This window comes from Micromonospora halophytica, from assembly GCF_900090245.1.
Lineage (GTDB): Bacteria > Actinomycetota > Actinomycetes > Mycobacteriales > Micromonosporaceae > Micromonospora > Micromonospora halophytica.
This window is the reverse complement of record NZ_FMDN01000016.1, coordinates 21,099-131,464: the sequence shown is the minus strand read 5'-3', so window position 1 is coordinate 131,464 and position 110,366 is coordinate 21,099. Positions and strand designations below refer to the sequence as shown.

Annotated in this window: 110 protein-coding genes, 5 pseudogenes and 2 riboswitches (1 of these 117 only partly in view); of the genes and pseudogenes, 55 read left to right on the top strand and 60 right to left on the bottom strand. The window is 73.4% G+C overall.

Translation table 11 applies throughout. The annotated features are described in order from the left end of the window. Window positions 1-762, top strand: the final stretch of a protein-coding gene (locus GA0070560_RS20065; RefSeq protein ID WP_425412682.1) for an amylo-alpha-1,6-glucosidase. Its footprint begins 1,296 nt before the window's first position; the window shows 762 of its 2,058 coding nt (coding positions 1,297-2,058); its start codon lies off the left edge, out of view; the stop codon is at window positions 760-762. A gap of 18 nt (window positions 763-780) precedes the next feature. Here the strand turns inward: GA0070560_RS20065 and GA0070560_RS20060 are convergent, their stop codons facing one another. Beyond that, the gene (locus tag GA0070560_RS20060) at window positions 781-1,632 is read right to left on the bottom strand and encodes a hypothetical protein (RefSeq protein WP_091300040.1); all 852 of its coding nucleotides are present in this window, start codon (window positions 1,630-1,632) and stop codon (window positions 781-783) included. A 97-nt stretch (window positions 1,633-1,729) separates the two neighbouring features. Then, a complete protein-coding gene (locus GA0070560_RS20055) occupies window positions 1,730-2,026 on the bottom strand; it encodes a hypothetical protein (RefSeq protein ID WP_091300037.1) in 297 nt (98 codons plus the stop codon). Between the two features lie 387 nt (window positions 2,027-2,413). On the opposite strand from GA0070560_RS20055, the gene GA0070560_RS20050 reads away from it, so the two are divergent. Next, window positions 2,414-3,343 (top strand): hypothetical protein, encoded by a 930-nt coding sequence (locus GA0070560_RS20050; protein WP_091300033.1) that lies wholly within the window; start codon window positions 2,414-2,416, stop codon window positions 3,341-3,343. Between the two features lie 64 nt (window positions 3,344-3,407). Here the strand turns inward: GA0070560_RS20050 and GA0070560_RS20045 are convergent, their stop codons facing one another. The 5 genes from GA0070560_RS20045 to GA0070560_RS20030 form a co-directional block, all read right to left on the bottom strand. Continuing rightward, window positions 3,408-3,731, bottom strand: coding sequence for a DUF1416 domain-containing protein (locus GA0070560_RS20045; protein WP_091300030.1), 324 nt, complete (start codon window positions 3,729-3,731; stop codon window positions 3,408-3,410). A 5-nt stretch (window positions 3,732-3,736) separates the two neighbouring features. Continuing rightward, window positions 3,737-4,585, bottom strand: a complete 849-nt coding sequence (locus tag GA0070560_RS20040) for a sulfurtransferase (protein WP_091300026.1) — start codon at window positions 4,583-4,585, stop codon at window positions 3,737-3,739. 204 nt (window positions 4,586-4,789) lie between these two features. Beyond that, window positions 4,790-4,867 (bottom strand): Ms5788A family Cys-rich leader peptide, encoded by a 78-nt coding sequence (locus tag GA0070560_RS29935; protein WP_323135737.1) that lies wholly within the window; start codon window positions 4,865-4,867, stop codon window positions 4,790-4,792. Between the two features lie 105 nt (window positions 4,868-4,972). Continuing rightward, the gene (locus GA0070560_RS20035; protein WP_091300023.1) at window positions 4,973-5,761 is read right to left on the bottom strand and encodes an LmeA family phospholipid-binding protein; all 789 of its coding nucleotides are present in this window, start codon (window positions 5,759-5,761) and stop codon (window positions 4,973-4,975) included. Between the two features lie 105 nt (window positions 5,762-5,866). Next, window positions 5,867-6,913, bottom strand: a complete 1,047-nt coding sequence (locus GA0070560_RS20030) for a hypothetical protein (protein ID WP_091300019.1) — start codon at window positions 6,911-6,913, stop codon at window positions 5,867-5,869. A 251-nt stretch (window positions 6,914-7,164) separates the two neighbouring features. Here GA0070560_RS20030 and GA0070560_RS20025 point away from each other — a divergent pair, with 251 nt between their 5' ends. From GA0070560_RS20025 to pstB, 7 genes are all read left to right on the top strand, one after another. After that, window positions 7,165-7,878 (top strand): winged helix-turn-helix transcriptional regulator, encoded by a 714-nt coding sequence (locus GA0070560_RS20025; RefSeq protein ID WP_091300016.1) that lies wholly within the window; start codon window positions 7,165-7,167, stop codon window positions 7,876-7,878. A gap of 167 nt (window positions 7,879-8,045) precedes the next feature. Next, window positions 8,046-8,921, top strand: coding sequence for a polysaccharide deacetylase family protein (locus GA0070560_RS20020; protein WP_091300148.1), 876 nt, complete (start codon window positions 8,046-8,048; stop codon window positions 8,919-8,921). 31 nt (window positions 8,922-8,952) lie between these two features. Continuing rightward, on the top strand, window positions 8,953-9,879 hold the full coding sequence (gene mshD / locus GA0070560_RS20015; protein WP_091300012.1) for a mycothiol synthase: 927 nt from the start codon (window positions 8,953-8,955) through the stop codon (window positions 9,877-9,879). A gap of 277 nt (window positions 9,880-10,156) precedes the next feature. Then, the gene (gene pstS / locus GA0070560_RS20010; protein WP_091300009.1) at window positions 10,157-11,260 is read left to right on the top strand and encodes a phosphate ABC transporter substrate-binding protein PstS; all 1,104 of its coding nucleotides are present in this window, start codon (window positions 10,157-10,159) and stop codon (window positions 11,258-11,260) included. A gap of 38 nt (window positions 11,261-11,298) precedes the next feature. Next, entirely contained in the window at window positions 11,299-12,390 is a 1,092-nt protein-coding gene (pstC, locus tag GA0070560_RS20005) for a phosphate ABC transporter permease subunit PstC (protein WP_091300006.1), read from the top strand. Then, entirely contained in the window at window positions 12,387-13,475 is a 1,089-nt protein-coding gene (gene pstA, locus GA0070560_RS20000) for a phosphate ABC transporter permease PstA (protein ID WP_091300003.1), read from the top strand. Before pstC ends, pstA begins: the two co-directional genes overlap by 4 nt. A gap of 20 nt (window positions 13,476-13,495) precedes the next feature. After that, window positions 13,496-14,272 (top strand): phosphate ABC transporter ATP-binding protein PstB, encoded by a 777-nt coding sequence (pstB, locus tag GA0070560_RS19995; RefSeq protein ID WP_088979415.1) that lies wholly within the window; start codon window positions 13,496-13,498, stop codon window positions 14,270-14,272. Between the two features lie 128 nt (window positions 14,273-14,400). Here the strand turns inward: pstB and GA0070560_RS19990 are convergent, their stop codons facing one another. Next, complete coding sequence (locus GA0070560_RS19990; protein WP_245675609.1) at window positions 14,401-14,595, bottom strand: hypothetical protein; 195 nt, start codon at window positions 14,593-14,595, stop codon at window positions 14,401-14,403. Window positions 14,596-14,684: 89 nt separating this feature from the next. Then, window positions 14,685-15,512 carry an NUDIX hydrolase gene (locus tag GA0070560_RS19985; RefSeq protein ID WP_091300000.1) on the bottom strand — a complete coding sequence of 276 codons (828 nt, stop codon included), beginning with the start codon at window positions 15,510-15,512 and terminating at the stop codon, window positions 14,685-14,687. 70 nt (window positions 15,513-15,582) lie between these two features. Here GA0070560_RS19985 and GA0070560_RS19980 point away from each other — a divergent pair, with 70 nt between their 5' ends. Beyond that, entirely contained in the window at window positions 15,583-16,551 is a 969-nt protein-coding gene (locus GA0070560_RS19980; protein ID WP_091299995.1) for a Gfo/Idh/MocA family protein, read from the top strand. 105 nt (window positions 16,552-16,656) lie between these two features. Here the strand turns inward: GA0070560_RS19980 and GA0070560_RS19975 are convergent, their stop codons facing one another. The 3 genes from GA0070560_RS19975 to GA0070560_RS19965 all read right to left on the bottom strand — a co-directional run bounded on the left by GA0070560_RS19975 (window position 16,657) and on the right by GA0070560_RS19965 (window position 19,410). Continuing rightward, a complete protein-coding gene (locus GA0070560_RS19975; RefSeq protein ID WP_091299991.1) occupies window positions 16,657-17,661 on the bottom strand; it encodes an inorganic phosphate transporter in 1,005 nt (334 codons plus the stop codon). Window positions 17,662-17,665: 4 nt separating this feature from the next. Next, on the bottom strand, window positions 17,666-18,292 hold the full coding sequence (locus tag GA0070560_RS19970) for a DUF47 domain-containing protein (RefSeq protein WP_091299987.1): 627 nt from the start codon (window positions 18,290-18,292) through the stop codon (window positions 17,666-17,668). 131 nt (window positions 18,293-18,423) lie between these two features. Further along, window positions 18,424-19,410: a PPK2 family polyphosphate kinase gene (locus GA0070560_RS19965; protein WP_091299984.1), complete on the bottom strand. Its 987-nt coding sequence runs from the start codon at window positions 19,408-19,410 to the stop codon at window positions 18,424-18,426. A 204-nt stretch (window positions 19,411-19,614) separates the two neighbouring features. Here GA0070560_RS19965 and sigJ point away from each other — a divergent pair, with 204 nt between their 5' ends. Then, on the top strand, window positions 19,615-20,577 hold the full coding sequence (sigJ, locus tag GA0070560_RS19960) for an RNA polymerase sigma factor SigJ (protein ID WP_281184651.1): 963 nt from the start codon (window positions 19,615-19,617) through the stop codon (window positions 20,575-20,577). A gap of 6 nt (window positions 20,578-20,583) precedes the next feature. Here the strand turns inward: sigJ and GA0070560_RS19955 are convergent, their stop codons facing one another. Next, window positions 20,584-21,090 carry a DUF402 domain-containing protein gene (locus GA0070560_RS19955; protein ID WP_091299978.1) on the bottom strand — a complete coding sequence of 169 codons (507 nt, stop codon included), beginning with the start codon at window positions 21,088-21,090 and terminating at the stop codon, window positions 20,584-20,586. Between the two features lie 137 nt (window positions 21,091-21,227). Between GA0070560_RS19955 and GA0070560_RS30110 the strand changes: the two are divergent. Further along, window positions 21,228-22,586, top strand: a pseudogene (locus tag GA0070560_RS30110) (ATP-dependent DNA helicase); the annotation flags it as partial. 111 nt (window positions 22,587-22,697) lie between these two features. Beyond that, window positions 22,698-23,384: pseudogene (locus GA0070560_RS30105) on the top strand (ATP-dependent DNA helicase); the annotation flags it as partial. A 50-nt stretch (window positions 23,385-23,434) separates the two neighbouring features. On the opposite strand, the gene GA0070560_RS19945 reads toward GA0070560_RS30105, so the two are convergent. Continuing rightward, a complete protein-coding gene (locus GA0070560_RS19945) occupies window positions 23,435-24,733 on the bottom strand; it encodes an AI-2E family transporter (protein ID WP_245675608.1) in 1,299 nt (432 codons plus the stop codon). Window positions 24,734-24,894: 161 nt separating this feature from the next. Here GA0070560_RS19945 and GA0070560_RS19940 point away from each other — a divergent pair, with 161 nt between their 5' ends. Then, window positions 24,895-25,242: a GroES family chaperonin gene (locus GA0070560_RS19940; protein WP_091299967.1), complete on the top strand. Its 348-nt coding sequence runs from the start codon at window positions 24,895-24,897 to the stop codon at window positions 25,240-25,242. A gap of 87 nt (window positions 25,243-25,329) precedes the next feature. Further along, window positions 25,330-25,497: a hypothetical protein gene (locus GA0070560_RS28825; protein WP_170839495.1), complete on the top strand. Its 168-nt coding sequence runs from the start codon at window positions 25,330-25,332 to the stop codon at window positions 25,495-25,497. 45 nt (window positions 25,498-25,542) lie between these two features. Here the strand turns inward: GA0070560_RS28825 and GA0070560_RS19935 are convergent, their stop codons facing one another. After that, complete coding sequence (locus tag GA0070560_RS19935; protein WP_091299964.1) at window positions 25,543-27,033, bottom strand: PrsW family intramembrane metalloprotease; 1,491 nt, start codon at window positions 27,031-27,033, stop codon at window positions 25,543-25,545. A 23-nt stretch (window positions 27,034-27,056) separates the two neighbouring features. Beyond that, window positions 27,057-27,177: riboswitch (SAM riboswitch) on the top strand. A 51-nt stretch (window positions 27,178-27,228) separates the two neighbouring features. On the opposite strand from GA0070560_RS19935, the gene GA0070560_RS19930 reads away from it, so the two are divergent. Next, window positions 27,229-28,494, top strand: a complete 1,266-nt coding sequence (locus GA0070560_RS19930; RefSeq protein WP_091299961.1) for an aminotransferase class V-fold PLP-dependent enzyme — start codon at window positions 27,229-27,231, stop codon at window positions 28,492-28,494. Between the two features lie 61 nt (window positions 28,495-28,555). On the opposite strand, the gene GA0070560_RS19925 is transcribed toward GA0070560_RS19930, so the two are convergent. After that, window positions 28,556-29,788: an FUSC family protein gene (locus GA0070560_RS19925; RefSeq protein ID WP_245675607.1), complete on the bottom strand. Its 1,233-nt coding sequence runs from the start codon at window positions 29,786-29,788 to the stop codon at window positions 28,556-28,558. 93 nt (window positions 29,789-29,881) lie between these two features. On the opposite strand from GA0070560_RS19925, the gene GA0070560_RS19920 reads away from it, so the two are divergent. Then, window positions 29,882-30,517 (top strand): HD domain-containing protein, encoded by a 636-nt coding sequence (locus GA0070560_RS19920; RefSeq protein WP_091299953.1) that lies wholly within the window; start codon window positions 29,882-29,884, stop codon window positions 30,515-30,517. A gap of 151 nt (window positions 30,518-30,668) precedes the next feature. Here GA0070560_RS19920 and GA0070560_RS19915 read toward each other — a convergent pair whose 3' ends face one another. After that, window positions 30,669-30,950, bottom strand: a complete 282-nt coding sequence (locus GA0070560_RS19915; protein ID WP_091299950.1) for a DUF4031 domain-containing protein — start codon at window positions 30,948-30,950, stop codon at window positions 30,669-30,671. A gap of 35 nt (window positions 30,951-30,985) precedes the next feature. Between GA0070560_RS19915 and GA0070560_RS19910 the strand changes: the two genes are divergently transcribed. Continuing rightward, window positions 30,986-32,386, top strand: a complete 1,401-nt coding sequence (locus GA0070560_RS19910) for an FAD-binding oxidoreductase (protein WP_091299946.1) — start codon at window positions 30,986-30,988, stop codon at window positions 32,384-32,386. Between the two features lie 65 nt (window positions 32,387-32,451). Here the strand turns inward: GA0070560_RS19910 and GA0070560_RS19905 are convergent, their stop codons facing one another. Continuing rightward, window positions 32,452-33,120 carry a winged helix-turn-helix transcriptional regulator gene (locus GA0070560_RS19905; protein WP_245675606.1) on the bottom strand — a complete coding sequence of 223 codons (669 nt, stop codon included), beginning with the start codon at window positions 33,118-33,120 and terminating at the stop codon, window positions 32,452-32,454. 86 nt (window positions 33,121-33,206) lie between these two features. On the opposite strand from GA0070560_RS19905, the gene GA0070560_RS19900 reads away from it, so the two are divergent. Beyond that, complete coding sequence (locus GA0070560_RS19900) at window positions 33,207-34,082, top strand: type II toxin-antitoxin system RatA family toxin (protein ID WP_170839494.1); 876 nt, start codon at window positions 33,207-33,209, stop codon at window positions 34,080-34,082. A gap of 87 nt (window positions 34,083-34,169) precedes the next feature. On the opposite strand, the gene GA0070560_RS19895 is transcribed toward GA0070560_RS19900, so the two are convergent. After that, complete coding sequence (locus tag GA0070560_RS19895; RefSeq protein ID WP_091299936.1) at window positions 34,170-34,679, bottom strand: hypothetical protein; 510 nt, start codon at window positions 34,677-34,679, stop codon at window positions 34,170-34,172. Window positions 34,680-34,767: 88 nt separating this feature from the next. Beyond that, window positions 34,768-36,600, bottom strand: coding sequence for a glycerol-3-phosphate dehydrogenase/oxidase (locus tag GA0070560_RS19890; protein WP_425412681.1), 1,833 nt, complete (start codon window positions 36,598-36,600; stop codon window positions 34,768-34,770). A gap of 258 nt (window positions 36,601-36,858) precedes the next feature. On the opposite strand from GA0070560_RS19890, the gene GA0070560_RS19885 reads away from it, so the two are divergent. The 3 genes from GA0070560_RS19885 to GA0070560_RS19875 all read left to right on the top strand — a co-directional run bounded on the left by GA0070560_RS19885 (window position 36,859) and on the right by GA0070560_RS19875 (window position 40,644). Beyond that, complete coding sequence (locus tag GA0070560_RS19885; protein ID WP_425412680.1) at window positions 36,859-39,336, top strand: S8 family serine peptidase; 2,478 nt, start codon at window positions 36,859-36,861, stop codon at window positions 39,334-39,336. A 46-nt stretch (window positions 39,337-39,382) separates the two neighbouring features. Continuing rightward, window positions 39,383-40,303, top strand: coding sequence for a GNAT family N-acetyltransferase (locus GA0070560_RS19880; protein WP_091299930.1), 921 nt, complete (start codon window positions 39,383-39,385; stop codon window positions 40,301-40,303). Window positions 40,304-40,401: 98 nt separating this feature from the next. Next, window positions 40,402-40,644 (top strand): hypothetical protein, encoded by a 243-nt coding sequence (locus GA0070560_RS19875; RefSeq protein ID WP_245675605.1) that lies wholly within the window; start codon window positions 40,402-40,404, stop codon window positions 40,642-40,644. A 63-nt stretch (window positions 40,645-40,707) separates the two neighbouring features. Here GA0070560_RS19875 and groL read toward each other — a convergent pair whose 3' ends face one another. From groL to GA0070560_RS19860, 3 genes are all read right to left on the bottom strand, one after another. Next, on the bottom strand, window positions 40,708-42,330 hold the full coding sequence (gene groL / locus GA0070560_RS19870) for a chaperonin GroEL (RefSeq protein WP_091299926.1): 1,623 nt from the start codon (window positions 42,328-42,330) through the stop codon (window positions 40,708-40,710). A gap of 274 nt (window positions 42,331-42,604) precedes the next feature. Next, entirely contained in the window at window positions 42,605-43,777 is a 1,173-nt protein-coding gene (locus GA0070560_RS19865; protein ID WP_091299924.1) for a hypothetical protein, read from the bottom strand. A 108-nt stretch (window positions 43,778-43,885) separates the two neighbouring features. Further along, entirely contained in the window at window positions 43,886-44,089 is a 204-nt protein-coding gene (locus tag GA0070560_RS19860) for a cold-shock protein (RefSeq protein WP_091299921.1), read from the bottom strand. Between the two features lie 220 nt (window positions 44,090-44,309). Here GA0070560_RS19860 and GA0070560_RS19855 point away from each other — a divergent pair, with 220 nt between their 5' ends. Further along, entirely contained in the window at window positions 44,310-44,840 is a 531-nt protein-coding gene (locus tag GA0070560_RS19855; protein WP_091299918.1) for a GNAT family N-acetyltransferase, read from the top strand. Window positions 44,841-44,894: 54 nt separating this feature from the next. On the opposite strand, the gene paaN is transcribed toward GA0070560_RS19855, so the two are convergent. Further along, window positions 44,895-46,568 carry a phenylacetic acid degradation protein PaaN gene (paaN, locus tag GA0070560_RS19850; protein ID WP_170839493.1) on the bottom strand — a complete coding sequence of 558 codons (1,674 nt, stop codon included), beginning with the start codon at window positions 46,566-46,568 and terminating at the stop codon, window positions 44,895-44,897. 183 nt (window positions 46,569-46,751) lie between these two features. Here paaN and GA0070560_RS19845 point away from each other — a divergent pair, with 183 nt between their 5' ends. Continuing rightward, window positions 46,752-47,042, top strand: a complete 291-nt coding sequence (locus tag GA0070560_RS19845; RefSeq protein WP_091299912.1) for a hypothetical protein — start codon at window positions 46,752-46,754, stop codon at window positions 47,040-47,042. A gap of 20 nt (window positions 47,043-47,062) precedes the next feature. Here GA0070560_RS19845 and GA0070560_RS19840 read toward each other — a convergent pair whose 3' ends face one another. Together GA0070560_RS19840 and thrC are read right to left on the bottom strand one after the other, a co-directional pair. Next, window positions 47,063-48,082 (bottom strand): GNAT family N-acetyltransferase, encoded by a 1,020-nt coding sequence (locus tag GA0070560_RS19840; RefSeq protein WP_091300138.1) that lies wholly within the window; start codon window positions 48,080-48,082, stop codon window positions 47,063-47,065. A 406-nt stretch (window positions 48,083-48,488) separates the two neighbouring features. Beyond that, a complete protein-coding gene (gene thrC, locus GA0070560_RS19835) occupies window positions 48,489-49,778 on the bottom strand; it encodes a threonine synthase (RefSeq protein WP_091299909.1) in 1,290 nt (429 codons plus the stop codon). A gap of 10 nt (window positions 49,779-49,788) precedes the next feature. Beyond that, a riboswitch (SAM riboswitch) is annotated at window positions 49,789-49,921 on the bottom strand. A 161-nt stretch (window positions 49,922-50,082) separates the two neighbouring features. On the opposite strand from thrC, the gene GA0070560_RS19830 reads away from it, so the two are divergent. Beyond that, a complete protein-coding gene (locus GA0070560_RS19830; RefSeq protein ID WP_091299906.1) occupies window positions 50,083-50,787 on the top strand; it encodes a hypothetical protein in 705 nt (234 codons plus the stop codon). Window positions 50,788-50,805: 18 nt separating this feature from the next. On the opposite strand, the gene GA0070560_RS19825 is transcribed toward GA0070560_RS19830, so the two are convergent. Continuing rightward, the gene (locus tag GA0070560_RS19825) at window positions 50,806-52,104 is read right to left on the bottom strand and encodes a low temperature requirement protein A (protein ID WP_091299904.1); all 1,299 of its coding nucleotides are present in this window, start codon (window positions 52,102-52,104) and stop codon (window positions 50,806-50,808) included. A 123-nt stretch (window positions 52,105-52,227) separates the two neighbouring features. Between GA0070560_RS19825 and GA0070560_RS19820 the strand changes: the two genes are divergently transcribed. Then, complete coding sequence (locus GA0070560_RS19820) at window positions 52,228-52,902, top strand: hypothetical protein (RefSeq protein ID WP_091299900.1); 675 nt, start codon at window positions 52,228-52,230, stop codon at window positions 52,900-52,902. Window positions 52,903-52,968: 66 nt separating this feature from the next. Here GA0070560_RS19820 and GA0070560_RS19815 read toward each other — a convergent pair whose 3' ends face one another. After that, a complete protein-coding gene (locus GA0070560_RS19815) occupies window positions 52,969-53,415 on the bottom strand; it encodes a DoxX family protein (RefSeq protein WP_091300135.1) in 447 nt (148 codons plus the stop codon). A gap of 154 nt (window positions 53,416-53,569) precedes the next feature. Here GA0070560_RS19815 and GA0070560_RS19810 point away from each other — a divergent pair, with 154 nt between their 5' ends. From GA0070560_RS19810 to GA0070560_RS19800, 3 genes are all read left to right on the top strand, one after another. Continuing rightward, window positions 53,570-54,226, top strand: a complete 657-nt coding sequence (locus GA0070560_RS19810) for a DUF4232 domain-containing protein (protein WP_245675604.1) — start codon at window positions 53,570-53,572, stop codon at window positions 54,224-54,226. Window positions 54,227-54,483: 257 nt separating this feature from the next. Next, window positions 54,484-54,960: a hypothetical protein gene (locus GA0070560_RS19805; RefSeq protein ID WP_091299898.1), complete on the top strand. Its 477-nt coding sequence runs from the start codon at window positions 54,484-54,486 to the stop codon at window positions 54,958-54,960. Window positions 54,961-54,968: 8 nt separating this feature from the next. Further along, on the top strand, window positions 54,969-55,769 hold the full coding sequence (locus tag GA0070560_RS19800) for an FHA domain-containing protein (RefSeq protein WP_139131545.1): 801 nt from the start codon (window positions 54,969-54,971) through the stop codon (window positions 55,767-55,769). A gap of 85 nt (window positions 55,770-55,854) precedes the next feature. Here the strand turns inward: GA0070560_RS19800 and GA0070560_RS19795 are convergent, their stop codons facing one another. After that, window positions 55,855-56,082 (bottom strand): winged helix-turn-helix domain-containing protein, encoded by a 228-nt coding sequence (locus GA0070560_RS19795; protein WP_091299893.1) that lies wholly within the window; start codon window positions 56,080-56,082, stop codon window positions 55,855-55,857. Window positions 56,083-56,332: 250 nt separating this feature from the next. Between GA0070560_RS19795 and GA0070560_RS19790 the strand changes: the two are divergent. The 3 genes and pseudogenes from GA0070560_RS19790 to GA0070560_RS19780 form a co-directional block, all read left to right on the top strand. Further along, window positions 56,333-56,515 (top strand): annotated as a pseudogene (locus GA0070560_RS19790) (hypothetical protein); the annotation flags it as partial. A 73-nt stretch (window positions 56,516-56,588) separates the two neighbouring features. Next, a complete protein-coding gene (locus GA0070560_RS19785; protein WP_091300124.1) occupies window positions 56,589-56,837 on the top strand; it encodes a DivIVA domain-containing protein in 249 nt (82 codons plus the stop codon). Beyond that, on the top strand, window positions 56,825-57,079 hold the full coding sequence (locus GA0070560_RS19780) for a hypothetical protein (RefSeq protein WP_170839492.1): 255 nt from the start codon (window positions 56,825-56,827) through the stop codon (window positions 57,077-57,079). The genes GA0070560_RS19785 and GA0070560_RS19780 overlap by 13 nt, the downstream gene beginning before the upstream one ends. A 141-nt stretch (window positions 57,080-57,220) precedes the next feature. On the opposite strand, the gene GA0070560_RS19775 is transcribed toward GA0070560_RS19780, so the two are convergent. Continuing rightward, window positions 57,221-58,108, bottom strand: a complete 888-nt coding sequence (locus tag GA0070560_RS19775; protein WP_091299890.1) for an ABC transporter permease — start codon at window positions 58,106-58,108, stop codon at window positions 57,221-57,223. Further along, window positions 58,108-61,005: an alpha/beta fold hydrolase gene (locus GA0070560_RS19770; RefSeq protein WP_091299887.1), complete on the bottom strand. Its 2,898-nt coding sequence runs from the start codon at window positions 61,003-61,005 to the stop codon at window positions 58,108-58,110. Before GA0070560_RS19770 ends, GA0070560_RS19775 begins: the two co-directional genes overlap by 1 nt. Before the next feature lie 376 nt (window positions 61,006-61,381). Between GA0070560_RS19770 and GA0070560_RS19765 the strand changes: the two genes are divergently transcribed. The 7 genes and pseudogenes from GA0070560_RS19765 to GA0070560_RS19740 all read left to right on the top strand — a co-directional run. Further along, window positions 61,382-62,626, top strand: coding sequence for a hypothetical protein (locus GA0070560_RS19765; RefSeq protein ID WP_091299884.1), 1,245 nt, complete (start codon window positions 61,382-61,384; stop codon window positions 62,624-62,626). Continuing rightward, window positions 62,616-65,312 (top strand): nitrate- and nitrite sensing domain-containing protein, encoded by a 2,697-nt coding sequence (locus tag GA0070560_RS19760; RefSeq protein ID WP_091299880.1) that lies wholly within the window; start codon window positions 62,616-62,618, stop codon window positions 65,310-65,312. Before GA0070560_RS19765 ends, GA0070560_RS19760 begins: the two co-directional genes overlap by 11 nt. Next, complete coding sequence (locus GA0070560_RS19755; protein ID WP_091299877.1) at window positions 65,309-65,773, top strand: roadblock/LC7 domain-containing protein; 465 nt, start codon at window positions 65,309-65,311, stop codon at window positions 65,771-65,773. Before GA0070560_RS19760 ends, GA0070560_RS19755 begins: the two co-directional genes overlap by 4 nt. After that, window positions 65,770-66,231 carry a DUF742 domain-containing protein gene (locus GA0070560_RS19750; protein WP_091299873.1) on the top strand — a complete coding sequence of 154 codons (462 nt, stop codon included), beginning with the start codon at window positions 65,770-65,772 and terminating at the stop codon, window positions 66,229-66,231. Before GA0070560_RS19755 ends, GA0070560_RS19750 begins: the two co-directional genes overlap by 4 nt. Then, window positions 66,209-66,964 carry a GTP-binding protein gene (locus tag GA0070560_RS19745; RefSeq protein WP_170839491.1) on the top strand — a complete coding sequence of 252 codons (756 nt, stop codon included), beginning with the start codon at window positions 66,209-66,211 and terminating at the stop codon, window positions 66,962-66,964. Before GA0070560_RS19750 ends, GA0070560_RS19745 begins: the two co-directional genes overlap by 23 nt. A gap of 53 nt (window positions 66,965-67,017) precedes the next feature. Next, window positions 67,018-67,653, top strand: a pseudogene (locus GA0070560_RS30100) (AAA family ATPase); the annotation flags it as partial. A gap of 132 nt (window positions 67,654-67,785) precedes the next feature. Then, window positions 67,786-69,420 (top strand): annotated as a pseudogene (locus GA0070560_RS19740) (AAA family ATPase); the annotation flags it as partial. 22 nt (window positions 69,421-69,442) lie between these two features. Here the strand turns inward: GA0070560_RS19740 and GA0070560_RS19735 are convergent. The 12 genes from GA0070560_RS19735 to GA0070560_RS19680 form a co-directional block, all read right to left on the bottom strand. Continuing rightward, window positions 69,443-69,796 carry a gas vesicle protein K gene (locus GA0070560_RS19735; RefSeq protein ID WP_211565926.1) on the bottom strand — a complete coding sequence of 118 codons (354 nt, stop codon included), beginning with the start codon at window positions 69,794-69,796 and terminating at the stop codon, window positions 69,443-69,445. Then, on the bottom strand, window positions 69,793-70,008 hold the full coding sequence (locus GA0070560_RS19730) for a gas vesicle protein (RefSeq protein ID WP_091299867.1): 216 nt from the start codon (window positions 70,006-70,008) through the stop codon (window positions 69,793-69,795). The genes GA0070560_RS19735 and GA0070560_RS19730 overlap by 4 nt, the downstream gene beginning before the upstream one ends. Next, window positions 70,002-70,823, bottom strand: coding sequence for a GvpL/GvpF family gas vesicle protein (locus tag GA0070560_RS19725; protein WP_091299864.1), 822 nt, complete (start codon window positions 70,821-70,823; stop codon window positions 70,002-70,004). Before GA0070560_RS19725 ends, GA0070560_RS19730 begins: the two co-directional genes overlap by 7 nt. Further along, window positions 70,807-71,175: a gas vesicle protein GvpJ gene (gene gvpJ / locus GA0070560_RS19720; protein ID WP_091299860.1), complete on the bottom strand. Its 369-nt coding sequence runs from the start codon at window positions 71,173-71,175 to the stop codon at window positions 70,807-70,809. Before gvpJ (GA0070560_RS19720) ends, GA0070560_RS19725 begins: the two co-directional genes overlap by 17 nt. A gap of 1 nt (window position 71,176) precedes the next feature. Continuing rightward, entirely contained in the window at window positions 71,177-71,518 is a 342-nt protein-coding gene (locus GA0070560_RS19715) for a gas vesicle protein GvpO (protein WP_211565924.1), read from the bottom strand. Between the two features lie 5 nt (window positions 71,519-71,523). Next, the gene (locus GA0070560_RS19710; RefSeq protein WP_091299857.1) at window positions 71,524-71,853 is read right to left on the bottom strand and encodes a gas vesicle protein GvpG; all 330 of its coding nucleotides are present in this window, start codon (window positions 71,851-71,853) and stop codon (window positions 71,524-71,526) included. A 3-nt stretch (window positions 71,854-71,856) separates the two neighbouring features. Then, window positions 71,857-72,612 (bottom strand): GvpL/GvpF family gas vesicle protein, encoded by a 756-nt coding sequence (locus GA0070560_RS19705; RefSeq protein WP_091299853.1) that lies wholly within the window; start codon window positions 72,610-72,612, stop codon window positions 71,857-71,859. A 1-nt stretch (window position 72,613) separates the two neighbouring features. Next, entirely contained in the window at window positions 72,614-73,051 is a 438-nt protein-coding gene (gvpJ, locus tag GA0070560_RS30095) for a gas vesicle protein GvpJ (protein ID WP_091299850.1), read from the bottom strand. Further along, window positions 73,048-74,244 carry an SRPBCC family protein gene (locus GA0070560_RS19695; protein ID WP_091299846.1) on the bottom strand — a complete coding sequence of 399 codons (1,197 nt, stop codon included), beginning with the start codon at window positions 74,242-74,244 and terminating at the stop codon, window positions 73,048-73,050. Before GA0070560_RS19695 ends, gvpJ (GA0070560_RS30095) begins: the two co-directional genes overlap by 4 nt. A 2-nt stretch (window positions 74,245-74,246) precedes the next feature. Continuing rightward, window positions 74,247-74,762: a hypothetical protein gene (locus GA0070560_RS19690; protein WP_091299843.1), complete on the bottom strand. Its 516-nt coding sequence runs from the start codon at window positions 74,760-74,762 to the stop codon at window positions 74,247-74,249. Window positions 74,763-75,052: 290 nt separating this feature from the next. After that, window positions 75,053-75,562: a GNAT family N-acetyltransferase gene (locus GA0070560_RS19685; protein ID WP_091299840.1), complete on the bottom strand. Its 510-nt coding sequence runs from the start codon at window positions 75,560-75,562 to the stop codon at window positions 75,053-75,055. Between the two features lie 131 nt (window positions 75,563-75,693). Next, window positions 75,694-76,593, bottom strand: coding sequence for a hypothetical protein (locus GA0070560_RS19680; protein ID WP_091299837.1), 900 nt, complete (start codon window positions 76,591-76,593; stop codon window positions 75,694-75,696). Window positions 76,594-76,835: 242 nt separating this feature from the next. On the opposite strand from GA0070560_RS19680, the gene GA0070560_RS19675 reads away from it, so the two are divergent. Next, the gene (locus GA0070560_RS19675; protein ID WP_091299833.1) at window positions 76,836-77,048 is read left to right on the top strand and encodes a hypothetical protein; all 213 of its coding nucleotides are present in this window, start codon (window positions 76,836-76,838) and stop codon (window positions 77,046-77,048) included. On the opposite strand, the gene GA0070560_RS19670 is transcribed toward GA0070560_RS19675, so the two are convergent. The 4 genes from GA0070560_RS19670 to GA0070560_RS19655 all read right to left on the bottom strand — a co-directional run bounded on the left by GA0070560_RS19670 (window position 77,049) and on the right by GA0070560_RS19655 (window position 80,609). Beyond that, window positions 77,049-77,504: a DUF3263 domain-containing protein gene (locus GA0070560_RS19670; RefSeq protein WP_091299830.1), complete on the bottom strand. Its 456-nt coding sequence runs from the start codon at window positions 77,502-77,504 to the stop codon at window positions 77,049-77,051. It abuts the gene before it with no gap. Between the two features lie 155 nt (window positions 77,505-77,659). Next, the gene (locus tag GA0070560_RS19665; protein WP_091299826.1) at window positions 77,660-78,673 is read right to left on the bottom strand and encodes an ABC transporter permease subunit; all 1,014 of its coding nucleotides are present in this window, start codon (window positions 78,671-78,673) and stop codon (window positions 77,660-77,662) included. Next, complete coding sequence (locus GA0070560_RS19660) at window positions 78,670-79,593, bottom strand: ATP-binding cassette domain-containing protein (protein ID WP_170839496.1); 924 nt, start codon at window positions 79,591-79,593, stop codon at window positions 78,670-78,672. Before GA0070560_RS19660 ends, GA0070560_RS19665 begins: the two co-directional genes overlap by 4 nt. Before the next feature lie 230 nt (window positions 79,594-79,823). Further along, a complete protein-coding gene (locus GA0070560_RS19655; RefSeq protein ID WP_091299821.1) occupies window positions 79,824-80,609 on the bottom strand; it encodes a DeoR/GlpR family DNA-binding transcription regulator in 786 nt (261 codons plus the stop codon). 199 nt (window positions 80,610-80,808) lie between these two features. Here GA0070560_RS19655 and GA0070560_RS19650 point away from each other — a divergent pair, with 199 nt between their 5' ends. From GA0070560_RS19650 to nagA, 3 genes are read left to right on the top strand one after another with little or no spacing between them, the layout of a single operon-like run. Then, the gene (locus tag GA0070560_RS19650; protein WP_091299818.1) at window positions 80,809-81,738 is read left to right on the top strand and encodes an SIS domain-containing protein; all 930 of its coding nucleotides are present in this window, start codon (window positions 80,809-80,811) and stop codon (window positions 81,736-81,738) included. Next, the gene (locus GA0070560_RS19645; protein WP_091299815.1) at window positions 81,735-82,694 is read left to right on the top strand and encodes an ROK family protein; all 960 of its coding nucleotides are present in this window, start codon (window positions 81,735-81,737) and stop codon (window positions 82,692-82,694) included. The genes GA0070560_RS19650 and GA0070560_RS19645 overlap by 4 nt, the downstream gene beginning before the upstream one ends. A 2-nt stretch (window positions 82,695-82,696) precedes the next feature. After that, complete coding sequence (gene nagA / locus GA0070560_RS19640; protein ID WP_091299811.1) at window positions 82,697-83,806, top strand: N-acetylglucosamine-6-phosphate deacetylase; 1,110 nt, start codon at window positions 82,697-82,699, stop codon at window positions 83,804-83,806. A gap of 429 nt (window positions 83,807-84,235) precedes the next feature. Here the strand turns inward: nagA and GA0070560_RS19635 are convergent, their stop codons facing one another. After that, a complete protein-coding gene (locus GA0070560_RS19635; protein ID WP_091299807.1) occupies window positions 84,236-85,447 on the bottom strand; it encodes a DUF4032 domain-containing protein in 1,212 nt (403 codons plus the stop codon). 113 nt (window positions 85,448-85,560) lie between these two features. Here GA0070560_RS19635 and GA0070560_RS19630 point away from each other — a divergent pair, with 113 nt between their 5' ends. Together GA0070560_RS19630 and GA0070560_RS19625 are read left to right on the top strand one after the other, a co-directional pair. Continuing rightward, on the top strand, window positions 85,561-86,325 hold the full coding sequence (locus GA0070560_RS19630; protein ID WP_091299803.1) for a phosphatase PAP2 family protein: 765 nt from the start codon (window positions 85,561-85,563) through the stop codon (window positions 86,323-86,325). A 10-nt stretch (window positions 86,326-86,335) separates the two neighbouring features. Then, window positions 86,336-87,571, top strand: a complete 1,236-nt coding sequence (locus GA0070560_RS19625) for an APC family permease (RefSeq protein ID WP_091300110.1) — start codon at window positions 86,336-86,338, stop codon at window positions 87,569-87,571. A gap of 16 nt (window positions 87,572-87,587) precedes the next feature. Here GA0070560_RS19625 and GA0070560_RS19620 read toward each other — a convergent pair whose 3' ends face one another. Then, on the bottom strand, window positions 87,588-89,432 hold the full coding sequence (locus tag GA0070560_RS19620; RefSeq protein WP_091299800.1) for a potassium channel family protein: 1,845 nt from the start codon (window positions 89,430-89,432) through the stop codon (window positions 87,588-87,590). Window positions 89,433-89,519: 87 nt separating this feature from the next. Here GA0070560_RS19620 and GA0070560_RS19615 point away from each other — a divergent pair, with 87 nt between their 5' ends. Both GA0070560_RS19615 and GA0070560_RS19610 read left to right on the top strand, forming a co-directional pair. After that, window positions 89,520-90,011 carry an MSMEG_6728 family protein gene (locus GA0070560_RS19615; protein ID WP_091299797.1) on the top strand — a complete coding sequence of 164 codons (492 nt, stop codon included), beginning with the start codon at window positions 89,520-89,522 and terminating at the stop codon, window positions 90,009-90,011. A 39-nt stretch (window positions 90,012-90,050) separates the two neighbouring features. Further along, window positions 90,051-91,580 carry an FAD-dependent oxidoreductase gene (locus GA0070560_RS19610; protein ID WP_091299793.1) on the top strand — a complete coding sequence of 510 codons (1,530 nt, stop codon included), beginning with the start codon at window positions 90,051-90,053 and terminating at the stop codon, window positions 91,578-91,580. Between the two features lie 123 nt (window positions 91,581-91,703). Here GA0070560_RS19610 and adhE read toward each other — a convergent pair whose 3' ends face one another. After that, the gene (gene adhE / locus GA0070560_RS19605; protein WP_091299790.1) at window positions 91,704-94,292 is read right to left on the bottom strand and encodes a bifunctional acetaldehyde-CoA/alcohol dehydrogenase; all 2,589 of its coding nucleotides are present in this window, start codon (window positions 94,290-94,292) and stop codon (window positions 91,704-91,706) included. 388 nt (window positions 94,293-94,680) lie between these two features. Here adhE and GA0070560_RS19600 point away from each other — a divergent pair, with 388 nt between their 5' ends. Further along, complete coding sequence (locus GA0070560_RS19600; RefSeq protein ID WP_091299786.1) at window positions 94,681-95,124, top strand: HNH endonuclease; 444 nt, start codon at window positions 94,681-94,683, stop codon at window positions 95,122-95,124. Window positions 95,125-95,353: 229 nt separating this feature from the next. On the opposite strand, the gene GA0070560_RS19595 is transcribed toward GA0070560_RS19600, so the two are convergent. Continuing rightward, window positions 95,354-95,965 carry a TetR/AcrR family transcriptional regulator C-terminal domain-containing protein gene (locus GA0070560_RS19595; RefSeq protein WP_091299782.1) on the bottom strand — a complete coding sequence of 204 codons (612 nt, stop codon included), beginning with the start codon at window positions 95,963-95,965 and terminating at the stop codon, window positions 95,354-95,356. A gap of 68 nt (window positions 95,966-96,033) precedes the next feature. Here GA0070560_RS19595 and GA0070560_RS19590 point away from each other — a divergent pair, with 68 nt between their 5' ends. After that, entirely contained in the window at window positions 96,034-96,627 is a 594-nt protein-coding gene (locus tag GA0070560_RS19590; protein ID WP_170839490.1) for a peroxiredoxin-like family protein, read from the top strand. Between the two features lie 281 nt (window positions 96,628-96,908). Here GA0070560_RS19590 and GA0070560_RS19585 read toward each other — a convergent pair whose 3' ends face one another. Together GA0070560_RS19585 and GA0070560_RS19580 are read right to left on the bottom strand one after the other, a co-directional pair. After that, window positions 96,909-97,682 carry an enoyl-CoA hydratase/isomerase family protein gene (locus tag GA0070560_RS19585; RefSeq protein ID WP_091300103.1) on the bottom strand — a complete coding sequence of 258 codons (774 nt, stop codon included), beginning with the start codon at window positions 97,680-97,682 and terminating at the stop codon, window positions 96,909-96,911. Window positions 97,683-97,794: 112 nt separating this feature from the next. Next, window positions 97,795-100,185 (bottom strand): M4 family metallopeptidase, encoded by a 2,391-nt coding sequence (locus GA0070560_RS19580; protein WP_091299778.1) that lies wholly within the window; start codon window positions 100,183-100,185, stop codon window positions 97,795-97,797. A 208-nt stretch (window positions 100,186-100,393) separates the two neighbouring features. Here GA0070560_RS19580 and GA0070560_RS19575 point away from each other — a divergent pair, with 208 nt between their 5' ends. The 4 genes from GA0070560_RS19575 (at window position 100,394) to GA0070560_RS19560 (ending at window position 103,828) form a co-directional block, all read left to right on the top strand. Continuing rightward, the gene (locus GA0070560_RS19575; RefSeq protein ID WP_091299774.1) at window positions 100,394-100,879 is read left to right on the top strand and encodes a protealysin inhibitor emfourin; all 486 of its coding nucleotides are present in this window, start codon (window positions 100,394-100,396) and stop codon (window positions 100,877-100,879) included. 122 nt (window positions 100,880-101,001) lie between these two features. Beyond that, window positions 101,002-102,591: a succinic semialdehyde dehydrogenase gene (locus tag GA0070560_RS19570; RefSeq protein ID WP_091299770.1), complete on the top strand. Its 1,590-nt coding sequence runs from the start codon at window positions 101,002-101,004 to the stop codon at window positions 102,589-102,591. After that, the gene (locus tag GA0070560_RS19565) at window positions 102,588-103,184 is read left to right on the top strand and encodes a TetR/AcrR family transcriptional regulator (RefSeq protein WP_091299766.1); all 597 of its coding nucleotides are present in this window, start codon (window positions 102,588-102,590) and stop codon (window positions 103,182-103,184) included. The genes GA0070560_RS19570 and GA0070560_RS19565 overlap by 4 nt, the downstream gene beginning before the upstream one ends. 50 nt (window positions 103,185-103,234) lie before the next feature. Beyond that, window positions 103,235-103,828: a hypothetical protein gene (locus GA0070560_RS19560; RefSeq protein WP_091299763.1), complete on the top strand. Its 594-nt coding sequence runs from the start codon at window positions 103,235-103,237 to the stop codon at window positions 103,826-103,828. Window positions 103,829-103,861: 33 nt separating this feature from the next. Here the strand turns inward: GA0070560_RS19560 and GA0070560_RS19555 are convergent, their stop codons facing one another. The 7 genes from GA0070560_RS19555 to GA0070560_RS19525 form a co-directional block, all read right to left on the bottom strand. Beyond that, window positions 103,862-104,281, bottom strand: a complete 420-nt coding sequence (locus GA0070560_RS19555) for an ASCH domain-containing protein (RefSeq protein WP_091300101.1) — start codon at window positions 104,279-104,281, stop codon at window positions 103,862-103,864. A gap of 29 nt (window positions 104,282-104,310) precedes the next feature. Next, complete coding sequence (locus tag GA0070560_RS19550; protein WP_091299760.1) at window positions 104,311-104,925, bottom strand: histidine phosphatase family protein; 615 nt, start codon at window positions 104,923-104,925, stop codon at window positions 104,311-104,313. Window positions 104,926-104,988: 63 nt separating this feature from the next. After that, window positions 104,989-105,630 (bottom strand): DUF998 domain-containing protein, encoded by a 642-nt coding sequence (locus GA0070560_RS19545; RefSeq protein WP_091299756.1) that lies wholly within the window; start codon window positions 105,628-105,630, stop codon window positions 104,989-104,991. A 10-nt stretch (window positions 105,631-105,640) separates the two neighbouring features. Further along, complete coding sequence (locus GA0070560_RS19540; RefSeq protein WP_091299752.1) at window positions 105,641-106,060, bottom strand: VOC family protein; 420 nt, start codon at window positions 106,058-106,060, stop codon at window positions 105,641-105,643. 35 nt (window positions 106,061-106,095) lie between these two features. Beyond that, window positions 106,096-106,497 (bottom strand): helix-turn-helix domain-containing protein, encoded by a 402-nt coding sequence (locus tag GA0070560_RS19535; protein WP_091299748.1) that lies wholly within the window; start codon window positions 106,495-106,497, stop codon window positions 106,096-106,098. Continuing rightward, on the bottom strand, window positions 106,494-107,372 hold the full coding sequence (locus GA0070560_RS19530) for a sigma-70 family RNA polymerase sigma factor (protein WP_091299745.1): 879 nt from the start codon (window positions 107,370-107,372) through the stop codon (window positions 106,494-106,496). The genes GA0070560_RS19535 and GA0070560_RS19530 overlap by 4 nt, the downstream gene beginning before the upstream one ends. A gap of 231 nt (window positions 107,373-107,603) precedes the next feature. After that, window positions 107,604-108,575, bottom strand: a complete 972-nt coding sequence (locus GA0070560_RS19525) for a LuxR C-terminal-related transcriptional regulator (RefSeq protein ID WP_091299742.1) — start codon at window positions 108,573-108,575, stop codon at window positions 107,604-107,606. 432 nt (window positions 108,576-109,007) lie between these two features. Here GA0070560_RS19525 and GA0070560_RS19520 point away from each other — a divergent pair, with 432 nt between their 5' ends. Together GA0070560_RS19520 and GA0070560_RS19515 are read left to right on the top strand one after the other, a co-directional pair. Further along, window positions 109,008-109,268, top strand: coding sequence for a hypothetical protein (locus GA0070560_RS19520; RefSeq protein WP_091299739.1), 261 nt, complete (start codon window positions 109,008-109,010; stop codon window positions 109,266-109,268). A gap of 105 nt (window positions 109,269-109,373) precedes the next feature. Continuing rightward, window positions 109,374-110,366 (top strand): FG-GAP repeat domain-containing protein (locus GA0070560_RS19515; protein WP_091299735.1); only part of this gene is annotated, 993 nt, incomplete at its 3' end.

Genomic DNA, 110,366 nt, shown 5'->3' with positions numbered 1-110,366 from the left:
TGCGAACTCCAGGGGTACGCGTACGACGCGAAGCTGCGTGGCGCCCGGATGGCCCGGCTGTTCTGGAACGACCCCGTGTACGCGGACCGGCTGGAGCGGGAGGCCGCGCTGCTCAAGGAGCGCTTCAACCGGGACTTCTGGATCACGGAGCGGGACCACTACGCGCTCGCCCTCGACCCGGACGGGCGGCAGGTGGACGCCCTCTCCTCCAACATCGGGCACCTGCTGTGGAGCGGCATCGTCGACGACACCCGGGCCGAGCGGGTCGCCAATCACCTGCTCGGCCCCCGGCTCTTCTCCGGCTGGGGCGTCCGTACCCTCGCCACCGGACAGGGGCGGTACAACCCGGTCGGCTACCACGTCGGGACGGTCTGGCCCTTCGACAACTCGTTCATCGCCTGGGGGCTGGCCCGCTACGGTTTCCGGGAGGAGGCCGGGCAGATCTGCGAGAGCATCTTCAGTGCCTCCCGCTACTTCGACGGCCGGCTCCCGGAGGCGTTCGCCGGCTACGACCGCAGCCTCACCGAATACCCGGTGCAGTACCCGACGGCGTGCAGTCCACAGGCCTGGTCGGCGGGGACGCCCCTGCTGCTGCTCCGGGTGCTACTGGGTCTGGAACCGCAGGGCGAGCACCTGATCATCGACCCGGCGGTGCCGGCGGGCATGGGCCGGGTGGAGCTGCTCGACATCCCCGGCCGCTGGGGCAAGGTCGACGCCCTGGGCCGCAGCCGGACCGCCGAGGACAACGTGCGGGGCCACTGACCCCCGGTCCGTCCGCGTTCAGGAGCAGCCGGTGGAGGCGGCCAGGCGTACCCGCTCACCGGTCGCGTCGGCCAGGACGACGACCGGGCCACGCCGCCAGGCGTACACCTCGGGGGTATCGACCAGCGCGGCACCGGCGGCCAGCGGCGTCAGCCCGGCCAGCGACATCGGCGCGGGGCCGGCCTCGACCCACCTGGTCCGCGCGGTCCCGCCGCCGGGGCAGGGGGCGACGACCTGCTCGACCGCGTCGTCGGCCGGACGACCCAACGCGCGCAGCGCCTCGTCCAACGCGGGTTCGCCGGGGTTCCCCGGCAGCAGGTCGGCGAGCGCCACGTCATCCAGCGGACGGCAGCCGGTCTGCACGCCGAACCGGACCCGTCCAGGGGTGACGACCCGCCCCTCGACCAGCACGAACTCGCCCGCGTCGGCGCGCAGGCGGGGGCCCTCCGAGCTGACCCGTACCCCGGCCCGCCAGTCCTCGGGCAGCCGGTCGGCGACCGACTCCAACAGCGCCCGCTCACCGCCCTCGGCCACCAGCACGTCGACGCCCCGGGTCAGCTCGGCGCCGTCGTCCATCGGGGTGACCCGGCAGCCCCGCTCGACCCGTTGCCCGGTCATCGCCCAGGCGCCGTCGCCGACGGCGGCGACGAGCTGCCCGACCGAGCGCTGGACCACCGGGAGGGCCTGGCCCAGGGTGCGCTGCTCGCGCACGGTCGGCGCGTCGGTCCGCGCCGACCACCAGGTCAGCACGCCGAGCAGCAGCGTCCAGAGCACGGTCACGACCAGCAGCCAACGCGGCCACCCGCTGCGGGGGGCCGGCTCGGGGGGACCACTCGGCGGGGCCCACCCCGCCTGGACTGCACCGCTCACCCGCCCATGGTGTCACGCGCCGTCCGCCGGCCGTCTCCGCAGGGTCGACCTGCCCGGTGGTCGCCGCCCGTCCGGGGGACGACCACCGGGGGACGGATCAGCGGACCATGAACACCTCCACCGCCCGGGCCAGACCGTCGTTGAAGGTGACCAGCAGGAGCACGACCAGCAGCAGAACGACCAGCCGGGCGGTTCGGCCGTCGGAGGCCAGCGTCCAGGTGAGGAGTTGGAACAACGTGCGAGGCGCGGCGGCGTCACCGACCATCCTCAGCTCTGCGAGATCCCGGGTGTGGCGACGCCAGCGCGTGAACAGCCCCCACCCGAGCAACACGGCCAGCACCAGCAGCAGCACCGGGAGATCCCGGTCGTCGACGAAGCTCTCGACAGTCGGCATGATGTTCCTCCCCTGGCTCGAGGCCGGTGACCGGCCGTCCGACGCGTACGGGGGCACGCGTCGTTCGACGATCGAAGCAGCGTGGAAGACGTTCCGAAATTCGAAAAGAATCTCGTTCGGACGTCTTGTTCCGGGGAGTCGGAACAAGGCAGCAAGAGCGTGTCGTAGGGGCAGCTCAGCGCTCAGGACAATGTCGGACGGAGCAGAACAGGATGGCGAAGAGTGGTGTGCATCACACCCGCCTTCGTCGCACGGAATCGGCTTTTCCGCGTTGTTCCGGGGCACCGGAAGTCTGATCTGGACGAAGATCGGAATTCGGCCGTCCATCAGGGACAGACGGCGTGGCGCGGGCCTGCGATGCGGTGATCACTCCGACAGAATGACGGCGTGGACGAGGTACAGCACCTGACCCGCGAGCTGATCTTCCAGTGGCACGGCGGCAAGCGCGGCGCGTTCAAGGCCTTCTGCGACAAGGCCGAGGTCGATGCGACCCTCCCGGATGACGACAGCTATCGGCGGGCTCTCGACGAACTGAGGCCGAACGGGCGGATCTCGTGGCGACTCGTCCACCGGGCGGTCGTGGTATGCCTGCCCGCAGACCGCCACGACGCCACGCTGGAGAACCTGGCTGGACTCTGGTGGCGCGATCGCGGAGGCAGTCCTCCGCCCGGATACTGCGGCAGGATTGTCGTCGATGGGAATGTTATCCGCGATGAGTTGCTCTCATCGGGAGACGCTCCGGATGACCAGTCCCGGATCGCCCTACTCGAACGGGAACGTGATCTGGCCCAGCAGCAACTCGCCGACCATCGGCAGCAGATCATCGAACTCCGGCACGAGACCGACGCGCTCCAGAAGAAGCTGGCGGAGTTCCGGCAGGAGGCCGAGACGTCGCAGCGCGTCTTCCTGCGCCACGTGGAGACGGTGACCGAGCGGTTGGAGCAGGACGCCGCCGAGCGCCGCGCCGAGGGAGATCGGATCGACAGCAGGATCACCATGCTTCTCGATGAGAATGAGGACCTGCTCCGGCGACGCGAGACGCTGGTCCAGGAACGCGACGAGGCGGAGGCCCGCGCCAGCCTCCACCTGCGGCAACTCAGCGAACTACGCGAGCAGGCCGAGAACGAACGGCGCGGCCTACTGGAAACAATCGGACTGCTGGAGGGGCGGATCCGGGTTCTCAACCAGGAACTCGACAGGGTGCACCCGTTCGACCGACCAACCGCTGCCGCCGACACCAACGAGTTGCGCCGCCCCGTCGACCCCGACCACTGGCTCGGCAAGGGGGACGCCGCCCCGCCACCAGTCCTCCGTTAGCACGCACGGCCCGGGGCTGGTCACCCTCGGAAGGTGACCGGCCCCGGGCCGATCAGAGCGTGGATCAGGCGGCGACCGTCACCGAGACCTCGTTGATCCCGCGCGCGGCGGTCACGGCGGTGTCGCCGTTGCCGTGCCGGGACAGCGCCCGCAGCGTCCAGCTGCCCGGCGCGGCGAAGAAGCGGAACTGTCCGGCCGGGGAGGTGACCACCTCGGCGGTGAACTCACCGGTGGAGTCGAGCAGCCGGACGTACGCGCCCGGCACGGTCTCGCCCGCGTCGGAGCGGACGACACCGGTGATGACGGTTTCCTTCTCCAGGTCCAGGCTGGCCGGCAGCGGAGCGGCCTGGTCGGGAGCGGCGCAACCGGCGGCGGTAGGAGCAGTCATGGTGATCAGGCCTCCCCGGGCTCGTCGCCGAGCGCCACCGGCACGCCGACCAGCGAGCCGTACTCGGTCCAGGATCCGTCGTAGTTCTTCACGTTGCGGTGGCCGAGCAGCTCCTGGAGGACGAACCAGGTGTGCGAGGAGCGCTCGCCGATCCGGCAGTACGCGATGGTCTCCCTGCTGTCGTCCAGCCCGGCGTCGGCGTAGATCTTCCGCAGCTCGTCGTCGGACTTGAAGGTGCCGTCCTCGTTGGCCGCCCTGGACCACGGCACGCTGATCGCGGTCGGCACGTGGCCGGCGCGCTGCGCCTGCTCCTGCGGCAGGTGGGCGGGGGCGAGCAGCCGGCCGGCGTACTCGTCGGGGCTGCGCACGTCGACCAGGTTCCTGGTGCCGATCGCGGCCACCACGTCGTCACGGAAGGCGCGGATCGAGGTGTCCGGCTCCTGCGCGACGTACCGGGTCCGCGGGCGCTCCACCTTGTCGGTGACCAGGGGGCGGGCGTCCAGCTCCCACTTCTTGCGACCGCCGTCGAGCAGCTTGACCTCGCGGTGACCGTAGAGCTTGAAGTACCAGTACGCGTACGCGGCGAACCAGTTGTTGTTGCCGCCGTAGAGGACGACGAGGTCGTCGTTGGCGATGCCCCGCTCCGACAGGAGCGCCTCGAACTGGGTCTTGTTCACGAAGTCCCGGCGGACCGGGTCCTGCAGGTCGGTCTTCCAGTCGAGCTTGACGGCGCCGGCGATGTGGCCGGTGTCGTACGCCGAGGTGTCCTCGTCGACCTCGACGAAGACGACGCCCGGGGCGTCGATGTTCTTCTCGGCCCACTCGGCCGAGACGAGTGCGGTGTCGCGACTCATCAGATCACTCCCTGGTGAGGTTGGATGGTGAGCCAGCGCGGGGATCGAAATCGGTGATTGTCGCACCACGCGCGGGACCCACAGAGAAATGGATCACGGGTTCGTGCGACGGCGCCGCTGCCGGGCGTACGGGAGAGAACCGGGAAAGGGTGCGAAGGACCCTGAGTGCCGGTGGCCGCTAGGCGGCCGGAGACAGCCCCGCCGTCAGATGACGGAGCGACACAGGCAGGTGGCCACGCGGCACAGGTCGACCGCGCGCCGTTTGGTGAGGTGCGTCCCCATGAGCAGGGAGCCTACCAGCGGTCCCGGAGAGTGCCACCGGACCGACCAGCATCCGGGACGCCGACCGGGACTCACCAGCCGACACCCCGGGCCGTGCGCCGCCGCTCAGGCGGCCCGGTTGAGGGGGACGTCCTTCGCGTCGGCGGTCACCGTGAGCCCCTCGGGACGCGGCTCCACCTTGCGGACGTTGAGCTGGAACGGCAGCTCGGGCAGGGGCACGTCGACCGAGATGTCCCTGGCGAAGTTGCTGAGCAGCGTCCGGGCCAGCGGCACCGCCGGCAGCCCCTCGGCGTCCAGGTCGTTGAAGCGCAACGCCACCTTGTTGCCCTCGGCGACGGTCACGTCGGCGGTGCCGGTGACGGTGAGCTTCTGCCCGAGGATGTCCACCGGGGCGGTGACGACCAGCCTGCCGTCCTGCTCACCGAGCTTCAGCCCGGGACGGTCCAGCAGCTTCGCCAGGCTGTCGTAGGTGACCGTGCCGGTACCGTCCACGGTCTCGGCGACCACGTCGCCCTGGCCGGAACGGAGCGTGTCCAGGGATGCCTGGACGTTGCGGGCGTCCACGTCGAGCCGGGGCACGCTCACCGCGTTCCCCCCGACCGCGCCCCGCACGTCGGTGAGGACGATGGAGATCCGCTCGTACCGGCCGCCCAGCACCTGGGTGAGGAAGGGGAAGCCGCCGACGTCGACCTGCGGCGGGGCGGACTGCGCCTGCTGCTTGGCGATCTCCTGCTCGACCTGGTCGGCGATGGCACGCTCGGCGACTCCGGCCGCCACCCGGTCGGCCACCACCAGCAGTCCGGCCAGGAGCAGCAGCAGGACGAGCAGCGTCACGAGCACCTTGCGCCCGCGCCGCCGGGGACGCTCCTCGTACGCCGGGTACGCCTCAGCCACGCCGCCTCCTTGTCGTCGCCGTCGCGCTGCGCGACGCCTCTCCTGCCGGTGTCGCCACGCGGCGCACCGTTTCGTACCCGACGGGTGGAACGCTCAACCGTCCACTCAGAGGAAGAGCACGCACATGGCGTACGCGGCCGGCGCGGCCAGCGCGAAGCCACCGAGCGGGCCCTGCATGTGCCGGGCGATCCACATCGTCGGCGGCTCACCGGCCATCAGCCGGCCCGCCTCGGCGTAACCCACCGCGAGATCGGCCAGGACGGCGGTGACCGCCGCGACCAGCCCGATGATCGCGGCCCGGGTGGGCGTGAACGGGGTGACCAGGTAGCTGCCGAGGACGGCGCTGACCAGGGTGCCGACCATCGCGCCGCCGACCACGCCGGCCGCCCCCCGGGGCACCTGCGGGGCGAGCCGCGGCCAGGGCGCCACCGCGTCGGTGAGCCGGGCGACGGTGAGCGCGACGCCGCTGGCGGTCAGGCAGACGGTGATCGCCTGGGTGCCGGCCGGGATCCGGCTGAGGGTGATCAGTGTGCCGAACGCGACCACCCCCACCACGATCAGCAGCGTGGTGCCGAGCGAGTCGGTGACCCGTACCCGGTCGACCCGGCGGACGAGCTGGCCGAGCACGCCGAGCAGGAAGCCCCCCGCGGCCACGTATCCCAGCGGGGCCAGGCCGGCGACGTCGGACTGCACCGCGGCGGTGTCCGCCGCCGCGGCGACCACGGCGCTGACGAGCGCGACGAGCAGCAGCGCGGGCGGGCGCATGGCCATCGTCCAGGCCAGCACGAAGAGCAGCTGCACGCCGAAGACGATGAACGCGAACGGCAGGCGGTGCCCCGGGCCGGCGGTCTGCGCGCCGAGCACCAGGCCGACGCCGAGCAGGGCGGCGAAGCCCGCGACGGTCAGCGAGAGCGGCTTGCGCACCTCGACCGGCTCGACGACCTCCTCGTCCGGCTCGACGGTGTCGTCCTCGGCGCGACGGGGCTCACCGCCCTTGCGGAATCGGCGCGGCCCCCGCTCCCGCCGGCTGCCGTCGTCGGCCGGGCCGGTACGCGGGCCCGGCGGGAGGCCGCGGGCGGAGCCGGCCGGCCCCGGGTGCGCGTCGTCGGCCCACGGCTCGTGGCCGGTCTCGGGCGAGGTGGAGGGAAACACGCCCCGATCGTGCCAGACCAGGCCGCTCCGGCGGAGGTCACGGTTTCGGCAACGTTAAAACCTGCGGCGCGATCATGGGCAGATCCGACAAAGAGGAACGGACGAGCCGGCCCCACCTGGGCGATCGGTTACGCTCAACGCGTAAACCCGCCCGTCAGCGACGCCGGGACCCACGCAAGTTCGCAGCGCACGCCCGTCAGGGTGCCCGCTGGTCGCGCGCGGCTCTGCCGCCGCCGGACGGAGGTGATCGTGTGGAGCTCCTGTTGCTGGTGACCGCGCGCGCAGGTGAACCATCGGCAGTGTTGCCGGCGTTGGACCTGCTGCCGCACTCGGTCCGCACCGCGCCCCGCGACGTCCGCACCCTGGTCGCCGGGCCGAGCCCGGACGCGGTGCTGATCGACGCCCGCTCCGAGCTGAGCGAGGCCCGGGCCACCTGCCGGATGCTGCACGCCACGGGTCTCGGGGTGCCGCTGGTGGCGGTGGTGACCGAGGCGGGCCTGATCGCACTGAACGCCGACTGGGGCGTGGACGACGTCATCCTGGCCGGGGCCGGCCCGGCCGAGGTCGAGGCCCGGCTGCGGCTCGCCGTCGGCCGACTGAGCAACGCCACCGCCGGCACCGGCGGATCGATCCGGGCCGGGGAGCTGACCATCGACCCCGACACGTACGCGGCGAAGCTGAAGGGCCGCCCGCTCGACCTCACGTACAAGGAGTTCGAGCTGCTGAAGTTCCTCGCCCAGCACCCGGGGCGGGTGTTCACCCGCGACCAGCTGCTCCGCGAGGTGTGGGGGTACGACTACTTCGGCGGCACCCGGACGGTGGACGTGCACGTCCGGCGACTGCGGGCGAAGCTCGGCTCCGAGTACGAGTCGATGATCGGCACGGTCCGCCAGGTGGGTTACAAGTTCGTGGTCCCGCCGTCGCGCTCGCTGCCCGAGTCGGAGCACGCCCCGATCCCCGTCTGACAGGCCCACCTCCACCCACTCGGGCGACTATTTCCAATACGTCCTTTTTGCCCCACTCGTCGGTTCTATCCTGACTGCCGAGTCACGGCGAGAGGGGCGACGGTGCGTGCACTGACCACGGGGGCGACGAGGGGTCCGTCCCGCGATCCGGGCCGGCGGTGGCACTGATGGGCCCGCGGACCAGCGGCCGCACCGCCGCCGCCGTCGTCGTGCTGGTGCTGGCCGCCCTGCTCGGCTCCGCGTACACGCTCGGCCGCGGCCTGGTGCCGGAGGAGCCGCGACCCGGTGCCGTCACGAACACCGCCGCCGGCACCCAGTACGCCGACCAGCCGGCCCAGTCGCCCCCCTCCGACGCCGGCCCGTCCGCCGACCCTTCCCCCGAGGGCGCCGCGGCCGACCAGGACGCCGGGCGCCAGCACGCCACCGAGGGCGGCGACGGTCTCTTCGGCAGCCGGGTGACCACCGGCTCCCGCCGGGTGGCGCTCACCTTCGACGACGGGCCGCACCCGGACTACACCCCGCAGGTGCTCGACGTGCTGCGCGAGTTCGGCGTACGGGCGACCTTCTGCGTGGTCGGCGAGAACGCGCAGAGCCATCCGTACCTGATCCAGGCGATCGTGGCCGACGGGCACACCCTCTGCAACCACTCCTGGCGGCACGACGTACAGCTCGGCCGGCGCTCCCCCGACCTGATCCGGGCCGACCTGCTACGCACCAACGAGGCGATCCGGGCGGCCGCGCCCGACGCCCCCATCGCCTGGTACCGGCAGCCCGGCGGGGCGTGGACGTACCCGGTGGTGTCGGTCGCCGAGGAGCTGGGGATGACGCCGCTGCACTGGAACGTCGACCCGTCGGACTGGCAGGCGCCCGGCGCGCTGCGGATCGCCACCATGGTCACCCGCACCGCGACCGCCGGCTCCGTCGTGCTGCTGCACGACGCCGGTGGCGACCGGCAGGGCACCGTCGACGCGCTGCGCCACATGCTGCCGGAACTGGCCAGCAGATTCGAGCTGGAGGCGTTGCCGGTCGACGGCACCACCTGACCGCGCCTGCCGATCGGACTACGGTGACGGGGTGAACAGCGCGGAACCGACGACCGACCGGGTGGCCCGAGCCGACTACCTCGCCCCGGCCGAGGTGGCCGAGGCCCTGGCACTGGCCCGCCTGGCGGGTGACGCCGACGGCGCCGACCCGTTCGACGAGCACACCCTGCTGCGACTGCGCGACCCGGAGGCGGCCGCGGCGCACCTGACGGCCCGCGCCGCCGACGGCACGCTGACCGGGTACGCGCACCTGGACACCACGGAACCCGCCGCCGGGATCGGGGTGGAACTGGCCGTCCACCCGGCGTACCGGCGGCGGGGCACCGGGCGGGCGCTGGCCCGGGGCGTACTCGCGGCGGCGTCCGGGCCGCTGCGGGCCTGGGCCCACGGCGACCACCCCTCCGCCGCCGCGCTCGCGGTCGACCTCGGCTTCACCCGCGCCCGGGTGCTCTGGCAGTTGCGCCGGCCGCTGACCGGCGCGCTGCCCGAGGTACGGCTGCCCGAGGGCGTCACGCTGCGGGCGTACCGCCCCGGGGCCGACGACGCGGCCTGGCTCGCATTGAACGCCCGGGCCTTCGCCAGCCACCCCGAGCAGGGCCGCTGGACCGAGGCCGACCTGCGGGTACGCCTGGCCGAGCCGTGGTTCGACCCGGCCGGTTTCCTGCTCGCCGTCGAGGAGTCCACCGGCCGGCTGCTCGGCTTCCACTGGACGAAGGTGCACGAGCGCCCGGGCGCGGCCCGGACCGGCGAGGTGTACGTGCTCGGCGTGGACCCGTCCGCGCACGGCGGCGGGCTGGGCAGGGCGCTGACCGCCGCCGGCCTGGTCCACCTGCGCGACGGGCGCGGGCTCGACCGGGTGATGCTCTACGTCGACGAGTCGAACACCCAGGCGGTGGCGCTCTACGAACGGCTCGGATTCGCCCGCTGGTGCGGGCACGTCAACTACGCCCTGGGCTGACCCAGTCGGTCACGCGCGTGTCACGGCGGGGCATCGGCGCGATAACAGCCGTCCGGATAAATCGGATATGCAGGGATAGCCGATCCGCAGTTCACCTAAAAGACAACCCCTCCTCAGGCATCGGTCAGCCCGGGGATCGGGCTTGTTCATCCTCCGTTCACTTGTGACCGGCGAACCGTCCACCTGGCCCTCCTAACTTTCGTGTCAGCCGGTCAGCGCCGGCACCCGGGCCCCCATCCGGGTGACGTGACCAAAGACGTGAAGGGAAACCCCTCAGGTGAAGCTCCAGCGGCACGGCACCATCGCCTGCCTCGCTCTTACTGCGGTGCTCGGTCTCAGTGCTTGCGGCTCGGACAACAACGAGCCGACCGGCACCTCCGCGTCGGGCTCCGCCAGCGCGGCGGACTGCGCCACGGGCACGCTGAACGCGCAGGGCTCCTCCGCCCAGAAGAACGCCATGGCCGAGTGGATCAAGGCGTACCAGCAGAAGTGCGCCGGTACCACGATCAACTACGAGCCCTCCGGCTCCGGCGCGGGCATCGAGGCGTTCATCGCCGGCACCGCCGACTTCGCGGGCTCCGACTCGGCCCTGAAGGAGGACCAGCAGCCGAAGGCCGACGCGCGTTGCACCCGTGGGCAGGCGATCAACCTGCCGATGGTGATCGGCCCGGTGGCCGTCGCCTACAACCTCAACGGCGTGCAGAACCTCCAGCTGAAGCCGGCCACCCTCGCCAAGATCTTCGCCGGCAAGGTCACCAAGTGGGACGACGCGGTGATCAAGGCCGACAACCCGGACGCCAAGCTGCCGGCCACCACCATCCAGACCATCCACCGGTCGGACTCGTCGGGCACCACCGACAACTTCACCGACTTCCTGGCCAAGACCGCCGAGGCCGACTGGACCTTCGGTAAGGCCAAGGAGTGGAAGGCCCCGGGCGGCACCGGCGCGAAGGGCTCGGACGGCGTGGCCAGCCGGGTCAAGGGCGCGGACGGCACCATCGGCTACATGGAGTGGTCGTTCGCCGAGAACGCCGGCCTGGGCATCGCCAAGATCGGTAACGGCGCGGGCGAGTTCGCCGAGCTGACCGCCGAGAACGCCGGTAAGACCATCGCCGGGGCCACCGTCGAGGGCCAGGGCGACGACCTCAAGATGAAGATCGACTACAACACCAAGGAGGCCGGGGCCTACCCGATCGTCCTGGTGACCTACGAGATCGTCTGCAACAAGGGCATCGCCGCCGACAAGCTGCCGCTGATCAAGAGCTTCCTCGGCTACACGGCCAGCACCGCCGGCCAGGCGGAGCTGACCGAGCTGGGCTACGCCCCGCTGCCGGACGCGGTCCGCACCAAGGTCGAGGCCGCGGTCAAGAACCTCTCCTGACCGGACATCTGACCACCCCAACCGAAGCGAGCGAGCAGATGGGTGAAACCCCTCAGCGCTCGGCCGACGCCGGCACCGGCGGGACCCGCGTGACCCATGGTCACGAGTGGCCCGCCGGTGCCTCGGCGCGTGTAGCCGAGGCACCAGTCAGCACCCGTACCCCGGGCGGAGCCGGGCTCGGCGGCGGCGGCGCGTTGCCCACCGCCCGCAGGTTCGGCGCCGAGCGCGCCTTCCGCGGCCTCACCCTGGCAGCCGGAACCTTCGTCCTGGCCGTCATCGCGGCGATCGCGATCTTCCTGATCGCCAAGGCCGTACCCGCCCTGCGGGCGAACACGGCGAACTTCTGGACGTTCGAAGGCTGGTCGCCGAACGACACCGAGCCGAAGTTCGGCATCGGGGCGCTCGCCTTCGGCACCGTGCTCAGCTCCGCGCTGGCCCTGCTGATCGCGGTGCCGGTGGCGCTGGGCATCGCGCTCTACCTGTCCCACTACGCGCCGCGCCGGCTGGGCACCGGCCTCGGGTTTCTGATCGACCTGCTCGCCGCCGTGCCCAGCGTGGTCTTCGGCCTCTGGGGACGCGACTACTTCTCCGGTCCGGTGACCGACCTGTCCATCTGGCTCAACACCTACTTCGGCTGGATCCCCCTCTTCGGCGGTAACGGACCGTACGGCGCCTCCATCCTGCTCGGTGCGCTGGTGCTGGCGATCATGGTGCTGCCGATCATCACCTCGCTCTCCCGCGAGGTGTTCCTCCAGACCCCGACCGCCAACCAGGAGGCCGCCCTCGCACTGGGCGCCACCCGCTGGGAGATGCTGCGCACCGCGGTGCTCCCCTACGGCCGCCCCGGCATCATCGCCGCGGTGATGCTCGGCCTGGGCCGGGCGCTCGGCGAGACCATCGCCCTGGCGCTGACCCTCGGCATCACCTTCGACATCTCGTTCAACCTGATCGAGAACGGCGGCAACACCATCGCCGCCAACATCGCCAACGCGTTCGGCGAGGCCAACGAGACAGGTCGGGGCGCACTGATCGCCTCCGGTCTGGTTCTCTTCGCCATCACGCTGATCGTCAACATCACGGCGCGGGCGATCATCCACCGGCGTCGCGAGTTCACGGAGTCGGCCGCATGAGCACTCTCACCTCGCACCGTCGGAGCCCGGCGGCGCAGCCACCCACGCTCCGGGCCAAGCGGCTGCCGAAGTGGATGCCACCGGCCATCGCGCTGGGCGCGCTGCTGGTCGCCGCCGCGATCGTCTACGGAACCGGCCTCGGCGGCCCGGTCCTGGTCGTGGTGGTCGGCGGGCTGCTCTACCTGGGTGGGCTGTACGCCGCCGCGAACGCGGTGGAGGGGCAGCGGGCGGCCCGCAACCGCACCTGGAGCGCCCTGATCCACTCCGCGTTCGTGCTGGCCGTGTTGCCGCTGGCCTCGGTGGTGTGGACCCTGCTCAGCCGGGGCGCTGAGCGTCTGGACGCCGACTTCTTCGGCACCTCGATGAACAACATCGGGGCGCGGGACCCGAACGGCGGCGCGTACCACGCCATCGTCGGCACGCTGGAGCAGGTCGGCATCGCCACGCTGATCACCGTCCCGATCGGCATCCTCTGTGCCATCTACATCGTCGAGTACGGCCGCGGCCGGTTCGCCTTCGCCATCCGGTTCTTCGTCGACGTCATGACCGGCATCCCGTCGATCGTGTCCGGCCTGTTCGTCCTGGCGTTCTGGGTGCTGATCGTCTCGCCGTACTTCAGCTCGACCGGGCGGCCGGGCTTCTCCGGCTTCGCCGCCGCGCTGGCACTCAGCGTGCTGATGCTGCCCACCGTGGTCCGCTCCACCGAGGAGATGCTGCGTCTCGTCCCGGCGCCGCTGCGCGAGGGCGCGTACGCCCTCGGCGTGCCGAAGTGGAAGACCATCCTGCGGGTCGTGCTCCCCACGGCGCTGCCCGGCATCGTCACCGGCGTCATGCTCGCCATCGCGCGGGCCGCCGGCGAGACCGCCCCGGTGCTGCTCGTCGCCGGCGGCGGCGCGGCCATCAACCTCAACCCGTTCGAGAACAACCAGTCGTCGCTGGCCCTCTTCGTCTACCAGCAGGCCGGTGACGCGTCCAGGTACGCGCCGGCTCGGGCGTGGACCGCGGCACTGACCCTGGTCGCCCTCGTGCTCGTCCTGACCATCGCGGCGAAGTTGCTGGCCCGTCGCAACCGGCTCGGCCGATGAACCCCGGAGGTACCACCACCATGGCCAAGCGCATCGAGGCCGCCGACGTCACCGCCTACTACGGCGGTTTCAAGGCGATCGAGAACATCAACCTGACCGTCGAGCCGAAGACGGTCACCGCCCTGATCGGCCCGTCCGGCTGCGGCAAGTCGACCTTCCTGCGGTCGATCAACCGGATGCACGAGGTGCTGCCGGGGGCGCGGGTCGAGGGCAGCCTGACCATCGACGGCCAGGACATCTACGACCGCGACGTCGACGTGACCGCGGTCCGCCGGATGATCGGCATGGTGTTCCAGCGTCCCAACCCGTTCCCCACCATGAGCATCTTCGAGAACGTGGTGGCCGGGCTGCGGCTCAACGGCGTGCGGAAGAAGTCGATCCTGGACGAGGCCGCCGAGAAGGCGCTCCGCTCGGCGAACCTCTGGGACGAGGTGAAGGACCGCCTGGGCAAGCCGGGCGCGGGCCTCTCCGGCGGCCAGCAGCAACGCCTCTGCATCGCCCGGACCATCGCGGTCGAGCCGCAGGTGGTGCTGATGGACGAGCCCTGCTCGGCGCTGGACCCGATCTCCACGCTGGCCATCGAGGACCTGATGTTCCAGCTCAAGGACAAGTTCACCATCATCATCGTCACGCACAACATGCAGCAGGCCGCCCGGGTGTCGGACCGGACCGCCTTCTTCTCCATCGAGAAGACCGGCGACCCGGGCCGGCTCATCGAGTACGACAACACCCAGAAGATCTTCAGCAACCCGAGCGTGAAGAAGACCGAGGACTACATCACCGGCCGCTTCGGCTGAGCCGCTGGTTCCCGGTCCGCGCGTGGCCCCGGTCGTCGCCGACCGGGGCCACGCGTGTGCTACTTCCTGGATGTAGTGGCATCCCGCGCTGTCGAGCCCACTAGATCCGGGATTCTGCGCGATCTTGTTCAGCGGAGCTTGGCGAAGAACTCGCGGATGTCGTCCACCAGCAGGTCGGGTGCGTCGTGGGCGGCGAAGTGGCTGCCCCGGTCGTACGTGTTCCACGAGACGATGTTGGCGTGGTCCCGCTCGGCGAGGGTGCGGACCGACGGGAAGTCCCAGGCGAAGTTCGCCAGGCCGAGCGGAACGGTCGTCGGCTCCACGATCTTGCACTTCCGGCCGCCGGTTCGGGGCGTTGCGCCCGTTTCATCCGGGCCGCAACTGCAGGATCGCGAGGGAGTGGGGCCGGGGGTCAGGTCAGGAGGAAGCGGGGTTCGTCGTCGTCGGCAAGGTCGAGGCGGGGGGTGATCGGGGTGGCGGCGTCGCGGGTGGTGGCCGCGCGGGCCACGCCCGTCAGATCACCCGCAGCGGCGACCTGGGCGAGGGTGACCAGGGTGGGCGGCAGCATGGTCAGCTCGCCGGCCTCCGCCCGGGCCAGGGCGTCCGCCGGGCGCACCCACAGGGTGTGGTCGGCCTCGCCGGAGACGTCCCGGGTCCGCTGCCCCTGTGGCAGCAGGGTCACGAAGAAGTACGTGTCGAAGCGGCGCGGCTCGAACTCCGGGGTGATCCACCGGCTCCACGGCAGCAGCAGGTCGGAGCGGAGCGTCAACCGCCGGCCGGCGAGCAGGTCGGCGAAGCCCGTCCGGCGGGCCTCCAGGTCCTGCCGGGCAGCCTCCCAGTCGTCGCCGCTGACGTCGCCCACCACCGTCGCGGCGTCGGGCCCGGCCAGCAGCACGCCCGCCTCCTCGAAGACCTCCCGGGCGGCGGCGCAGACCACCGCCTGGGCGGCGTCCGGGGCGAGGCCGAGGCGGTCGCCCCAGCCGGCCGGCTCGGGGCCGGCCCAGTCCAGGTGCGCCTGGGAGTCGGAGCGGTCCACCCCGCCGCCGGGGAAGGCGTACATCCCGCCGAAGGTCATCGCGGCGACCCGGCGGATCAGGTACACCTCGAAGTCGGGCCCGGCCGGGCGGAGCAGCAGCACGGTGGCGGCCACCCGGGGCACCGCCGGGACGCCACCGGAGTCGCGGAACCGGCGGGCGTGCTCGACCAGCGCGGCCGGGGCGGCAAAGCCGTCGATCGTCATGTCGTGAGCCTAGTTCCCGACGGGTGGATCAGCCTCCCGGCGTGGGCGCGCTCCCGGGTAGCGTGCCGGCATGACGCGTTGGGGAATCCTGGCCACCGGGCACATCGCCGGCCGCTTCGCAGAGGACCTGCGGCTGGTGCCGGGGGCCGAACTGGTCGCGGTCGGCTCGCGTACGCCGGAGAGCGCCGAGCGCTTCGCCGCCCGGCACGGCGCCGCCCGGTGGTACGGCTCGTGGACCGAACTGGCCGCCGACGACGAGGTCGACGTGATCTACGTGGCCACCCCGCACGCCGCCCACCACGAGGCGACCCGGGTCTGCCTGGACGCCGGGCGGGCGGTGCTGGTGGAGAAGCCGTTCACCCTCGACCTGCCCACCAGCACCGAACTGGTCGAGACGGCCCGCGCCTGCGGGGTCTTCCTGATGGAGGCCATGTGGATGCGCACGAACCCGCTCATCCTCCGCCTGACGCAGCTCGTCGCCGAGGGGGCGATCGGCGAGGTGACCAGCGTACGGGCGGACTTCGGCGCGGCCGGGCCGTTTCCCCCGGAACACCGGATGCGGGCCCGGACCCTGGGCGGCGGCGCGCTGCTGGACCTGGGCGTCTACCCGGTGAGCCTGGCCCACCTGCTGCTCGGTGTGCCGCAGCACCTGCACGCCTGGGCCAAGCTGGGCCCCGAGGGCGTGGACGAGAACACCGGCATCGTCCTCGGCTACGACTCGGGCGCGGTCGCCACGCTGAGCTGCGGCATGGTCGGCGCTACCCCGCTGACCGCCTCGATCACCGGCACCGCCGGGCGGATCGACCTGCCCGAGCCGTTCTTCCGCCCCGGCTCGGCGGTGCTGCACCGGGTCGGGGCCGAGCCGGAGACGCTCGCCGACGAACTGGTCGGCGGTGGCTACCAGTACGAGGCCGCCGAGGTGCAGCGCTGCCTGGCCGCGGGGCTGACCGAGAGCCCGCTGGTGCCGCATTCGGCGACGCTGGAGGTGATGGCGCTGCTGGACGGCATTCGGGAGCGGATCGGCGTCCACTACGCCTGACGACGGGCTGTCGGGAGAAGGGTGCCGCCACGGCCCGCCGGCGCCGGGCGGGTCAGGGGAACGCGGAAGGCCCCCGCCGTCGGCGGGGGCCTTCGCGGTGGCCGGTCAGCTGAACAGCGGACGCACCAGGAAGTACATCAGGGCGCCGATCGAGCCGGCGGCCGGGAAGGTGAGCACCCACGCGCCGATGATGTTGCCGGCCACGCCCCACCGGACGGCGGAGAGCCGCTTGGTGGCGCCGACACCCATGATCGCCGAGGTGATCGTGTGGGTGGTCGAGATCGGCGCGCCCAGCACCAGCGCGTTGAAGTAGAGCACCCCGCTGGCCACGGTCTCGGCGGCGAAGCCCTCCGGCGGTCGCAGGTCGATGATCTTGCGACCGAGGGTCCGGATGATCCGCCAGCCACCGGCGTAGGTGCCGGCGGCGAGGACGGCGGCCGAGGTCCAGAACGCCCACTCCGGGATGAACTCCGGGTCGTTCTGGAAGCCACCCACGTAGAGGGCGAGGACCACGATACCGATGGTCTTGGCGGCGTCCTGCATGCCGTGGCCGACCGACATGGCGGCCGCGGAGGCGGTCTGCGCCCAGCGGAAGCCCCGGTTGAGCTTGCCCGGGTGCCCCTTCCGGAAGATCCACTGCACGGCGATCATGACGATGTAACCGAGCAGGAAGCCGACCATCGGCGACAGCACCATCGGGATGATGACGCTCTCCCCGATGCCGGTCCAGAGCACCGTGCCGGAGGCGGCGATGGTCGAGCCGACCAGGCCGCCGATCAGCGCGTGCGACGAGGACGACGGCAGACCGAAGTACCAGGTGATCAGGTTCCAGACGATGGCGCCGATCACGCCGGCGAAGACGATGCCGAGACTCGCCTGCCCGGTCGGTAGTTTCACCAGGCCGCTGCCGACGGTCTTGGCCACCTCCGCGCCGAAGTGCGCGCCGATGAAGTTGCCGACCGCCGCCATGGCCAGGGCCACCCGGGGTGTCAGCGCCCGGGTGGAGATGCTGGTCGCGATCGCGTTGGCGGCGTCGTGGAAGCCATTGGTGTAGTCGAACGCCAGGGCCACCGCGATCACCGCCAGCACGGCGATGAGTTCGGGACTCACAGGATCAGGACTCCTTGACCGCGATGGTCTCGACGGTGTTGGCGACGTGCTCGAAGGAGTCGCAGGCAGCCTCCAGCTCGTCGGCGACCTCCTTCATCTTCAGCACGGTCAGCGCGTCGTACTCGCCGGAGAAGAGGCGGACCAGCAGCATCCGGTACGCCTGGTCGCCGTCGTTCTCCAGCCGGTTGCACTCGATCCAGTAGTCCTCGAGGTCCTTCATCGACCTCAGCCGGGGCATCGCCTCGGCGGTCAGCTTCGCCTGCTGGTCGAGGACGTTGACCATCTCGTGCATCTCGCGGGGCAGCGAGGGGAGCTTGGTCAGGCCGTACAGGTAGAGCAGGTTGCCGACCGCCTCCAGGTGGTCCATCACGTCGTCGAGCAGCGAGCCCAGACGGTAGATGTCCTCCCGGTCGAACGGGGTGATGAAGGTCGAGTTGATCTTTTTGTAGAGCTCGTGGGTGATCTGGTCACTGTCGTGCTCGACCTCGGTCAGCCGCTCGCTCACCGACTGCACCACGACGTCGGGCAGGGCCAGCTCGTTGAGCAGTGCGGTGCCCTTCACCAGGTTCTGCGCGGCCCTGGTGAAGAGCTCGTAGAAGGCGCCCTCGTTCGGGCGGAAGGAAAACTTCACAGCACGGACCTCGTCGTGTCGGTGGAAGGGTGGCCGTCGCCCGGAGGGGCGTCTGCTCTGGGCATGCTAGGTACCCCACGGAACAGGGCATCGACCGGCCCACCCCCGGTCAGGCCCGATTCACCGTTCGTTCACCCGCCGTTCACCTTGGCCCTCTCGTCCCCGTCCCGCAACCGCCGGCGTTCCCGCTCCACGTCGAAACCGGCTGCCGGATACCCGAGATGCAGAGTGTCGAACGTCTCCCGCAGCAGGTGGGCCACCGCCCAGTCCCGGTACCACTTGCGGTCCGCCGGCACCACGAACCAGGGCGCGACGTCCGTGCCGCACCGCTCCAGCGCCTCGGCGTACGCGCCCTGGTAGTCGTCCCAGCGGGCCCGGGAGTCCAGATCGGCCGGGTTGTACTTCCAGTGCTTCGTCGGGTCGGTCAGCCGCTCCGTCAGCCGCTCCCCCTGCTCCGCACGGGAGATGTGCAGCATCACCTTCACCAGGGTCACCCCCGCGTCGACCAGTTCCCGCTCGAAGGCGTTGATCTCGTCGTACCGGGCCCGCCAGGTGGCCTCCGGCACCAGCGCGTCGACCCGGGCCACCAGCACGTCCTCGTAGTGGGAGCGGTTGAAGACGCCGACGTAGCCGGGCGGCGGCAGGGCACGACGGATCCGCCACAGGAAGTCGTGCCGCAGCTCCTCCTCCGTCGGCGGGCCGAACGAGCGGATGTGCAGGCCGAGCGGGTTCATCGCACCGGCCACCCGCTTGACCGTGCCGTCCTTGCCGCCGCAGTCCATCGCCTGGAGCACCAGCAGCACCCGCGCCGGCCGTGCCCCGTCGAGATGGGCGCCGGCCGCCGTCGGAGCGCTCGCCGGGGCGTCCACACCGGCCGCGGCCTTGGCGGTGGCGAAGAGCATCTCCTGCTGCCGGCCGAGCCCGACGCCGATCAGCTCGACCTGGGCGCGTGCCCACACCTTGCGCTCCCGGCCACTCCCCGCCGCCCCCGGCAGCCCGGGCGTCCCGCGCGGATCCACCGCGCCGAGGTCGACCGTCCCGCCCGGGACGACCCGCAGCAACTCCCGCATCGTGCCGCCCTCCGGCGCCACGACCTCCGCCTCTTCGATCACACCCATCCCCCGATCCTCACCCACTCCACCACCCCCCGCCTTCCGAGCCGTCCCACCCGTGCCGGGCGATCCGGCGGCTGCGGGGAGGACACCACCGGACAAGGTGCCATGGAGAAGGCGCCAGAGGTACAGGATCGACGCGGGTGGGGGCGGCGGGGCGTCCGGTGGGTTGGGGACAATCGGGTCGGCTACGGGGAGGCGGGTGGTGACGTGGACGCGGCGGCGGAGTTCGAGGCGGAACGCGGGCGGCTGACGGCGGTGGCGTACCGGATGCTGGGCAGCCGGAGCGAGACCGAGGACGCCGTCCAGGAGACCTGGCTGCGCTACGCCACGGCACTGGGCGACCCGGCCGCCCGGGCCGAGGTACGGCACCTCGGCGGCTGGTTGACCACCACCTGCGCCCGGATCTGCCTGGACGTGCTCCGCTCGGCCCGGGTACGCCGGGAGACCTACCCGGGGCAGTGGCTGCCCGAGCCGCTGGTGAGCCCGCTGCGACCGGCCGCCGGGGCGGACGGCTACGCCCCCGACCCGGCCGAGCGCGCCGTGCGCCGCGACCAGGTGGGCACGGCGCTGCTGGTGGTGCTGGAGCGGCTCACCCCCGAGCAGCGGGTCGCCTTCGTCCTGCACGACGTCTTCGCGGTGCCGTTCGCCCAGATCGCCGGGGCGCTCGGCACCAGCCCGGAGGCGGCCCGGCAGCTCGCCTCCCGGGCCCGTCGCGCGGTGAACGCGCCGGACGCGCCCCGGCACACCGCCGACCTGCGCGAACAGCAGCGGGTGGTGGCCGCGTTCACCGCCGCCACCGAGTCCGGCGACCTGAACGAACTGCTCCGGGTGCTCGCCCCCGACGTCCTGCTGATCGGTGACAGCGGCGGCCACTTCCCGGCGGCCCGCCGCCCGGTCACCGGCGCGGACAATGTCGGCCGCTTCCTCCTCGGGCTCTACAGCAGGGCCGGCCGGTACGGCCAACGGGTGCGGAGCCGGCCGGTGCTGGTCGACGGCTCGCTCGGGCTGCAACTGGCGACCGTGCACTCCGACGGCAGGCCGCTGCGGCTGGTCGTTGCCTTCGCCGTGCACGAGGGGCGGATCACCGGCATCTTCAACCAGCTCAACCCGGACAAGCTGACCGGCCTGCCGGAGGTCACCGCCGACGACACCTGGCCGCCGCGCTGGTGAAGCCGGTCAGACCACCAGGGCCAGCCACTTGCGATACGACGTCGCGAACGGCTCGGTGCCGTCGTCCAGCGCGTCGAGCAGCCACGCCGACGCCGCCTCGGCCTCGGCGACCAGGTCCTCCGGGTAGCCGAACCGCTCCCGGTGCACGGCGAACTCGTCCTCGTCGCGCAGCTCGACCAGGCCGGTGGCGCGGCGACGCACCACGTCCAGGTCGAGGTCGATCAGGTGCACCGTGTCGTCGCCCTCCCACCGGGCCGGCGTGGTGATGTCGCAGTAGACCTCGCTGGTCCGCGGCGGCGGGTTGAACATCCCCGTCCACCAGGCGTGGTGCGGCACCAGGAGCACGAACGGGATCTGCTCGACCGAGGGCCGGCCGTGGTAGACCGACTCGGTGCCGGCCGGCACGCCCAGCCAGACGCCGAGGTCGTCCTCGGTGAGCCGGCGGGCCGGGTAGTCGCGGTGGGCGCTGCCGTCGTACTTGCGGTAGATCACACGGACCACATCGCTCGGCATGAGTCGCACCCTAGCCGATTCCGCCCAACCGTCGCTGCGGGGAAGTTACCGGACGCGGCCGGCCGATTCCCGTACCGTGACCACGCCACCCGGGCGGCGGCCCGGCCGGTGTCGGGGACGGCGGGTACCGTCGCACGGTGACTCCGCCGCGCACCGCCACCGGATCCGCCACCCCGACGGCCCGTAGCCGGCGACGAGGCGCCCGGGCCAGTGGCAGCGAGCTGCTGGCCGCGGCGGTCGGCGCGGTCCCCGGCGGGGCGGCCCGTCCCGGCCAGCAGCAGATGACCGAGGCGATCGAGCGCAGCGTCGCCTCCGGCGAGCACCTGCTGGTCCAGGCCGGCACCGGCACCGGCAAGTCGCTGGCGTACCTCGCCCCCGCGCTGACCGTGGACGGCCCGGTGGTGGTCTCCACCGCCACCCTGGCGTTGCAGTCCCAGCTCGTCGAGCACGACCTGCCCCGACTCGCCGACGCGGTGGAGCCGCTGCTCGGCCGCCGACCCACCTTCGCCGTGCTGAAGGGCCGGCACCACTACCTCTGCCTGGCCCGGCTGGACAGCTCCACCGAGGACGAGCCCGGCGACACCCTCTTCGACGCCCCGGGCGGCGGCTCCGGCGGCGGCACCAAGTGGCTCGGCGAGGCCGGGCGGCTCGGCAAGCAGATCCAGCGGCTGCGCGACTGGGCCGACGAGACCCACACCGGCGACCGGGACGAGCTGGACCCGGGCGTGGACGACCAGGCCTGGCGGCTGGTCTCGATGCCGGCGCGGGAGTGCGTCGGCGCCACCCGCTGCCCCTTCGGCCAGGAGTGCTTCGCCGAGGCGTCCCGGGCGCGGGCCCGCGAGGCCGACATCGTGGTCACCAACCACAGCCTGCTCGCGGTCGACATGCTCGCCGGCCGGCACATCGTGCCGCCGCACAAGCTGCTGGTCGTGGACGAGGCGCACGAGCTGGCCGACCGGGTCTCCTCGGCCGCCCAGGCGGAGCTGGTCCCCGAGCTGATCGACCGGTCCACCCGGCGGGCCCGGCCGCTGCTCAAGCCGGACGTCGCCGACCGGCTCACCGAGGCGGGCGACGCGCTCGCCGTCGGGCTGGCCGAGGTGCCGGCCGGGCGGCTCACCGCCGGGCTGCCGGCCCCGCTGCGCGAGGCGTGCACGCTGCTCGACGGGGCGACCCGGGCCGCCCTCGACGCGATCGGCGAGGTCAAGTCGGACGACCCGGACCCGGTCCGCAAGCAGCAGGCCAAGGCGGTGCTGGACGAGCTCTCCACCACCGCGCAGCGGCTGCTGGAGGAGGCCGAGCACGACGTGGCCTGGGTGGAGAAACCGGAGAACGGCAGCCGCCGCGCGCTGGTCGTCGCGCCGCTCTCGGTCGCCGGCACCCTCGCCACCCACCTGTACGACGAGCGCACCGTGGTCGCCACCTCCGCCACCCTGACGCTGGGCGGTCGCTTCGACACGGTGGCCCGGGCGCTCGGGCTGGACGCTCCCCCGCCCGCCCCGCCGTCAGCGGCCGCCGCCGCGCTCGCCGCCAGCACCGCACGGGGCGACGCGGCGGCCCCCACCCCGGTCGCCGCGGCCTCCGGCAGCCGGGCCGCCACCGGCACCGTCCCGGCCACCGAAGGCCCCGGGTGGCGTTCGCTGGACGTCGGTTCCCCGTTCGACTACGCCCGGCAGGGCATCCTCTACGTCGCCGCGCACCTGCCCCGGCCCAGCGTCTCCGGGCTGCCCGAGGCAGCCGGTGAGGAGTTGCTGGCGCTGGTCGGCGCGCTCGGTGGGCGTACCCTCGGGCTCTTCTCCTCGCGACGGGCCGCGCAGCAGGCCGCGGAGCTGGTCCGCGCGCGGACCGACCTGCCGGTCCTGCTTCAGGGCGAGGAGGCGCTGCCGCTGCTGGTCCGCCGTTTCCGTCAGGAGCGGGCGAGCTGCCTGTTCGGGGTGATGTCGCTCTGGCAGGGGGTGGACGTGCCGGGCGACTCCTGCCAGCTGGTGGTGATCGACCGGCTGCCCTTCCCCCGCCCGGACGAGCCCCTCGCGGCGGCCCGCGCGGCGGCCGTGGACGCGGGCGGCGGCTCCGGCTTCGCCTCGGTCAGCGTGCCGATCGCCGCGGTGCGGCTGGCCCAGGGTGTGGGCCGGCTGATCCGGGCGACCGGCGACCGGGGCGTCGTCGCGGTGCTCGACTCGCGACTGGAGACCGCCCGGGGCTACGGGCCGTTCCTGCGCCGCTCGCTCCCGCCGTTCTGGTACACCACCCGCCCCGAGGTGGCCCGCGGTGCCCTGGAGCGCCTCGCCCGGTCCTGAACACGCGGGAGCCGCGCGGCCCCGGGGGACGCGCGGTTCCGATGCGACGGTCAGGGCGCCTGGGAGGCGACCACCACCGCGTCCGGCGGGGTGTCCGGCACGGTACGGGCGGCGAGCCGGCGGACGGCGGTGTTCAGCACCGCGATCAGCGGCACCGCGACCAGCGCGCCGGTGATGCCGGCCAGCACCACGCCGGCGGCGATCCCGATGATCACGGCGAGCGGGTGGATGGCCACCGCCCGACCCATGATCAACGGCTGGAGCAGGTGACCCTCGACCTGCTGCACGCCGATCACCACGCCCAGGATGATCAGCGCGGTCACCGGGCCGCTGTCGACGAGCGCCACCAGCACCGCCACCCCGCCGGAGAGCGTGGCCCCGACGATCGGGATGAACGCGCCGAGGAAGACCAGCGCGGCCAACGGAAACGCGAACGGCACGTCGAAGATGACCAGGAAGACACCGATCCCGACCGCGTCGATGAAGGCCACCAGCACGGTCGCGCGGACGTAGGCGCCGAGCGTGGCCCAGGAGGCCCGACCGGCGTCGTCGACCTTCCAGCGGGCCGCCACCGGCAGCAGCCGGACCAGGAAACGCCAGATGTTGCTGCCGTCACGCAGGAAGAAGAAGGTGGCGAAGAGCACCAGGATGGCGCCGGTCAGCACCTCGGCCAACGTCGTCGCGGTGGAGAGCGCCCCGCTGGTGAACTTCTCGGTGTTGCCGTTGACCCACGCCTGCCCCTCGTCGATGTACCGGTCGAGCTGGCTGTCGGACAGGTGCAACGGGCCGGTCTTGAGCCAGTTCTGGATCTGCCGTACGCCCTGCGACGACTTCTCGCTCAGCTCCGGCACACCCTGGATGAACTCGTTCACCACCAGGGTCAGCGTGCCGACCACCGCGGCCAGCCCGCCGACCAGCACCACCGCGGTCGCCAGCGACCTCGGGAAGCGGGCCCGCAGCAGCCAGCCCACCGCCGGGGCGAGCAACGCGGAGAGCAGCAGCGCGACCGCCAGCGGGATGATCACGATGCTGATCGTCCCGACGATCTTCAGCAGGGCCCAGGTCACCACGCCGATCACGATCAGCCGCCACGACCAGGCGGCGGCGATGCGCAGGGCGTGCGGCACGTCCGCGTCGTCACGGCTGGCGGTGGAATTGTGCATCGACGCAGGGGACTGCGCGCCGACGACGGTGGCCGACGGCGCCGCCACCGGGCCCGGCGACACGGGCGATGCCACCCCGCGATCCTCCGCCACGGCGGGCGCCTCGGCGCGACCCGCGCGCACCGCCTCCCGTCCGGACTCGTACGCGCGACGCAGCCGGGCGCGTACCCGCTCGAAGCGGCTCAAGCGCACCTCCTGGGGAATGAACCGGGCCGCCCCACGACGACGGTCCGGACAGGGTACGTCCGACAGCCGACACCGTAGGGCAGTTCCGCCACACATTGCCCCCGGCCTGTTCCGCTCAACCACCGCACGACCGGCAACCGGGCACGCGGTAGCGTCTTCGCGTGACCGCCGACCCGAATCTCGACTCCGGCCTGCCGATCCGCCTGCTGCACGACCGCGTACTGGTCCGGACGGAGGGGAGCGAGGGTGAGCGCCGTTCCACCGCCGGCATCGTGATCCCGGCCACCGCCGCCGTGGGCAAGCGGCTGGCCTGGGCGACCGCGGTGGGCGTCGGCCCGAACGTCCGCGCGATCGTCTCCGGCGACCGGGTGCTCTTCGACCCGGACGACCGCTCCGAGGTGGAACTGCACGGCCGGGGGTACGTGCTGCTGCGCGAGCGGGACGTGCACGCCGTCGCCGCCGAACGGGTGGAGAACGAGTCCACCGGCAACACCGGCCTCTACCTTTAGTCACCCGTCCCCACCGCAGGACGCGACGGCCGTTTGTGCCGCTGTCCGGCGGGAAGCCAGGCGCATCCAGCGCCCTGGGGAGGGACGATGCCGGTATTCGTGAAGAAGGTGCTGCTCTGGGGCGGCGTCGCCTTCCTGTTCTACTTCATGGCGTTCCGGCCGGACGGCGCGGCACAGATGTTCAAGGCGATCGGGGCCGGACTGATGGCGATGTTCCAGGGGCTCGGCGACTTCATGACCAGCCTGATGACCTGACCGTCCCCGCGCCGCCGGCTCCCCACCGGCGACGCGTGACACCGGTCAGCGCTGCCCGGGCGACCAGGGCGCGGCCGGACGCTGGCCGTACCAGCCGGGCGGACCGTAGCCGGCCGGGTACGCCGGAGGCGGTGGCGGGGCCAGCACCACCGGAATCGGCACCACCGGGGAGTCGGGGGCGTCGACCGCCCGCTGCGACCCGTCCGGGAAGCGCAGGTGGTAGCGCTGCCCGTCCCAGATGCCGACCGGGGCCTGCGGGTCCCGACCGACGAAGTACGACCGGTACGCGCTGATCGCGTCCAGCAGTTCCCGCTCCTCCCGGGCGGTGCGCTCCCGGTCGGCCACCTTGCGGTCCAACCCCCGGCGCATGCCGTCGCGCAGCAGCGCCAGCCGGGTGGCGGCGAACTGGTAGCCACGCATCGCCCGCAGGCCGGGCTCGCCACCGACCCGTCGGGCCCAGACCCGCGCCGCGTGCCGCCGGCCCAGGCTGCCCAGGGCGGCCACCTCCGGCGGGGTGAGCCAGCCGGCCCGCACGTAGTCCGGCAGGACCCGCTCGGTGAGCCGCCCCTCCCAGGCGCGCAGCCAGACCGCGAAGCCGACCATGCCGAAGAAGATCGGCACCATCAGCGTCACGATGCCGAAGAAGAAGATCACCGGCTGGCCGGTCGCCTGGACCAGCGACGGCAGCAGGTTCCAGGTGCCGTGCAGGATCATCGCCAGCAGCAGGCCGGCGGCCGGGGCGAGGATCCGCACCCGCCGGTCGGCGGTCCGCGCGGCGATGCCCAGCCCGACACCGGTCATCGAGGTGAAGAGCGGGTGGGCGAAGCCGAAGAAGAGGATCCGCATGATGAAGATGACGATGACGTTGCGGACGCCGGTGGCCGGCCCCCACTCGTCGACACCCGAGGCGTACCCGGGGCCACCCAGGTAGAGGATGTTCTCCACCATGGCGAACCCGACCGCGGAGAGCCCGCAGTAGACCAGGCCGTCGGTGATGCCGGACCACTCCCGGCGGCGGAAGACCAGCAGCAGGATCGGGCCGAGCGCCTTGGTCAGCTCCTCGATGAACGGGGCGACCAGCACCGCGGTCAGCGCGGCGGGGAGGTCGAACCGGTCGAAGAGCGCCGCCCCGGCGTTGTTGACTCTCAGCGACGCCGCGGTGGAGACGAACGCGCCCCACGCGAAGCAGAAGACCAGATACTTCAGCGGCTCCGGCTCGTACCGGTCGAGCCAGAGGAAGCAGGCCACCAGCACCGGCACCGGCAGGACCGCCGCGGCCACGCCGACCAGCAGCGCGTCCAGGCCCAGGTTGGTACCGAGGAAGTAGAGCATGTAGACCGCGCAGGCGGCGATCAGCAGCACCACCCCGGCCAGCACCAGGACGCGCCGCCAGCCCAGCCGGCGCGGCGGCATCCCGGGCGCGACCGCCCCCGGTGGTGGGACGGCGGGCGCGGTCGGCGGCGGCACGGGCCAGCCGGGCGGGGTGACGGCCATGCGGTCAGCGTAGTCACCCACGGCCCGCTGGTCCGGACGCATCGGCGGTGGTTATGCTGCCCACAGGTCACGAGTGCCAGCGTCAAGCCCCGGCTTGCTGGCCGGCAACCCTCGTCGAGTTCGCGGTGGGGTGCCCCGGGTGATGACCGGGCCCAGCCCGATCCGTGTGCTGGGCAAGCGCGGACCCCGTCCCGGTGTGCCCACACCCGGGGTCCCGAGGACCCCGGAGGAACCGGCATGACCGTCACCCTCGTACCGCCCACCCGTCCCACCGCGCACGCGCCGGGCCGGCCGGACCCGCTCGGCGTGCTCGGCGTACCCGGGCAGGTGAACCTGGACCACGCCGCGAGCGCACCCTGCGCGCGGGCCGCGGCCGACGCGGTGGCCGAGCTGCTGCCCTGGTACGCCAGCGTGCACCGCGGCGCCGGGGCGCTGTCGCGGCGCTGCACCCTGGCCTACGAGCGGGCCCGGCAGACGGTCGGCGACTTCTTCGGCGCCCGCGCCGACGACCACGTGGTCTTCACCCGCAACACCACCGACGCGCTGAATCTGCTGGCCCGGGCCCTGCCCGCCGGCACCACCGTGGTCACCTTCGCCGGGGAGCACCACGCCAACCTGCTGCCCTGGCCCCGCGGCTCGGTACGCCTGCCGGTGCCGGACAGCCCGGCCGCGGCGGTCCGGGCGCTGGACGCCGCTCTCGCCGAACTGCGTCGTGGCGAGGTGTCCGGGCCACCGGTGCTGGTCGCGGTGACCGCCGCGAGCAACGTGACGGGTGAGCGCTGGCCGGTGGCCGAGCTGGCCCGGGCGGCCCGCCGGCACGCCGCCCGGATCGTGGTCGACGCCGCCCAGCTCGCCCCGCACGCACCGGTGGACGTGGCCGAACTCGACGTGGACTACCTGGCGGTCTCCGGGCACAAGCTGTACGCGCCGTTCGGCGCGGGCGTGCTGCTGGGCCGGGCCGACTGGCTGGACGCGGCCCCGCCGTACCTGGCCGGCGGGGGCGCCACCAGTCACGTCGGCGCGGCCACCCACGACGTACGCTGGGCGGCCGGTCCGGCCCGGCACGAGGGCGGTACGCCGAACCTGCTCGGCGCGGTCGCCCTGGCCGCTGTCTGTACGGCGCTGGCCGGGGCCGACCGGGACGCCCTGCACGCCCACGAGCAGCTGCTGCTGGGCCGGTTGCGGAACGGCCTCGCCGCGCTGCCGGACGTGGTGGAGCTGCGCGCCTTCGCCGCGGACGCGCCCCGGGTCGGCATCGTCTCGTTCGTGCTGGCCGGCCGGGACTCCGCGGAGGTGGCCGGGTACCTGGCCCGGGAGCACGAGGTCGGGGTGCGCGACGGGCTCTTCTGCGCGCACCCGCTGGCCCGGCGGCTGCTCGCCGAGGCGGCGGCGCGCAGCGGCCGCGACGACCTGCCGCCGACCGCGCTGCGGGCCAGCCTCGGGCTGGGCAGCACGGCGGCCGACGTGGACCGGCTGCTCGCCGCGCTGGCCGCGCTGCGCTGAACGTGGCATGACGGCACCGCCGGTGTGGCCGGGGTGACGCCGGGTCCGGTGTCGGGCGGGTTCAGCCGAGCGGCGGGGCGGTGGGGGGCTTCGGGGGTGCGTTCTGCTCCGCCGGCCCACCGCCCGGTTTCTCCTGGTCGCCGAAGGACTGCCGGATCAGCCGGTTCGCCTCCTCCTGCTCGATGCCGGAGGCGACCATCAGGTCACTGGCGGTGGTACGCACCTGGGCGATCACGACGCTGCCGGAGAAGCCCACCCCCTGGGCGTACGCCCGGCCGGCCTCGCTGACCGCGCGCAGCGACCGCTCCCGGGCCCGTTCCGGCTCCGCCCCCACGGCGAACTCGTGCCGGAGCAGACGTACGGACTCGGCGAGGTGGGCCACCGCGTCCGGCATCGGTTCGGGGATCGGCTCCTCGTCCTCGATCATGGTGACGGCCCGGCGGATCAGCGTGCCGCTGTTGCGCATCGCCCGGTCGATCGGGGCGGCCGCCTCCGCGTAGTGGGTCAGTTCGCTGCGCCGGTGCCAGCGGGCCGGCGAAAGGGTGCTGGTCTCCTTCGCGCCCTCGATCGCCTCGGTGAAGGCGGCCAGTTCCTCCTTGTTCTCCCGCAGCCGCTCCAGGGCCCCCTGGGCGCTGCCGCGGTCGCGGTTGCGCAGCGCCTCGGCGCAGGCGTCGAGCTGGCCGGCGAGCAGGTCCATCGCGGGGCGGGCGGCCCGGTTGATCACCCGCAGCGGGTTGAGCGGCAGCAGGATCGCGGTCACCAGCAGCGCGATCCCACCGCCGACGAACGCGTCGACGAACCGGGGGATCTCCAGGTCCTGGACGGACGGGCTGAGCGTGACGATCAGCACCGCGGTCGCGGCGGCCTGGATGACGATGGCCACGCTGCCGCCGAAGAAGATGGTGAGCAGGATCGCCGACGTCACCACCAGACCGAGCTGCCAGCCACCGGTGCCGAGAAAATAGATCAGCACGTCGCCGAGGAGCACCCCGACCGCCACCCCGATGATCAGCTCGACGGTGCGGCGCAGCCGCTGCCCGATCGAGGCGGCCAGGGTGCCGACCGCCGAGATGGGCGCGAAGACGGGCTGCGGGTTGTTCAGCACCTCGGCCGCGAAGATCCAGGACAGCGCGGCGGCCAGCCCGGCCTGGACGGCCAGTCCGAGCGCCATCCGGACCCGGTGCAGCCGATCGTGCAGGGTGGCCCTGCTCCGGCGGCGCAACTGCGCCATCGCGTCGGCGATCCGGGCGGAGTCGATGTCCGCCCCGCCGTCGCGCAGGGCGCCGCGCCGCATAAGTGGGCGTCGTCGGTCCCGGGCCACGGCCATGGCGGGGACTACCCGTACCGGAAGGTTTCATCCCCACGCCCGTGCGGCAGACTCGACGGGGTGACGGAGCTGACCGAGCGCTGGCGGGCAGCGGCGCGGGATGCCGGTGCCACCGACGACCGGGCGTCGATCCGGGCCGGGCAGGAGCTGCTCGCCCGCTGGCGCGAGCCGCACCGCCGGTACCACACGCTGCGCCACCTGACCGCCGTGCTGGACGTGGTCGACGCGTACGCGGGGCTGGCCGCGCGGCCCGACCTGGTCCGGCTCGCCGCCTGGTGCCACGACGCGGTCTACGACCCGCGTGCCGCCGGGGACGCGAACGAGCGGGACAGCGCCGCGTTGGCCGGCACGCTGCTGACCGGGCTGGGGCTGCCGACCGAGGCGGTGACCGAGGTCCGCCGGCTGGTGCTGCTCACCGCCGGGCACGCCGTCGCCGACGGCGACCCCGACGGCGCGCTGCTCTGCGACGCCGACCTCGCGGTCCTCGCCGCGCCACCCGACGAGTACGACGCGTACGCCGCTGCGATCCGCCGCGAGTACGCGCACGTCCCCGAGCCGGGCTTCCGCGCCGGCCGGGCCCGTGCCCTGGACTCCCTGCTCGCTCTCCCCGCCCTCTTCCGGCTGCCCCCGCTGGCGGCCCGCTGGGAGGCACCCGCCCGCGCCAACCTCGCCCGCGAACTCGCCACTCTCCGCTGACCTCCGCCCCGGTCCTCGCCCCGCCCGCGCCGGCTCCACCGCCTGGCCCGGCCGCCCTCCGCGATCGTGCAGTTGCGGTGGAGGCGAAGCCCTCACCGCCACATGAAAGAGGCACCACGGGTGCAAGATCGGCAGGCGCGGAAGGCCGCAGTCAGACCAGGGTGGGATTCCGGGGGTGGAGGTGTTTGGGGCGGCGGAGACCGGCGGCCCGGAGCAGGTGGGCGATCTCGCGGGTGGGGACCACCCGGGCGCCGAGCCAGACCGCCACCGGGAACCGCTCGGCGGGGATGTCGTAGTGGTCACGGTCGAAGCACCGGCGGGGCACGCCCAGCGCCTCGGCGAAGGCGTGCAGCTCGGCGTGGGAGACGTCGCTGATCAGGTGGGACCAGAGCCGCCCCCGCCACGGCCAGGCGGGCCGGTCGAGGTACAGCATGGCGGCCAATCTAACCGGCGGTTAGCCTTCCCCGCATGGTTGGCTCCCCCCTCCTCGACGACCTCCGCGCGGCGCTCGGCGACGACGCCGTCCTCACCGACCCGGACCTGCTGCGGATGCACCGGCGCGACGAGGCGGACCTCTGCCCGGCCGGCACGCCGCTGGTGGTGACCCGCCCACGCAGCACCGAGCAGGTGGTGGCGGTGGTCCGGGCGGCCGCCCGGCACGGCGTACCCGTGGTGCCGCAGGGGGCGCGGACCGGGCTGGCCGGCGCGGCGAACGCGGTCGACGGGGCCGTCGTGCTCAGCACGGTGGCGATGGACGCGATCCGGGAGATCGACCCGGTCAGCCGGATCGCCGTGGTGCAGCCGGGGGTGGTCAACGCGACCCTGGCCGCGGCGGTGGCGAAGCACGGGCTCTGGTACCCGCCGGACCCGGGCTCCTGGGAGTCCTCCACCATCGGCGGCAACGTCTCCACCAACGCCGGCGGCATGTGCTGCGTCAAGTACGGCGTCACCACCGAGTACGTGCTGGGCCTGGAGGTGGTGCTCGCCTCCGGCGAGGTGCTGCGCACCGGCCGGCGCACCGCCAAGGGTGTCGCCGGGTACGACCTGACCCGGCTCTTCGTCGGCGCGGAGGGCACCCTCGGGGTGATCACCGAGATCACCGTGTCGCTGCGCCCGGCCCCCCAGGAGTCGCTGACCATGGTGGCTGTCTTCGGGTCCACGGCGGAGGCCGGCGCGGCGGTGGCCGACATCGCCGCCCAGGGGCTCAGCCCCAGCCTGCTGGAGCTGCTCGACCGGACCCACCTGCGGGCGATCGAGGCGTACCGGCCGATGGGTTTGCGGACCGACGCGCAGGCGCTGCTGCTCGCCGCCGCCGACACCGGTTCCCGGGCGGCCGACGACCTGGCCCGGCTGGCCGAGGTCTGCGAGGCCGCCGGGGCCGAGGAGGTGTACGCGGCCACCGACGCCGTCGAGGCGGCGGCGCTGCTGCAGGCCCGCCGGCTGGCCCACCCGGCGATGGAGAAGTTCGCCGCCGACGCCTTCCCCGGCGGCAACGGCGGCCTGGTCATCGACGACGTGGCGGTGCCGCGTGGCGCGCTGGCCGCGCTCCTCGACGGGGTGTCCCGGATCGCCGGTGAGTGCGACGTGCCGATCGGCGTGGTCGGGCACGCCGGGGACGGCAACATGCACCCCAACATCGTGGTCGACCGGGCCGACCCGGCGAGCGTCGAACGCGGCCGGCGGGCCTTCGACGAGATCATGCGGCTCGGCCTGGAACTCGGCGGCACCTGCACCGGCGAGCACGGCGTCGGGCTGCTCAAGCGGGACTGGCTGGCCCGGGAGATCGGCCCGGTCGGTGTCCGGGTGCACCAGGCGATCAAGGCGGCGCTGGACCCGGCGGGGCTGCTGAACCCGGGCAAGGTGCTCTGACCCCCGCCGGCCGGGAGTTCCGACGATGCGTCGGCTCGCCGGGGACCGTAGCGGGGCACACGCCCCTATTCGGCGTCGGGGCCCGAGGCGGATGCTCTCGACGGGTACATCCGGCGCACGCGTCGCAGTCCGTGAACGCCGTGGGTGACCGTCATGCCGGCGGATAGGGCCTGCTCGTCGGTGAGCTGGCCGGTGGCCCAGGCCAGGAAGGTGTCCGGGTCGGCCCGCAGGACCAGGTCCGGGCGGCTCGGGCAGCCCTCGCTGACGGTGTGCTCGGCGCCGTGGGCCCGGACCGTCAACACCTCGTCTCCGACGTGCAACGCGAGCGTGACCGGCTGCGCGGCGCCCGCGGGGTCGTAGCCGCCGTCCAGGGCGATCATCAGCCAGGCCAGCCGGAACTGTTCGCCGTCACGGGGGGCGCCGAGCAGCGGCAGCCCCCAGGCGCCGAGGGCGAGCAGGACCGGCCGGAGGGCGCGGCCCCGCTCGGTGAGCTCGTAGACGGTCGAGGCCGCAGGTGGCGGCAGCGTGCGCTGCGTGACGACGCCGGCGTTGTGCAGGCTACGCAAACGTTCGGCCAGCATGTTGGTCGCGATGCCGGGCAGCCCGGCGTACAGGTCGGCGTAGCGCTTCGGGCCGGTCAACAGTTCGCGGACCACCAGCAGGGTCCACCGTTCACCCAGGACCTCCAGGGCGCGGGCGACCGCGCAGTACATGTCGTACGTCTTCCTCGCCACGGGTACATGGTAATCACAAGCTCTTGCTTGCAAAAAACAAGTGGAGGTTCTAGGTTCGGACCCCTCGACGTGAGATGGAGAACGAGATGACGCAGGTGTTGTCCGACCCGGTGCATGCCATCGGTGCAGTGCCGTCCGCACGGCGGCTGCGCGCGGCGCTGCGATCCAACGTGGTGTTCTCGTCGGCGAGCGGGCTGGTACTGCTGACCGGCGGCGTCGCCGCCACGCCCTGGGGTCTGGGGCCGGCGTGGCTGACCCCCCTCGTCGGCGCCGGCCTGCTGCCGTTCGCCGCGGCGGTGGCCCGGATCGCGGTGCTCCCGGCGACCGCGCTGCGCCGGCAGGCCGGATGGGTGATCGCGGCGGACGCCACCTGGGTCGTCGCCAGCCTGATCCTGCTGATCACGGCGGACCTGCCCGCGCCCGGCGCGGCGGTGGTCGCAGCCGTCGCCGCGATCGTGGCCACGCTCGCCGGCTGGCAGACGCTTGGCCTGGTCGCGATCCGCCACGACGACCCGCTGGGCGACCTGGAGATCGTCCAGGCCAGCCGCGTGCTACCCGCCCCGCCGCAGCGGGTGTGGCCGCTGCTGACCGACCACGACCTCTACGGGCGGCTGGCCCCCAACCTGTCCACGGCGCAGGTGATCAGCGAGCCCGACCAGCCGCTGCGCCGCCGCTGCACCGACACCTCCGGAAACGGCTGGGAGGAGACCTGCACCCTGTGGGACGACGGCCGCCGCTACGCCGTCGAGGTCGACACCAGCGACTACCCCTACCCCCTCGCCACCATGCGCGGGCTGTGGCAGGTCGACCCCGACCCCGCCGGCAGCCGGGTCACCATGCGCTTCGCCTACCGGGCGGACGCCACCCTGCGTGGAGGGCTGTTCGCCGTGGTGTTCCGACCCTTGTTCCGACCCGTCCTCGCCCGCGTCTTCAGCGGCTGGCGCAGCCACCTCACCGACTGAGTGCGACGGCACCTGCGCCGGAAGGCGGCCGGGAAGCGCGGCGCATTCCCGGCCGCCTTCCGGTCATCGCCGGCCAGCGGTCGCCACTCAGGCGGTCGGTTCGGCCGGGGTGGCCTGGGTGAGCAACAGCAGGATCTCGTGGGCCACCGGCGGGCGCTCCTCACCGGGGCAGTCCTGTGAGGTGATCAGGCCGACCGAGGTGAGCAGGCTCGACGTCAGAGAGTCGATGCAGGTGGCCTTGTACTTGCGGACCTCGTCGGTCTCCTGGGCCAGCCGCGGGTCGGCGAGCAGCCCGTGCAGCCGCTTGAGCCGCTCCGGGTCGAGCGACCCGGTGGAGGTCACCCCGTCACCGGCGCAGTCGTCGCACTCCCAGCGGCCGTCGGGCTCCACGTTGAGCGAACGGAGCGGACCGTCCTGACCGAGTTTCTGCACCAGGCTGACCCGAGCCACGGCCGGGGACGCCGTCACCGCTGTCCCCTTCGGTTCCCGTGTGGACTCGCCGCCGTCCTGGCCGAACACCGAGCAGGCGGTGAGGGTGACCGTCAGGACGGCACCGGCGGAGACCATGAGCACGCGTGACCACTGAGGGGGAACCACGCGCCGCAACCTACCCCACCGTAGGTAAGAACCGGTACCGGCTGACCGGACGGGCGCCGACGGGTGCAACGTCCACGGGGTCGACCGGTCAGCGGGAGGAGGTCGGGAGTTCGACGCTGTCGCCGTCGACACCCCGGTCCGCGGCGAAGCCCCGCACGTCGGGCGCACCGAGCCGGGCCGCGTCCGCGGTGGCGTCGTCCGGCATGAGCTGGGACTCCCGCTCCGCCTCGACCCGCGCCCGGTAGTGCGCGACCTCCCGCTCCCGGGTGGCCGCGTCCCAGCCGAGCACCGCACCCATCAGCTCCGCCGTGTGCCCGGCAGACTCCAGACCCCGGTGCGTGGTCTCGAAGGAGATCCGGGTACGCCGGGTCAGCACGTCCTCCAGGTGCAGCGCCCCCTCCGCACGGGCCGCGTACGTCACCTCGGCGGCAAGGTACTCCGGCGCGCCGGCCAGCGGGGACGCCTGCAGAGGGTCGGCGTCGATCAGGGCCAGCAGCTCCCGGGTCAGGGTGCCGTAGCGCTCCAGCAGGTGCTCGACCACGCCCACCGGCACGCCGTGCCGGCGGGCCAGGTCCGCCCGGTCCCGCCACATCGCCGCGTACCCGTCGGCGCCGAGCAGCGGCAGGTCGGCGGTGCGGGACGGCCGTACCCCGCCGAGCCGGCGGGCGGCCCGGTCGACCACGTCCGAGGCCATCACCCGGTACGTCGTGTACTTGCCGCCGGCGACCAGGAGCAGCCCGAGCATCGGCTCGAAGACCGCGTGCTCGCGGGAGAGCTTGGAGGTGGAGTCCGCCTCACCGGCCAGCAGCGGGCGCAGGCCGGCGTAGACGCCCTCGATGTCCGCCGTGGTCAGCGGCCGGTCGAGCACCGTGTTGACCTGGTCGAGCAGGTACTGGATGTCGCGGGCGGACGCGGCCGGATGGGACCGGTCCAGCCGCCAGTCCGTGTCGGTGGTGCCGATGATCCAGTGCCCGCCCCAGGGGATCACGAAGAGCACGCTGCTGGCGGTACGCAGGATCAGTCCGGTCTCGCCGGTGATCGCCGACCGGGGGACGACGAGGTGCACGCCCTTGGAGGCGCGTACCCGGATGCCGGGGCGCAGCCCGACGTCGTTGAGCATCCGCGACATGTCGTCGCTCCATACGCCGGTCGCGCCGATGACGACCCGGGCGTGCACCTCGAACTCGGCGTCGGGGGAACCGGGGGCCGCCTCCAGGTCGCGGACCCGGACCCCGGTGACCTCGCGGGCCTGCCGGATCAGTCCGACGGCGCGGGTGCTGGTCACCACCGTCGCGCCGAGGCTCGCCGCCGTGCGGGCCAGGGTGACCACCAGCCGGGCGTCGTCGACCTGCCCGTCGTAGTAGCGGATGGCCCCGGCCAGGGCGTCCGCACGCAGGCTGGGGAAGATCCGCCGGGCCCCCTCGCGGCTCAGGTGCCGGTGCAGCGGCATGCCCCGGCCGCCGCCGAAGACCCCGGCGAAGGCGTCGTAGGTGGCCACGCCGGCGCCGTAGTAGGCGCGGCGGAAGGCGCGGGCGGGCAGGTCGCGCAGACTCTCACCGGCGGGCAGCGGCACCAGGATCGGCACCGGCCGGACCAGGTGCGGGGCGAGCCGGGTGGCGAGCAGGCCGCGCTCGGTCAGCGCCTCGTGGACCAGATGGAACTCCAACTGCTCCAGGTAGCGCAGGCCGCCGTGGATCAACTTGCTGGACCGGCTGGACGTGCCGGCGGCGTAGTCGCGCGCCTCCACCAGGGCCACCTTGAGCCCTCGGGAGGCGGCGTCCAGCGCGGCGCCCGCCCCGGTGACGCCACCCCCGATGATCAGCACGTCGAAGCGCTCGGTCCGGAGCCGGCGCAGGTCGGTGGCGCGGCGCTCCGGGGAGAGCTGGCCGGCGGCGGATCGGGTCAGGTTGGGGTCACGCACCCGTCCACGGTAACCGCCCGGAGCCACGAGCAGCAGGCCCCGATCCCCCGGGCACGCGGTGACACCCGCGCAGTCACGGTCGGTCACCGCCATGACGTCGCACCGACAGTCACTCTCCGTGGTGACCGGGGCGGCTCCGGCCGCCATCGAGGCCAGTCGTGCGCCGGGCGTGGAAGAGTGGCTGCCATGCAGGCCGAGCCTCCCCACCGGAACGTCGGTCCCGCCCCACCCGTCGTCCGGACGGACAGTCCGTGGCCGGTGGTGGCGGCGGTTCTCGCCGGGCTGTGGACCGTCGGGTTCACCGTGCTCAGCCAGCTCACCGGCTGGGTGGCCGACCAGGTCCTGCTCGCCTCCGGGCTGGACCGGGCGGTCCCGCTCTGGCCGATGATCAGCCTGTCCACCGTCCTGCTGGTCGGCGGTCCCGCGCTGGCGCTGGCGCTGCTGCCCCGCTCCACGGCGGTCCGGGCGACCGGCCGGGCGTGGCTGGCGGCGACGTTGGCGCTCGGCGCGCTGGGGCTGCTCCGGGCGGTGCCGCCGGTGCACCACGAGGCGTACCTCGCCGCGCTGGCGACCACCGCCGCGCTGGCCGCACTCGTGGTACGCCGCCTCGCCGGCCGCCGCGCAGTCGGCGGAGCTCCGGCGACGGACCGGCCGGGCGACGGCGCCGTCGCCGCGGAAGCCGACGACCGCACCGTGCGCCGGCCGCCCGGACCGACCCGGTGGACGCCCGGTCCGGTCACCCTGTTCGGGGTGGCCGGCGGGCTGGCCCTGCTGCTGCCCTGGGTCTGGGTGGGGGCGCTCGGCGGGCTGCTGGAGACGCTGCTCGCCGGGCTCGCGGCGGCGACGCTCGGCACGCTGGCCGGGAGCCTGCTCGGCGGCGCCTTCTGGGCCCGCTTCACCGTCGGCACGCCACCCGCACCGGCACGGCTGGTGCTGGTCGGCGGCCTGGTCGCCGGGGTGGTGCTGCTGCCGGTCGCCGCCGGGGTCGGGCACTCCGGCGCACAACTGCCCCTGCTGCTGGTCCTGCCACCGACGGCCTTCGCGCTGGCCGCCCTGCACGCCGCGGCCGTCCGCCGGGCCCAGCCCGGCACGGCGGGCGGCGACCCGGACGGCCGGCCCACGGATGCCGCCGCCCCGGGCGGCGCGGCGGCGGGGGCCGGCTGGCTGGTCGGGCTCGGCGTGCTCGGCCCGCTGGCCCTCACCGACCCGGAGGAGATCACCCTCCTCCTGGCCACCACCCGCGACGTGCCGTTCTGGGTGACGGTGGCCGCCGGGGGCGGGCTCGCCGTCGCGGTCCTGCTCGCCCTCGGGTACGGCGTGCTGCTGGCCCGGCCCGGCACCCGGCCGCCGAGCCGGCGGGTGGCCGCGGTGACCGCCGCCGCGCTGCTGGTCACGGTCGGGGTGGTCGCGGCCGGCCCGGGGCAGCCCGGCCTGCACGGCGAACGGCTGCTGGTGGTGCTCCGCGAGCAGGCCGACCTCGCCGGTGTCCCCGCCGGGCCGCCGGGGCGTGCCGGCCGGGACGCCCGCGCCGCCGAGGTGTACCGCCGGTTGGTCGACACCGCCGAGCGGACCCAGGGCGACCTGCGGCGGGAGTTGGCCCGACTCCGGCTGCGTCCCACCCCGTACTACCTGGTCAACGCGATCGAGACCGACGGCGGGCCGGCGGTGCGGGCCTGGCTCTCCGGCCGGCCCGAGGTGGCCCGGGTGCTGGTCAGCCAGCGGGTCCGACCGGTGCCCGCCCCCGCGCCGACCACCGGGGGCGACCGGCCCGCACCCGGCACGTCGGTATGGAACGTCCGGACGATCGGGGCCGACCGGGTCTGGTCCGAGCTGGGGGTGACCGGGTCCGGCGTGGTGGTCGGCAGCTCCGACTCCGGGGTGGACGGCCGCCACCCGGCGCTCGCCGCCGGATTCCGTGGCGGCGACGACTCCTGGTACGACCCGTGGAACGGCACCCGCGCCCCGAACGACTCCGGCGGGCACGGCACGCACACGGTGGGCAGTGCCGTCGGCCGGGACGGGATCGGGGTGGCCCCGGGGGCGGACTGGGTGGGCTGCGTCAACCTCGACCGTAACCTCGGCAATCCGGCGCGCTACCTGGACTGCCTCCAGTTCATGCTGGCCCCCTTCCCGCCCGGCGGCGACCCGTTCGCCGACGGCCGGCCGGCGCGGGCGCCGGACGTGCTGACCAACTCGTGGGGCTGCCCACCGATCGAGGGCTGCGACGCCGGGGTGCTGCGCCCGGCGACCGCCGCGCTGACCGCCGCCGGGATCCTGGTGGTCGCCGCCGCCGGGAACACCGGCCCGTACTGCGGCTCGATCGTCGACCCGCCCGCGCCGTACCCGGACGTGCTGACCGTCGGCGCGGTGGACCGGGACCGGACGGTCACCGAGTTCTCCAGCCGGGGTCCCGCCCCGGGCGGCGCGGCCAAGCCGGACCTGCTCGCCCCGGGCGCGGGCGTGCTCTCCGCGATGCCCGGCGGCGGGTACGCCACCCTCGACGGCACGTCCATGGCGACGCCGCAGGTGGCGGGCGTGGTGGCGCTGATGTGGTCGGCGAACCCGGCGCTCGTCGGCGACCTGGCGCGTACCAGGGACATCCTCCGGGAGACGGCGAAGCCGGCCGGGGAGAGCACCCGCACCGACGCCGCCCGACAGTCGTGCGAGGGTCGGGACAGCACCGGTGCCGGCGTCGTCGACGCGTACGCGGCGGTGCGGGCGGCCCGCGCCGGCTGAGCGGGTCTTGCGCCGACCCGTGGTGGTTGATCTAGGGTCGGCGACCATGGAGTTCCGCCTCGCCGAACTGCCCGTCGACCGGGTGCCCGACGCCGTCGCCCTCTGCGGGCGCGCGCTCGACCTGCCCGAGGACGCCGCCGAGGCGGCCCCCCTGGTGGACGCCCTCTGGACCCGGGCAGCCGCCGAACGGCCGGTGCTGGCGCTCGGGGCGTACGCGGGTGACGAGTTGGTCGGGGTGCTGATCGGGTCGCTCTCGGCGGCGGACCGCCGGCTGGGGCACGTGGACCTGGTCGCGGTCGCGCCGGGACAGCGCCGCCGGGGCGTCGGGCGGTCGCTGCTGGCCGGGGCGGAGCGGTGGCTCGCCGGGCTCGGCGCGGCCGAGGCGCTGCTGGCCGGGAACCCGCCGTACTACGGCTGGCCAGGGATCGACGTGCGGTACACCCCGGCGGTGTGCCTGGCCCTGGCGGCGGGCTACCGGCAGGACCGTACCGCCTGGAACATGACCGCTGACCTGTCGTACGACGGCTCGCCGGCGCTGCGCACCACGGAGCCGGCACAGACCCGGCTCGCCGGCCGGGGGATCTCGGTACGCCGCGCGGAGCCGGCGGACCTGCCGGCGCTGGTCGCGTTCGCCCGGTCCACCTTCGGTGGCGCGTGGGACGGCGAGCTGACCGGTTCGGTCGGGCGCGACGGCGCGGGCTGCCACCTGGCGGAGCGGGACGGGGAGATCATCGGGTTCGCGGCCTGGGGGTCGTCCCGGCCGAGCTGGTTCGGGCCGATGGGCACCGCGCCTGCGGCGGCGGGATCGGGCATCGGCGGGGTGCTGCTGCGCCGCTGCCTGGCCGACCAACGGGCGGCCGGGATCACGGCGGCGCAGATCGGCTGGGTGGGGCCGGTGCCGTTCTACGCGGGCAGCGTGGGCGCCCGGATCGAACGGGTCTTCTTCCTGTATCGCCGGACACTCTGAGCACAGACTGGTCCGGCATAACGGACAGATCATCATTTAGCGCTGTTCACCCGCGCAGGTGATCGACGCCCCCTACCGTTTCGGTAGAGGAGGCGGCCATGACCACGGACGACGAGCAGACCGACGACGCGGTGCCCGGTGCCTGGACGCCGGTCGGCGACCCGCCCACCCCGGTGCCGTTCGACCGCCGGGACTACGGCGACGCCGAGCAGATGGCGGAGATGACCGGCATCGACGAGCCGGCGGCCGACGAGCCGGTGACCGTGGTGGACGAGCCGGTCCCGGTCCCCCCGCCGTACGACCGGGCGCAGAAGCGGCGCAACCACCGGCCCCTGCCCTGACCGACGCGGAAGGGGCGGACCGCTGACGCGGCCCGCCCCTTCTCGGCGTTGGTGGAACTGGACTCAGAAGTCCATGTCCCCGCCACCCGGACCAGCCGGGGCGGCCGGGGTCTTCTCCGGCTTGTCCGCCACGACGGCCTCGGTGGTGAGGAAGAGCGCCGCGATCGACGAGGCGTTCTGCAGCGCCGAACGGGTCACCTTGGCCGGGTCGATGATGCCCGCGGCCAGCAGGTCGACGTACTCGCCGTTGGCGGCGTTGAGGCCGTGACCCGGGTCGAGGTTGCGGACGTGCTCGACGACAACACCACCCTCGAGGCCGGCGTTGACGGCGATCTGCCGCAGCGGGGCGTCCAGCGCGATCTTGACAATCTGCGCGCCGGTCGCCTCGTCGCCGGTCAGGTCCAGCTTGTCGAAGGCGGTCTTGCCGGCCTGCACCAGCGCGACGCCACCACCCGGGACGATGCCCTCCTCGACGGCGGCCTTCGCGTTGCGGACGGCGTCCTCGATGCGGTGCTTGCGCTCCTTGAGCTCGACCTCGGTGGCCGCGCCGACCTTGATCACCGCGACACCGCCGGCCAGCTTGGCCAGCCGCTCCTGCAGCTTCTCACGGTCGTAGTCGGAGTCGCTCTTCTCGATCTCGGCCCGGATCTGGTTGACCCGGCCCTGGATCTGCTCGGCGTCGCCGGCACCGTCGACGATGGTGGTCTCGTCCTTGGTCACCACGACCTTACGGGCGCGGCCCAGCATGTCGAGGCCGACGGCGTCCAGCTTGAGGCCGACCTCCTCGCTGATGACCTGGCCACCGGTGAGGATGGCGATGTCGGCCAGCATGGCCTTGCGGCGGTCACCGAAGCCCGGCGCCTTGACGGCGACCGACTTGAAGGTGCCCCGGACCTTGTTGACGACCAGGGTGGCCAGGGCCTCGCCCTCGATGTCCTCGGCGATGATCAGCAGCGGCTTGCCCGACTGCATGACCTTCTCCAGGATCGGGAGCAGGTCCTTGACCGACGAGATCTTGCTGTTGACGATCAGGAGGTAGGGGTCGTCGAAGACGGCCTCCATGCGCTCCGGGTCGGTCATGAAGTACGCGGAGATGTAGCCCTTGTCGAAGCGCATACCCTCGGTGAGCTCCAGCTCCAGACCGAAGGTGTTGCTCTCCTCGACGGTGATGACGCCTTCCTTGCCGACCTTGTCCATCGCCTCGGCGATGATCTCGCCGACGCTGGTGTCGCCGGCCGAGATGGAGGCGGTGGAGGCGATCTGCTCCTTGGTCTCCACGTCCTTGGCGAGCTTGAGCAGCTCCTCCGAGACGCTGGCCACGGCAGCCTCGATGCCCCGCTTCAGGGCCATCGGGTTGGCGCCGGCGGCCACGTTGCGCAGGCCCTCGCGAACCAGGGCCTGGGCCAGGACGGTCGCCGTCGTCGTGCCGTCACCGGCGACGTCGTCGGTCTTCTTCGCGACCTCCTTGACCAGCTCGGCGCCGATCTTCTCGTACGGGTCCTCGAGCTCGATCTCCTTGGCGATGCTCACACCATCGTTGGTGATGGTGGGGGCACCCCACTTCTTCTCGAGCACGACGTTGCGGCCCTTGGGGCCGAGCGTCACCTTCACGGCGTCGGCGAGCTGGTTCATGCCCCGCTCGAGGCCGCGGCGCGCCTCTTCGTCGAACGCGATCATCTTGGCCATACGGCGTTGTCCTCCTGGACACTCACGGGCCACCCGAGTGTGTGCCCCGGATGGGCCGCCTGGTGTACGCACCTTGGGACGTCGCCACCTGGCGACGACGACGTCCTTCGGCCGGGCCGGATAGCCCGCGACGACCGGCCATGTGCCCCGGCGACGTTGTGGAACGTCTCCGCGACCGTGGCCCCACCGCCCCGACCATTGGCACTCACGGTGTGCGAGTGCCAATGACTTGTTTAGCACTCTCCCCTGCCGAGTGCAAGCACACTCCGATCCGTCAGCCGAGTTCGGCCGCCAGCCGGGCAGCGTTCACCGGGCCCTCCTGGGCCCGCTGTTCGGCGTACGTGGCGACCAGCCCGACGAGCTGGATCAGCTGGACCGGAAGGGTCAGCACGGACGACACCACGGTCACCGCCACCACCACCGCCGCCGAGGCCGGGGTGCCGAGCGGATCCGCGCCGAACGGGGCCGTCGCGACGGTCTCCAGCACGAAGCCGATCATCCCGCCGGCGAGCAACGCCAGCGCCACCAGGCCGACCCGGCCCAGGACCAGCCCGAGCCGGTCGTGGAAGAACCGGAACGAACGGCCGATCGGGTTCTGCCACTCGAAGAGGTACACCGGGCCGGCGAGGGCGAGCGCGAAGGCGAGGTAGATGCCGGGCAGCACGACGAAGCACACGCCGACCACCACCAGCAGGGAGACCAGCAGCTGCCAGCCCCACAGGCCGAGCGCGCGGCGCACGCCGTAGCGGAACGCGCCGCCGAGGTCGACCGGCTCACCGGCGGCCTGGCGGGTGACCACCCAGGTGCCGCCCGCCCAGCCGACACACTGCACCAGGCTGAACAGCAGGCTGACGAGGAACACGGCGGAGCCGAAGACGGCCAGGTCGCCCAGGAAGCCGTCGGGCAGGGAGCCGTCGGCCGGCAGCGGCTCCTCCCCGCCCGGGGCGAGCGCGAGCGAGACCAGCGAGACGACCAGGCCGGGCAGCACCTGGGTGAGGAACAGCAGCGGCAGCAGCAGCCGCCAGCCGCGACGCACCGCTCCGGCGCAGCGTGCGAACCAGCCGTTGACGCCGGCGTGGGGCGGGTTGACCAGCGGGTCGTCCGGGTCCCATCCGCCCGGACCGGGCCAGCCGTACGGGAGGTGACCGCCGTACGGCGGGTAGCCCGGGGCGAAGCCGGCGTACGGGCCGGCGCCGGGCGGGAAGCCGCCGGTGGGCGGGAAGACGTGACCCGGGGCGGCCGGATCCCACGGGTACGCCGGCTGGCCGGGCACCGGGGCGGTCGGACCTCCCGGCGCGGTGAAGCCGGGCGGGTCGGAGGCCGTGGTGGCCCCGTCGGGCCGGACCGGCGAGTCGGCGGCCGGGTCGGCGGGCTCAGGGCGGTCACCGGGGCCGGACGAACCCACGGAACCGGGCTCGGGAGAACCCGGAGGGGACTGGTCGGACATGGGCCCTCCTCAGCAACGACGGCTGGAACGGCTCATGATCTTCCCTGGCGCCCGCCCGCGCCGCCGCCCCGGGACGGGACGGACCGGCGAGCGGGGCCGGGCGCGGACTCAGGCGATGACGCGGACCCCCTCGGCCTGCGGCCCCTTCTGACCCTGGGCGATCTCGAACTCCACCCGCTGCCCGTCGTCCAGCGCCTTGTAGCCGTCCATCTCGATTGCGGAGAAGTGGACGAAGACGTCCTGGCCGCCGTCGACGGCGATGAAGCCGTAGCCCTTTTCGGCGTTGAACCACTTCACGGTGCCCTGTGCCACGGTGCACTTCCTCACTCTGCGCGGCGTTCCACAACCCCGGAGGCCGGCGGGCCGGCACCGGACGACCACCGTTCGGCGATCGGCGACGGCCGCTGAATCGGTGACCGAAATCGCACGCTACACGAGGAGTGACGACGGCGCACGACCACAAATCGGGCATATTTCGGCCCAGGGTCACCGCCACCTCCATCGGTGACGGTCACTGGGGTATGCAGGTGACATGACACCACCGCCGGCCCCGTCGGACACCCGGACGGCAGCCGTGCGGCGGGTCCGCCCCGCCGACGCCGCCCGGATGCGGGCGCTGCGGTTGGAGATGCTCGCGGACTCGCCGCTGGCCTTCCTGGAGACCGTCGCGCAGGCCGCCGCCCGCCCGCACGCCGACTACGCCGCCCGGATCGCGCACGTCTCGCAGGGCTGCCAGACCGCCCAGTTCGTCGCCGACCCCGGCGGCCGGCTGGTCGGGCACGCCGGCGGCACCGTGTCGCCCGACGAGCCCGGCCTGACCGTCGTGTACGCCGTCTACGTCACCCCCGCCTGGCGGGGTCGGGGCCTGCTCGGCGCGCTGATCGACGGGGTGGCCGTCTGGTCGCGCCGGTGCGGGCGCCCGGAGCTGATGCTGGAGGTGGTGGTCGGCAACGACCGCGCCTACCGGGCGTACCGGCGGCTGGGCTTCACCGACACCGGGGTGCGTGTCCCGCACCCGACCGTCCCCGCCCTGCGCGAACTCCAGATGCGCCGCCCCGCCTGACCGAGAGGGCTTCCGGGGCAGCCCGCCCCGGAAACCCCCACCGTGACCAGAAGATCAGACGTGCCGACGGCTCTGCACGACCCGGAACCGGTTCGCCACGTACGCGCCGTCGGTCAGCGCGGCGTTGGCGGCCGGGTTGGCGCCGCTGCCGTGGAAGTCCGAGAACGCGGCCGACTGGTTCACGAACACTCCGCCGGTCAGGTTGCAGGACAGGTGCACCCCGACGTCGATCGCGGTGGCCTCGGCGGCGTCCAGCACCGACTGGTCGGTCGAGTAGACGGCGGCGGTCAGCGCGCCCTTCTCCCCCACGGTCGAGCGGAGGATCTCCAGGCTGTGCGCGGTCGAGTCGGTGGCGATGACGAACGAGATCGGCCCGAACCACTCCCTGCCGTACACCTCGGTGTCCCCGGCGGCCAGCTTGACGATGGTCGGCGTCCGCACCACCGCGCCGGGCAGCGACGGGTGCTCGACGGTGCGCGACTCCAGCACCGCCTCGCCGACCTTGGTGACCTCGTCGAGGCGCTCCAGCACACCGTCGTTGACGATCGCGCCGGTCAGCTCGACGCCCCGGGCCGGGTCGGCGGTGAGCTTGCCGACCGCGGCGGCGATGCCGGCGGCCACCTCGTCGAAGCTCTTGTGCCCCTGGTCGGTGCCGATGCCGCCGGCCGGGATGAGGATGTTCTGCGAGGTGGTGCACATCTGGCCGCTGTAGAGCGTGAGCGTGAAGCCCAGGTTGCGGCACATGCCGGCGAAGTCGTCGGTGGAGTCGACGACGACCGCGTTGAGGCCGGCCTTCTCGGTGTAGACGGCCGCCTGCCGGGCGTTCGCCTCCAGCCAGTCGCCGTACTCGGTGGAGCCGGTGAAGTCGACGATCTTGACGGCCGGGTGCAGGGCCAGCGTGGAGGCGAGCTTCTCGCCCGGCGCCTCGGGGGCGAGCAGCACGAGGTTCGGGTCGAAGCCGGCCTCGGCGAGCACCTCGCGGGCGTACTTCACGGTGATCGCCAGCGGTAGCACCGCGCGCGGGTGCGGCTTGACCACCACCGGGTTGCCGGTGGCCAGCGAGGCGAAGAGGCCCGGGTACGAGTTCCAGGTCGGGAAGGTGTTGCAGCCGATCACCAGGGCCACGCCCCGGGGCACCACGTGGAACGTCTTGGTCATCCGCAGCGGGTCGCCCTTGCCGGCCGCCTTCTCCCAGCCGGCCGTCCCCGGGTGCCGGGTCATCTCGGCGTACGCGTAGGCGACCGCCTCCAGCGCCCGGTCCAGCGCGTGCGCGCCGCCGGCCTGGAAGGCCATCACGAACGCCTGGCCGCTGGTGAACTGCACCGCGTTGGCCAGTTCGAAGATGTGCCGGTGCAGCCGGGCCAGGATCTCCAGGCAGACGCCCACCCGGGCCTGCGGGCCGGCGTCGCGCCAGGCCGGCAGGGCGGCGGTGGCGGCGGCGACCAGCTCGTCGGCGCCCGCGTGCGGGTAGCGCACGTTCAGCTCCAGCCCGAACGGGCTGGTCTCGGTGGCGACCCGGTCGCCGTCGCCGGGCTGGTCGAGGGGAAAGTCGCCGTCGAGGTACGCCTCGAACGCCACCTTGCCGTCGGCGGCGGCGGTCTCGCCGTACACCCGGGGGCTGGGGGACTCGGGGTAGGCGGACCAGTACGCCCGCTCCGTGATCGCGGTCAGCGCCCGGTTGAGGGTGTCGGCGTGCCTGTCGTACAGGGCCTGCGGGGTCTCCGTCATGCCCGCCATCATGCAACAGCCGGCCACCAGATCAGTAGGGGCGTGTCACAACTCGGATCGTCGTCGGCCACTCCCGCCGGGCCGCCCGCCCGCCGGTCCCCGCCGACGGCCGGCATGACCGGACCGGTGCCGGGTAATCCGCGCCGACGGTGTCAGGAGACAACCCGACAGGAGGTGGCCAGGATGTCCTTCGTCCAGGTGATCGAGTACGAGTCGGACCAGCGGGACAAGGTGCGGGAACTCAGCGAGCAGTGGGCGCAGGAGCAGCCGGACGGCGGGCCCAGCCGGTTCGTGATGGCGGAGGACCGGGAGCGTCCGGGCCATTTCGTCATGGTCGCCGAGTTCGACAGCTACGAGCAGGCGATGGCGCACAGCGGGCGGCCGGAGACCGGCGAGTACGCCGAGCGGATGCGGAAGCTGGCGAAGGGGACTCCCCGCTACGTCAATCTGGAGGTCGCCCACGAGGAGGGCTGACCGCCGGACCTGCCGGGAACTCAGAGCGTCAGCTGCCACTCCGTCGAGGCGTCGATCGGGCGGAAGCCGACCTGCTCGTTGATCCGGATCATGTGGGTGTTCTCCGCCGCGTTGTAGGTGTCGATGGCCCGCAACTCCGGCTCGTGGGCGAGGGCGTGGCCGAGGTTCTCGATCTTGGTGAGCAGGCCGAGCCGGTGGCCCCGGTGCTCCGGGTCGACGATGGTGATCTGCTGCCAGGCGTGCCAGGTGCTGCTGGCCACCAGGCTGACCAGGGTCCAGGCGGCCAGCCGCCCGGTCGCCTCGTGCACCGCACCGACGTGGTAGCGCCGGGTGCCCCGCGCATCCAGCGACCGCTCCATGCCCCGGATCCGCTCCGCGTCGATCTGCTCCTGCTCCCACTCCAGGTCGCCGGTGGGCGCGTCGGTCATCAGCCGGCTCTCCAGGTAGGCGACGTCGGCGACGTACTCCTCGGGGGTCCCCTGCCGCCAGCGGACCGTGCGGTAGCCGGCGGCCGCACCCCGGGCGTCGGCCGCGAGGGCGTCGAGCGCGGCCCGGTCGAGCGTGCTGAGGTCGAGCCGGCGGCGGATCTCGACGAGCACGGGACGCGCGCCGAGCGCGGCGGCGAAGGCGTCCCCGGCCGGATCCCGCTGCGGGCCGCCCGGCAGGGCCGACACGGTCGAGCCGACCACCCGTTTGCGCCCCGCCTCGCGGAGCAGCCGCAGGCCGTGCTCGTACAGCGCCCGGCCCACGCCCCGCCGCCGGTACGCCGGGTCCACCACCAGCTCGACGACGGCGTTGTCGGTGTTGTCCAACTGGGGAAGATCCAGGCGGAGCGAGCCGGCCGGTGCCCCGTCGAGCCGGGCGATCACCCGCCGGATGTCGACGCCCGGCATCGGGTGCCGGATCATCGCCTCGAAGCGCTGCCGGCAGTACGGCGGGAGGTCCGGCGGGCCCGCCGCTTCGGCGGCGGCTCCGATCCGGTAAGCGGCCTCGACGGCGGCCGGGTCGGCGAGGTCGAGCGGTGCGACGTCGATGCCCATGCCGGCGAGCCTGACCGACACACAGCGAAGGGGCCAGCGAATTTCCGCTGGCCCCTTCGGACGTTGGTCGGGAGGGACGTCCGCACAACGCCTCCGGCGTTGGGTCGCAAGAACTTGAAAAGTCTCCGGCGGATGCCCTCCCGCACCGAGCATCTTGCGCCGTCCGGTTCCTGTCGTCAAGTCCTTGTCGGCGGTTTTTCCGCACTCACAGCGAAAAGCCAGTTACCCGGCGGATCGACCCGATCCCCCGTCCGGGCGATCCACCCTCCCCCGACCGCCCCCTCTCCCCCGGCCGGAGGCCATGGCGGCGACATGGCGGTATCGGGATCGCCCCGACAGCGCCCTGTCGCCGCCATGGAGTCGATCACTCGCATGGGGGCGGCGGCAGCCGGCCCGGCGGCGCGGGTCAGGAGAGGAGGCCGGCGTCGCGGGCGGCGCGCAGGGACGGCTTGATGCGGTGGGTGGGGCCGACCTGGCCGGCGACCGCGTCGATGGTCTTCAGGCCCTCGCCGGTGTTGAACACGACGGTCTCGGCGGTCGGGTCGAGCCGGCCCGACTCGACCAGCTTGCGCAGCACCGCCACGGTCACCCCGCCGGCGGTCTCGGCGAAGACCCCGGTGGTACGGGCGAGCAGCCGGATCCCCTCACGGATCTCCTCGTCGTCCACGTACTCCATCCAGCCACCGGTACGGCGCACCGCCTCCAGCGCGTACAGGCCGGCGGCCGGGTCGCCGATGTTGAGCGACTTGGCGATGCCGGTCGGCTTGACCGGGGTGATGGTGTCCCGGTCGTCGTGCAGGGCGGTGGCGATCGGGTTGCAGCCCGCGGACTGCGCGCCGAAGACCTTCCAGCCACCGGCCGGGGCCTCGACCAGGCCGATCTCGACCAGCTCGGAGAACGCCTTGTCGACCTTGGTGAGCAGTTCGCCGCTGGCCATCGGGATGACCACCTGGGCCGGGATGCGCCAGCCGAGCTGCTCGGCCACCTCGTACCCGAGGGTCTTCGAACCCTCGGCGTAGTACGGGCGGACGTTGACGTTGACGAACGCGGTGTCCTCGAACTCGTCGGTCTCCACCAGCTCGCCGCAGAGCCGGTTCACGTCGTCGTACGAGCCGTCGATGGCGACCAGGTCGCCGCCGTAGACCGCGGTGGTGACGACCTTGCCCTGTTCCAGGTCACCGGGGATGAAGACCACCGAGGGCACCCCGGCCCGGGCGGCGTGGGCGGCGACCGAGTTGGCCAGGTTGCCCGTCGAGGCGCAGGCGAACCGGGTGAAGCCGAGCGCCCGGGCGGCGGTCAGCGCCACCGAGACCACCCGGTCCTTGAACGAGTGCGTCGGGTTGGCGCTGTCGTCCTTGACCCACAGCGGCGCGGTGATGCCCAGTTCGGCGGCGAGATCAGGGGCGGCGACCAGCGGGGTCAGCCCCGGGTCGAGGGTGACCCGGGTGGCCGGGTCCTGCCCGGCGGGGAGCAGCGCGGCGTACCGCCAGATGTTCTGCGGGCCGGCCTCGATCTGCTCGCGGGTGACGGTGGCCAGCGCGGCGGCGTCGTAGTCGACCTCCAGCGGCCCGAAACACTCGTAGCAGGCGTGCTGGGCGGCGAGCGGGTAGCGCGCCGAACAGGCGCGGCAGACCAGGGCGCGGGCGGGGCCGGCGGTGGTGTCGATACCGGGGGCGGCGGGAAGCGTCGACGTCATGTCGAGAGTCCTCTCATCTTTCCCCGCATCGCACCCTGCGGCGGGGACGGAATTGGCACCTGCCCGCGCCGGCTCGTCATCGAGCGTGCGGGTGGTTGCCGGGGCGTCGTCGGGCCGTATCCCTCAGCCCCTCTGGATGAGGTATGCAGTTGTGCCGCCGAGTCTAGGCGGATCCGCCACGCTCGCCCACCCGGGTTCCCACGGTGTGAGCCATCCCGCCGGCCCGCCGCGACTGCCCGCCCGGGCCGGTGGCGGGGGGTCGATACGGTGCGGACACCGATCATCGAGAGAGGAACCTCCGCCCATGCGCCGGACCCTGCCGAGCTTCGCGGCCCTCACCCTGGCCTGCCTGCTCACCGCGTGCGGAGGTGACTCCGGTACGGCGGCCAGCGCGTCGACCACGGTCACGCCTGCGGCGCCGACACCCACCGCGTCCACCCCGGCCGCGATCGCACCGAGCGCGGACACCGCCAGCGCAACGCCGACCGGCGGCAGCACCCCCGCCAAGCCCGCAACACCGAGGCCGAAGCCGCCCACCAGGCCCGCGCTCACCTGCGCGCAGCTCGCGGACGCGCAGCTCGGCAGCGCCGCAGCGCCGTACAACGGCTATCCCGACCACATCCCGCTGACCGCGGGGGTCTGGAACGGCGAGGACGGGGCGACCGTCGAGCTGCAGAAGCCCTGCGCCACCGGCGACCTGGACGGCGACGGGGCGGCGGACGCGGTCGGCACGGTACGGCTGCGGGCCGGCGGCACCGGACAGTTCTGGACCGTCGTGGTGTGGCGCAACTCCGGCGGGGAGCCGGCCTACCAGGCCCTGCTCGACCTGGGCGACCGCACCCCGGTGACCTCGGTCAGCGTCTCCGGGCAGCGGGCCACCGTCGTCTGGCTGACCCGCAGCGACGGCCGGAGCATGGCCGAGTTGGACATCCGGCGCACCTCCGTCTACCGGCTCTCCGGCACGACGCTGGTCGAGGTGGGCCACACCGACGCGCCGTACACTCCCTGACGCCGTCGGCGGCGCCGGTCACCGCCGACGGCGCCGCCACTCGGTCTCCCGGGCCTCGTGCGCCTCGCGCTCCTCCTGGATCGCCTCGCGCAGCGCCTCCCGGGATTCGGCGAGGAAGACGATCTCGGCGATGACCACCCCCAGGCAGATCAGGGCGAGCAGTCCCAGCACCACCACCGCCGGGAGGCGGCCGGCCAGCGGTGCGGTCCCGGCGACCAGCAGCACCCCGGCCACCCGGGTCCAGACCACCGTGCCGAGGGCACGGAACTGGAACGCGATCAGGGCGAGCAGGTACAGCGCGACCCCGACGTAGAGCAGCGTGCCGCCGAGTCCGTGCACCGGCATGAGGACGTGGGCCTCGCCGGTGCTGAGGAACCGCACCATCTCCTCGCCCCCGGCGGCGAGCAGGATCAGGCCCGCGATGATCGGCAGGTGCAGGTAGATGTAGCCGTCGCGGGCCAGGGCGACCCGCTCCCGGTTGGGCAGGGCGTGGATCGTCAGCTCGGCGGCGAAGGCCAGGCTGTCGAAGTAGAGCCACCAGAGGCTCGCGATGACGACCAGCCCGACCAGCGAGGCGAAGAACGCCGGCCAGGTGATCGGCTGACCGAGCACCCCGCTGCCGATGCCGATCGAGATGATCAACTCGCCGAAGGCGATGATGACGATCAGCTCGAACCGCTCGGCGAAATGGCCGGGCGCGGCGAGCCGCCACCCCGACAGTCCGACCACCAGGCCGGTGCCGTACTCGACCAGCACCGCAAGCGTCCACAGCCCGATCCGGACGCCGAAGGTGTCGAGGTCGCCGGGGAACCAGGGCAGGAACGCGGCGACCAGGAGCAGTCCGGTGGAGACGAACACCGCCGCGCCGATGCGGTTGAGCTGGCGTCGTTCGACGGGCACCTGCCGGACGGCGTACCAGTGCAGGCCGAGGTGCAGGCACCGGAGCGTGAAGTAGCAGATCGGGAAGAGCACCGGCCCGGAGAGGCCACCGGGCCGGTCACCGAAGGCGTGCGGGATGGTCAGGGCGATCGCCAGCGCCGCCCCCATGGCGGCGAAGGTCACCAGCGGGCCGATCCCCTCCGCCAGCCGTACCCGCTGCGCGGCCAGCATGTGCGCCACCCAGCAGAGCCAGAGCAGTGCGAGCACCAGCAGTCCCTTGACCAGACCGTGGGCGGTCAGGTCCTCGGCCACGTACCGGGAGAGGTTGAAGAAGCCGTAGACGAAGATCAGGTCGAAGAAGACCTCGACCCGGGCCACCCGGGTCCCGGCGGCGACCGTCCGGATCGGCTCCCTCCGGGACGTCCTGGGCTTGCTCATCAGCGCGAGTGTGGCAGCCGGACCGGCCGGCCGGGACCGAAACGGACGAACCGCCGGCAGCCACCACGCACTGGCGGGGCGGGACTACGGTACGGGTTCCGCGCGGGAGAGGAGTGTCGGAGGATGCGTCGGAAGCTGGTGCCGGTGGTGGCGCTCGCGATGGTCTGCCTGCTGGCCGCGTCCGCCTGTGGGTCGGGTGGCAGCGCCAGGAAACGTTCCCGCTCCACCGACCGGGCACCGGCCGCCGCACCGGGCAAGAAGAAGGACCCGGACGTCGACGCGACCCTGTCGGGCGCGACGCCCGGCCCGACCGCGAGCCGGCGCAGGGACGTCCGGCTCAGCTGCGACGACCTCGAGGACGCGCAGGTCGGCAGTCGTACGGTCCGCTACCGGGGCCGCCCCGAGCCGGTCACCCTGGACGACGGGACCTGGCGGGGACGCGACGGTACGACGGTCACGCTGCACAGGGCGTGCGGTGTCGGCGACCTGGACGGCGACGGGGTGGCCGACGCGGTCGGCGCGGTCGCGCTGAACAGCGGGGGCAGCGGCGCCTTCTTCACCCTGGTGGCCTGGCGCGGCAGCGGTGGGGAGCCGGTGTTCCGGGCGCTGGCGGACCTCGGTGACCGTACGCCGCCGGAGCGGATCAGCGTGGCCGGTCGGAAGGCCACGGTCGTCTGGTTGACCCGGTCGGCCGGCCGGAGCCTCGCCGAGCTGGACGTTCGGCGTACCTCCGTCTACCAGCTCTCCGGCGCGAAGCTCGTCGAGGTGAGCCACACCGACCAGCCGTACGCGCCCTGACGGAGGGGGCACGTCGCCGGAGACCCCGGGGGGGACCGGCATCCGGCGACGTGTGCCGCGGTCGGGTCAGACGGGGACGGAACTCCGCCCGGACAGCGGCGCCACGGCCTCGCCGCGCCTGCGGCGGATCAGCGAGTCGAGTGCCCACGGACCCGGGCCGAGCACCACGACCAGGGCGAACGACCAGCAGAAGAGCGCGGCGAGCTCCCCGCCGTTACGCAGCGGCAGCAGCCCTTCGGGCTGGTGCACCACAAAGTAGGCGTACGCCATCGAGCCGGACGCGACGAGCGCGGCGGGTCGGGTGACGAGCCCGGCCAGCACCAGCGCGCCGCACAGGACCTGGATCAGCGCGGCCCACCAGCCCGGCCACTGGCCGACCGGTACGGCTTCGCCGCTGCCGCGGTTGCCGCCGAAGACGCCGAAGAGCGACGCCAGTCCGTGGCAGAGGAAGAGCAGGCCGACGACCATGCGGAACAGGGACAGGGCGGGACCGTTCAGACGGTCGAGATTCATCGACACCTCCAAGGAATGGGACGGGTCATTCCAGGATGAGGCATAGATGCATTGAAGTTAATAAAATCTTTGCTGGTGGGAAGATCCCCGGACGGGACGCCGGAAGGCGGCGAAGCGCCCCCACGGCAGGTCCCGGCCGTGCCAGGATCCGACGGTGACGAGGACGAGAGCGGGCCATCTGTCCACAATCGCCGCCGCCGCGCTGGTCGCCGGCTGCGCAACCGGCCCCGCGCCGTCCGCCGCGCCCGCGCCGACCTACCCGGCGACCACCGCGCCGACCAGCTCGCCCACCACCGCCGCCCCACCGTCCGACCACTGCCCGCCCGGCGGCGTACGGATCACCGAACTCGGGGTGAGCGCCGCCATGGGACTGCGGGCGATGGGCATCGAGCTGGTCAACTGCGGCAGCACGCCGTACCGCCTCAAGGGCTGGCCGGTCCCCCGACTGCGCGACGCCGACGGGGACCCGATCGAGGTCCGGATCGTCCAGGGCGCACACGAGATCACCGCCGGCTTCGACGCCCCTCCCCGACAGCTCGTGCTCCGGCCCGGGGAGCGCGCCGGAGCGGCCCTCATCTGGCGCAACCTGGTCGACAACCCCACGGTGCCAGTGGCCGACGGCCGACTCCTGGAGATCGCCCCGGCGGCGGGCCGCCCGGCGGTCCCGGTCGACCTCGACGGCCCGATCGACCTGGGCAACACCAACCGACTCGGGGTCAGCGCCTGGAAGCGAAAGGGAGAGCCTTCACCGAGCGTCCCACCGACCAGCGCACCGACCGAGGCCACCCCTTCGCCGGACAGCCGACTCTGAACCTGCGGCGACGCGGCCCCGCACCATCGGTGTCAGCTTCTCGACTCGCCACGAATGGCGGGACTGCGCAAACGTACTCCTGTCCGATAGTGTCCGGCCCGACACAGAGAGCGAACGCGTCTCGCATCGACGTCGGAGGGTTCCGTGGCGAGCACCGAGGGAGTCAGGACAGAGTTCGCGGAAGCCACGGAGCAGATGAGAGCCATGCTCCACCTGATTCCCGCCAGCGCTCGCGCCGAGCAAGAGGGGGCATGGGTGTGAGCCGGCAGATGTCCCGCTTGATGACGGCTGCCAATCTCGGTGCCCTGCTGTCACCTCTCGCTCAAGCGGTGACCCTGGGCGGCATCACCTGGACCACGAAGAACCGCGTGGTCCGGGAGGGCACCATCCGGGTCGACACCACCATCACGGCGCTGGCTCCGTGTCGGCTCCGCATGACGGTCAACGAACTGAGGCCGAGCGAGCCGGCACTCCAGTACCTTGCTGGCGACGGGCGCCTGGGCTTCTCCGCCCGCCGGCTGTGCCTCAACACCCCACATCGCCCCTTTCCTGGCACGCACAAGCATCGGAGCGAGCCCGGCGGAGGTGACGAGGGAGCCTACGAACCGGACGACATCCCCGCTGTTCCGTTACAACCCAGGGTCGCACCCGGTACGTATCGTGCAATCCTGGAAGCGTTCGCTGCGGAGTGCTTCATCGCGATCGGGGACGACTTCATCTGGCGAGAGCCGTGAGGAGGGAGATGATCGTGGATGCCACGACTGTCATCGGCGCTGTCCTCCGGGCTGTCAATGACAACACCGTTGTTCACCCGTACGGCGACGGTCTGCTGATCGACCTGCCCCTGGCCTACGGTGACGGCGACGGCGTCCGGGTGCTTGTCGAGCCGATGGGCTCCGGCTATCGAGTCACCGACCGCGCCACCGCCGCATCTCTGTTGGCGATCGCGGGGGTGAACCTCTTCGCCGGCAGGGCAGCCGAGGCGTTCGCCGAGATCGTGACGGGTGGCGGCCTCAACGGCGTAAACGCGGCACCCGGCGAGATCGCGACCTTCGGGACCTACGAAGACCTGGGCCAATTGGTCCTCGACGTCGCTCAGGCTTCGTTGCGTGCCGACCAACTCCGCTGGCTCGCCCCCCGCCAGGCAGGGACGAGGTTTGTCGATCGAGTGACCGACCGGGTCAGCGCCTGGGCCGGCCGCAGCCGCAAACTCCAGCGAGACGCTCCGATTCCACTGGAGTCAGGGCGCAGCCGCTCGGTCACCTTGCGGGTCGCCAACGACGGCAGGGCCGCATACGTGCAGGCCGTCAGCCTGCGCGATCCCGACCAGGCCGCCGAACACTGCTACCACGTCTTCGGCCTGTCGAAGATCGCGAGAGAGAGCCGAGTCGCCGCGCTGGACGGCTCGGCGCAGGACTGGCCCTCAGCGATCGTGGCCGAACTCCGCACCGTCAGCGACGTCGAATTCTTCGACGATCCGCTCAGCCTTGAACGGCAGCTCGACAAGGTGGTCCCACCTCCACAGGCCGCACTTCGTCCATAGGGGCGGCTTCTCGCCCTGACGGTGGCCACCGCCTCTTCTGATCTGGCTTACCCCAGCCAGCGGGGATCGGCTGCGCCAAGCGGCATCAGCCGTCTGTCTCCCGGACGAACACTCCTCGCCCCGGAGCGCCCACGACGACGCCTCGGTCACGGAGCAGCGCCACCGCCCGCGCAGCCGTGGAGAAGGACACCGAATAGAGATCGGCGAGCTGCGAATAGGAAGGGAGCTTCGCTCCCGGCTCGTACTCGCCGGCACTGATGCGGGCGGCGATGTCCGCCGCAATGTCGGTGTAGCTCAGTGGGATCGCGGGCATGGGTGGTCCTCCCGGGTTGGCGATCTCATCTGATCACGTCATGCGACCTAACCTCAAGCGCCTGGTTGACCTATGTCACTAGGTGAAATGGTGTGAGGACGAGCCGCCCGGGTTGGCACCAGGACGGTTCACCCTCCGGAAGACAGGATCCGGAACAGAGCCGGGGCAGCGCACGACGGCCTGGAGCCCTCTCCGGGCCGCCAATCGTGCTGCCCCGGCCCCACCCCGACGCACAAGGAGGTCTGCACCGGTGACGGACTCCGGAATCCCCGTCGCGAGCGCGATCTGGGCGGTCGAGCAGGTGGCCGGCGAGCTGCGGGAGACGTACGCCATGGCCGCCGCCACCGTGCTGCTGGACCGGATGAGCGCGGGCTGCACACACCCGGCGATCCGGCAGGCCCGGCGCAGCGGCGAGGACGCCCTCGACCTGGCCGGCGGCCCGGCCACCACGCCGGGCCGATGAACCGACGGAATCGGAAAGGCGAGACAGCGTGATCTACCGAGCCATGCAGCGCCTGCTCCCGCAGCACGTCCGCGCCGCCACCTTCGACCGCCGCCGGTGGCGCGGCCTCGACCCCGAGCAGGTGTACGCCTACCTCGACCGGCTCGCCGACGAGCTGGAACGACTCACCCGTGACCTGTGCACCGCGAACACCGAGGGCGAGCGCATCCGCCAGGCGTTACGACAGTGGCAGTCCCGGCACACCGACTGCCGGCACACTCAGGTGGCCCCGAACAGCCGGTGGCACCGGTGACCGAGCCCCACTGGATCATCCACCTGCCGACCACGCTGACCAGCGTCGACGGGGCCGCCGCCCTGGCCATGGCCCTGCGCCGGTCCCTCGGTCATGTGCTCGCCATCGACTTCGGCGAGACCACCCTCTCCGAGGAGGACCGCCAGTGCGTGCGTACCCGGGTCTGGTGCGACGCCCGGCTCGACGGATCCGGCCGCTGCCTCCGCCCGGCCGACCACGACGACGGGTGCGCACCGGAGTGACCTGCCCGTCACCGTGTCGGCGAAATGGCGGTGTCCGGTCGACACTGACACCGCCATTCCGCCGGCATGGCGAGCCCGAGCACGGAGACCGGCGAGCCCGAGCGGAGACCGGCGAGCCCGAGCGGAGACCGGCGAGCCCGGCTACGAGGTGACGTCCTTGCGGGTGAAGCGCCAGAACGCCAGCCCCCAGAAGATCGTCGCGTAGCTGATCGCCGAGATCGCGCCCCGGACCACGTCGTCGGTCTGCATCGGGGTGGAGAGCAGCCCGAGCCAGGCGGTGCTGTAGTGCGTCGGCAGGAAGGCGCGCAGCGCGCCGAGCGCGGTGATCTGGTCCAGGATGCTGGAGAGGATCCAGAGCAGCACCGCGCCGCCGACCGCGCCGAGCGCGGCATCCGTGGTCACCGACAGCAGGAACGCCAGCCCGGCCACCACCAGCAGGACGACCGCCAGGTAGCCGAGCACCGCCAGCAGCCGCAGCACCCCGTCGGTCGGGGCCAGCTCGGCGGCGACCTGGCTGCGCAGCGGCTCCCAGCCGTACCGGAGGGTGCCGGCGAGCAGGGCGGTGCCGGCGAGCAGCAGCAGGGCCAGCGCCGAGTACGCGAGCGCGACCAGCAGCTTCACCGTGAGCAGCCGGGCCCGGGGCACCGGCACCGCCAGCAGGTAGCGCAGGCTGCCCCAGCTCGCCTCGCTGGCCACGGTGTCCCCGCAGAACAACGCCACCACCACGACCAGCAGGAAGGACGCCGAGACCAGGATCGAGAAGAGGGTGAAGTTCAGCCCGCCCGAGGTGGCCAGGTCGGCCAGGCTGGAGAACTCGCCCCGACCGTCGCGGTCGTCGTCGCCCGAGTCGAACTGGAACGCGACCAGGATGATCAGCGGCAGCAGCACCATGAACCCGAGCGCCAACTGGGTACGCCGCCGCGACGCCTGCCGGCGGAACTCCGCGGCGAACGGCATGGTGGCCGAAGGCCGGTACCCGGCCGCCGCGCCGCCCGGCCCGACCTCCCCCACCGCAGACGACTGTGCCATCACCGGTCCCCGCTTCCCCGAGAGTTCTCGCCCACCAGGGCGAGGAACGCGTCCTCCAGGCGACGCCGAGGCACCACCCGGTCCACCCCGATCCCGGCCCGCACCAGCTCGGCCACCACCTCGCTGCGGGCGGTGCCGTTGGTGTCCACCACCAGGCCACCGCCACCGCCGTCCGGCGGCACGTCCCCGCCGTCACCGGCGGCGAGCACCCGGACCCCGTCCAGCCGGTCCAGCACCGCGCGGGCGGCGACCGGGTCGGTCACCTCGAACAGCACGCTCGGCGACTCCCCGACGATCTCCCCGACCGGGCCGGAGGCCACGATCCGGCCTTTGTTGACCACCACCGCGTGGGTGCAGGTCTGCTCCACCTCGGCGAGCAGGTGGCTGGAGACCAGCACCGCCCGGCCGTCGGTGGCGTACCGCTGGAGCACCCGACGCATCTCGGCGATCTGCGGCGGGTCCAGCCCGTCCGTCGGCTCGTCGAGCACCAGCAGCTCCGGCAGGCCGAGCATGGCCTGCGCGATGGCCAGCCGCTGCCGCATGCCGTGGCTGTAGTTCTTCGTCCGCCGGTGCACCGAGGCGCCCAGGCCGGCGATCTCCAGCGCCTCGTCGAAGTGCGCGTCCGCCCAGGGTCGCCCGGTGGCCCGCCAGTACGCCTTCAGGTTCTCCAGGCCGGACAGGTGGGGCAGGAAACCGGGCCCCTCGACCAGCGCGCCGATCCGCGACAGCACCGGCGAGCCGGGCACCAGCCGGTGCCCGAACACGTAGATCTCGCCGGCGGTGGGCCGGGTCAGCCCCATCAGCACCCGCAGGGTGGTGGTCTTGCCGGCGCCGTTCGGCCCGAGCAGGCCGACCACCTGGCCGGGATGCACCTCGAAGTCCACCCGGGAGACGGCGACGAAGCCGTCGGCGTACTCCTTACGCAGGTCGCGCACGGCGAGCGGGACGCCCGCGTACTGCGGATGCACGGAGCTGTCCTGGCGGCGGTGCCGGCGGCGGGCGACGGCGACGACCACGGCGAGCCCGACCACGATGGCCACGAGCAGCCCGACCAGCACCCAGCGCCACACGGTGGCGGTGGTGGGGATCGGGGCGGCGTCGACCGTCGGCAGGGTCAGCGGGGCGTCGCCTGCGGCGACCGTGTGCACGGTCGGCTCCACCGGCGTGGTGTACGCCTGGTCGGAGGTGGCGACGACGACCCGCAGCCGGTGCCCCGCCTCGATCCGGCGGACGATCGCCGGCAGAGTGACCTGGACCGGCTGCGCCGCGTCGACCGTGGCCGGCAGCCCGGTCAGCCGGACCGGGGCGACCAGCCCGGAGGGGAGGGTGGTCGCGCCGCTCGGGTCGACGTCGTAGAGCTTGACGAAGAGCACCGCCTCACCGGTCGGTGACGCCGCCCGGATGGAGAAGGTGGGCGAGCCGACGACGTCCACCGCCTCGGTCAGCGGCGCGGACTCGAAACGGGCGTGCTGGCCCGGGATGTCCCCGGCCACCCCGTCGAGCAGCGAGCCGAGCGCCCCGGCGAACGGCACCGAGGAGATCGCCGCCGGGTTGCCGTCCGGCGGGTTGGCGACCGGCTGGGCCGGCCCGCGCACCGCCACCTCGCGCCGGGCCTGCCCGGTCAGCCCCGGGTAGTCGGTGATCCGGTAGCCGGTGGCCACCAGTCCCCGGTCGAGCGCGTCGAACCCGGCGATGCGGGAGAAGGTGAAGTCGTCGCCCGGAGCCGCGCCGTCACCGGCCACGTAGTGGTCGAGCCACTGTGCGGTCAGGAACTTCACCCGGTCGGAGTCGCTCTTCGGCCCCTCGCCACCGTCGTGTCCGCCGGTGAACCAGGCGACCCGCACCGGGGTGCCGGCGGCGGCGATGCCCCGCGCGTTGGCGTCCGCCTCGGCCAGCGGGAAGAGGGTGTCCGCCTCGCCCTGCACCAGCAGGGTGGGCGCCTTGATCCGGTCGAGCACGCCGGCCGGGGAGGAACGGCGCAGCAGGTCCACCGCGGCCTGGTCGGCCCGTCCGGTGGTGGCGATCCTCAGGTACGCGGCGCACACGTCGGCGGCGAACCGGCCGCAGGACGGGTCGGCCGCCCCGGCGGGCGCCCGGGAAGGTCCGGTGCCCGGCCCCGCGCCCGGCATCGGGCTGGGCGGGCCGGCCGAGGCGGGCGCCCCCTCGGGCGCGGCGGCCGCGTTGCCGGAGATCCCGGCCGGGCCGGAGCCGGCGTTCCCGCCGCCACCGAAGAAGATGCCGGCCCAGCCCTTCTTGAACACTCCCTCGGTGGCCGGCCGGCCGGTGCTCTCCGGAAGGAAGGCGCGGGACAGGTCGTTCCAGGTGATCATCGGGACGATCGCGTCGACCCGCTGGTCCTGGGCGGCCAGCAGCAGGGCCAGGCCGCCGCCGTACGAGCCGCCGACCACGCCGACCCGGGGATCGCCGGCGGCGTCGGTACGGATCTCCGGCCGGGCGGCGAGCCGGTCCAGCAGCCGCTGGGCGTCGCGGACCTCGTAGTCGGGGTGGTCCAGGTGGATCTCGCCGCCGCTGCGGCCGAAGCCGCGCGCCGTCCAGGTCAGCACGGCGTAGCCGCGCCCGACCAGGTCCTCCGCGTCGGCGCGGACGGAGTCCTTCGTGCCGCCGAAGCCGTGGGCCAGCAGCACCGCCGGTACCCGACGGTCGGCCGACGCGTCCTCGGGCAGCCAGAGCGTGGTGTCCAGCTCGACCGGCTCCTCGCCGGTCGGTCCGGAACGGACGGTGACCAGGGCGGACTCCGTACGGAAGCCGGGCCGGTCGGGTCGGGCCGCCCAGAGGACGGCGGCGGCCAGCAGCACGACGACCACCGACGCGGCCACGATCCGGCGGCGGCTGGCCAGGATTCGGCTGCGCCGCAGAGCCGACAGCGGTGATCTCATGCGGCAAAGGTACGGCCCGGTTCCTGAGCGTTGGCTGGGATCCTCCGTACGTCGGTCCGGATCGTCCGATCGGAGGCAGGATCCGGTCGACCGCGTCCCGTCCAGAGCGACACCGGCGGGACGACTTCGCATGACGTGAATTCCGATCTTCATCCGAAATCATCTCGGATTCCGCCAGGTCGGCACCACGAGCTGCACTTTGCGTGTCGACCGGACCAACGTCAGGTGACATCGCTCGTAGGGACTCAGAACTGACCGATTCGCAACCGTCTCTCGCGCAGCCCCGTCGGTTAGTTTCCGGTCCGGTGCACGGGACTCCTTCGGCGACCCCCGGCACCGGGACAGATCCCCCGCCGTCGCCGGAGGAGACCGACCCATGACCGTCCCCGCGCAGCGGGTCCGTCGACGCCCCTCCGCCTCGGGCCGCATCCTGCCGCTGCTGCTCGTCGTGGTGCTGCTGGCCCCGTTGGCGTTCCTCTTCGTCCAGACCCACCGGCTCACCGGCGACGACCGCGACCTCGCCGTCCGCGAGCGGCTCGGCGTCGAGTACCTGCGCGCCCTCGCCCCGGTGACCGAGGCGCTGGTGGACGCCCAGTCCGCCGCCGTGGCCGGCCGGCCCGCCTCACGCGACGCACTGGAACAGGCGGTCGAGAACGTGACCAAGGTGGACGTGCGCATCGGCGACGAACTGCGCAGCCGGGAACGCTGGGCCGGGTTGCGCGCCAAGCTGGAGGCGCTACCCGAGAAGTCGCTCACCGATCCGGAGGCCGCGTACGTCGCGTACGGGGAGGTCACCGACCTGCTGCTGGCGCTGTACCGGAAGGTGCGGGAGAGCTCCGGACTGGTCCGCGAACCCGAGCCGGACTCGTTCTTCCTCCAGGACGGCATCGGGCGCGACCTGCCGACCGCGGTGGTCGCCGCCGGCCGCCTCGCCGACCTCTCCGCGCTCGCCACCCGCCGTCCCGCCGGCGAGCGCGACCGCACCCAGGGCGAGCTGGCCGAGGTACGGGTCACCGCGCTCGGCTCCGCCGCCGACCTGGTCACCGACCTGCGGGCGGCGGTGGACAACTCGGAGCGCACCGACCTCGGCCCCAACGTGCTCACCCCGCTGGACACCTACCAGCGGGCCGTCGAGGCGCTCGCCGCCTACTCCGCGCCGGACGCCCGGTCGAAGACCGGCCTGGCCGACCCGGCCCAGGTGGCCGCCGCCCGGGCCAACGCGCAGTCCGCGGCGCGGCTGCTCCAGCCGGTCATCCTCGACCAGCTCGACGAGCAGCTCGCCGACCGGATCGACGGCTACGACCGGGACCGCCGGCTGGCCGTGGGCGCCGTCGCCGCGGCCGTCCTGCTCGTGGTGATCCTGATCGGGGTACTGCTCGCCGCGTTCCGCCGGGCGCGGCGACACGCCGCCGCGGCCCACCGTGCCACCGACGGGGACCCGGACGCCGGGGAGCAGACCGAGCCGGGTTCCGGCTGGCAACCGCCGGGCGACCGGGGTGTCCCGCCCGCGACCGGCGCCCCGGGTGCCCCGATCAGCCCCGAGGAGCAGCGGCTGCTCCAGCCCACCGGCACGGGCCCGGACGGCAGCACCGACCGCTGGGGGCCCTTCGATGCTCGCTAGGCTCCGGATCCGGGGCAAACTGGCCCTGCTGGTGATCATCCCGCTGCTGAGCATGGTCGGGCTGGCCGTGCCGGTGGTGCTCGACCGGGTCGCCGCCGCGCAGCGGGCCGGCGAGATCGCCGACACCGTACGCCTGGCCAACCGGGTCGGCAGCCTCGTGCAGGACCTCCAACAGGAGCGCATCCTGTCGGTCGGGCTGCTGCTCGGCCGGGTGCAGCGCACCGAGCTGATCCAGAAGTCGGCGGCGGTGGACGACCGGGTCGCCGACATCCGCGCCGACCTCGACGACCAGCTCTCCGCCGAGACCGTCGCCGCCCTGGACGGCGTCCGCAAGCTCGCCGACCTGCGTTCCCAGGTGCTCGCCCGGACGGCCACCCCGACGCAGGTGATGGAGGTCTTCGGCCCGATCGACATGGCCCTGATCGAGTCGCTGCGGCTGGCGTTCCGGGTCGACACCAACACCCCTGCCGGCCGCCAGGTGCTCGCCCTGGACGGGCTGCTGCGGGCCGACGAGGGGCTGGGCGCGTGCGCCACCCTGATCGTGCTGGTCAAGGCCACCTCGGACCCGCGGATCTCCGCCTCGTACATCGCCTGCATGGCCGCGCTCCAGGTGGACAACCTGCGCTTCCGCAGCCTGATCACCGCCGAGCAGTACAAGCTCGCCATGCTGGACGACGCCGCGGTGGCCGCCCGGACCTCGCCGACCTTCCTCGTCGACAGCGTCAAGGACCCGGTCGCGGCGATCAGGGACATCCCGCTGGACGCGCTCTTCCCCTCGGTCCGCTCGATGATCACCTTCGGGCAGCTGATGGAGAAGAAGATCGCCGCCGACGTCATCGCGGAGACCACGGCCGACCAGCGGCGGGCGCTCACCACCGCCTGGCTGGTCGGCAGCGCGGCCGCCCTGGTCCTGCTCACCGTCGTGCTGCTCAGCGTGGCCGTGGCCCGTACGGTGGCCAGGCCGCTGACCCGGCTGACCCACTCCGCCGACCGGGTCGCCCGGGTCGCCGAGGCGGAGCTGGTGCGCGTCGCCGACGACGAGTCCGAATCCGCCCCACCGGTACGCCTCGACCCGGTCGACATCCACGCCCGCGACGAGATCGGCGATCTGGCCCGGGCCTTCGAACGGGTGCAGAGCACCGCCGCCCGGCTGGTCGAGCGGCAGGTGGCCGGCCGGCGGAACGTGGCGCAGATGTTCGGCCACGTCGGGCGGCGTACCCAGAACCTGGTCGGCCGCCAGATCGCGCTGATCGACCGGCTGGAACGGCAGGAGACCGACCCGGCCCGGCTGGAGCACCTGTACCGGCTGGACCACATCTCCAGCCGCCTGCGCCGCAACGCGGGCAGCCTGGTGGTGCTCTCCGGCTCCGCCGGCAGCGACGGCCACGTCGCCCCGGTGCCGCTGGCCGACGTGGTGCGGCTGGCGCTCGGCGAGATCGAGGACTACACCCGGGTGGACGTGCAGGTGCCGCCCGGGGTGTCGGCCGCGCCCGCCACCGTCGGCGACCTGGTGCTGGCGCTGGCCGAGCTGATGGAGAACGCCACCGTCTTCTCGCCCCCGCACACCCGGGTGGTGGTGGCCGGCGAACTGACCGTCACAGGCGCCCTGCTCTCCGTCGTGGACCACGGCATCGGCATGACCGCCGAGCGGCTGGCCGAGGAGAACGCCCGGCTGACCCGCCGGGAACGGCTGGACCTGGCCCCGACCGAGGTGCTCGGGCTCTTCGTGGTGGGTCGGCTGGCCCGCCGGCACGGGTGGTCGGTGCGGCTCGCCCCGACCGCCGGGGGCGGCGTGACCGCCCGGCTTGAGGTGCCGAACCCATTGCTGGTCGTCCGCCGGGCCGACCGGGCGGGCGTCACCGTGGCGCAGGCCGCCGTGCCGTCCCGGGAACGGCAGACGGCTGGCACGATCGACGTGGTCCGGTCGGGTCGCGCGCTGACCGCGTCACCCGGTCCGGTGCCCGCCGACGCGCCCGGCTTCGACTCCGCCCTGCTCAGCCGGGCCACCCGGAGCATCGAGTCCGCCCGGTCCTGGGACGCCTTCGGGACGGGCGCCGAGGCGTCCCCCGCCGGGGCCACCGCCTTCCTGGAGATCAGCCGGCCCGGGCAGGAAGTCGGGGAGCCGGCGACCACCCCGGGCGGACTGCCCCGCCGGCAACGGACCGGTGCGCCGGCGACGACCGGAACGGACCCGCAGGCCGCCGGCCGACCGACCGCCTCCGTACCGCCGGCGGCCCCACCGGTCCCGGCACCGACCGCGCCGCCGGCCTGGCCGCCGGTCGCCACCGGAACACCCGCCGGGGCGCCGACGATCCGGCAGCGGGTGCCGGGGGCGAGCCTGCCGCCGGCCGGTGCGGCGGTCGGCCCGGTGAACGCCACCTTCGCCGACCCGGAGGCCGCGCGGGCGTTGGTCGAGCAGTTCGAGTCCGGGGTACGCCGGGCCGAACAGAGCGGGCCGGGCCGGGCCGACGGCCTCGGCGCGACGGCGGGCCGGCCCCGGCTGAGCCGGCGGGTGCCCGGGGCGAACCTGGCCGTCACCCCGCCCCGGGCGGCCCCGGTCGTCAGCAACCCGCAGGACCCGACCGAGGTCCGCGACCGCATCACGGAGTTCGAGGCGGGCGTCGCCCGTGCTCTGCGTGAAGTCAGTACCGACCACCGCAACGACCAAGAGGGAACATCACGGTGACCAGCCCCTACCTGCACGACAACGTCGACCGCACGACCGGCGCCGAGCTCAGCCCGGAGGCCCGCACCTTCAACTGGCTGCTGGACTCGTTCACCTCCAGCACCGCCGGGGTGATGGAGGCGATCGCCGTCTCGTCGGACGGGCTGCTGATGGCCATGTCGGCGATCAAGGACCGGTCCAACGCCGAACGCCTCGCCGCCGTGGTCTCCGGCATGACCAGCCTCGCCGGCGGCGCGGCGAGCTGGTACGCCCTCGGCGGACTGAACCGGGTGATCGTCGACATGGCCGACGGCTACCTGCTGATCAGCGCGATCAGCAGCGGCTCGGTGCTCGGCGTGGTCGCCGACCGGTCGGCCAACCTCGGCACCGTCGCGTACGAGATGACGCTCTTCGCCGGGCGGGCCGGCGGCGCGCTCACCCCGAGACTGATCGCCGAGCTGAAGAACGCCGTTCAGCAATGACCCGGCTGGCCGACGGCCAGGATCCGGACCCGGAACCGCTGGTCCGGATCCGGCCCTACCTGCGGTCGCCGGCACCGTCCGGCGAGGACGCGTCGGCGACCGCCGAACCGGAGGCCACCCGCCCGGGCGGGCCGCGTCCGTTCGTGCTCACCGCCGGGCGGGTCGCCGGCGCGGATCCGGCGATCAGCCTGGAGACCCAGGTCACCGCACGCGGCGGGGCTGCCGACCCGGTCGCCCGGCTCGCCCCGGAGTTGCAGGCGATCATCGCGCTCTGCGCCGAGCCGATCTCGGTCGCGGAGATCTCCGCCCGGACCCGGTTGCAGTTCGGCGTGACCCGCGTCCTGGTCGGCGACCTGCGGGCCGCCGGCCACCTCGACGTGCACGTCGGGGACGTCGGGGACGCCCTTGACCCCGACATCATCCTGCGAGTGATTGATGGACTCCGTGCGATCTCCTGACTGGCCGGTCGCCCCGCCGGGTGGGCTCGCCGCCAACAGCGCCGCCGCCCGCTACGCCGCCCCGGACGGCGGTCCCGCCGCACCGCCACCGGCCGCGACCCCGCCACCGCCGCCGTACCGGCCGCCGACGCCGCCGGAGGCCGTACCGGCGCCGGTGGGCCGGAGCGGGCCCGGCTCGGCGCCGATCCCGGTGAAGATCCTGATCGCCGGGGGCTTCGGCGTCGGCAAGACCACCACGGTGGGCTCGATCTCCGAGATCGTCCCGCTGACCACCGAGGCCGAGATGACCAGCGCCGGCATCGGGGTGGACGATCCGGGCACCCGGAGCACGAAGACCACCACCACGGTGGCGATGGACTTCGGCTGCGTCACCATCGACCGCAGCCTGAAGCTGTACCTCTTCGGCACACCCGGGCAGGCCCGGTTCGGGTTCATGTGGGACGACCTGGCCCGGGGCGCGCTCGGCGCGCTGGTGGTGGACAGCTCCCGGCTCGACGACTGCTACCCGGCGATCGACTACTTCGAGCGGGCCGGACTGCCGTTCGTGGTCGGGGTGAACGCCTTCGACGGCCGGATCGCGCACGACCTCGACGCGATCCGCTGGGCGCTGGCCATCGGCGACCACGTACCGCTGGTCCGGTTCGACGCCCGGGACCGGCCCTCGGTACGCGACGCCCTGCTGGTCGTCCTCGACCGGGCGCTGGACCGGGCGACCCGGGAGAGGAACAGCTGAGACGACCGGTGACGGCCCGGCGGGTGGGTGCCGCAGGCCGCTACTGTCGGGCGATGGCCGAACCGGAGCTGACCCTCACCGCGAGCCTGCGACCGGCCGCGCTGGACGCGCGGCGCGGCATCGTACGGCTGCACCCGGAGGTGCTGACCGCGCTCGCGCTGCGCCCCGGCGACCCGGTCCGGCTCGGCGGCCGGCGGGTGACCGCCGGGATCGTCGCGCCCGCCGAGGCGGGTGCCGGCGCCACGCTGCTGCACGCCGACGATCTCGTCCTCGGCAACCTGGGCCTGCGTGACGGCGGGCAGGTGACGGTCTCCCCCGCCCCGGTCACCCCGGCCCGCCGGGTGCTCCTGGCCGGCCCGGTGCCGATCGTCGCGGCGGTGTCGCCGGAGATGCTCCGGCTCGCCCTGCTCGGCAAGATGGTCACCCCGGGCGACGACGTCTCGCTGCTGCCACAGGACGTGCTTCCCGACGCCTCGGTCCGCGCCCTGGTCGACGCCGCCCGACGCAGCCTGGCCAACACCGTCGGGTACGCCTGGACGAGCACCCTGCTCACCGTGGTCGCGGCCGAACCGGCCGACGGCGCGCTGGTCACCATGGACACCGTGGTCGGCTGGGAGCACGGCCACGTCACCCACGGCGCCGGCCCGGCCGGTTCCACAGCCGGCGCGGGCACCGGAAGCACGCCCCGGGGTAGGACGGGGTTCGGCGGCGCGCCGGGCTCGGACGGCAGAACGGGCACGGGCGCAGGCGGCGGCACGGGCCCGGGCGGCGAGGCGGGCGCAGCAAGCGGCATCGGCGCGGGCGGTGGCGCGGGCCAGGCGGCGGCGACCCGCACCGGAGCCGGGGCGGCCGGGGTCGACGCGGAACAGGACGAACTGGCCGCGCAGGACGCGCCGCACGTCGACGAGCTGCCCGGGCTCCGGGCCCAGGCCGAGGAGCTGACCGAACTGCTCGACCTCGGCTTCCACCACCGCGAGGTGCTGGGCCGGCTGGGCACCACCGTCTCGCTGGGCGTGCTGGTGAGCGGGCCGGCCGGATCGGGCAAGTCGGCACTGGTCCGGGCGGTCGCCGCGACCGTCGGCGCCCGGGTCCGCCGGCTCTGGGCCCCGGAGCTGGCGGCGCTGACCAACGACGCGGCAGCCCGCCGGCTGCGCGAGTCCGCCGCCGAGGTACGCGCCGGTGGACCGGCCGTGCTACTGGTCGCCGACGTGGAGGCGCTCGCCCCGGCCGACGACGCCGGCCCGCTGGCCACCGTGTTCCGGCAGGTGCTCGCCGAGACCGTCCGGTCCGGGGCGGCGGTGGTCTGCACCACCTCCCGCCCCGAGGCGGTCGACCCGGCGCTGCGCGCCCCGGACCTGCTCTCCCTGCGGATCACCGTCCCGCTGCCCGACCCGGCCCTGCGCCGCGAGCAGTTGACCGTGCTGACCCGGCAGGTGCCGCTGGCCGACGACGTACGCCTGGACGAGGTGGCCGGCCGTACCCCCGGGTTCGTCGCGGCGGACCTGGCCGCCCTGGTCCGTGAGGCCGGGGTGCGCGCGGCGCTGCGGCAGAAGTCGGCGCGGACGCCGACGGTGGCGATGGCCGACTTCACCGCCGCGCTGGAGGTGGTCCGGCCGACCACGATGGCGGCGTCCACCCTGGAGCTGGCCTCGGTCACCCTGGACGACGTCGGCGACCTGGTCGAGGTGAAGCAGACCCTCACCGAATCGGTGCTGTGGCCGCTGACCTACCCGGACACCTTCGCCCGGCTGGGCGTGCAGCCGCCGCGGGGAGTGCTGCTCTACGGCCCGCCCGGCTGTGGCAAGACGTACCTGGTGACCGCGCTGGCCGGGTCCGGCCGGGCGAACGTGCTCTCGGTCAAGGGCGCGGAGCTGCTCTCCAAGTGGGTGGGCGAGAGCGAACGCGCCGTCCGGGAGCTGTTCCGGCGCGCCCGCGAGGCCGCGCCCACGCTGGTCTTCCTCGACGAGGTGGACGCGCTGGCCCCGGTCCGCGGCCAGGCCACCGACGGGGGTACGACCGACCGGGTGGTCGCCGCGCTGCTGACCGAGCTGGACGGGGTGGAGGCGCTGCGCAACGTGGTGGTGGTGGGCGCGACGAACCGGCCGGACCTGATCGACCCGGCGCTGCTGCGTCCCGGCCGGCTGGAACGGCTGGTCTACGTGCCGCCGCCGGACGGACCCGCCCGGGCGGAGATCCTGCGCGCGTCGTCGCGGAACGTGCCGCTCGCCGAGGACGTGGACCTGGCCGCGCTCGGCGGGGAACTGGACGGTTTCTCGGCGGCGGACTGCGCGGCGCTGATCCGGGAGGCGGCGCTGGCCGCGATGCGGGAGTCGCTGACCGCCGCCACGGTCACCGCCGCCCATGTCGAGGCCGCCCGTCGTCGCGTCCGTCCCTCCCTGGACCCCGCCCAGGTCACCTGGCTCGCCGCCTACGCCGACAAGCACCACCCCCACTGACCGCCCCGCAAGAGCGGGCGGGTCAGTCGGTGGGAAGGAGGGGGCCCAACGGGCCCAGGTCGAGGTTGAGGTCCTCGGGGGCGAGGCCGAAGTACTCGCGCAGTTCGGTCATCTGCTGCTCCAGCGCCATCAACGTGGCGCCGACCCGCTCCACCTGTTCCTCGGTGAGGTCGCCGAGGTCCACCCGGCGCAGCGCCTGCCGTTCCATCAGCTGGCGCAGCAGCTCGATCACGGTGAGCACGAGGCTGGCCAACCCTCGCTCGACCGAGTCCCGGTCGACGGCGAGGCGTCGATCCAAGGGCTTGACCCGGGGCACCCGCCAGGTCGGCTCACCGAGTGCGGCGGCCAGCTCGGCCGCCTCGTCCCGCCCGGTCACGACGCGACCTCCGGCGGGACGAGGGCGCCGACCGAGGCGACCAGCGCGCGCAGTGAGATCCGGACCAGGTCGATGTCGGCGATGGCCAGGGTGATGTCGCCGGTGATCACCACGCCGGTGCCGAGCACCCGGTCGAGCAGGTCCACCAGGGCCACCGGACGGTAGGCCAGCGGGTCGTCGGCCGTGCTCGGCGCGAGTTGGGTGGTCACCATGCCGCCTCCCGAACGGTGTGCACGGCCTCCTCCTCCGGCCGCTCGGTGACGAACGAGTACGGCGGCCACGGGCCGGTCAGCTCCAGCCGGACCTCCGGGTGGCGGTCGGCCAGCTCGCGTACCAGTGCGGCGAAGCCGTCCACGGTCCCGGCGTCCACCAGGTACGCGCCGTTGAGCACCATCGCGGTCGACGCGCCCGACAGCCGCCGGTCCTGCGGGGTGTGCCGGCGTGCCTCGACGGCGTACCTGGCGAGGGCGACGTGCACGGCGGCAGCCGCCTCGGCGGCGATCCGCTGCCCCTCGTCCCGGGCGGTGAGCTGGGCGCGACGCCGCCGCAGGTACGCCGCACCGGCCCCACCCCCGCCCGTGGGCTCTTCGGTGCGGGGCACGGCGCCCGGCACCACGTACCCCTTGACGCCCCACTCGCCGCGACCGGCGAGTCGGTCCAGCGCGCCGGCCAGGTCGGCGCGGCGCTCGGCGAGCATCGCGGCGACCCGGGTGTCGTCGTGGTGCACGGTGGCCAGCCGGGCCGGCACCACCGGACCCGTCCGGCTCAACGCCTCCACCACCGCGTGGTGCGACCGGGCCGCCCGCTCCAACCAGGCCAGGTCCGCCAGGTTCCGGCGCAGCGCCTCCTCGCCGTACCCGTCCAGCGGGACGGCGCTGACCACGGCGGCCAGGCCGGCGGCGCGGACCGCGCGGACCGTACCGCCGTCCATGCCGGTGACCGTGGCCAGTACGGCGTCGTCGGCGTCGGAGACCACGCCGTGCAGCCAGGCGCCGACGGTGACCGCCGGCTCAGCCGTCGTACTCATTCCACTCCTCCCGTGCCACCCGGCGGGCGACCCTGGGCCGGCGCTCGGCCTCCACCTGCTCGGGGTCGCGCGGGCCGGGTTCGACCGGCGGCCGGGCCTTCGAGCTGAGCCACGGGTCGTGCTCCCACCAGTCGATCCCGATCTGCCGGGCGGTGTCGACCGAGGCGATGACCAGCCGCAGCTTCAACGTCAGCAGCTCGATGTCGAGCAGGCTGACCCGGATGTCACCGGCGATCACGATGCCCCGGTCGAGAACCCGTTCGAGGATGTCGCCGAGGTTCGCCGGCTCGTGACCGGCGCCCATCACCTGGCCGGTGTTCTGCACCACCGACGGTTGCCGCGGACTGGTCATGTCAACCCCCGTCGCCCTTGCCACGCTGGTAGCGGCGGGTCCGCCGGTAGCCCAGCAGCTGCCCTTCCATGTCCAGCTCCACCTCGTAGAGGCCGAGCAGGTCGGTGGAGGCGGGGATGCGGTGGTCCTCCACCACCTCCACGCCGACCAGCCACCCGTCGTCGGTGGCCTGGATCGAGGTGATCCCGAGCGGGTCCTTGCCGGTCAGCCCGACGATCTGCCGCAGTCCCTCCCGGGCCGCCTCCGCCGTCGAGATCGGCTCGTAGTCCTCGTCGTCGTACCGGGCCTCGGGGTCCGGTCGTCGCTCGCGCTCGCCGTCGCCGCGGATCCGTCCTGGCGCCAATCCGCTCACCTCCCTCGCCGTCGGTCGTGGTCGTCGCGTCGGGCGGCCGGCCGGCGCCGGGTGCCGGCGGGCCGCCGCGTGGGGCGGTCCGCCGGCGCGGCGACACCGCCGCTGGTCCCGGTCAGCCGGTCCAGCACCTGCTGCTGGGCCCGATCCCGTTCGGCTGCGGTGAGGTCACCGGAGCGCGCCGCCTCGTCCAGTTCCTCCAGCTCGCGCCGGATGTTGGCCGGGTCGTACTGCTTGGCCTCCGCCTCCCGGGCGATCACCTTCACCACCGCGGTGAGGCCGCGCACCGGGGCGTACGGCAGGGTCAGCAGTCCCCAGAGGATGTCCACGGGTCACTCCACCAGCTGATGGGCGCTGACGAAGTCGTACGGGGCCAGCGGGCCGAGCAGCCTCGTCCGGATCAGGTCCCGACGCTGCTCGGCGAAGTCCTCCAGCACCCGGACGAACTCCTCCTCGTCGTCCACCCCGACCAGGAAGGCCACGTTGACCGCGTCCAGCTCGTCGCTGGGCTGGCGGGGCGCGTGTCGCACCGCCAGCTCGCCGACCGCGTCGATCAGCGCCCGGTTCTCCGCCTCCCGGCGCAGCTCCACCGCCTGGGCGATCATCTCGCCGAGACGGATGCGCTGCTCCCGGCTCTCGATCTCCGGGCGGCCCCGGACCTGCTCGGCCAGCGCCGCCGCGTCCGGGTTCTCCGCCAGCAGCTCGCTGATCAGCTGCTGCTCGTCGAAGCGGCCGTGCACCGTGTACTGGGTGCGGTCCTCGAACTCGTCGAGGGCGGCGGCGAACTGCTCGTGGTGCGCCTCCAGCAGGTCGGTCACGGCGTCCGGCCCGGTCACCACCGTGCCGAAGCGCACCGGCAGCACCGGCGCGACCTCCGCCGTCCCGTCCAGCAGCGTCTGGTACGCCGTCAGGTCGGCCGGCCGCCCGATGGGCTCCTCCAGCCCCACCTCACTGACCAGCACCGCCAGGTCGCGGTGGCGGACGACGTCCACCTCGCCCGGCGGTTCGCCGACCCCGGCGGCGTCCGGGGTCGGCTCCACGTCGGACGGCACGATGCCGTACAGGAACAGTCCGGTCTCGTCAGCCATCTCAGCGCTCCTCGTCCCGGCGTCGGCGCGGGCGCTCCCGCTCCCGCTCGGATCCCCGGTCGCCCAACGAGTCCACCACCGCGCCACTGATCTCCTGCGCCGCCTTGCCGAGGCCGGAGATCGCCTTGCCCTTGGTGACCGCCCCGGTCGCCCCGTCGACCAGGTCGGGCAGGCCCTTCTGGTCCTCGGGGACGATGTTCAGCCGGTCGACCGTCTCGGCGAACCGCAGGTACGTCTCGACGCTGGCGATGACGATCCGGGCGTTGATCTCCAGCAACTGGATGCCGACCACGGCGACGGAGACCTGGGCGTCGATCACGACGCCCTTGTCGAGCACCGTCTCCACCACGTCGGCCAACGTGCCGCCGCTGCCCCCGCTGCCGCCGCGCTCCAACGCGCTGCCGGGCTGCCCGCCCCCGCTGGTCGTCGCGATCGTCATTCGCCGCGCTCCTCACGCCGGCGACGGACCACCGGGCGGCGGGGCGCCTCCGGGCGACGGGCGGCCGGACGGGGACGCTCCTCGCGGGGCTCCCGCTCGGCACGGGGCTGCGGGCGGCGGGCCCGCTCCGGCTGACGCCGACGCGGCGCAGGCTGCTCCTCCTCGGGCTCTTCCTCGTCGTACCCCTCGTCGTAGTCCTCGCCCTCGTGGTAGTCGTCGTACTCCTCCTCCTCGGGGGGACGACGACGCTGCGGCGGCCGGCGGCGGCCACGCGCGACGGGCCGGCGCTCCTCCTCCGGCTCCTCCTCGGCCTCCGGCTCCTCGGCCCGGGCCTGCTCGGCCTGCTCGCGGGCCTCCTGCTCCTCCTGGAGCGCGGTCTCGTGGTCCTTGACCACCTGGGAGTCCTCGATCTCGCCCCGCCAGCCCTCGACGGAGTCCGGGTCGAGCACGGTGGTGGTCATCACGTGCCGCACGAAGTGCTTCAACTCCAGCCGCACCCGCCGGCCCTGCGCCCGCCAGAGGTTGCCGGTGTGCTCGAAGAGGCCCTTCGGGTGGTACTCCAGCACGACCAGGATGCGGGTCAGGTCCGGGGTCAGCTCGTGGAAGCTGACGGTGCCGTCCACCGTGCCCTTCTCGCCCTTGGACCGCCAGTGGATGAGCTTGTCCGGAATCTGCCGGACGATGGTCGACTCCCAGCTCCGGTGCGACCAGAAGACCTGGGCCTTCCAGGTCATCTTCTCGTCCGAGTCGTTCTCGGCCTGCTCGACCTTCTTCATGAAGCTCGGGAAGTCGCCGAAGGTCGTCCACTGGTTGTACGCGGCCCGGACCGGCACGCCGACCTCGATCGTCTCGACGATGTTGGTGACCTTGAGCTTCTTGCCACCGCCCTTGCCACCCTTGCCGCCGCCGAACGCCGACATCAGCTTCTCCTTACCGCCGGCCAGGCCGGCCTGGAACATGGCCTTCATCGGGGAGTCGCCCTCGGCCAACTTCTGCGCACCGGTCGCAGCGGCGATCAGCCCCGGGCCGCCGCCGTCCCTGGCGTACTCACTGAGCCGCCCGGTGGCGCCGGTCAACCGCTCGGTGACCACCGAGACGGCCCGCTCGCCGATCGCGGACGCCAGGTCCTTCAGGTCGCTGCCGAGCTGGTCACGGGCCTTGCCGGCAAGACCACCGGTGGGGTTCGTCACCATGGTCACCGCCTCCGCTTCGCGGCCGGACGCTTGGCCGGCTCGGCACGCTCGGCCACGGGCTGGTCGTCGAGCTCCTGCTCCTCGTCCGGCGCGGAGCGTTCGTCGCGGGCCTGGTCGTCGCGGCCCTGGTCGTCGCGGGCCTGGTCGTCGCGGCCCACTTCGTCGCGGGCCTCTTCGTCGCGGGCCTCGTCCGGGCCGGCGCCGCCGGTGGACTTCCGGCGCAGAGCGTCGGCGCTGCCGCGCAGCCGCCCGCTGACGGCGTCGATGCCGCTGCTCGCGGCGGCGGTCGCGGCAGCCTTGCCGGCCGAGGCGAGCGGGCCGCCGAGCTTGCCCAGGTTGGCCAGCTGGGGGGACGAGTTCAGCAGGTCACCGCCACGCTTGAGCAGCTGCCCCGGGTCGCGGCTGGCCCGGCCGGCGGCGACCGCGGCGGCCAGGGTCAGGGCGGTACGCAGCTTCCTGCGCCGCCCGAGGATGTATCCGGCACCGACCGCGAGGCCGATCCGCATTCCGCTCTTCATCAGTTCTCCTTCACTCCCCGGTGGGAGGACGACCCGATCCACCGAAGGCCGGAAGACAACTGCCGGGGAATCAGCGCGTGGCGGGCCTGCGATCGGGTGTCCCGTATCAGCGGACCCGGCCGGCAGTACCCGCGACCCCCTACACGAAACATTTCCCCGCGAGTTCCCGAATGGGTCACCACGAAAATAGGAAGGTCGACGCCAGGGCAGCACACACGGCCGCAAACCGGACACAACATGCCGGTTGAGCAGGGAGGATCCGAGACCGGATCAGACCTCGCAGATAATTGTCAGAGCACCGGAGGGGTGGCATCGAGACAGATTTCCGCGTGCACCCTTTCGCCGTTAACCAACAATTTCGCGCCACATTTACGGAGCACTTCCACCGCACCCACGTTGCCCCGCGTGGTGTCGGCGACAACGGCCTGCATGCCGGCGGCCGCCGCCGCGTCCATCAACTCCCGCAGGGCGGCCACGCCGAGACCCTGCCCCCGCGCGGAGCGGCCGAGCCACATCCCGGTCTCCACCACACCGGGCTCGTCGCAGCGACTCATCCGGACCATGCCGACCACCTCGCCACCGGCGAGGATCGCGTACATCAGGGTGCGGGTGGGGCCGTCCAGGCCGGCGAAGCTGGCCCGGTGGAACTCACGGAACGCCTCCCGGCGGGCCGCCGACCAGCCGGCCGGGGCCTCGACCGGGGGCATCACGTCGTCCGGTTCCGCCTCGGCAACGGCTACGGAGAGCAACGGCTCCAGGTTCCGCTCGTCCACCGGCTCCAGTCGTACAGCACCCCTCACGAGCCGGAGTCTGCCGTCCCACCCGGCGCTCGTCCAGCCTTTCGACGGTGGACTGGACCTCCGTCCCCAGGGTTCAGCCGGTCGGACCACGGGGGTGGTCCACGTCACGCTCCGCTGTCGGAAGGCGCGGGTCAGTCGCGCGACGGGAACTCGCAGAGCACCGCCGACGCGTCGTCGGCGCGCTTGTGCCGGCGCAGCCGATCCGGGTGCTCGCGCTCGGCGGCGCGTACCCGGTCGATGAGCGCGCCCGGCCCCTCGGCGGTGACCAGGTCGAGCAGCCCGGCCCAGTCGAAGAGCCCGAACTGCTCGACCGCGCAGGAGGCGCCGTCGCTGAGCAGCACCGCCCGGCGCACCGCGTCCGGGCCGCGCAGCGGCAGCGTCCCGGTGACCGCGTGGTACGCCGCGTCCGGGTCGGTCGCCGCCACCCAGTAGCCGTGCGTCCGGTTCATTCGTTCCCGCTGCACCGACACCGCCTGCCGGAACCGGGTCTGCGGGTCGGTCCCGTCGGCCGGCAGGCCCGCCGCGATGCGCCGCAGGTCGGCCATGGCGACGTCGAGCCGGTCGTCCGAGACCACCTCGACCCGCCCGCCGACGTCGAGGACCAGCGGGCTGTCGCAGAGCACCAGGTAGTCGATCTCGTCGACGCCCTCCCGCAGCAGACAGACCGTCGCCGACGGGGTGCCCGGGTGGTCCAGGTCGCAGTTGTCGCCATGATCGGCACGGACCGCGAGCAGCGCCGCCGCGAGGCTGCTCACCAGGGTCGCGGCCGGTCGCGCGGCCACCGCCAGCCCGATCCGGGCGGCCAGGTGCCGGACGAACCAGGCCGGCCCGTGCACGCATCCGGTGTCGAAGCCCGCCGGCACCGTGGCGCCGTCGAGCACCCCGACCAGCGGGCCGAGCCGGAAGACGACGTCCTCGTTCTCCAGCCGCCCCGGCGCGGCCAGCGAGGCGGAGCGGACCCGCATCGTGGACGCCTCACCGACCGTCCGGACGGTGTGCCCCGCCGGGTGCCGCGCCTCCGGTCCCGCCATCTGTCCACTCCCCTCCTCGCTCCGGCCCGGCTACCCGGCCCGGAGCGCGCCATGCCCGCCGCCGCTCGGCGCACCCGGTCCGGCAAGCACCGTCCCGCCCAGGATCGCGAAAACCGACCGGTACGCCACCGTCACCGACGGTAGCGTCAGAGACGGTCGGCGTCCCGGGTCACCACCGGGCCGACGCGGCGGGACGACCCGGCCGCGCCAGGGGAGCCGTACGACGCGACAGGGGGATCGCCATGTTGGAACGGTTGCACGAGTCGGGGCTGAAGGCGGAGCACGCGTACCTGGCGGGGTTCGTCAGCATCGGGCTCTCCTTCACCAGCTGGTTCCTCTCCAAGCACCTGGAGCGCGCGGGAGTCGCCCGGGCGGACCGCTGGGGCATCTTCATCGGAGAGTGGGCCCCGACCTTCTTCGCCCTCGGCAACGGCCTGCGCACGTACGAGAAGTGATCAGCGACGGCGGTTGCGGGCCCGCGACGAGCGCAGCCGGCGCAGCCGCCCGACCAGCACCGGCTCGGCGGCGAGCGCGGCGGGCCGGTCCAGCAGGGCGTTGAGCAGCTGGTAGTAGCGGGTGGCGGAGAGGCCGAAGGTGTCCCGGATGGCCTGCTCCTTGGCCCCGGCGTGCCGCCACCACTGCCGTTCGAAGGCCAGGATCCGCTGCTCCCGCTCGGTGAGCGTGTCGGCGCGAGCGTCCCCGTCGGGCTCCGCACCGGTCGCGACCGCGTCGGCGGGAGAGGCCGGCGGGACGTCCTCCGGCACCGGCCCGGCGACCTCCGACGCGGAGCCGGTGGTCTCCACCGGGGGGACGGGACGCGGCGGCGGGACCGTACGCCCGTCGGCAACGGCCCGGCCCGCCGACGGCTCGGACCGGTCGGCGGCGGCCGGGGCGGCGTCGGCGGGGGGCATGGCGCTCCTCAGCAGGGCGGACGTCCGGTGGGGCAGGCCGACCGGAGGGGGACACCCAGCCTAACCAGGGCGGGCGACGATCGCAGCGGACGAAGGCCCGCGCCGACCGGATCGGCGCGGGCCCGTCCACGTACACCGCCGGGCGGCGGCACGACTCAGGCGACGTCCCGTCGGCGCATCAGCCAGAAGGCGGCGGTCAGCACCAGGGCCGCACCGAGCCCGAAGAGCAGACCCGACTGCTGCCAGGTGACGAACATCTCCTTCGGCTCGCACGCGCCCTGGACGAACTGGCAGGAGTCGTAGTCCACCAGCTTCCACCGCTTCTGGAACCAGGCCATCGCGTAGGTCGAGAGGACGTACCGGTCGCCGAACGGGACGCCGGCGATCGCCGTGCCGATCCGGACGCCGATCTCGCTGACGACGCCGAGGCCGACCGCGACACCCAGCGCCATCGCGGTGTGCCGGCCGATCGAGGCGAGTGCGAACGCGACCGCGCCCACCGCCAGGATCAGCGCCAGCGCGCGTAGCCCGTCGAGGCCCACCGACTGCCAGACCCCGGCGGTGACCCTGGCGGTGGTGCCCCGCCAGGTGCCGATCAGCCAGAAGGCCAGCGTCCAGAGCGCGCCGAGCACCACGGTCACGCCGACGAGCGTGGTGAGCACCGCGGCCAGCTTGGTGCCGAGCACGGCCAGCCGCCTCGGCCGCCAGAGCAGCAGGTTCATCATCCCGCCGGTGCTCCACTCCGCTCCGACGAACGACGCCCCGACCAGGAAGGCGAAGAGCCCGACAGCGCCGGCGAAGACGGCCACGAAGATGCCGAACTCGGCCCGGAAGTCGAACTGGTACGGCAGGTTCCACGTCGGATCGAACATCTCCGGCTGCGGCTGCCAGTCACGACCGCAGTTCGGGCCGTACCGCTCCTCCGTCTGCTCCCCGCGCGCCTGGGCTGCCTCGCACTCGGCAACCGACTTCTGCCAGCCCTGGACGGCCTGTCGGTACTGCGCGTCCGACTCCGCCTGGGCCTGCGCCACGACAGCCGGCGAGAGCTTGTGGCTGGAGAAGGCGAAGACCGTGGCGATGCCGGCCAGGCCGACGACGAGCAGGGCCAGCAGCATCCGGGTCAGCCGGCGCTTTGCCAGCCGGCGCAGCTCGGTGACGTACAGACTCATGCTCCCCAACCCCCTCCGGCGACGCCGGGCTGCCCCGTCCCGCCGACCTTCGCGGACTCGTCGACCTGGCGGTGCTGACCCGGCACCGGCGCGGTGTTGGTCAGTTCGAGGAAGACGCTCTCCAGGTCCACCGCGACCGAGGCCAGCTCGCTGACGTACAGGTGGTGCTCGGCGAGGAGCCGGCTGACCGAGGCCGGCTTGTCGACGCCGCTGAGCATCAGGTGGTCGGGGTGTCGGGTGACCGGCACGCCGGCCCGGTCGAGCACCGCGGCGGCGGCGGCCAGGTCCTCGGCGGCGTCCAGTCGGACCCGTACCGCGCCGTGCGAGTGCGCGGCGAGCACCTGGTCCACCGGCCCGAAGGCGACCCGGCGGCCCAGCGAGATGATGGTGACCGAGTCGCAGATCAACTGGATCTCGCCGAGGATGTGGCTGGAGAGCAGCACGGTCATCCCGGAGGCGGCGAGGTCACGCATCAAGGTGCGCATCTCCCGGATGCCGCCCGGGTCCAGGCCGTTGGCCGGCTCGTCGAGGATCAGCAGTTTCGGGTTCTTGAGCAGGGCGGACGCGACCGCGAGCCGCTGCTTCATGCCGAGCGAGTACGTCTTGACCCGCTCGCCGGCCCGGTCCCGCAGCCCGACCAGTTCGAGCACCTCGTCCACCCGTGTGGCCGGCACCTCACCGGCGCCGGCCAGCAGGGAGAGGGTGTCGCGCGCGGAGAAGTGCGGGAAGAACTGCGGGCTCTCCACGATCGCCCCGATCTGCCCGGCCACGGTGGGCAGCGCGGCCGGCACCTCGTGCCCGAGGACGGCCATCCGGCCGCCGTCCGCCCGGATCAGGCCGAGCAGGGTACGCAGGGTGGTGGTCTTGCCCGACCCGTTCGGGCCGAGGAAGCCGTGCACCTGACCCGCCTCGACCCGCATGTCGAAGCCGTCCAGCGCGTTGCGAGTGCCCCGCCGGCGGCTCTTGTACGTCTTACGTAGACCTTCGATCTCCAGGACAGCCGACAAGCTGCGCCTCCCCCGATGGTGGCTGGATGACGACGGTCACCATACTCGGTATGCGCCGGGCGGCAATACCCGGTATGCATCGGCGATTCGGCTGATTTTCGACCACCCTCAGTGACGGCGCAATGCCGTCGTGGCGGCCCGCGTCAGGCGCAGATGACGTTGACCCCGGCGGCCCGGAACGCCTCGACCACCTCGGGGGACGCGCCGGAGTCGGTCACCAGCGTCTCCACCCGGTCGACCGGGCAGATCCGGGCGAAGGCGTGCCCGCCCAGCTTGGACGAGTCCGCGATGATGACGACCCGCTTCGCCCGCGCCACCATCAGGTTGTTCATCGCCGCCTCGCCCTCGTGGTGGGCGGCGGCGCCGAGCTGCGGGTCGACCGCGTCCACACCGAGCAGGGCGACGTCCAGGGTGACCTCGCGCAGCAGCGCCCCACCCAGCGGGCCGACCAGCTCGAACGACTTCGGCCGCACCACGCCGCCGGCCACCACGACCTTCATCCGCGAGCGGACCAGCAGCTCGTTGGCGATGTTCAGGGCGTTGGTGACCACGGTGAGCTGGGCGCCCTCGGCGCTGGTGTTCAGGTCGGGGCGGACGGCCAGGGCACGGGCCACCTCGGTGCTGGTGGTGCCACCGTTGAGGCCGACCACGGTGCCCGGGGAGACCAGCGCGGCGGCGGCCGCGCCGATCCGCTGCTTCTCGGCGGAGTGCTTGGCGGTCTTGTAGCGCAGCGGCAGGTCGTACGAGACGCCGTTGGCGACCGCGCCACCCCGGGTCCGGGTGATCATCTGCTGCTGGGCGAGCTGGTCGAAGTCACGCCGGATGGTGGCCTGGGAGACGTCCAGCCGCCCGGCCGCCTCCTCGACGCTGACCCGGCCGTTGTCGGTCAGCATTTCGAGCAGAGCGTTCCATCTGGCGTACCGGTCCACCGCGGGGGCCTCCGTTGACTCTGCACGAACGGTGATTGATTGCGTGCACAGTAGTGCGCGAAACTACGTGGGCGCAAAACTTCGGCCTGCGCGATGTGGGTGTCGGTTGCCACAGCCACCCCCGTACGCGCAGAATGACGCGCGAAAGTAGGCTGTAACGAGCCGTATTGCGCACCACCTCCCCGTACGAGGAGTTCTCATGGCGTACGTCGACGCGGAGATCGCGAGCCAGCCCGACTGCTGGCGGGAGGCGGCACGGCTCGCCGGCGCCGTCACCGCCGACCTGCCCCGCCCCGGCGAGCGGGTCGCCGTCGTCGGCTGCGGCACGTCCTGGTTCATGGCGATGGCGTACGCCGGGCTGCGCGAGCGCGCCGGCCACGGCGAGACGGACGCCTTCCAGGCCAGCGAGTTCCCCGCCGGCCGCCGCTACGACCGGCTGATCGCGATCACCCGCTCCGGCACCACGACCGAGGTGATCGACCTGCTCGCCGCGCTGCGCGGCCGGGTGCCCACCACGGTCCTCGTCGGTGACCCCGACTCCCCCGCCGTCGCACTGGCCGACGCCGCGGTGACCATGCCCTTCGCCGACGAGCGGTCGGTGGTGCAGACCCGCTTCGCCACCACGGCGCTGGCGCTGCTCCGCGCCCACCTCGGCGACAACGTCGAGGCGCTCGCCGCCGACGCCGAGGTGGCCGTCCGGGCCCCGCTGCCGATCGACCCGGCGAGTATCGGGCAGGCCACCTTCCTCGGCCGGGGCTGGACGGTCGGGCTGGCCCAGGAGGCCGCGCTGAAGTGCCGGGAGGCGGCCACCTTCTGGGCGGAGGCGTACCCGGCGATGGACTACCGGCACGGCCCCATCTCGATCGCCGGCCCCGGCCGGCTGGTCTGGGCGTTCGGCGAGCTGCCCGACGGGCTGCCCGAGGACGTGGCGGCCACCGGCGCCGCGTTCGTACACAGCCGGCACCACGGCTGCCGGACGGTGCTGGGCAGTTGGGCGGCGGGCCGTACCCCGGTCGACCCGATGGCCGACCTGATCCTGGCGCAGCGCTTCGCGGTCGCGCTGGCCACCAGCCGGGGCCTCGACCCGGACGCGCCCCGGCACCTCAGCCGGTCCGTGGTGCTCGCGTGACCGACGCCCCCGCCGAGCGCGGTGGGCCGGTCGTCGTCGCGTTGGACATCGGCGGCACGGGGATGAAGTGCGCCCTGGTCCGCCCGGACGGCGAGGTCGCGCACGCCGAACGACACCCCACCGGCGCGGAACGCGGCCCCGCCGCCGTGGTCGACACCATCCTCGACGTGGCCGAAGGGCTGGCCGGCAGGGCCCGCGCCGAGGGGCTCACCCCGATCGCCTGCGGCATCGGCGTGCCCGGGCTGGTGGACGACGCCGCCGGGGTGGCGGTCTGGTCGTCCAACATCGGCTTCCGGCACGTGCCGCTGCGGGACCTGACCGCCGCCCGGCTCGGGCTCCCCACGGCGCTCGGCCACGACGTGCGTGTCGGGGGGCTCGCCGAGACCCGGCTCGGCGCGGGCCGCGACGTCGCGCACGTCCTCTTCGTCGCCGTCGGCACCGGCATCGCCGCCGCCCATGTGGTCGGTGGGTCGGCCACCGCCGGGGCGCACGGCGCCGCCGGCGAACTCGGCCACATCCTGGTACGCCCCGGCGGCCCGCGCTGCGGCTGCGGGCGGCCCGGCTGTCTGGAGGCGGTCTCGTCCGCCTCGGCGATCGGCCGCCGATACACCGAGCTGGCACGCATGGCCGTCCCACCCCCGGCCGGTGCGGTGTTCACCGCCGCCGAGGTGGTCGAGCGGGCGGCGGCCGGGGAGGAACTGGCCGGGCGGGTCTGGCGGGAGGCTGTCGACGCGCTCGCCGACGGCCTGGCCACCGCCCAGGCGCTCTTCGACGTGGAGACCATGGTGATCGGTGGTGGGCTGGCCCGGGCCGGCGCGCGGCTGTTCGACCCGCTGCGCGCGGCGCTGCGGGAGCGGATCACCTTCCACCGGGAGCCGCGCCTGGTCGCGGCGGCCCTCGGCGACGAGGCGGGCTGCCTCGGTGCCGCCCTGCTCGCCCTCGACAGTCTGGAGTGACAATGGCCCTGCGGGTGACCGGCAAGGTGGTGACCCCGACCGGCGTGGTCCGGCAGGGGTGCGTGGAGATCAACGGCGACCGGATCACCGCGGTGGCCGAGTACCCGGCGAAGCGGGACGGGCACTGGATCGTGCCGGGCTTCGTGGACATGCACACCCACGGCGGCGGCGGGCACACCTTCACCACCGGGGATGCCGGCTCCGCCCGGCAGGCCGCCGCGTTCCACCTGGGACACGGCACCACCACCCTGCTGGCCAGCCTGGTCAGCTCACCGCTCCCGCTGATGCGCGACGCCACCGCGGCCTTCGCCCCGCTGGTGCGCGAAGGGGTGCTGGCCGGCGTCCACTTCGAAGGGCCGTACCTGTCGGCGGCGCGGTGCGGCGCGCAGAACCCGGACCACCTGCGCGACCCGTCGACCGACGAGCTGTCCGAGCTGATCGAGCTGGGCGGCGGTGCGGTCCGGATGGTGACCCTGGCCCCCGAGCGGGCCGGCGCGCTGGACGCGATCAAGCTGCTCACCTCGCACGGGGTGGTCGCCGCCGTCGGCCACACCGACGCCACGTACGACGAGACCCGCACCGCCGTGGCGGCCGGCGCGAGCGTCGCCACCCACCTGTTCAACGGGATGCGGCCGGTGCACCACCGCGAGCCGGGCCCGGTGGTGGCTCTGCTGGACGCCCCGAACGTGGTCTGCGAACTGGTCGCGGACGGGGTGCACCTGCACGACGGCATGCTCACCTTCGCCACCTCGAGCGCCGGCCCGGAGCGGGCCGCCCTGATCACCGACGCGATGGCCGCCGCCGGCATGCCCGACGGCGCGTACGAGCTGGGCGGCCAGGACGTCGTCGTCGCCGACGGGGTGGCCCGGCTGGCCCGTGACGGCGCGATCGCCGGCAGCACGCTGACCATGGACGCGGCGCTGCGGCACGCCGTCACCGCCGGCATCCCGATCGCCGACGCGGTCCGCATGGTGGCGACCACCCCCGCCCGGGCGATCGGTCTCGGCGGCAAGGTCGGCGCGCTCCAGGTCGGCCTCCGCGCGGACCTGGTCGTCCTCGATGACGACCTGAACGTGGTGCGGGTGATGCGCGGCGGCTCCTGGGTGGAGTGACCGAGCCGGCGACCCCGGCCCGGGCTGCGGCACGGCAGCCCGCCCGGCGGCACGGCAGCCCGCCCGGCGGCACGGCAGCCCGGGCCACGTCACGGCAGCCGGGCGGCGGCACGGGCAGCCTGCCCGGAAATCACGCTGCGTACCGTTCGCGCGGACGTCCCACCTCATGTGCGGACGCTTTGCTCTGCATACACCCACGCGCCGGTCACGCCCTGTCAGTGGACGCCGCACCGCCGCACCGGAACCCCGACCAGAAGCACCAGCTCAGGGCAGTGGTGCGGTGGTGGCTGCAGAGCAAAGCAAGTAACCACCGGACCACCACCCCCGCGACCCGGTCACCACGAGTAATCAGAGACCCTCGACTACGGAGAGTCGTAACTGGCGGGGCCCAGCGCACCGCATCAGCCCACGGGATCGGGCACCGGCGGGTCAGCCGGCCGTGGGGACCTCGACGCCGAGGACGGCCTGCTCGTCCGGGCGGTGCACCAGCACCTCCGACAGGTACGACTGCACCGCCGGCCCCATGCCGACGTCCCGGCCGGCGCGCTCGGAGAGCAGCCACTTGTGCTCGATGATCTGCGCGAACAGCTCCTGCGGCTCCAGCTTGCGGCGCAGGTGCGCCGGCACCGCCCGGACGACCGGTTCGAAGACCTCGGTCAACCACCGGTGCGCCGCCTGCTGCTCGTCGGTCAGGTCGCTCTCCACCCGGTAGGCGTCCAGGTCGTTGAGCAGCCGGCGGGCCTGGTTCTCCTCGGCGTCCAGGCCGGTCAGCCGGATCAGCCGCCGGGTGTGGTAGCCGGCGTCGACCACCTTGGGCCGAACCAGGTAGCGGCCGTTGTCGGCGGTCGACATCGCCACCTCGGCGACGTCGAAGCCCATCTCGTTGAGGCGGCGGATCCGGCCCTCGATGTCGTGCCGGGACTCCCGCTCGACCGCCTGCTCGTAGGTGATCTCGTGCCACAGCCGCTCGTAGCGCTGCACGACCTCCTCGCAGACCACCTCCGGGTCGATCGACTCGTGCAGCAGCCCGGCGGCCTGGAGGTCCAGCGCCTCCCCGAAGATGTTGACCCGGGCGATCTCCAGGTCCTCGCCGCGCTGGCCGTTGGAGAGGGTGTGGTGCAGCGCCCCGGTCTCCGCGTCGACCAGGTAGGCGGCGAAGGCGCCCGCGTCCCGTCGGAACAGCGTGTTCGACAGCGAGCAGTCGCCCCAGAAGAAGCCGGTCAGGTGCATCCGGACCAGCAGCACCGCCAGCGCGTCGAGCAGCCGGCCCATGGTCTCCGGGCGCAGCGTACGGGAGAAGAGCGCCCGGTACGGCAGCGAGAACTGCAGGTGCCGGGTGATCAGCACCGACTCGAGGGGTTCCCCGTCCTCGGTCTGCCGGTCGGCGACGATCGCCACCGCCTCCACCGACGGGAAGTCGATCCGCTCCAGCGCCCGGAGCAGGTCGTACTCCCGCTCGGCGATCCGCTCGCGAGTCTCCTTGAACGCGTACACGTAGTCGCCGAGGCGGACGAAGCGGACGATGTGCCGCGAGATGCCCTGCGGCAGCGCGACCAGGTGGTGCGCAGGCCACTGCTCCAACGGCGTCGACCAGGGAAGGTCGAGCAGCGCCGGGTCGACGAGGGCCGAGGTGATCCGCACGGGGACAAGTGTGAAGGGTGTGCCCTGCCGAGCGCTTCCCTTCGTGGCTCGGCACACATCGCCCGCCCGGCCCACGCCGGCCGGCCACCGCCCGGAGCCGGTAGCGTGATCGCGTGCGGGAGACCACGACGGTACGCGGGGTACGGCTCCACCCGGTGCGTCCCGCCGGCTGGTGGTACGACGTCCTCCTGCTGGCCGGGCTGGTCGGCCTGACCGTGGCGCTGGCCACCGGCCACCTGTTCGGGATCGACCGGGCGGTGGCCGACTGGGCGGCCGACCACCGGCCGGCGGCGGCGTACTGGACGGCGGTGGTCTTCAACTACCTGGGCCAGGGCACCCCGTTGACGCTCATCGCCGCCGGGGTCGGCGTGCTGCTGGCGGTCCGGCTCCGCTCGGTCCGCCCGGTGCTGCCCCCGGTGCTGGCGTTCGTGCTCACCCTCTTCACCATCGGCCCGCTCAAGGTGTGGACCGCCCGGCCGGCGCCCAGCGCCAGCGTCAAGGACCCCTTCCTGCCGCCCGAGCAGACCCTGCCGCTGTTCCAGGACGACCTGCCGGTCCGGTTCGCCCAGTCCTACCCGTCGGGGCACGTGGCCAACGCGATCGTCTGGTACGGCGTTATCGCGCTGCTGCTCGCCCCGCTGCTGCGCACCGCCGGCCGGCGCATGCCACCCCGGCTGGTCACCGTCGTGCGGGTGGTGCCGCCGCTGGTGGTGCTGACCACCACCACCTACCTGGGTTGGCACTGGCTCACCGACTCGGTGGCCGGGCTGCTGCTCGGCCTGCTGCTGGACCGGCTGCTGCACCGGATCCCCTGGGACGACGTGCCGTTGCCCGGCCGGTTGCGGGACTGGGACCGGCCGTTCACCTCGACCCTCTAGGGTGCCGCTCGTGGATCAACTCCGGCGGCGGTTGGGCGTACCCGACGCGGTGGTCATCGGGCTCGGGTCGATGCTCGGCGCGGGCGTCTTCGTGGTCTTCGCCCCGGCCGCGGCGACGGCCGGTGGCGTGGGGCTGCTCCTCGCGCTGGCGCTGGCCGGATTCATCGCGTTCTGCAACGCGACCAGCTCGGCGCGGCTCGCCGCCCGCTACCCCGAGTCCGGCGGCACCTACGTGTACGGACGGGAGCGGCTGAACCCGTTCGCCGGTTTCCTGGCCGGTTGGGGATTCGTGGTCGGCAAGACGGCCAGTTGCGCGGCGATGGCGCTGACCATCGGGGCGTACCTCTGGCCCGGTCAGGCCCGGCTGGTCGCGGTCGCCGCGGTGGTCGCGGTGACCGCGGTGAACCTGCGCGGCATCGCCAAGACCGCCGCCGCGACGACCGCCCTGGTGGTCGTGGTGCTGGTCGTGCTGGGCCTGGTCGCGGTGAGCGGGCTGGTCGCCGGTGACGTGCAGCTCGACCGGCTCGGCGCGGGCGGTGGCTCCGCCCAGGGCGTACTGACCGCCGCCGGGCTGCTCTTCTTCGCCTTCGCCGGGTACGCCCGGATCGCCACCCTGGGTGAGGAGGTCCGCGATCCGGCACGGACCATCCCCCGGGCCGTCCCACTCGCTCTCGGCGTGGTGCTGGCGATCTACCTGGTGATCGCCGTGGTCGCGGTCGGCGTGCTCGGCGCGGACCGGCTGGCCTCGTCCGCCGCGCCCCTGGTCGACGTGGTGACCGCCGCCGGGCTGCCCGGCCTGGCCTGGGTGGTCCGGGCCGGCGCGACGGTGGCGGTGACCGGGGTGCTGCTCTCCCTGCTCGCCGGGGTCGGCCGGACGCTGCTGGCGATGGCCCGCCGCCGGGACGTGCCCGGGACCCTGGCCGCGGTGCACCCGGTCCACCAGGTGCCGCACCGGGCCGAACTGGCGGTCGCCGCCGTGGTGGTCGTGGTGACGGCGCTCGGCGACGTACGCGGCGCGATCGGCTTCTCCAGCTGCACCGTGCTGGTCTACTACGCGATCACCAACGCCTCGGCGCTGACGCTGGGCCGCGACCCGGGCCGGAAGCTCCCGGTGCGGGCGCTCGCGGTGGCCGGGCTGGTCGGCTGCCTCCTGCTCGCGGTCAGCCTGCCGCCGGCCAGCGTCCTCGCCGGCTTCGGCGTCCTCGGCCTCGGCGCGCTCTGGTACGCCGTGCGCCACCGCCGCTGACCGGAGCAGCGGCCGCTCAGTCCTCGGGTGGGCGGGGCACCGGGGCACCGGCCGGGCCGGCGGCCGGACCCCGGCCCCGGGCCGGGGTCCGGGCACCGGTCGGCGTCGACGTCGGGCCCGGCGGCGGGACCGGGGTGGTCTCGCGGAGCAGGGCGCTCAGCCCGGCCCGGCGGGCCACCACGGTCAACCGGTCCCCCGCCGAGATCACCATCCGCGGGTCGGCCTTCCAGTCGGTCCGCTGCCCGGCCGGGGTGTGGGCGAGCAGGCGCACCTCCCCGGGGCGGGCGACGGTGGAGAGGGGGCGGCCGTCCAGCGGCGCGCCGGCCACCACCGGCACCTCCACCACCAGCAGCGCGTGCCGGCCGACCGGGATGGTGGCGATCACCGCCCGGTCCAGCAGCGCGGCGGCGAACGCCGGTGCGGCCAGGTACGACACGCTGCGCGAGACACCGATGTCGAACGCCTTCTGGATCCGCTCGGCGAAGTCGCCGTCGAAGAGGCGCAGCACCATCCGCAGCTCGGGGTTGAGCGCCCGGGCGTTCAGTGCGGCGCGCAGGTTCGCCCCGTCGTCGGTGGAGACCACCACCAGCGCCTGGCAGTGCTCGACGGAGGCGGACCGCAGCGTCTCCTCGCGGGCGGCGTCACCGACGATCAACGGCACGCCCAGCCGCCGGGCCAGCGACGCCCCGCGCGCCTCGGCGCTCCGGTCGATCGCGACCACCTCGACGCCGAAATCACGCAGCTGCGCCATCACCCGGGTGCCGATGTTGCCCAGCCCGACCACCACGACGTGCCCGGTGCGGTCCGGCTGGATCTTGCCGGTGTGCAGGGCCAGCCGGGCGTTGACGATGCCGTCGACGACCACGGCGGTGATCAGCGGGATCAGCGCCAGCCCGGCGAGGTTGAGCACCACCTGCATGATCTGCGCGGCGGCCGGCTTGGTGACGTCCGGGTCCTGGCCGCTGAGCGTGGTCACCAGGGTCAGGTAGAGCGCCTCGGTCCAGCTCACGTCGGTGGCGCGGGCATTGAGCCAGCCGAGCCCGGCGATGACCGCGAGCAGCACGATCACCGCGATCCCGATCTTGCGGGTGGCGAAGCTGCGGACGGCCCGGAGCAGCACCGCCAGGGGTTGCCGCCGCCGCCGGGCCCGGACCAGCCGGCGGGCGGCCAGCTCGGTGCCGGCCGGCTGGCCGGTCGCCTCGGCGAGCACCACGTCGGCCGCCTGCTCGTCGGCGGGGAGCACCCGGACCAGGTCCGGGTCGGTGGTCACGGCCAGCCCGCAGACGACGTCCTTCGGGCGTACGTCGTCGCGCTCGGCGACGTACAGGGTGCGGCCGGCGTGCCGGAAGTGGGTCGGGGCGACCTCGCCGAGCGCGGCGGCCACGAACGCCGGGGCGGCCATCGAGGCGTCGGAGAGCACCGCCGAGTCGGGAAAGAACTCGCGCAGGCCGTTGGCGAGGCTGGTGTTGAACATCCGGACCACCAGCCGCAGCCGCGGCTCGACCTCCTGGGCGCAGAGCGCGGCGTGCATGTTGCCGACGTCGTCCTGGTGCAGCAGGGCGAGCCCGGCCGCCCCGGCCAGGCCGGCCCGGCGGAAGGTCGCCTCGTCCAGCCGGTCGGCCCGGACGACCTGCACGCCGTCCAGCTCGCGGCCGTCCGGCCCGTCGCCCCGGCGGCGCTCGGGGACGATCAGCGTGATCCGGACCCGGCCGGCGGCCAGCTCCGGGACGAGCAGGGCCCGCGCCACCCAGTACGACAGCGGGTCGTGCCCGCAGATCACGTAGTGCGGGCGGTCGTCGTTGCCGCGCCACAGCCGGAGCCCGGCGGGACGGCGCATGCGCTCGTTCTGGAGCTCCGCCATGACCGGATCGTAGTCAGCCGGTCGCACCGGGCGCAGCCCCGTGGATCATGGAGGCATGTCGGGCCCGGCGGCGGGTAGAGCAGGCACATGCAGACGTTCCTCCCGTACCCGGACTTCCTGGCGAGCGCCCGGACGCTGGACCAGAGGCGGCTGGGCAAGCAGCGGGTGGAGACGATCCAGGTGCTGCGCGGGCTGACCCGCCCGGACTACGGCTGGCGCAACCACCCGGCGGTGAAGATGTGGGCCGGCTACGAGGAGGCGCTCACCCGGTACGGGCTGGACGTGTGCGCCGTCTGGTGCGAACCGGGCCGGGCGGACACCTGCGCCGCCACCATGGTCACCGACCTGGCCGCCGCCTGCGGCCTGACCACCGTACGCACCCAGGGCGAGCTGGCCTCCGCCGGTGAGCTGCCGCCCTGGCTGGGCCGCGAGGACCTGCACCGCAGCCACCGCTCGTCGCTGCTGCGCAAGGACCCCGGACACTACGGTCCGCAGTTCGGCGACGTCCCGCCCGACCTGGAGTACGTCTGGCCCGCCTCGGACCGCGAGCGGCGCTGTCTGCCGCCGTCGGACGGCTGAGCGGGCAGACTGGAGGTTCGCTCGGGCGGGAAGGTGCACATGGCGCTGTCGCAGGTGGTGGGTCGGCTCATCGGCGTACGGGAGCGGATGGTGGACCCGGGCGGTGGGGGCGCCCCCCGCGTGCCGCGACCGGTCGCGGCCGTGGTGGTCGGCGGCGGGATCGCCGGCATGTCGGCGGCGGTGGTCCTCGCCGAGCGCGGGGTGGACGTGACCGTGCTGGAGGCCGCGCCGACCCTGGGCGGCCGGCTCGGCGCCTGGCCGGAGGCCCTGGCCGACGGCACGCAGATGAACGAGCACGGCTTCCACGCGTTCTTCCGGCAGTACTACAACTGGCGGTCGATCCTGCGCCGGGTCGACCCGCGCCTGGGCTTCCTCAGACCGGTCCCCGGCTACCCGGTCCTGAGCGAGCGGTGGCCCACCGAGGAGTTCGGCCGGCTGCCCCCGGCACCGCCGATGAACCTGCTCGCGCTGCTGGCCCGCAGCCCCAGCGTGCGCCTGGCGGACCTACGCGCAATGGACCGGGACGCCGCGCTGCCGCTGCTCACCTACGATCCGGCCCGCACCTACGCCGAGTTCGACGACACCACCGCCGACGAGCTGCTCAGCTCGCTGAAGCTGCCGGACCGGGCCCGGGCGATGCTCTTCGAGGTCTTCTCGCACTCGTTCTTCAACCACGAGGCGGAGATGTCGGCCGCCGAGATGATCGCCCAGTTCCACTTCTACCTGCTCGGCAACCCGGAAGGGCTGGCCTTCGACTGCCCGGACGAGGACTACGCGACGGCGATCTGGCAGCCGCTGACCCGGTACGTGGAGAAGCACGGCGGCCGGGTGGTCACCGGGGTCGCCGCGACCCGGCTGGACCGGGGGCCCGATGGCTGGCGGGTCACCGCCGCCGACGGCACGTCGTACCGCGCCGGGCAGGTGGTGCTCGCCGTCGACCCGCCCGCGCTCGCCGCGCTGGTCGCGGCCTCCCCCGGCCTGATCGCGGCGGCGCCACGGCTGGTGGCGCGGATGCCCGCGTTCGGTCAGGCCGGTCCGCCGTACGCGGTGGCGCGCTACTGGATGGACGGGGACGTGCGCGCCGACCGGGCGGTGTTCAGCGGGGTGTCCCGCCAGCCCACCCTCGACTCGGTGACGCTCTACCACCGGCTGGAGGACGAGTCCCGCCGCTGGGCGCAGCGCACCGGCGGCTCGGTGGTCGAACTGCACGCGTACGCCTGCGACGAGGGCGTGCCCGCCGACGAGCTGGCCGAGCGGATGCGGCTGGAGCTGTGCCGGCTCTGGCCGGAGGCGGCCGACCTGCGGGTACGCGAGCTGCGGGCCCGGGTGGAGGCGCAGGCGCCGGCCTTCACCCCCGGCAGCCACGCCGGCCGCCCCGGGGTACGCACCGACGCCGACGGCCTCTTCCTGGCCGGGGACGGCATCCGCACCGACTTCCCCAGCGCGCTGATGGAACGCTCGGCGGCAACCGGGATCATCGCCGCCAACCACATCCTGCGGACCGCCGGGGCCCGCGCCGAGCCGGTCCGCTCGGTCCGGCCGCGCGGCCTGCTCGCCTGGCGGCGCTGAGCCAGCTCGGGACCGCCTGGCGCCGACCCGACCGGCCTGCCCGGGGGACGTACCGGGCAGGCCGATCGGTGGGGGCATGGTGGCCCGCCCGTCCCCAGGTCGGGCGGGCCACCATGCCCGGTCTCAGCGGCTCACCCCGTCCCAGCGGGCGCCGTGGTACGCGGCCCGCATCAGCTGCTGCATGTCGTCGAGCATCGGCATCCGCGGGTTGGCCGGCGCGCACTGATCGGAGTACGCGTTGAGCGCCTGCTGCGGCAGCGCCGCCTCGAACGCCGCCTCGTCCACCCCGATCGCGGCGAAGGACGGCTCGATGCCGACCGCGGCGCGCAGCCGCTCCACCGCGTCCGCCAGCGCCGCCACGCCCTGTTCCGGCGTCGCGGCGGGCAGGTCGAGCAGCTTGGCGATCTCGGCGAACCGCTCCGGCGCCCGGTAGCTCTCGTACTTGGGCCAGCCGGAGAGCTTCGACGGGACGCTGCCGTTGTAGCGGATCACGTGCGGCAGCAGCACCGCGTTGGTCCGCCCGTGGGCGATGTGGAAGGTCGCGCCGAGGGTGTGCGACATGGCGTGCACGATACCGAGGAAGGCGCTGCCGAACGCCATGCCGGCGATGGTGCCGGCGTTGTGCATCCGCTCCCGCGCCTCGCTGTCGGCGTCGGCCACCGAGCGTTCCAGGTTGGCGAAGATGAGCCGGATGGCGTGCAGCGCCAGCCCGTCGGTGAAGTCGTTCGCGTACACCGACACGTACGCCTCGATGGCGTGGGTGAGCGCGTCGAAGCCGCTGTCGGCGGCGATGGCGCGGGGCAGGCTGGCGGTCAGCACCGGGTCGACGATCGCCACGCTGGGGGTGAGCGCGTAGTCGGCCAGCGGGTACTTCTTGCCGGTCCGGTGGTCGGTGATCACCGCGAACGGGGTGACCTCCGCGCCGGTGCCCGAGGTGGTCGGGACGCAGACCAGCCGGGCCCGCTCACCCAGGGTGGGGAAGGCGAAGGCGCGCTTGCGGATGTCGAAGAACTTCTCCCGCATGTCCTCGAAGACCACGTCCGGGTGCTCGTAGCGCAGCCACATCACCTTGGCGGCGTCCATCGCCGAGCCGCCGCCGAGGGCGATGATGGTGTCCGGCTGGAAGGAACGCATCAGCTCCGCGCCCCGGTCGACGGTCGCCACGCTGGGCTCCGGCTCGACGTCGTCGATGATCTGGAGGGCGACCTTCCCCTCCCGCCGTTGCAGCACCCGGTTGACCCGGTCGACGAAGCCCAGCCGGGTCATCGTCGCGTCGGTGACCACGGTGACCCGGTGCACGTCCGGCATCTCCGCCAGGTAGCGGATCGCGTTCGGCTCGAAGTAGATCTTCGAAGGGACCTTGAACCACTGCATGTTGTTGCTCCGCCGGCCGATCCGCTTGATGTTGATCAGGTTGACCGCCGAGACGTTGTCGGAGACCGAGTTGTGGCCGTAGCTGCCGCAGCCGAGGGTCAGCGACGGCAGGAAGGCGTTGTACATGTCGCCGATGCCGCCCTGCGAGGCCGGCGAGTTCCAGATGATCCGGACCGCCTTGACCCGCTGCCCGAACTCCTCCACCAGCGCCTCGTCCTCGGTGTGGATGACCGCGCTGTGCCCGAGCCCGTGGAACTCGACCATCTGCTCGGCGTACCGCAGGCCCTGCTCGCGGGTGCCGGCGCGCAGCAGCGCCAGGACCGGGCAGAGCTTCTCCCGGGTCAGCGGCTCGTCCGGGCCGACCCCGTCGACCTCGACCAGGATCACCGAGGTACGCGGCGGCACGGTGATCCCGGCGTGTTCGGCGATCCACTCGGCGGTCCGCCCGACCACCTCCGGGTTGAGCTTCCCGGCGGGGAAGAGCAGCGCCTCCAGCCTGCGCTTGTCCTCGGCCGTGGCGAGGTACGCGTGCAGCCGCCGGAACTCGTCCAGCGCCGCGTCGTACACGGCGTCGTCGACGATCGCCGCCTGCTCGGAGGCGCAGATCATGCCGTTGTCGAACGACTTGGAGAGCACGATGTCGTTGACCGCGCGCTTGAGCTTGGCGCTCGCCTCCACGTACGCCGGCACGTTGCCGGCGCCCACGCCGAGCGCCGGCTTCCCCGCCGAGTACGCCGCGCGGACCATGCTGTTGCCGCCGGTGGCGAGGATCGTCGCGACGCCCGGGTGGTGCATCAGCGCGCTGGTCGCCTCGACCGAGGGTTCCTCGATCCACTGCACGCAGTGGGTGGGGGCGCCGGCGGCGACGGCCGCGTCCCGGACCGTGCGGGCCGCCTCGACACTGCACCGCTGCGCGGACGGGTGGAAGGCGAAGACGATCGGGTTGCGGGTCTTCAACGCGAGCAGCGCCTTGAAGATCGTGGTCGAGGTGGGGTTGGTGACGGGGGTGATGCCGGCGACGACGCCGACCGGGTCGGCGATCTCGACGATGCCGTTGATCTCGTCGCGGCTGATCACGCCGACCGTGCGGGTCGTCGCCATGCTGTGCGTGACGTGCTCGCAGGCGAAGATGTTCTTCACCGCCTTGTCCTCGAACACGCCCCGGCCGGTCTCCTCGACGGCCAGTTGGGCGAGCGCGGCGTGCCGGTCGAGCGCGGCCACGGACGCCTTGCGGACGATGTGGTCGATCTGCTCCTGGTCGAACCGGTCGTAGTCGGCCAGGGCCTTCAGGCCGTCGGCGACCAGTGCGTCGATCCTGGCGGTGAGTTCGGTCGACATGCTTCACCTCGGCGGTTGCGGCGTCAGGGGCATCTTCAGCATCGGCCCGCCACGGCCCGAGCGGTGGTGCGCAAGGACCCGTTCCACGGTGGCCGAAGGTCCCGTCGCGACGAGAGCGGATCGAAATGCGTTGCTCCCCGTTCGGGCGCCGACCTACCGTGATCGCGCAAGGTCGACCAGTCAGTCGGGAGCAAGCCATGTCGTTGTCGCACGGGACGTGCGCGTGGTGGACGCTGCCCGCCGACGGTCGCCGAGCCGAAGGTCCCCGGGACGGGAGCCCCGACTGTCGCGCGTGACGAGCACGCCGGCCAGCCGCCCGTCCCACGCCGGACCGGGCGGCTTTTCGCTGTCCGGCCCGGTCCGCCGCCGATCGTGAAGGGAGAGCCCGGTGGACGCCGTCCTCGTCATCAACGCCGACCTCGGCCCGCTGCACCGGGTCACCGTCCAGCACGCGATCCGGATGCTCTGCCGCCGGGTCGCCGAGATCCACGAGGCCGAGCCGGACCAGGTGATCGGGATCTTCCCGGTCCCCCGGGTGGTCCGCCTGGTCCGGTACGTCGTCACCCGCTGGCGGTTCAGCGCCGGGCCGGCCTGGTCCCGGGCCGGCGTGCTGCGGCGCGACGGCCGGTGCTGCGCGTACTGCGGCGGCCCGGCCGGCACGATCGACCACATCCTGCCCCGCTCGCGCGGCGGCCGGAACTCCTGGAGGAACACCACCGCCGCCTGCTACGCCTGCAACCAGCGCAAGGGCGACCGTACGCCGGCCGAGGCGGGCATGCCGCTGCGGCGCGAGCCGGTCGTGCCGAGCTGGGCGTCGCTCGCCGCGCGGTGACGGGCCGGCCGGCGGGCACAGGGGGCCGTGTCGGGGGTACGCCCCGGCGCGGCGCCCGCCGGTCCCCGCCCGCACGGGCAACGCTCGAGGCCGTCGCTCGTGGAGGGTCGTCACCACGCGAGGCTGGCGGCGTTGATCAACTCCATCCCGGCGAGGTGGCGGTATCGGGCGCACGGCGGTCCCGCCACCTCGGCGCAACGGAGTGGATGGTCGGGCGGTCAGCCGTCACCTAGGTGGCCAGCCCGCGCAGCAGGATCTCCAGCCCGCCGTCGAACTCGGCGTCCGGGTCCACCCGGCGGGCGTCGGCGGCGGTGGCCGCCAGGTGCGGGAACTCCGCCGGGGACAGCGCGGCCATGGCGGTGGTGCCGCCGCCCGAGAGCGGCCCGAGGTGTTCGAGCTGGATCGCGCCGACGGTGTACGCGAGCAGCGCGCGCAGCGCGACCGCCCGGCGGGTGCCGTCGAGACCCGCCTCGGCGAGGACGGCGAGCAGGCTCTCGGTCCAGCGCAGCACGGTCGGTGAGCGGTGCCGGTGCACCGGCAGCAGCGGCACCACGGCCGGGTGACAGCCGATCACGACCCGCATCCGCCGGACCAGGACGGCGACCCGTTCCCGCCAGTCGCCGTCCACCGGGGCCGTGGTGTCGACGTCCGCCAGCGCCTGCTCCACGACGAGGGCCTCCAGTTCGTCGCGGTCGGCGACGTACCGGTAGAGGCACATGGCGGTGGCGTTCAGCTCCTTGGCGACGCCGCGCATGGTGAGCGCGGACAGCCCGCCCTGGTCGATGACGGCGAGCGCGGCCGAGGCGATCTGGATCGGGTTGAGGGAGCGGGGACGAGGCATGGTCTTGACAGCTTACAACGTACGCCTACCCTGTAGGAGTACGTTGTACACCTACGACGGGAGGCCCCGTGCCCCGCCATGTCACCCCCGGCTCGACCCTGACCGGCCGGCACCTCACCCCGGTCGTCGGCGCGCCGGTCGCCGTGCCCGCCCCCGACCGACTGATCCACCTGCAGTTCCGGCGCTTCGCCGGCTGTCCGGTGTGCAACCTGCACCTGCGCTCGATCGTCCGCCGGCACGCCGAGATCGAGGCGGCCGGCGTCCGCGAGGTGGTGGTCTTCCACTCCCCCGCCGACGAGCTGCGCGAGCACACCGACGACCTGCCGTTCGCTGTCGTCGCCGACCCGGACAAGCGGCTCTACCGCGAGTTCGGCGTCGAGTCGTCCCGCTGGTCGCTGCTCTCCCCGCGCGCCTGGCTGCCCATCCTGCGCGGGGTGGCGCGCAGCTCGTGGGCCCTGCTGCGGGGCCGGGAACGCCCACCGTCGACGACGCCGCACGGCGGGCGCCTCGGGCTCCCCGCCGACTTCCTCATCGCACCCGACGGTCGCGTGCTCGCCGTGAGGTACGGCGAGCACGCCTACGACCAGTGGTCCGTGGAGGAGCTGCTGGAACTGGCCGGCCGGTCCGCCGGCCGGACCCGCGCCGGGTCGGCGACGGCCTGACCCCGCCGGTCAGCGGTCGGTCTCCCGCACCCTCGGCACCGGTCGACCGTTGGCGCAGCTGGCGGTGACATCGCTCGCGTGAGCGGCGGAGCCGAACACGACGTGGACCTGCCGGGCGGGACCCGGCCGGTGATCCTCGATCCGGTACCCGACGGCCGGCGTGGTGGCGACCGGCTCCGCCACCTGACCCTCGCAGACGACCCGGACGGCGCCGCCGCGCCTGCGCCGGGACGCCGGACGGCTCCGCGGGGGCGGCTCGGCGGTGTCGTCGGGCTCCCGGGTCAGTGCCGGTCGGACGGCGACCAGGTGAAGTTCGGGGGCCGGCGCTCGTGGTGGGCCGCGACGCCCTCGCGGGCCTCGCCGCTGTCCCGCACCTTCCGGTGCCACCAGGCGATCCGGGCCGGCCCGGCCCGGTCGTCCACGATCTCCTTCGCCGCGGCGACGCTGAGCTGCGAGCGCTGGGCGATGGCGGCGGTGATCGCGTCCACCCGGTCGGTGAGCCCGTCGACCGGCAGCACCTCGTCCACCAGGCCGACCCGCAGCGCGCGCTCGGCGTCGACCAGCTCGGCGGTGAAGAGCAGGAACTTCGCGGTGGACGGCCCCACCAGCCGGGTCAACCGCCGGGTGGTCGGGGCCGGGTAGACCAGGCCGAGCCGGGCCGGCGGCACGCCGAACCGGGCGTCCTGCGCGGCGATCCGCAGGTCACAGGCGACCGCGAGCTGGCAACCGCCACCGACGCAGGCGCCCTGCACGGCGGCCACGGTCGGCTTGGCGAACGCGGCCAGCCGCTCCTCGGCGGCAACCGCGATGCTGTGGTCACCCGCGTCGAGCAGCTCGTCCAGGTCGCCGAGGTCGGCGCCGGCGCAGAAGGTGCCCCCCGCGCCGGTGAGCACCAGGGCCCGCACCGCCGGGTCGGCCTCCAGCCCGTCGAGCAGCACCGGGAGCCGGCGCCACATCCCGGGCGTCATCGCGTTGCGCCGCGCCGGGTTGTGGATCGTCACCGTCGCCACCGCGCCGGTCACCTCGACGGTCAGCTCCGCGTCCGACACCGCCACCACCCCTTCCGCACCGGCCGGCCCGTGCCGGGTCCGCCTCCGGCGACCATAACGGCGCGGGCCCGACGGCCACCCGCGAGGGTGGCCGCCGGGCCCGCCGACGGTGGTCAGGTCAGGAGACGTTGACCGCGGTGTCGTCGACCACGAAGGACGTCTGGAGCGAGGAGTCCTCGACGCCGGTGAACTTCAGGGTGACGGTCTGGCCCTTGTACGCGGCCAGCGAGAAGGACTTCTGCGAGTACCCGGCGGCCTCGTTCAGGTTCGAGTAGGTCGCCAGGGTGGCCAGCACCGTCCCGGAGGAGTTGAGCACCTGCACCCGCAGCGTGTCGTACGCGGTGCCGGTGGTGGTCTCCGCCGAGTCGATGTGCAGCCAGAAGCTGAAGTTGTACGACGTGCAGCCGGCCGGCAGGCTCACCGACTGGGAGAGCGTGTCGGTGTGGCTGCGGCCGTAGCCGTCCATCCAGGCGTTACGGGTGCCGGTACGGGCCGGCTGCCCGGTGAACGAGCCGATGACGCCCGAGGTCGAGACCCACGGGGTGGTGCCGGACTCGAAGCCCGGGTTGCCGAGCTTCTGGCCCGGGCTGGTGCAGCCACCGCCGGTGCCGTTCACGGTCAGCGTGTACGTCGCCGTCCGGGTCACCGTGCCGGCACCGGTGACGGTCACCGTGTAGGTGCCCGGCGGGGTGCTGGCCGAGGTGGCGATGGTGAGGGTGGACGAGCCGCCCGCGGTCACCGTCGACGGGTTGAACGAGGCGGTCGCGCCGGTCGGCAGGCCGGACGCCGACAGCGCCACGCTCTGCGCGTTGCCGCTGGTGACGGCGGTACCGACGGTGGTGCTGACCGAGTTGCCCGGGTTGACCGCACCGGAGGTCGGCGAGAGCGACACGGAGAAGTCGTTGCCGGTGGAGCAGGGCGCGTCGTTGCCGGAGACGGCCACCGCGGTCCACGCCGCCTGCACGGCCCTGTACTCCGTGGAGCAGCTGCCGTAGAGGTCGGTCGCCGCGCGCAGCGTGTAGGCCCGCGCGGTGTTCGACGGGGTGGTGTTGTTGACGTACGAGGTGTTCGACGTGAAGTAGACGTCCAGGGCGCGGAACCAGATCTTCTCGGCCTTGGCGCGACCGATGCCGGTGACCGCCGGGGCGGACCCGCAGATCGGCGAGGTGCCGTACGGGGTGGCCCCGGTGCCCTCGGCGAGGTTGAAGTAGAAGTGGTTCGCCACGCCGGACGAGTAGTGCACGTTCTTGTTCTTGGTGCTGGTGGTCCAGCAGCTGTCGGACGAGCCGTCCAGCGACGGGTTGTACATGTAGCGCAGCGGCGTGCCGTCACCGTTGATGTTGATCTTCTCGCCGACCTGGTAGTCACCCGGGTCGGCGGTGGTGTTGGCGTAGAACTCGACCATGTTGCCGAAGATGTCGCTGGTGGCCTCGTTCAGGCCGCCGGACTCGCCGGAGTAGGTCAGACCGCCGGGCACGACGTTGTCGGTGACGCCGTGGCTCATCTCGTGGCCGGCCACGTCGAGCGAGACCAGCGGCCGCGAGTTGCCGGAGCCGTCGCCGTACGTCATCCGGGAACCGTCCCAGAAGGCGTTGACGTAGTTGTTGCCGTAGTGCACCCGGCTGGGCACGCCCCGGCCGTCGCCGAAGATGCCGTTACGGCCGTGCACGTTCTTGAAGTAGTCGAACGTCTTCGCGGCGCCGAAGTGCGCGTCGACGGCGGCGGACTGCCGGTTGGAGGTGGTGCCGTTGCCCCAGCTGTTGTCCGCGTCGGTGAAGGTGGTGCAGGTCGACGTGCCGTTGTTCATGTCGCAGGTCGAGCCGTTGCCACGCGCCGGGTCGACCATCGAGTAGGTGCTGCCGGAGAGCGTCGTGTCGATGGTGACGGTGCCGGAGTAGACGCTGCTGCCGGTGCCGGCGACCATCTCGATCTCGTCGTACGAGCCGATGACCTTGCCGGTGACCGCGTCGGTGATGACGTGGAACCGGGACGGGGTCTGGCCGTCGGTGTGCCAGCCGGTGAGCACCGTCTCGTAGGCGAGGCGGCCCGTGCCGGAGCTGGCGTCGACGAAGAGCTCGGGGCTGCCGACGCTTTCCAGCTTGCCCTCGAACTGCTTCTTGGCGGTCGCCTTCACCGCGGCAACCGTCACCTTGGGGGCGGTGGCGAGGGTGAGCGGGGCGGCCAGGCCGACCGACGTGCCGGCGTAGGCGCCGTTGGGCGCCGTGTGGATGACGAAGTCACCGCCGTGGACGCGGAGGCCCTTGTAGCTGCGGATGTAGCGGGTGTGCGCCGCGCCGTTTCCGTCCACCTTCGTGCGGACCGCCTGGTACGACTCTCCGCTGGTGCCCTGGACGGCGCCAGGGTTGCTGCGGAGCAGGCTTTCGGCACGAGCTGCGGGTGCGGTGTCCGGGGCCGGGGCGGTGGGGGCCGCCTGCGCTGCGGTGGCGACGCAGGTCAGCATGCCGCTGGTGAGCAGCATTGCGCTGACGGCGGCGAGGGGTCTTCTCACGTGCCCTCCTGACAAGGGAAAGTTGTGACGGGGGTAGTCACGCATGTAGATATAGCGATACATCCGAGAAAGGGGAAGAGGGAGAGCGCTTACCGACCTCGACACTGACCGAACGGTGGAGGGCAACCTGGTGAGGGAACCGGGCGGCGACGGCGCACGTCCGAACGGCATGAGATCACCCGCCCTGGCCATTGTCAAGATCGTAACTGTGGCCGGCCTACTGACCGGCTGCTCAGCGACCGAGCCCGGTCCACCTGCCCCGACCCCCACCGGACCCACCGGCGCGCCGGGCAGCTCCACCCCGGACGCCACCGCGCCCGGCACCGCCACCCCGGACGGGACGGCGACCGGCACGACGGACTCCCGCATCGTGGTGACCCGCTCCGGCGGCATCGCCGGGCGCAGCGACACCGTGACCGTCGAGCCGGACGGCCGATGGAGGGCCACCGAGCGGGGCGACGCCACCCGTAGCGGCCAACTCTCCCCCGCCGACCTCGACCGGCTGCGCGCGCTGGCGCGTACCGCGACCACGGGCGGCACCCGAGGCACTCCCGACGCCCGCTGCGCGGACGCCTTCACCTACCGACTCACCGTCCCCACGGGGAGCGTGGAGTGGACCGACTGCCCCAGCGGTCCGCAGCCGCCGCCCGCAGCCGCCGCGATGGCCCAACTGCTCTTCCAGACCACCGGCTGAGCACCTACCCGCCGGCCGCCCCGGCGAGCAGGGCCCGCCGCGCCACCCACACCTCCCGCCACCCAACCGCCGCCGCCCGCACAGCGCTGCAACGCGACGTTGCGTTGCACTAGGGTGGGGGGATGGAAGCTTCCGCCGTGACCGGTAATCCCGCCGTGGGCGGGCGGCCTCCTGCGCTGCCGCCGGCGGCCGGCGAGTTGGCGGCCCAGGTGCGGGGCAGCGGAGCGTCGTTCACCGCCCGGTCGCCGTTGACCGACGCCGCGACGGTGGTCGTACCGTCGAGTGGACCGGCCGACGTGGCGGCCGCGTTCGCCGACGCCGCCGAGGCGCAGCGGGCCTGGGCGGCCCTGCCGGTGGCCCGCCGCGCCGCCGTGCTGCTGCGGTTGCACGACCTCGTGCTCGACCGGCAGGACGAAGGGCTGGACCTGGTCCAGCTCGAATCGGGCAAGGCCCGCCGCCACGCCGTCGAGGAGGTCCTCGACGTGGCGATCAACGCCCGCCACTACGCCCGCACCGCCGGCCGGCTGCTGCGCCCCCGCCGCCGGGCCGGCGCGCTACCGGTGCTCACCCGGACCAGCGAGCTGCGCTTCCCGCTCGGCGTGGTCGGGGTGATCTCCCCCTGGAACTACCCGGTCTCACTGGCCGTCGCCGAGGTGCTGCCGGCCCTGATGGCGGGGAACGCGGTGGTGCACCGGCCCGACCCGGCCAGCATGCTCACCGCCCTCTGGGCCCGGGACCTGGCCCTCCGCGCCGGGTTGCCGCCCGCGTTGTGGCAGGTCGTCGCCGGTGAGGGCGCCGACGTCGGGCCGCTGGTCGTCGAGCACGCCGACATGGTCTGCTTCACCGGCTCCACCCGGGTCGGCCGCGAGGTCGCCGCCCAGGCCGCCCGCCGCCTCGTGCCCACCTCGCTCGAACTGGGCGGGAAGAACCCGCTGGTGGTCCTCGACGACGCCGACCTGGACCGGGCGGTGGAGGTGGCGATCCGGGCCTGCTTCGCCAGCGCCGGACAGCTCTGCGTCTCGATCGAGCGGGTCTACGTCGCCGACCGGCTGCACGACGATTTCCTGCGCCGGTTCGTGGCGCGTACCGCCACGCTGCGGCTGGGCATCGGCGGCGACTTCGACGCCGACCTGGGCTCACTGGCCTCCGCACGGCAGCTCGACACGGTCACCGCGCACGTCGCGGACGCCGTCGAGTGCGGGGCCACCCTGCACACGGGAGGCCGGCACCGCCCCGACATCGGGCCGTACGTCTTCGAACCGGCGGTGCTCACCGGCGTCACCCCCGGCATGCGGATGTATGCGGAGGAGACCTTCGGGCCGGTGGTGGCGGTGTACCGCTTCGGCACCGACGACGAGGCGGTGGCCCTGGCCAACGACACCGCGTACGGCCTGAACGCCAGCGTGGTCAGCGGCTCCGGGGCGCGCGGCGAGGCGGTCGCCGCGCGGATCGAGGCGGGTGGCGTGAACGTCAACGACGGCTACTCCGCCGTCTGGGGCAGCATCGACGCCCCGATGGGCGGCTGGAAGGACTCCGGGCTGGGCGGCCGGCACGGCGCGGACGGGCTGCTCCGGTTCACCCGGGTCAAGACCGTCGCCCGGCAGCGTGGGCTCGACCTCGCTCCGGCGTACCACCGGCCGGGCGCGCAGACCGCGGCCTGGACCCGCCGGATGAGCACCGCGCTGCGCCTGCTGCGGCGCACCGGCCGATGACCGCCGCCGGCCCGCCCCCGGGGGACACCGGCGGGCGAGCGACGCGCGGGCCGCGCGGTGCGGCGGCCATCCACGCCGCCGTGCTCGACCTGCTGTCCACCGAGGGGTACGCCGGGCTGACCATCGAGGGGGTGGCCCGGCGCTCCGGCGTCAACAAGACCACCCTGTACCGCTGGTGGCCGTCGAAGCCGGCGCTGGTGGCGGCGACGTTCCGGTACGCCGTGGCCCGGGAACTGCCGGTGCCGGACACCGGCTCGCTCCGCGGCGACCTGCTGGCCCTGCTCCGGTCGAAGGCGGCGTTCCTCGGCGAGGGGCCGGGCCGGCTCGCCTCCGACGTGCTCGCGCACACCGGCGCCGACCCGGAGCTGGCCCGGCTCGCCGACGAACTGCTCGGCCAGCACAGTCTGCACGTCGCCGAGATCACCGGCCGGGCCCGCGCCCGGGGCGAGCTGACCGGCACCGTCGACGACCTCCTGCTGGCGGACCTGCTGCTCGGGCCGGTCTGGCTGCGAGCCGTGGTGACCCACCGTCCGCTGTCGACGGCCGACGCGGAGGCGCTGGTCGACACGCTGCTCACCGGACTCGACGGCTGAACGTCACCTCCGCCGGGTAACGTACCGCTGCGATGCCGTCGAGGAGCACCATGGCGAAGAGACGTCCCAGCGGCGCGGGGCGGCCCGCCGCCCTGTTCAGCACCCTGGTGACAGCCGGCGTGGTCGTGCTGGCCCTGGGCTGCGCCCCGGTGGGCGGCGAGCGTACGGCGACTCCCCCGGCAGCGGCTCCCCGGACGCTGACCCTGCCGGAGACGGTGCTGGGGATGCCGCGCTCCACCAGCCCGGAGCTGATCCGGTTCTCCCGGTCGCCCCTGGACCGGTTGCGGGCAGAGGTGACCGACCCGACCAGCACCGTCGACGGGGCGTACGCGTGGCGGCGGCGCAACGAGGACGCGGTCGTGGTCACCGGTGTCTCGGGCACGGTGACCGACCCGCAGGGGGCGCTGACCCGGGTGCTCAGCCCGTACCCGGTGAAGACGTTCCGGACCGTGGAGTACGGCCGCTTCGCCGGCGAGGCCCGGTGCGGCCGGGGCCGCACCGAGGACAGGGGCTACCTGACGGTCTGCGGCTGGGCCGACCCGCAGACCGCCGGGGTCGTCGCCTTCGTCTCGTCCCGCAAGCAGCTGGAACTCAACACCGAGTTCTACGGCATCCGCGACACGTTGGACGGCACCGCCGGCTGAGCCCGGGCGCGCCGACCCACCCTGCGGGGTGGGTCAGAGGCGTTCGACCACCCGGAAGCGTTCCAGCACCGCAGGGGTGTCGTCGTGCACGGTGAACTCCGGGTCGCCCAGCCAGCCCCGGTAGTCCGGACCGTGCCAGTACTGCTCGTGCCCGGCCCGCCAGGCGGCCACCGAGTCGTACCCCTCGCCCTCGTCGCGAGCGTGGTCGAGGTCGACGTCGCCGAGCCGGACCACCCGCACCCCGGTCACCTCGATCACGGCGACCGGACGGTCGGCCGAGTCGACCACCACCGCGCGGGCCCCGACCACCTCCAGCGGCTCACCGTCGCGCTCGTAGTCCTGGAGCAGACCGGTGGTGGAGGTCTTGGTGCCGGCGAGCACCGCCGCCACCAACTGGTCACGCAGCGGGCCGGGGAAGGCGAACTCGAACCGGGGCAGGTCGGGTGACGTCACCGGCCGACGGTAGCCGGATCCGTCGCCGGTCACATCCGGTAATCGGCGGGCAGGCCGGTGCCCCGCAGCTCCGGCGGCAGGTGGGCGACGTCGTTGAAGGCGATCAGGCTGGGCGGCCCCGCCGAGCTGTAGCGGATCACCGTCAACCCGGCGTTGTGGGGGTTGAGCCCGAGCCAGCGCCGCTCCGGCGCGCCCAACGCGTGCCGGACCAGCCAGGCGATCAGGAAGGCGTGCGTGACGACCAGTTCGCGCACGTCACCGTCGGTCGGGGCGGTGGCGAACCGGGCCACGGCCGCCGCCGTCACCCGCGGCCCGTCGACCCGTTCGGCCGCCGAACAGCCGGCCAGCAGCTTCGCGTACGACGGTGGCAGGCCGGCCGGGTCGGTGTCGTGCGGGAGATGGTCGCCGGCCAGCTCGGACGCGTACACCGGGATGTCGGGCAGCGACTCGGCGACCAGCTCGGCGGTCTGCGTGGTCCGGCGCAGCGGGCCGTGGTGGACGGCGCGCAACGGCAGGTCGCGCAGCCGCTCGCCGAGCAGGGTCGCCTGGCGGCGGCCCCGCGCGGAGAGCCCCACCTCCGGCGACTCGACCTCGGCGTGCTCCTGCTCGCCGTGCCGGGCCAGGTAGAGCAGGCGGACGCCCATCGTCACCTCACATGATCGGGAGGCGCGATGCCAACCCGCGCCTCCCGATCGTGTCCGTTCCGCTCAGGGCCTGCGCAGCGCCCGGGCGAACGTGACGCAGACCCAGGCCCAGCCCACGGTCACCGCGAGGCCGAAGGCGACCATGGCCGTCGGGCCGGGCCGGACGATCAGCGCCACCCAGGCCACCGCGAAGAACGCCCCGACGGCCAGGCCGGCGACCGCCCGTGCCGGGGTGGCCCGACGGGCGGCCACCACCGTCGCCACGATCAGCGAGACGAAGGCGACCGCCGCCGCGAGGAAGTGCAGCCCGCCGTGCCAGCTGATCTCCCCCGGGCCGCGTGGCGTGCCGGCCGGGAACCCGTCGGCCGGATCGGCGCTGAAGACCCCCGCCGCCATCAGGCCGATCCCCCACAGCACGAGCAGCCGTGGCAGCCACCTCGAACCGGTCCGGTGACGCAGGGCGGACGCCGCCCCGACGCAGAGCGCCCCGGTGGCCAGGAAGGTGGCGACCTGGATCCAGCCCAGTTCCCCGGTGCTCAGCATGCTGACCGGGTGCCGGCGGAAGTCGAAGCCGTCCCGGGTGAGGCCCTGGACCAGCGCGGAGACGGCGAAGACCGGGCCGGCCAGGACGCCGCCGGCCAGCAGCGCCCGGTCCCGGCCCACGGCAGCCGGCCGTACGCCGGGAAGTACGATCGCGTCGGACATGGTCGCCTCCTCAGGCCCGGGGGAACATCTGGCCGATGCGGATCTTGTTGCCGAACGGGTCGCGGATGCCGAAGTCGATCCCGTACGACCGCTCGGTCGGCTCGTCGGTGATGTCCACGCCCTTGGCGACCAGGTCCTCGTACGTCTTGTACGCGTCGTCGGTGGTCATGAAGAGCGTGCCGCCCAGCGCGCCCTTGGTGAGCAGCTCCCGGACCTGCTCGGCGGTGGCCGGGTCCAGGGCCGGCGGGCCCGGCTTCTCCAGCAGGATCTCCCGCTCCGGGTCTCCGGGCAGGTTGACCGTCAGCCAGCGCATGAAGCCGAGGTCGGCGTCGGTGTTGACCTCCATGCCGAGCTTGCCGACGTAGAAGGCCAGCGCCTCGTCCTGGTCGAGCACGTATATCTGGGAGCGGGAGATCGCGTTCATCGTCATGCCGAAGACGCTAGAGATGCCCCCTGACCTGCTGCTTATCCAAAACTGCTTGGTCTGGTCCAGGCTTTGCCGAAGCAGCTCGGCACGCCCTGCACGGCGGTGCGGCCGCGCCGGAATCCGCTGGGCGACTCGCCGACGATCTGGCGGAACGTTCGGCTGAACGAGCCGAGGCTGTTGAAGCCGACCGCGAAGCAGATGTCGGTCACGTCGAGGTCGCTCTCCAGCAGCAGCGCCATGGCCCGCTCCACCCGACGCCGTTGCAGGTAGCGGTGGGGCGTCTCGCCGAAGGTGGCGCGGAAGGTCCGGATGAAGTGCGCCTCCGAGACCAGCGCGATCCGGGCCAGCGCGGGGATGTCCAGCGGCTCGGCGTACGACCGGTCCATCGCGTCCCGGGCCCGGAGCATGGCCCGGTTGGATTCCTCGACCGCCCGGCTCACCGCACCTCCACCTCCGCCTCCAGGTCGAGCGCCGCCAGCACCTCCGGGTCCGCCACCGTCTCCACGGCCAGGATCCGGTCGGTGACGACGAAGCTGAGCACGATGCGGACCCGCCCGCCGACGACCACCACGGCGCCGGGCGCCCCGTCGACGTACGCGGGCACCGCGCCCTGCGCCCGATCGTTGAAGAAGCCGGCGACGACCGTCGACCCCCGGACCTCGGCGGTGCCGCCCATCCGGACGGCGGCCGCGTCGGCGCGCATCACGACGTGCGGGTCGAGCAGCGTCACCAGATCGTCGAAGCGACCCTCCCGGGCGGCGGCGAGGAACGCCTCCACCACCCGCCGCTGGCGGGCCGGGTCCGTCTCCGGGCTCGCCTCGGCCTGCTGCACCCGGCGACGGGCGCGGCTGGCAATCTGCCGGACGGCGGCCGGGGTCCGGTCGACCACGCCTGCGATCTCGTCGAACGAGACAGCGAACATGTCGTGCAGCACGAACACGAAACGCTCGGTGGGGCCGAGGGTGTCCAGGACGAGCAGCAGCGCCCGGCCGACGGACTCGGTGCGCACCGCCTCCCGCTCGGGGTCGACCGTGTCGACGTCCGTGGCCTCGGGCTCGCCGCCGGTGTCGTCCCAGGGCTGCTCGGGGCGGGCCGCGCGGGACCGCAGCCGATCCAGGCAGACCCGGCCGACGGCGGTCGTCAGCCAGCCGGCCAGGTTGTCGATCTCGTCGGCGTCGGCACGGCTCAGCCGCAGCCAGGTGTCCTGGACGGCGTCCTCGGCCTCGGTGCGCGAGCCCAGCATCCGGTAGGCCACCGTCCACAGCCGAGCCCGGCGCTCCTCGAACCGCCGCGCCAACTGGTCGACATCGCTCATGGTCCCCCGCCCCGAGCCTGGTGTGACCGCCGTCATGTCTGTCGCGCTCCCGCCGGCCCACCCCTTGCTCGACCGGGACCCACGGACTGGCGGACGGACGCCGGCCAGACTAACAAGCGGAGGTCTGCCCGGATGGCCCGCGAACTGCGTGTGGCGCGCTTCGTCGCCGGCTGCCGGACGCCCGTTCGACAGCGACCGCCCCCCGGCTGGGCCCGACCGGCTGCCCGATCCTCACACCCAACGGCGGTCGGCCGCCCGTACGCCGGCCTGGAACCGACTCGTGGCGCCGAGGCGCTCGGTCAGGGACGTCATCATGCGCTGCACGCTGCGAAGGGAGACGGCCAGCTTGCGGGCCGCCGACTCGTCGGTGTGCCCGGCCGAGAGCAGCCGCAGCAGCTCGCGTTCCTGAGGCGTGAGCCCCTGTTCGTCGGCCGCCGCCTGTTCACCGAACGGCGTGGCACTGAGCCATACCTGCTCGAACAGCGCGATCAGGCCGGCGACGACCCCGGGGCTGCGCAGCTCCAACGCTCCCTGCCGCGGGTTGCCCGGATCGAGGGGAACGAGCGCGGTCGCCCTGTCCACGATGACCATCCGCATCGGCAGGGTCGGTGTGGTGCGGGACTGGCCGCCCAGTCTCGTCATCCACCGCGCGTGTGCCAGCGTGCCGGGATCGTTACGCAAGCTCTCCTGGTACACGTTCCTGATGCGGACGCCGCGCTGCAACGCCTGCTGGTTGAGCGGTGCCTCCGCCTCCATCGTGTCCGGGCTCTGCGCGGCGCCCGTGGTGAACGACAGGCATTCACTGCGGGCGGCGTGGGCGAGCTCGACGAGCCGGTCCCGGACGCTGTCGACCCCGTCGAGCACTCGGCCTTCCGTCACCTGGTGGCACTCGTCGTGGGCGGTCGCGATGGCGGCGATCGCGGCCCGGGTCTCCTCCACCTGCCGTTGCCGGACGGCGACCTCCGCCTCCACCCTGGCCAGGAGTGCCGTCAACCCGGCCTGCGGTCGTACCGCCCGGGCCTGGTCGCCCTGCGGAGCCAGCCGGACCAGGGCGAGGTCGGCCAGCACGTCAAGCGCCTCGCTGACCTGGTCCCGTGGGACACCCAGGTGCTCGGCCAGGCCGGCGACGTTCAGGTCGGGACGTTGCAGCATGGCTCGGTAGATCGTCTCGTGCTGCGCGGACAGCCCCAGCAGATCGAACACAGCCCCTCCCCCGAGTAGGACCATCGCTGAGTATTCTGCCGCTCACCGATCGTTCTCGTGGTCCCGTCGGCGCCTGGCGTGGCCCCGCCGGGCGGGCTCACGCCAGGCCGGAACTGCTGACAAGGCCAACCTGGCCCGCGATGCTTTCTTCAGCGGCGCGACGGACACGGACCCCGCAATCCACACCACCAGCGGCACGAACATCACCACGGGGGAAAAGATCGAAATGTGGGCATTTATCCATAGCAATCGACTGGCTGCGATCGCCGCCCTCGTTCTCGGGCTCGCGATCGCCCTGACTGCCGGAGAGGGCGCACCGACCACCCTCGCCGAGGGATTCGGCTGGGGCAACTCCGCCTCGGACGGGCCGGCGGCCCAGATCGTGGCCGACGGATTCGGCTGGGGGGCAGCAACTCCGCCCGGGCGGCCCTGATGGTCGCCGCGCACGTTCACATCGCCCCACTCACCCCGACCTGCGCCCTGGACGAGTCGGGACTGCGAGACCTGATCTACGCCCAGGCGACGCCGGCCGCCGCCGTGGAGCACATCCGGATCCGCGCCGGCCCGCACGGTGCCGACATTCTGGCGTTCATCGACAGCGACGACCCGAAGGAGGCCGCCGACACCCTGCACCACCTCGTCGAGAAGGTGATCGCCAACACTCCACTGCTGCGGCCCTGGCGGATCATCTGACCCAATAGCTCCACAAATGTGAATGGCTCGTCGAATCGCCGCCGACGGTGGCGCGACGGCCGGAACGAACCTGCCCGACAACACGCCGACCTGAAAGGAACAACCATGAAAAGCACTGCGATCCGGCGCCTGACCAGCCTGGCGCTCGGGGCGGCCCTCGCCGCCGGCGTCGGCCTCACCGGTGGAGTCGCCACCGTGGTCACGAGCGCCCCGGAGGCGGCCTTCGCCGCATCCACCGTGGGTGGGCAGATAACCCCGACGGAAGTGCTCAGCCGTGCCAAATTCTGGTACGACAACCGCGGCAGCATCCCGTACAACCAGGGGGGCTACTACCCCGACCAGGACGGCAGGAACTACCGCACCGACTGCTCCGGGTTCGTCTCGATGGCCTGGCACCTCTCGACGTCGAAGACCACCCACAACATGTACACGGTGTCGAGGCAGATCAGTAAGAACGACCTCCAGCCGGGCGACGTGCTGAACATCGCCAGCCGACACGTCATCCTCTTCAAGCGCTGGATCGACAAGTCGACGGGCACCTTCGAGTACTACGCCTTCGGCTCGACCCCGGTGAAGATGGCGACGGAGACCCTCACCGGAGGCTCCGACGGACGGATCGACTCGCACCCGGCCAGCGACTACGTCGCACGCCGGTACAACAACATCAGCACCAGCAGCGAGCCTCCCACCAAGGACCCCGGGGTCGCCGACGTCACCGGCGACGGGTACCACGACCTGGTGGCCCGCAAGACCGACGGCACCCTGTGGCTGTACTCGAACAACATCGAGCGCGACAACGGCGTCCCGTACTCGGACTCCCGCCAGATCGGCAGCGGCTGGAGCAGTTCCGATCGGATCGTCAACGCCGATGTCACCGGCGACGGCTTCACCGACGTGCTGCTCGTCAAGCCCGACGGGACGATGATCCTGTACTCGAACAACATCGTCCGGGACGACGGCGCCCCCTACAGCAGCCCCGCCTCCCGGCAGGTCGGCAGCGGGTGGAACAACTTCGACCGGATCGTCGGAGCGGACGTCACCGGCGACGGCTACACCGACCTGGTCGCCCGCAAGACCGACGGCACCCTCTGGCTGTAC

Bases quoted from the DNA above. Each gene is read 5' to 3' on its own strand.
- GA0070560_RS20055 (WP_091300037.1), bottom strand. From the start codon at position 2,026: ATGCCGACTGTCGAGAGCTTCGTCGACGACCGGGATCTCCCGGTGCTG.
- GA0070560_RS20045 (WP_091300030.1), bottom strand. From the start codon at position 3,731: ATGACTGCTCCTACCGCCGCCGGTTGCGCCGCTCCCGACCAGGCCGCT.
- GA0070560_RS20040 (WP_091300026.1), bottom strand. From the start codon at position 4,585: ATGAGTCGCGACACCGCACTCGTCTCGGCCGAGTGGGCCGAGAAGAAC.
- GA0070560_RS29935 (WP_323135737.1), bottom strand. From the start codon at position 4,867: ATGGGGACGCACCTCACCAAACGGCGCGCGGTCGACCTGTGCCGCGTG.
- GA0070560_RS20020 (WP_091300148.1), top strand. From the start codon at position 8,046: ATGGGCCCGCGGACCAGCGGCCGCACCGCCGCCGCCGTCGTCGTGCTG.
- pstC (WP_091300006.1), top strand. From the start codon at position 11,299: ATGGGTGAAACCCCTCAGCGCTCGGCCGACGCCGGCACCGGCGGGACC.
- pstA (WP_091300003.1), top strand. From the start codon at position 12,387: ATGAGCACTCTCACCTCGCACCGTCGGAGCCCGGCGGCGCAGCCACCC.
- pstB (WP_088979415.1), top strand. From the start codon at position 13,496: ATGGCCAAGCGCATCGAGGCCGCCGACGTCACCGCCTACTACGGCGGT.
- GA0070560_RS19985 (WP_091300000.1), bottom strand. From the start codon at position 15,512: ATGACGATCGACGGCTTTGCCGCCCCGGCCGCGCTGGTCGAGCACGCC.
- GA0070560_RS19980 (WP_091299995.1), top strand. From the start codon at position 15,583: ATGACGCGTTGGGGAATCCTGGCCACCGGGCACATCGCCGGCCGCTTC.
- GA0070560_RS19965 (WP_091299984.1), bottom strand. From the start codon at position 19,410: ATGGGTGTGATCGAAGAGGCGGAGGTCGTGGCGCCGGAGGGCGGCACG.
- GA0070560_RS19955 (WP_091299978.1), bottom strand. From the start codon at position 21,090: ATGCCGAGCGATGTGGTCCGTGTGATCTACCGCAAGTACGACGGCAGC.
- GA0070560_RS28825 (WP_170839495.1), top strand. From the start codon at position 25,330: ATGCCGGTATTCGTGAAGAAGGTGCTGCTCTGGGGCGGCGTCGCCTTC.
- GA0070560_RS19935 (WP_091299964.1), bottom strand. From the start codon at position 27,033: ATGCGTCCGGACCAGCGGGCCGTGGGTGACTACGCTGACCGCATGGCC.
- GA0070560_RS19930 (WP_091299961.1), top strand. From the start codon at position 27,229: ATGACCGTCACCCTCGTACCGCCCACCCGTCCCACCGCGCACGCGCCG.
- GA0070560_RS19925 (WP_245675607.1), bottom strand. From the start codon at position 29,788: ATGCGGCGCGGCGCCCTGCGCGACGGCGGGGCGGACATCGACTCCGCC.
- GA0070560_RS19915 (WP_091299950.1), bottom strand. From the start codon at position 30,950: ATGCTGTACCTCGACCGGCCCGCCTGGCCGTGGCGGGGGCGGCTCTGG.
- GA0070560_RS19910 (WP_091299946.1), top strand. From the start codon at position 30,986: ATGGTTGGCTCCCCCCTCCTCGACGACCTCCGCGCGGCGCTCGGCGAC.
- GA0070560_RS19900 (WP_170839494.1), top strand. From the start codon at position 33,207: ATGACGCAGGTGTTGTCCGACCCGGTGCATGCCATCGGTGCAGTGCCG.
- GA0070560_RS19880 (WP_091299930.1), top strand. From the start codon at position 39,383: ATGGAGTTCCGCCTCGCCGAACTGCCCGTCGACCGGGTGCCCGACGCC.
- GA0070560_RS19875 (WP_245675605.1), top strand. From the start codon at position 40,402: ATGACCACGGACGACGAGCAGACCGACGACGCGGTGCCCGGTGCCTGG.
- groL (WP_091299926.1), bottom strand. From the start codon at position 42,330: ATGGCCAAGATGATCGCGTTCGACGAAGAGGCGCGCCGCGGCCTCGAG.
- GA0070560_RS19865 (WP_091299924.1), bottom strand. From the start codon at position 43,777: ATGTCCGACCAGTCCCCTCCGGGTTCTCCCGAGCCCGGTTCCGTGGGT.
- GA0070560_RS19855 (WP_091299918.1), top strand. From the start codon at position 44,310: ATGACACCACCGCCGGCCCCGTCGGACACCCGGACGGCAGCCGTGCGG.
- paaN (WP_170839493.1), bottom strand. From the start codon at position 46,568: ATGACGGAGACCCCGCAGGCCCTGTACGACAGGCACGCCGACACCCTC.
- GA0070560_RS19845 (WP_091299912.1), top strand. From the start codon at position 46,752: ATGTCCTTCGTCCAGGTGATCGAGTACGAGTCGGACCAGCGGGACAAG.
- GA0070560_RS19840 (WP_091300138.1), bottom strand. From the start codon at position 48,082: ATGGGCATCGACGTCGCACCGCTCGACCTCGCCGACCCGGCCGCCGTC.
- thrC (WP_091299909.1), bottom strand. From the start codon at position 49,778: ATGACGTCGACGCTTCCCGCCGCCCCCGGTATCGACACCACCGCCGGC.
- GA0070560_RS19830 (WP_091299906.1), top strand. From the start codon at position 50,083: ATGCGCCGGACCCTGCCGAGCTTCGCGGCCCTCACCCTGGCCTGCCTG.
- GA0070560_RS19825 (WP_091299904.1), bottom strand. From the start codon at position 52,104: ATGAGCAAGCCCAGGACGTCCCGGAGGGAGCCGATCCGGACGGTCGCC.
- GA0070560_RS19820 (WP_091299900.1), top strand. From the start codon at position 52,228: ATGCGTCGGAAGCTGGTGCCGGTGGTGGCGCTCGCGATGGTCTGCCTG.
- GA0070560_RS19815 (WP_091300135.1), bottom strand. From the start codon at position 53,415: ATGAATCTCGACCGTCTGAACGGTCCCGCCCTGTCCCTGTTCCGCATG.
- GA0070560_RS19800 (WP_139131545.1), top strand. From the start codon at position 54,969: ATGATCGTGGATGCCACGACTGTCATCGGCGCTGTCCTCCGGGCTGTC.
- GA0070560_RS19795 (WP_091299893.1), bottom strand. From the start codon at position 56,082: ATGCCCGCGATCCCACTGAGCTACACCGACATTGCGGCGGACATCGCC.
- GA0070560_RS19785 (WP_091300124.1), top strand. From the start codon at position 56,589: ATGCAGCGCCTGCTCCCGCAGCACGTCCGCGCCGCCACCTTCGACCGC.
- GA0070560_RS19775 (WP_091299890.1), bottom strand. From the start codon at position 58,108: ATGGCACAGTCGTCTGCGGTGGGGGAGGTCGGGCCGGGCGGCGCGGCG.
- GA0070560_RS19770 (WP_091299887.1), bottom strand. From the start codon at position 61,005: ATGAGATCACCGCTGTCGGCTCTGCGGCGCAGCCGAATCCTGGCCAGC.
- GA0070560_RS19765 (WP_091299884.1), top strand. From the start codon at position 61,382: ATGACCGTCCCCGCGCAGCGGGTCCGTCGACGCCCCTCCGCCTCGGGC.
- GA0070560_RS19760 (WP_091299880.1), top strand. From the start codon at position 62,616: ATGCTCGCTAGGCTCCGGATCCGGGGCAAACTGGCCCTGCTGGTGATC.
- GA0070560_RS19750 (WP_091299873.1), top strand. From the start codon at position 65,770: ATGACCCGGCTGGCCGACGGCCAGGATCCGGACCCGGAACCGCTGGTC.
- GA0070560_RS19745 (WP_170839491.1), top strand. From the start codon at position 66,209: ATGGACTCCGTGCGATCTCCTGACTGGCCGGTCGCCCCGCCGGGTGGG.
- GA0070560_RS19730 (WP_091299867.1), bottom strand. From the start codon at position 70,008: ATGGTGACCACCCAACTCGCGCCGAGCACGGCCGACGACCCGCTGGCC.
- GA0070560_RS19725 (WP_091299864.1), bottom strand. From the start codon at position 70,823: ATGAGTACGACGGCTGAGCCGGCGGTCACCGTCGGCGCCTGGCTGCAC.
- gvpJ (WP_091299860.1), bottom strand. From the start codon at position 71,175: ATGACCAGTCCGCGGCAACCGTCGGTGGTGCAGAACACCGGCCAGGTG.
- GA0070560_RS19705 (WP_091299853.1), bottom strand. From the start codon at position 72,612: ATGGCTGACGAGACCGGACTGTTCCTGTACGGCATCGTGCCGTCCGAC.
- gvpJ (WP_091299850.1), bottom strand. From the start codon at position 73,051: ATGACGATCGCGACGACCAGCGGGGGCGGGCAGCCCGGCAGCGCGTTG.
- GA0070560_RS19695 (WP_091299846.1), bottom strand. From the start codon at position 74,244: ATGGTGACGAACCCCACCGGTGGTCTTGCCGGCAAGGCCCGTGACCAG.
- GA0070560_RS19690 (WP_091299843.1), bottom strand. From the start codon at position 74,762: ATGAAGAGCGGAATGCGGATCGGCCTCGCGGTCGGTGCCGGATACATC.
- GA0070560_RS19680 (WP_091299837.1), bottom strand. From the start codon at position 76,593: ATGGCGGGACCGGAGGCGCGGCACCCGGCGGGGCACACCGTCCGGACG.
- GA0070560_RS19675 (WP_091299833.1), top strand. From the start codon at position 76,836: ATGTTGGAACGGTTGCACGAGTCGGGGCTGAAGGCGGAGCACGCGTAC.
- GA0070560_RS19670 (WP_091299830.1), bottom strand. From the start codon at position 77,504: ATGCCCCCCGCCGACGCCGCCCCGGCCGCCGCCGACCGGTCCGAGCCG.
- GA0070560_RS19665 (WP_091299826.1), bottom strand. From the start codon at position 78,673: ATGAGTCTGTACGTCACCGAGCTGCGCCGGCTGGCAAAGCGCCGGCTG.
- GA0070560_RS19660 (WP_170839496.1), bottom strand. From the start codon at position 79,593: ATGCGGGTCGAGGCGGGTCAGGTGCACGGCTTCCTCGGCCCGAACGGG.
- GA0070560_RS19650 (WP_091299818.1), top strand. From the start codon at position 80,809: ATGGCGTACGTCGACGCGGAGATCGCGAGCCAGCCCGACTGCTGGCGG.
- nagA (WP_091299811.1), top strand. From the start codon at position 82,697: ATGGCCCTGCGGGTGACCGGCAAGGTGGTGACCCCGACCGGCGTGGTC.
- GA0070560_RS19620 (WP_091299800.1), bottom strand. From the start codon at position 89,432: ATGGCGGAGCTCCAGAACGAGCGCATGCGCCGTCCCGCCGGGCTCCGG.
- GA0070560_RS19615 (WP_091299797.1), top strand. From the start codon at position 89,520: ATGCAGACGTTCCTCCCGTACCCGGACTTCCTGGCGAGCGCCCGGACG.
- GA0070560_RS19610 (WP_091299793.1), top strand. From the start codon at position 90,051: ATGGCGCTGTCGCAGGTGGTGGGTCGGCTCATCGGCGTACGGGAGCGG.
- adhE (WP_091299790.1), bottom strand. From the start codon at position 94,292: ATGTCGACCGAACTCACCGCCAGGATCGACGCACTGGTCGCCGACGGC.
- GA0070560_RS19595 (WP_091299782.1), bottom strand. From the start codon at position 95,965: ATGCCTCGTCCCCGCTCCCTCAACCCGATCCAGATCGCCTCGGCCGCG.
- GA0070560_RS19570 (WP_091299770.1), top strand. From the start codon at position 101,002: ATGGAAGCTTCCGCCGTGACCGGTAATCCCGCCGTGGGCGGGCGGCCT.
- GA0070560_RS19565 (WP_091299766.1), top strand. From the start codon at position 102,588: ATGACCGCCGCCGGCCCGCCCCCGGGGGACACCGGCGGGCGAGCGACG.
- GA0070560_RS19560 (WP_091299763.1), top strand. From the start codon at position 103,235: ATGGCGAAGAGACGTCCCAGCGGCGCGGGGCGGCCCGCCGCCCTGTTC.
- GA0070560_RS19550 (WP_091299760.1), bottom strand. From the start codon at position 104,925: ATGGGCGTCCGCCTGCTCTACCTGGCCCGGCACGGCGAGCAGGAGCAC.
- GA0070560_RS19545 (WP_091299756.1), bottom strand. From the start codon at position 105,630: ATGTCCGACGCGATCGTACTTCCCGGCGTACGGCCGGCTGCCGTGGGC.
- GA0070560_RS19540 (WP_091299752.1), bottom strand. From the start codon at position 106,060: ATGACGATGAACGCGATCTCCCGCTCCCAGATATACGTGCTCGACCAG.
- GA0070560_RS19530 (WP_091299745.1), bottom strand. From the start codon at position 107,372: ATGAGCGATGTCGACCAGTTGGCGCGGCGGTTCGAGGAGCGCCGGGCT.
- GA0070560_RS19520 (WP_091299739.1), top strand. From the start codon at position 109,008: ATGGTCGCCGCGCACGTTCACATCGCCCCACTCACCCCGACCTGCGCC.